The organism is Acidovorax sp. GW821-FHT10E04 (assembly GCF_059415185.1).
The window spans coordinates 113,651-213,653 of sequence record NZ_JBWKMT010000001.1; the positions used below are offsets into that span (position 1 = coordinate 113,651).

The 100,003-nt window shown below is 68.4% G+C and carries 90 protein-coding genes, 1 tRNA gene and 1 other RNA gene (1 of these 92 only partly in view); 43 read left to right on the top strand and 49 right to left on the bottom strand.

Annotated features, from left to right (window positions below):
* Positions 1-2,106, top strand: the 3' portion of a protein-coding gene (gene ppk1, locus AC07OC_RS00495; protein ID WP_494600312.1) for a polyphosphate kinase 1. 81 nt of this gene lie to the left of the window's left edge; 2,106 of the gene's 2,187 nt are visible here — the last part of the coding sequence; the start codon falls outside the window, past its left edge; the stop codon is at positions 2,104-2,106.
* On the top strand, positions 2,103-2,567 hold the full coding sequence (locus AC07OC_RS00500; protein ID WP_218297665.1) for a SixA phosphatase family protein: 465 nt from the start codon (positions 2,103-2,105) through the stop codon (positions 2,565-2,567). Before ppk1 ends, AC07OC_RS00500 begins: the two co-directional genes overlap by 4 nt.
* A gap of 39 nt (positions 2,568-2,606) precedes the next feature.
* Here AC07OC_RS00500 and AC07OC_RS00505 read toward each other — a convergent pair whose 3' ends face one another.
* On the bottom strand, positions 2,607-3,164 hold the full coding sequence (locus tag AC07OC_RS00505) for a hypothetical protein (RefSeq protein ID WP_218297664.1): 558 nt from the start codon (positions 3,162-3,164) through the stop codon (positions 2,607-2,609).
* A 62-nt stretch (positions 3,165-3,226) separates the two neighbouring features.
* Entirely contained in the window at positions 3,227-4,705 is a 1,479-nt protein-coding gene (locus AC07OC_RS00510; RefSeq protein ID WP_218297663.1) for a Ppx/GppA phosphatase family protein, read from the bottom strand.
* 267 nt (positions 4,706-4,972) lie between these two features.
* Here AC07OC_RS00510 and pstS point away from each other — a divergent pair, with 267 nt between their 5' ends.
* From pstS to phoR, 7 genes are all read left to right on the top strand, one after another.
* On the top strand, positions 4,973-5,995 hold the full coding sequence (gene pstS, locus AC07OC_RS00515) for a phosphate ABC transporter substrate-binding protein PstS (protein ID WP_218297662.1): 1,023 nt from the start codon (positions 4,973-4,975) through the stop codon (positions 5,993-5,995).
* A 79-nt stretch (positions 5,996-6,074) separates the two neighbouring features.
* Complete coding sequence (pstC, locus tag AC07OC_RS00520; RefSeq protein ID WP_218297661.1) at positions 6,075-7,094, top strand: phosphate ABC transporter permease subunit PstC; 1,020 nt, start codon at positions 6,075-6,077, stop codon at positions 7,092-7,094.
* 43 nt (positions 7,095-7,137) lie between these two features.
* Positions 7,138-7,992 carry a phosphate ABC transporter permease PstA gene (gene pstA / locus AC07OC_RS00525; protein WP_218297660.1) on the top strand — a complete coding sequence of 285 codons (855 nt, stop codon included), beginning with the start codon at positions 7,138-7,140 and terminating at the stop codon, positions 7,990-7,992.
* Positions 7,993-8,050: 58 nt separating this feature from the next.
* The gene (gene pstB / locus AC07OC_RS00530; protein ID WP_218297659.1) at positions 8,051-8,833 is read left to right on the top strand and encodes a phosphate ABC transporter ATP-binding protein PstB; all 783 of its coding nucleotides are present in this window, start codon (positions 8,051-8,053) and stop codon (positions 8,831-8,833) included.
* A gap of 11 nt (positions 8,834-8,844) precedes the next feature.
* Positions 8,845-9,546, top strand: a complete 702-nt coding sequence (gene phoU / locus AC07OC_RS00535; protein WP_010457902.1) for a phosphate signaling complex protein PhoU — start codon at positions 8,845-8,847, stop codon at positions 9,544-9,546.
* A 20-nt stretch (positions 9,547-9,566) separates the two neighbouring features.
* Positions 9,567-10,274, top strand: a complete 708-nt coding sequence (phoB, locus tag AC07OC_RS00540; protein ID WP_142146933.1) for a phosphate regulon transcriptional regulator PhoB — start codon at positions 9,567-9,569, stop codon at positions 10,272-10,274.
* 74 nt (positions 10,275-10,348) lie between these two features.
* Complete coding sequence (phoR, locus tag AC07OC_RS00545; RefSeq protein ID WP_218341602.1) at positions 10,349-11,692, top strand: phosphate regulon sensor histidine kinase PhoR; 1,344 nt, start codon at positions 10,349-10,351, stop codon at positions 11,690-11,692.
* Here the strand turns inward: phoR and AC07OC_RS00550 are convergent.
* The 5 genes from AC07OC_RS00550 to trxA all read right to left on the bottom strand — a co-directional run bounded on the left by AC07OC_RS00550 (position 11,646) and on the right by trxA (position 17,203).
* Positions 11,646-13,013 (bottom strand): MATE family efflux transporter, encoded by a 1,368-nt coding sequence (locus AC07OC_RS00550; RefSeq protein WP_494600313.1) that lies wholly within the window; start codon positions 13,011-13,013, stop codon positions 11,646-11,648. The genes phoR and AC07OC_RS00550 overlap by 47 nt on opposite strands.
* Positions 13,013-14,713, bottom strand: coding sequence for a hypothetical protein (locus AC07OC_RS00555; RefSeq protein ID WP_218341604.1), 1,701 nt, complete (start codon positions 14,711-14,713; stop codon positions 13,013-13,015). Before AC07OC_RS00555 ends, AC07OC_RS00550 begins: the two co-directional genes overlap by 1 nt.
* A gap of 106 nt (positions 14,714-14,819) precedes the next feature.
* Entirely contained in the window at positions 14,820-15,074 is a 255-nt protein-coding gene (locus tag AC07OC_RS00560) for a type B 50S ribosomal protein L31 (RefSeq protein ID WP_008906759.1), read from the bottom strand.
* Positions 15,075-15,333: 259 nt separating this feature from the next.
* A complete protein-coding gene (gene rho / locus AC07OC_RS00565; protein WP_056067265.1) occupies positions 15,334-16,596 on the bottom strand; it encodes a transcription termination factor Rho in 1,263 nt (420 codons plus the stop codon).
* Positions 16,597-16,870: 274 nt separating this feature from the next.
* Complete coding sequence (trxA, locus tag AC07OC_RS00570; protein WP_218297655.1) at positions 16,871-17,203, bottom strand: thioredoxin TrxA; 333 nt, start codon at positions 17,201-17,203, stop codon at positions 16,871-16,873.
* Positions 17,204-17,312: 109 nt separating this feature from the next.
* On the opposite strand from trxA, the gene AC07OC_RS00575 reads away from it, so the two are divergent.
* From AC07OC_RS00575 to AC07OC_RS00585, 3 genes are read left to right on the top strand one after another with little or no spacing between them, the layout of a single operon-like run.
* Positions 17,313-19,868 (top strand): PD-(D/E)XK nuclease family protein, encoded by a 2,556-nt coding sequence (locus AC07OC_RS00575; protein WP_218341605.1) that lies wholly within the window; start codon positions 17,313-17,315, stop codon positions 19,866-19,868.
* Positions 19,865-23,353: a UvrD-helicase domain-containing protein gene (locus AC07OC_RS00580; protein ID WP_494600314.1), complete on the top strand. Its 3,489-nt coding sequence runs from the start codon at positions 19,865-19,867 to the stop codon at positions 23,351-23,353. Before AC07OC_RS00575 ends, AC07OC_RS00580 begins: the two co-directional genes overlap by 4 nt.
* A 44-nt stretch (positions 23,354-23,397) precedes the next feature.
* Positions 23,398-24,753 carry a TIGR03862 family flavoprotein gene (locus AC07OC_RS00585; RefSeq protein WP_218341607.1) on the top strand — a complete coding sequence of 452 codons (1,356 nt, stop codon included), beginning with the start codon at positions 23,398-23,400 and terminating at the stop codon, positions 24,751-24,753.
* 153 nt (positions 24,754-24,906) lie between these two features.
* On the opposite strand, the gene AC07OC_RS00590 is transcribed toward AC07OC_RS00585, so the two are convergent.
* Together AC07OC_RS00590 and ffs are read right to left on the bottom strand one after the other, a co-directional pair.
* A complete protein-coding gene (locus AC07OC_RS00590; RefSeq protein ID WP_494600315.1) occupies positions 24,907-25,662 on the bottom strand; it encodes a hypothetical protein in 756 nt (251 codons plus the stop codon).
* A 249-nt stretch (positions 25,663-25,911) separates the two neighbouring features.
* Positions 25,912-26,008, bottom strand: an RNA gene (ffs, locus tag AC07OC_RS00595) — signal recognition particle sRNA small type.
* A gap of 228 nt (positions 26,009-26,236) precedes the next feature.
* Between ffs and dnaX the strand changes: the two genes are divergently transcribed.
* The 6 genes from dnaX to AC07OC_RS00625 all read left to right on the top strand — a co-directional run bounded on the left by dnaX (position 26,237) and on the right by AC07OC_RS00625 (position 31,611).
* Positions 26,237-28,204 (top strand): DNA polymerase III subunit gamma/tau, encoded by a 1,968-nt coding sequence (dnaX, locus tag AC07OC_RS00600; protein ID WP_218341608.1) that lies wholly within the window; start codon positions 26,237-26,239, stop codon positions 28,202-28,204.
* 228 nt (positions 28,205-28,432) lie between these two features.
* A complete protein-coding gene (locus tag AC07OC_RS00605) occupies positions 28,433-28,765 on the top strand; it encodes a YbaB/EbfC family nucleoid-associated protein (RefSeq protein WP_010457931.1) in 333 nt (110 codons plus the stop codon).
* A 153-nt stretch (positions 28,766-28,918) separates the two neighbouring features.
* Complete coding sequence (recR, locus tag AC07OC_RS00610; protein WP_218297650.1) at positions 28,919-29,509, top strand: recombination mediator RecR; 591 nt, start codon at positions 28,919-28,921, stop codon at positions 29,507-29,509.
* Between the two features lie 100 nt (positions 29,510-29,609).
* Positions 29,610-30,035, top strand: a complete 426-nt coding sequence (locus AC07OC_RS00615) for an MAPEG family protein (RefSeq protein WP_218341609.1) — start codon at positions 29,610-29,612, stop codon at positions 30,033-30,035.
* A 171-nt stretch (positions 30,036-30,206) separates the two neighbouring features.
* Positions 30,207-31,259 (top strand): ABC transporter substrate-binding protein, encoded by a 1,053-nt coding sequence (locus tag AC07OC_RS00620; protein ID WP_218341610.1) that lies wholly within the window; start codon positions 30,207-30,209, stop codon positions 31,257-31,259.
* Positions 31,260-31,458: 199 nt separating this feature from the next.
* Positions 31,459-31,611: a DUF3096 domain-containing protein gene (locus AC07OC_RS00625; protein ID WP_218297647.1), complete on the top strand. Its 153-nt coding sequence runs from the start codon at positions 31,459-31,461 to the stop codon at positions 31,609-31,611.
* Positions 31,612-31,650: 39 nt separating this feature from the next.
* Here AC07OC_RS00625 and AC07OC_RS00630 read toward each other — a convergent pair whose 3' ends face one another.
* Positions 31,651-33,177: a transglycosylase SLT domain-containing protein gene (locus AC07OC_RS00630; RefSeq protein ID WP_218297646.1), complete on the bottom strand. Its 1,527-nt coding sequence runs from the start codon at positions 33,175-33,177 to the stop codon at positions 31,651-31,653.
* Positions 33,174-33,950: a hydroxyacylglutathione hydrolase gene (gloB, locus tag AC07OC_RS00635; protein ID WP_218341611.1), complete on the bottom strand. Its 777-nt coding sequence runs from the start codon at positions 33,948-33,950 to the stop codon at positions 33,174-33,176. The genes AC07OC_RS00630 and gloB overlap by 4 nt, the downstream gene beginning before the upstream one ends.
* On the opposite strand from gloB, the gene AC07OC_RS00640 reads away from it, so the two are divergent.
* The 4 genes from AC07OC_RS00640 (at position 33,949) to AC07OC_RS00655 (ending at position 40,008) form a co-directional block, all read left to right on the top strand.
* Positions 33,949-34,818: a class I SAM-dependent methyltransferase gene (locus AC07OC_RS00640; RefSeq protein WP_218297644.1), complete on the top strand. Its 870-nt coding sequence runs from the start codon at positions 33,949-33,951 to the stop codon at positions 34,816-34,818. The two genes, gloB and AC07OC_RS00640, sit on opposite strands and share 2 nt — an antisense overlap.
* Positions 34,815-35,264: a ribonuclease HI gene (rnhA, locus tag AC07OC_RS00645; RefSeq protein WP_218297643.1), complete on the top strand. Its 450-nt coding sequence runs from the start codon at positions 34,815-34,817 to the stop codon at positions 35,262-35,264. The genes AC07OC_RS00640 and rnhA overlap by 4 nt, the downstream gene beginning before the upstream one ends.
* Positions 35,265-35,442: 178 nt before the next feature.
* Positions 35,443-36,837, top strand: coding sequence for an efflux RND transporter periplasmic adaptor subunit (locus AC07OC_RS00650; protein WP_494600316.1), 1,395 nt, complete (start codon positions 35,443-35,445; stop codon positions 36,835-36,837).
* 15 nt (positions 36,838-36,852) lie between these two features.
* Entirely contained in the window at positions 36,853-40,008 is a 3,156-nt protein-coding gene (locus tag AC07OC_RS00655; RefSeq protein ID WP_218297641.1) for an efflux RND transporter permease subunit, read from the top strand.
* 97 nt (positions 40,009-40,105) lie between these two features.
* Here AC07OC_RS00655 and AC07OC_RS00660 read toward each other — a convergent pair whose 3' ends face one another.
* The 6 genes from AC07OC_RS00660 to moaA all read right to left on the bottom strand — a co-directional run bounded on the left by AC07OC_RS00660 (position 40,106) and on the right by moaA (position 44,815).
* Positions 40,106-40,438, bottom strand: a complete 333-nt coding sequence (locus tag AC07OC_RS00660) for a thioredoxin family protein (RefSeq protein ID WP_218341613.1) — start codon at positions 40,436-40,438, stop codon at positions 40,106-40,108.
* A 101-nt stretch (positions 40,439-40,539) separates the two neighbouring features.
* Positions 40,540-41,898, bottom strand: coding sequence for a molybdopterin molybdotransferase MoeA (moeA, locus tag AC07OC_RS00665; RefSeq protein WP_494600317.1), 1,359 nt, complete (start codon positions 41,896-41,898; stop codon positions 40,540-40,542).
* A gap of 19 nt (positions 41,899-41,917) precedes the next feature.
* Positions 41,918-42,463 (bottom strand): GNAT family N-acetyltransferase, encoded by a 546-nt coding sequence (locus AC07OC_RS00670; RefSeq protein ID WP_218341615.1) that lies wholly within the window; start codon positions 42,461-42,463, stop codon positions 41,918-41,920.
* Between the two features lie 17 nt (positions 42,464-42,480).
* On the bottom strand, positions 42,481-43,137 hold the full coding sequence (gene mobA / locus AC07OC_RS00675; protein WP_218341616.1) for a molybdenum cofactor guanylyltransferase MobA: 657 nt from the start codon (positions 43,135-43,137) through the stop codon (positions 42,481-42,483).
* Between the two features lie 30 nt (positions 43,138-43,167).
* Entirely contained in the window at positions 43,168-43,551 is a 384-nt protein-coding gene (locus tag AC07OC_RS00680; RefSeq protein WP_218297636.1) for a DUF6713 family protein, read from the bottom strand.
* Positions 43,552-43,675: 124 nt separating this feature from the next.
* Complete coding sequence (gene moaA / locus AC07OC_RS00685) at positions 43,676-44,815, bottom strand: GTP 3',8-cyclase MoaA (protein ID WP_218341617.1); 1,140 nt, start codon at positions 44,813-44,815, stop codon at positions 43,676-43,678.
* Between the two features lie 166 nt (positions 44,816-44,981).
* On the opposite strand from moaA, the gene AC07OC_RS00690 reads away from it, so the two are divergent.
* The gene (locus tag AC07OC_RS00690) at positions 44,982-45,824 is read left to right on the top strand and encodes a type IV pili methyl-accepting chemotaxis transducer N-terminal domain-containing protein (protein WP_218341618.1); all 843 of its coding nucleotides are present in this window, start codon (positions 44,982-44,984) and stop codon (positions 45,822-45,824) included.
* Positions 45,825-45,858: 34 nt separating this feature from the next.
* Here AC07OC_RS00690 and AC07OC_RS00695 read toward each other — a convergent pair whose 3' ends face one another.
* The 7 genes from AC07OC_RS00695 to AC07OC_RS00725 form a co-directional block, all read right to left on the bottom strand.
* Positions 45,859-46,512 carry a hypothetical protein gene (locus tag AC07OC_RS00695; protein ID WP_494600318.1) on the bottom strand — a complete coding sequence of 218 codons (654 nt, stop codon included), beginning with the start codon at positions 46,510-46,512 and terminating at the stop codon, positions 45,859-45,861.
* Positions 46,513-46,529: 17 nt separating this feature from the next.
* Positions 46,530-47,504, bottom strand: a complete 975-nt coding sequence (locus AC07OC_RS00700; RefSeq protein ID WP_494600319.1) for a bactofilin family protein — start codon at positions 47,502-47,504, stop codon at positions 46,530-46,532.
* Between the two features lie 114 nt (positions 47,505-47,618).
* Positions 47,619-47,744, bottom strand: coding sequence for a hypothetical protein (locus AC07OC_RS00705; protein WP_255593112.1), 126 nt, complete (start codon positions 47,742-47,744; stop codon positions 47,619-47,621).
* Positions 47,745-47,893: 149 nt separating this feature from the next.
* Positions 47,894-48,655 (bottom strand): SDR family oxidoreductase, encoded by a 762-nt coding sequence (locus tag AC07OC_RS00710; RefSeq protein ID WP_218297631.1) that lies wholly within the window; start codon positions 48,653-48,655, stop codon positions 47,894-47,896.
* Positions 48,656-48,713: 58 nt separating this feature from the next.
* On the bottom strand, positions 48,714-49,331 hold the full coding sequence (locus tag AC07OC_RS00715) for a DUF2889 domain-containing protein (protein ID WP_218341621.1): 618 nt from the start codon (positions 49,329-49,331) through the stop codon (positions 48,714-48,716).
* Positions 49,332-49,687: 356 nt separating this feature from the next.
* Entirely contained in the window at positions 49,688-51,121 is a 1,434-nt protein-coding gene (locus AC07OC_RS00720; RefSeq protein ID WP_218341622.1) for an aldehyde dehydrogenase family protein, read from the bottom strand.
* A 104-nt stretch (positions 51,122-51,225) separates the two neighbouring features.
* On the bottom strand, positions 51,226-51,930 hold the full coding sequence (locus tag AC07OC_RS00725) for a Crp/Fnr family transcriptional regulator (RefSeq protein WP_492245465.1): 705 nt from the start codon (positions 51,928-51,930) through the stop codon (positions 51,226-51,228).
* Positions 51,931-52,080: 150 nt separating this feature from the next.
* On the opposite strand from AC07OC_RS00725, the gene AC07OC_RS00730 reads away from it, so the two are divergent.
* The 3 genes from AC07OC_RS00730 (at position 52,081) to AC07OC_RS00740 (ending at position 54,681) form a co-directional block, all read left to right on the top strand.
* A complete protein-coding gene (locus AC07OC_RS00730; protein WP_218297627.1) occupies positions 52,081-52,605 on the top strand; it encodes an Mpo1 family 2-hydroxy fatty acid dioxygenase in 525 nt (174 codons plus the stop codon).
* A gap of 169 nt (positions 52,606-52,774) precedes the next feature.
* Complete coding sequence (locus AC07OC_RS00735) at positions 52,775-53,656, top strand: bile acid:sodium symporter family protein (protein WP_218341624.1); 882 nt, start codon at positions 52,775-52,777, stop codon at positions 53,654-53,656.
* A gap of 5 nt (positions 53,657-53,661) precedes the next feature.
* Positions 53,662-54,681 (top strand): MBL fold metallo-hydrolase, encoded by a 1,020-nt coding sequence (locus AC07OC_RS00740; RefSeq protein WP_255591797.1) that lies wholly within the window; start codon positions 53,662-53,664, stop codon positions 54,679-54,681.
* Between the two features lie 49 nt (positions 54,682-54,730).
* On the opposite strand, the gene AC07OC_RS00745 is transcribed toward AC07OC_RS00740, so the two are convergent.
* From AC07OC_RS00745 to AC07OC_RS00765, 5 genes are all read right to left on the bottom strand, one after another.
* Positions 54,731-55,885 (bottom strand): ABC transporter permease, encoded by a 1,155-nt coding sequence (locus AC07OC_RS00745; RefSeq protein ID WP_218341626.1) that lies wholly within the window; start codon positions 55,883-55,885, stop codon positions 54,731-54,733.
* A gap of 1 nt (position 55,886) precedes the next feature.
* Positions 55,887-57,059 carry an ABC transporter permease gene (locus AC07OC_RS00750; protein WP_218341627.1) on the bottom strand — a complete coding sequence of 391 codons (1,173 nt, stop codon included), beginning with the start codon at positions 57,057-57,059 and terminating at the stop codon, positions 55,887-55,889.
* A gap of 218 nt (positions 57,060-57,277) precedes the next feature.
* Positions 57,278-58,270, bottom strand: a complete 993-nt coding sequence (locus AC07OC_RS00755) for an HlyD family secretion protein (protein WP_218297622.1) — start codon at positions 58,268-58,270, stop codon at positions 57,278-57,280.
* A 30-nt stretch (positions 58,271-58,300) separates the two neighbouring features.
* The gene (locus AC07OC_RS00760; RefSeq protein ID WP_218341628.1) at positions 58,301-59,734 is read right to left on the bottom strand and encodes a TolC family protein; all 1,434 of its coding nucleotides are present in this window, start codon (positions 59,732-59,734) and stop codon (positions 58,301-58,303) included.
* A gap of 133 nt (positions 59,735-59,867) precedes the next feature.
* Positions 59,868-60,689 (bottom strand): metal-dependent hydrolase, encoded by an 822-nt coding sequence (locus AC07OC_RS00765; protein WP_218341629.1) that lies wholly within the window; start codon positions 60,687-60,689, stop codon positions 59,868-59,870.
* Positions 60,690-60,810: 121 nt separating this feature from the next.
* Between AC07OC_RS00765 and AC07OC_RS00770 the strand changes: the two genes are divergently transcribed.
* Complete coding sequence (locus AC07OC_RS00770; RefSeq protein ID WP_218297619.1) at positions 60,811-61,419, top strand: TetR/AcrR family transcriptional regulator; 609 nt, start codon at positions 60,811-60,813, stop codon at positions 61,417-61,419.
* 43 nt (positions 61,420-61,462) lie between these two features.
* Here the strand turns inward: AC07OC_RS00770 and AC07OC_RS00775 are convergent, their stop codons facing one another.
* From AC07OC_RS00775 to AC07OC_RS00800, 6 genes are all read right to left on the bottom strand, one after another.
* Positions 61,463-61,849: a VOC family protein gene (locus tag AC07OC_RS00775; protein ID WP_218341630.1), complete on the bottom strand. Its 387-nt coding sequence runs from the start codon at positions 61,847-61,849 to the stop codon at positions 61,463-61,465.
* Between the two features lie 16 nt (positions 61,850-61,865).
* Positions 61,866-64,409: a cation-translocating P-type ATPase gene (locus AC07OC_RS00780; RefSeq protein ID WP_218341631.1), complete on the bottom strand. Its 2,544-nt coding sequence runs from the start codon at positions 64,407-64,409 to the stop codon at positions 61,866-61,868.
* Between the two features lie 111 nt (positions 64,410-64,520).
* A complete protein-coding gene (locus AC07OC_RS00785; protein ID WP_218341632.1) occupies positions 64,521-64,685 on the bottom strand; it encodes a rubredoxin in 165 nt (54 codons plus the stop codon).
* A gap of 33 nt (positions 64,686-64,718) precedes the next feature.
* Entirely contained in the window at positions 64,719-65,474 is a 756-nt protein-coding gene (locus AC07OC_RS00790; RefSeq protein ID WP_218341633.1) for a cytochrome b/b6 domain-containing protein, read from the bottom strand.
* A 44-nt stretch (positions 65,475-65,518) separates the two neighbouring features.
* The gene (locus AC07OC_RS00795) at positions 65,519-66,043 is read right to left on the bottom strand and encodes a diheme cytochrome c (RefSeq protein ID WP_218297614.1); all 525 of its coding nucleotides are present in this window, start codon (positions 66,041-66,043) and stop codon (positions 65,519-65,521) included.
* A gap of 12 nt (positions 66,044-66,055) precedes the next feature.
* A complete protein-coding gene (locus tag AC07OC_RS00800) occupies positions 66,056-66,460 on the bottom strand; it encodes a DUF1924 domain-containing protein (RefSeq protein ID WP_218341634.1) in 405 nt (134 codons plus the stop codon).
* Positions 66,461-66,573: 113 nt separating this feature from the next.
* On the opposite strand from AC07OC_RS00800, the gene AC07OC_RS00805 reads away from it, so the two are divergent.
* Genes AC07OC_RS00805 through AC07OC_RS00815 form a run of 3 tightly spaced genes read left to right on the top strand, consistent with a single transcriptional unit; the run spans position 66,574 to position 69,068 of the window.
* A complete protein-coding gene (locus AC07OC_RS00805) occupies positions 66,574-66,975 on the top strand; it encodes a PepSY domain-containing protein (RefSeq protein WP_218341635.1) in 402 nt (133 codons plus the stop codon).
* 6 nt (positions 66,976-66,981) lie between these two features.
* Positions 66,982-67,656: a response regulator gene (locus AC07OC_RS00810; protein WP_218341636.1), complete on the top strand. Its 675-nt coding sequence runs from the start codon at positions 66,982-66,984 to the stop codon at positions 67,654-67,656.
* A complete protein-coding gene (locus AC07OC_RS00815; protein WP_218341637.1) occupies positions 67,653-69,068 on the top strand; it encodes a sensor histidine kinase in 1,416 nt (471 codons plus the stop codon). The genes AC07OC_RS00810 and AC07OC_RS00815 overlap by 4 nt, the downstream gene beginning before the upstream one ends.
* A gap of 275 nt (positions 69,069-69,343) precedes the next feature.
* On the opposite strand, the gene AC07OC_RS00820 is transcribed toward AC07OC_RS00815, so the two are convergent.
* Entirely contained in the window at positions 69,344-71,692 is a 2,349-nt protein-coding gene (locus tag AC07OC_RS00820) for a DUF1631 family protein (protein WP_218341638.1), read from the bottom strand.
* A 114-nt stretch (positions 71,693-71,806) separates the two neighbouring features.
* Positions 71,807-73,888, bottom strand: a complete 2,082-nt coding sequence (locus AC07OC_RS00825) for a sodium-translocating pyrophosphatase (RefSeq protein WP_218341639.1) — start codon at positions 73,886-73,888, stop codon at positions 71,807-71,809.
* 268 nt (positions 73,889-74,156) lie between these two features.
* Between AC07OC_RS00825 and ppa the strand changes: the two genes are divergently transcribed.
* The 3 genes from ppa to AC07OC_RS00840 all read left to right on the top strand — a co-directional run bounded on the left by ppa (position 74,157) and on the right by AC07OC_RS00840 (position 78,219).
* A complete protein-coding gene (gene ppa, locus AC07OC_RS00830; RefSeq protein ID WP_218297607.1) occupies positions 74,157-74,696 on the top strand; it encodes an inorganic diphosphatase in 540 nt (179 codons plus the stop codon).
* Between the two features lie 297 nt (positions 74,697-74,993).
* Positions 74,994-76,151, top strand: a complete 1,158-nt coding sequence (locus tag AC07OC_RS00835) for an esterase-like activity of phytase family protein (RefSeq protein WP_494600320.1) — start codon at positions 74,994-74,996, stop codon at positions 76,149-76,151.
* A 244-nt stretch (positions 76,152-76,395) separates the two neighbouring features.
* Positions 76,396-78,219, top strand: a complete 1,824-nt coding sequence (locus AC07OC_RS00840) for a methyl-accepting chemotaxis protein (protein ID WP_494600321.1) — start codon at positions 76,396-76,398, stop codon at positions 78,217-78,219.
* Positions 78,220-78,348: 129 nt separating this feature from the next.
* Here AC07OC_RS00840 and AC07OC_RS00845 read toward each other — a convergent pair whose 3' ends face one another.
* Entirely contained in the window at positions 78,349-79,155 is an 807-nt protein-coding gene (locus AC07OC_RS00845) for an alpha/beta fold hydrolase (RefSeq protein WP_218340960.1), read from the bottom strand.
* 357 nt (positions 79,156-79,512) lie between these two features.
* Between AC07OC_RS00845 and AC07OC_RS00850 the strand changes: the two genes are divergently transcribed.
* Both AC07OC_RS00850 and AC07OC_RS00855 read left to right on the top strand, forming a co-directional pair.
* Complete coding sequence (locus AC07OC_RS00850) at positions 79,513-80,028, top strand: chemotaxis protein CheW (RefSeq protein ID WP_218298109.1); 516 nt, start codon at positions 79,513-79,515, stop codon at positions 80,026-80,028.
* Positions 80,029-80,400: 372 nt separating this feature from the next.
* A complete protein-coding gene (locus AC07OC_RS00855) occupies positions 80,401-82,146 on the top strand; it encodes a methyl-accepting chemotaxis protein (protein WP_218340961.1) in 1,746 nt (581 codons plus the stop codon).
* Positions 82,147-82,200: 54 nt separating this feature from the next.
* Here AC07OC_RS00855 and AC07OC_RS00860 read toward each other — a convergent pair whose 3' ends face one another.
* A complete protein-coding gene (locus tag AC07OC_RS00860; RefSeq protein WP_218294488.1) occupies positions 82,201-83,460 on the bottom strand; it encodes a GNAT family N-acetyltransferase in 1,260 nt (419 codons plus the stop codon).
* An 80-nt stretch (positions 83,461-83,540) separates the two neighbouring features.
* On the opposite strand from AC07OC_RS00860, the gene AC07OC_RS00865 reads away from it, so the two are divergent.
* Both AC07OC_RS00865 and AC07OC_RS00870 read left to right on the top strand, forming a co-directional pair.
* Positions 83,541-85,199 (top strand): NAD+ synthase, encoded by a 1,659-nt coding sequence (locus tag AC07OC_RS00865; RefSeq protein ID WP_218340962.1) that lies wholly within the window; start codon positions 83,541-83,543, stop codon positions 85,197-85,199.
* 55 nt (positions 85,200-85,254) lie between these two features.
* Entirely contained in the window at positions 85,255-85,593 is a 339-nt protein-coding gene (locus AC07OC_RS00870; protein ID WP_218294490.1) for a P-II family nitrogen regulator, read from the top strand.
* Positions 85,594-85,773: 180 nt separating this feature from the next.
* Here AC07OC_RS00870 and AC07OC_RS00875 read toward each other — a convergent pair whose 3' ends face one another.
* The 6 genes from AC07OC_RS00875 to AC07OC_RS00900 are packed head-to-tail and all read right to left on the bottom strand — an operon-like array spanning position 85,774 to position 89,372.
* A complete protein-coding gene (locus AC07OC_RS00875) occupies positions 85,774-86,367 on the bottom strand; it encodes an LOG family protein (protein WP_218294491.1) in 594 nt (197 codons plus the stop codon).
* Complete coding sequence (locus AC07OC_RS00880) at positions 86,360-86,770, bottom strand: diacylglycerol kinase (protein ID WP_218294492.1); 411 nt, start codon at positions 86,768-86,770, stop codon at positions 86,360-86,362. The genes AC07OC_RS00875 and AC07OC_RS00880 overlap by 8 nt, the downstream gene beginning before the upstream one ends.
* 59 nt (positions 86,771-86,829) lie before the next feature.
* Positions 86,830-87,384 carry an RDD family protein gene (locus AC07OC_RS00885; protein ID WP_218294493.1) on the bottom strand — a complete coding sequence of 185 codons (555 nt, stop codon included), beginning with the start codon at positions 87,382-87,384 and terminating at the stop codon, positions 86,830-86,832.
* Between the two features lie 52 nt (positions 87,385-87,436).
* A complete protein-coding gene (locus AC07OC_RS00890) occupies positions 87,437-88,327 on the bottom strand; it encodes a DUF3106 domain-containing protein (protein WP_218340963.1) in 891 nt (296 codons plus the stop codon).
* Between the two features lie 20 nt (positions 88,328-88,347).
* Positions 88,348-88,806, bottom strand: coding sequence for a DUF3619 family protein (locus tag AC07OC_RS00895; protein WP_218294495.1), 459 nt, complete (start codon positions 88,804-88,806; stop codon positions 88,348-88,350).
* The gene (locus tag AC07OC_RS00900; protein ID WP_218340964.1) at positions 88,803-89,372 is read right to left on the bottom strand and encodes an RNA polymerase sigma factor; all 570 of its coding nucleotides are present in this window, start codon (positions 89,370-89,372) and stop codon (positions 88,803-88,805) included. The genes AC07OC_RS00895 and AC07OC_RS00900 overlap by 4 nt, the downstream gene beginning before the upstream one ends.
* 294 nt (positions 89,373-89,666) lie before the next feature.
* Here AC07OC_RS00900 and AC07OC_RS00905 point away from each other — a divergent pair, with 294 nt between their 5' ends.
* The 6 genes from AC07OC_RS00905 to pbpG all read left to right on the top strand — a co-directional run bounded on the left by AC07OC_RS00905 (position 89,667) and on the right by pbpG (position 97,242).
* The gene (locus AC07OC_RS00905) at positions 89,667-91,460 is read left to right on the top strand and encodes an acetolactate synthase 3 catalytic subunit (RefSeq protein WP_218294497.1); all 1,794 of its coding nucleotides are present in this window, start codon (positions 89,667-89,669) and stop codon (positions 91,458-91,460) included.
* A gap of 143 nt (positions 91,461-91,603) precedes the next feature.
* Positions 91,604-92,095, top strand: coding sequence for an acetolactate synthase small subunit (gene ilvN / locus AC07OC_RS00910; RefSeq protein ID WP_218294498.1), 492 nt, complete (start codon positions 91,604-91,606; stop codon positions 92,093-92,095).
* Positions 92,096-92,174: 79 nt separating this feature from the next.
* Positions 92,175-93,191: a ketol-acid reductoisomerase gene (gene ilvC, locus AC07OC_RS00915; RefSeq protein ID WP_218294499.1), complete on the top strand. Its 1,017-nt coding sequence runs from the start codon at positions 92,175-92,177 to the stop codon at positions 93,189-93,191.
* A gap of 273 nt (positions 93,192-93,464) precedes the next feature.
* Entirely contained in the window at positions 93,465-94,298 is an 834-nt protein-coding gene (pssA, locus tag AC07OC_RS00920; RefSeq protein WP_218294500.1) for a CDP-diacylglycerol--serine O-phosphatidyltransferase, read from the top strand.
* A gap of 209 nt (positions 94,299-94,507) precedes the next feature.
* Positions 94,508-96,046 carry a 2-isopropylmalate synthase gene (locus tag AC07OC_RS00925; protein WP_218340965.1) on the top strand — a complete coding sequence of 513 codons (1,539 nt, stop codon included), beginning with the start codon at positions 94,508-94,510 and terminating at the stop codon, positions 96,044-96,046.
* 116 nt (positions 96,047-96,162) lie between these two features.
* Positions 96,163-97,242 (top strand): D-alanyl-D-alanine endopeptidase, encoded by a 1,080-nt coding sequence (gene pbpG / locus AC07OC_RS00930; protein ID WP_218294502.1) that lies wholly within the window; start codon positions 96,163-96,165, stop codon positions 97,240-97,242.
* 154 nt (positions 97,243-97,396) lie between these two features.
* Here the strand turns inward: pbpG and AC07OC_RS00935 are convergent, their stop codons facing one another.
* From AC07OC_RS00935 to AC07OC_RS00950, 4 genes are all read right to left on the bottom strand, one after another.
* A complete protein-coding gene (locus tag AC07OC_RS00935) occupies positions 97,397-98,227 on the bottom strand; it encodes an IclR family transcriptional regulator (RefSeq protein WP_218294503.1) in 831 nt (276 codons plus the stop codon).
* 56 nt (positions 98,228-98,283) lie between these two features.
* Positions 98,284-99,042: an arginyltransferase gene (locus AC07OC_RS00940; protein WP_218294504.1), complete on the bottom strand. Its 759-nt coding sequence runs from the start codon at positions 99,040-99,042 to the stop codon at positions 98,284-98,286.
* Entirely contained in the window at positions 99,039-99,794 is a 756-nt protein-coding gene (aat, locus tag AC07OC_RS00945) for a leucyl/phenylalanyl-tRNA--protein transferase (protein WP_218340966.1), read from the bottom strand. The genes AC07OC_RS00940 and aat overlap by 4 nt, the downstream gene beginning before the upstream one ends.
* Positions 99,795-99,923: 129 nt before the next feature.
* A tRNA-Asn gene (locus AC07OC_RS00950) sits at positions 99,924-99,999 on the bottom strand.
* Between the last annotated feature and the right edge of the window lie 4 nt (positions 100,000-100,003).

The window sequence follows — 100,003 nt, forward strand, 5'->3', positions numbered from 1 at the left end:
GTGGGCCACGCACCGGCAGCCGCGCCCACTGCGGCGGCGCCGCACATGTTCCTGGACAGGGACCACAGCATCCTCGCGTTCAACGAACGGGTGTTCGACTGGGCCGTGAGAACGGATGTGCCGCTGCTGGAGCGGCTGCGCTACCTGTGCATCGTGTCGTCCAACCTGGACGAGTTTTTTGAAGTGCGTGCCGCGCCGCACATCACCGCGGCCCAGAAAGGCGAGACCCAGGGCCTTTATTCGACGGCATCCTTCGAAGCCGTGGCCGCCAAGGTGCACGGGCTGGTGGACCGGCAGTACACGCTGTACAACGAGTCCCTGGTGCCTGCGTTTGCCGCCCATGGCATCCGGATCGTCGGGCATGGGGAGCGTTCGCCCGCCCAGAAGCGCTGGGTCCACGAGTATTTCGTGGGCGAGGTGCGGCCGCTGCTGATCCCGGTGGGGCTGGACCCCGCGCACCCCTTTCCCCAGGTGGCCAACAAGTCCCTGAACTTCATCGTGCGCCTGAAGGGGCACGATGCATTCGGGCGAGAGAACGAGATCGCCATCGTCAAGGTTCCCAGGGCCCTGCCCAGGCTGATTCGCATGCCTGCCCGCGTGGCACCCTCGGAAGCGCTTTTCGTGAGCCTTTCCAGCATCGTGCGGGCACACCTGGACGAGCTCTTTCCGGGGCGCGAGGTGACGGAGTTCTCGCAATTCCGGGTGACGCGCCATTCCGACCTCGCGCTGGACGAGGAGGATGTGCGCAATCTGCGGACAGCCCTGCGCCAGGGCTTGCAGCACAGGCACTATGGGCAGGCCGTCCGGCTGGAAGTGTCCGCGGGATGTTCGCAATTCCTGTCCGACTTTTTGCTGGCGCAGTTTGCCTTGCCCCCCGCCGCCTTGTACCGGGTACCCGGGCCCGTGAACCTGGTGCGCCTGACCCAGCTGGTGGACCTGGTGGATGCGCCCGCCCTGCTGTTTCCGACCTGGAATTCCGCCTGGCCACGGCAATTGCAGGCCGGAGTGTCCATCATGGAGCAGCTGCGCCAGCGCGACGTGCTGATCCACCAGCCGTTCGAGAGCTTCGACGGACTGCTCGCCTTCCTGCGCGAGGCCGTCAACGATCCCGACGTCCTCGTCATCAAGCAGACGATCTACCGCACCGGTGGCGATTCCGAACTCATGGACCTGCTGACCGAGGCCGTGCGCCGGGGCAAGGAGGTCATGGCGGTCGTGGAACTCAAGGCCCGCTTTGATGAGGAAGCCAACATCAACTGGGCGGAGGCGCTGGAGTCGATTGGCGCGCAGGTGGTGTATGGCGTGGTGGGGCTCAAGACACATGCCAAGATGCTGCTGGTCACGCGCAGGGAAGGGCGCCAGCTGCGGCGGTACGGGCACCTGTCCACCGGCAACTACAACGTGCGCACGGCACGGCTCTATACCGACCTGAGCTATCTCACTGCCGACGAGGAAACCACGGCGGACATGGACGGGGTGTTCAACCACCTCGCGAGCCAGAACCGCCCGCCCAAGCTGCGCAAGCTGATGCTGGCGCCGTTCCATCTGCACCGGCGCATGCTGGAGAAGATCGAGCAGGTGGGGCAGGCCGCGAGCCGGGGAGAGGATGCGCGCATCGTGGCCAAGATGAATGCCCTGACCGATGAAGCCTTGATGCGCGCGCTGATTCTGGCCGCCCAGCGCGGAGCGCGCATCGACCTCATCGTGCGCGGGGCCTGCATGCTCGCGGCCCAGGTGCCCGGGGTGACCGACAACATCCGGGTGCGCTCGGTGATCGGCCGCTTCCTCGAGCACACGCGGGTCTTCTACTTCCGCTGCGGCAGCGACGAGGACCTGTACCTTTCCAGTGCCGACTGGATGAACCGCAACATGATGCGGCGCGTGGAACTGGCCTGGCCCGTGACGGACCCGCGCCTGCGGCAGCAGATCGTTGACGAGTGCCTGGTGGCCTACCTGCACGATGACCGGGACGCATGGACGCTGAATGCGCAGGGAGGCTATGACCGGGCACCCCGCCCCGAGGACGGAGTGGGCGCCCAGGACGCCCTGATGGTCCGCTACGGACCGGCCCCTTCCCCGGAGCAACTCGACCAAGGGACAGCATGATGGATCTCATCCTGTGGCGACATGCGGAGGCGGAAGAAGCCGCTGAGGGGGGTGATGACCTGGCGCGGGCCTTGACGCCGCGGGGCGAAAAGCAGGCAGCGCGCATGGCTGCATGGCTGGACCGGCAGCTGCCCGAGGGCCTGCGCGTGCTGGCCAGCCCCTCGCGGCGCACCGAGCAGACGGCCAGCGCCCTGGGGCGCAAGTTCAAGATGCGGGCCGAGCTGCTGCCGGGCGGGACGCCGCAGGAACTGCTGGACCTCGCACAGTGGCCGCGCGCCAAGGGCACGGTGCTGATCGTGGGCCACCAGCCCATGCTGGGGCAGACCATCGCCCAGCTGATGGGACTGCAGGCTTCGGAATGCGCCGTGCGCAAGGGCTCGGTCTGGTGGCTGAGGCAGCGGCAGAGGCTGGACCAAAGCCAGACATTGCTGATCGCCGTTCAGTCGCCCGAGTTTGTTTGATGCCGGTTGCGCCAGGGGCCGTCCCCGGCGCAGACCGGCTCACTTGCGCGTGGCCTTGGCGGCGGTCCTGGCGGCCGGTGCGGCCGCGGCGACGGGGGCTGCGGCCGCTTGGGCCCTGGGGCGTCCCGTCTTGATGGACGGCACGGCCTGCACTGCGGTGCGCAGTGCGCTGTCGGACATCGCCGCCAGCACCTTCAGGCCGGCGCGCAACAGCTCGCTCTTCTTCACGGGCTGCGCGAGCGCCGCAGAGCGCTGCTTCAGTGTCTCGATGACGGCGTATTCATCCTTCGGGATGGTAAAGCTGTCACGCACCAGCTTGGGCTTCTTGGCCTTGGTGTCCGGGGCAGCCTGCGGCGTGGGTGCTTTTGCTTTGGCGGGCTGGGGCGCGGCCGCAGCCTTCTTAGAGCTGGCCCCTTTCGCCTTGGGGGCGGCAGCAGCGGGCTTCGCGCCCGCTTTCCTGGCCTGCTTGGCGGGAGCCGCTGCCTTGGCGGGTGATTTGGCGGCTACCGCGGCAGAGGGCTTGGCAGGTTTTGCGGGCGCTGTGGCTGTGACTGCGGGGGCGGACGGGGCGGGTGGTGTGGCGCTGGTGGTGGTCATGATGAAGGCAGTGGGTCAATAAATAAACGGTATAAACAGTTTATATAGTTTATTGCCAATGCTCAGGGAAGGTCAACCACCAGTTCCCAGGGCGTCTTCTGCCAGGCCTGGACTTCCTCGCGAAGAAGGTGCGCAGACTGCGGAAAGGCCGCAGCCCAGCCGGGGCGGGCGCGCAGGAGAAAACGCGGCCCTTCGGCTTGCAATGAGAGGCCTGCCGTGTCCGGATCGCGGCGCGCATGGCACAGCGCCACGGACAGGCGCAGGCTCAGCAGCTGCAGCACGAAGACAGGATCTTGCAGGTCCGCGCCGAGCTTGCGCACCTTGCCGCGCTGTCCCTGCACCAGCACGCCCAGGCGATGCAGTTCGGGAACGGCAAACCCGGCGGCATCGGTGTTGTCCAGGATGTAGGCGCCGTGGCGGTGGTAGTCGCTGTGGGATATGCGGCAGCCGATCTCGTGCAGCCGCGCCGCCCAGTCAAGCTTGCGCGACGCTCGCTCGCTGTCGCCGGGCGTGGCCTGCTCGAACAGGGCACACGCGGTGCGCGCCACCCGTTCCGCGTGCTCCATGTCCACGCCAAACCGCTGCATGAGTCCATTGACGGTGGTGGTACGCAGGTCGGTGCCGGGTTGCTCTCTGTCCAGCAGGTCGTAGAGGGCGCCCTGGCGCAAGGCGCCCTGTGCCACCTGCATGTGCTCGATGTCCAGCAGGTCGAAGACGGCGCGCAGCACGCTGATTCCCCCGCCGATGACGGCGCGTCGCTCTTCCTTCAGCCCTTCCAGGCGCACGCGGTCGGCAGACTGGGCGCGCAGCAGGCGCTCGTGCAGCCAGCCCAGCCCGTCCCGCGTGATGAGGCCCTGCGGGCCGCCGGCGGCGGCCAGGATGTCACCCACGGCGCCCGCGGTGCCGGAGGAGCCGTAAGACACGTCCCAGGTCTCGGGGCGGAAGGTTTCCAGCGCTTCGTCCAGCACGGCCTTGGCCGCGATCTCGGCGGCCAGGAACGCCTGGGCCGTGAATTCGCCGTTGGCGAAGTAGCGCTGCGACCAGGCCACGCTGCCCACGCGGTACGAGGCCACGGAGTAGGGTGTGAACTGCTGGCCCAGGATGAGCTCCGTGGAACGCCCTCCGATGTCCACGACCAGGCGGCGCTCGTCGGATTGCGGCAGCAGGCGGGCCACCCCCTGGTAGATCAGCCGTGCTTCTTCCGGGCCCGACACCACATCGATCGGATAGCCCAGCACCTCGCTGCCGCGTGACAGGAACTCGTCCCGATTGCGTGCCTCGCGCAGCGTCTGGGTCGCCACGGCACGGACCTGGGCACGGGGAAACCCCGCCAGCCGCTCCCCGAATCGTGCCAGGCAGGCCCAGCCACGCTCCATGGCGTCGCGCGTCAGATTGCGGTCTTCATCGAGGCCGTTGCCCTGGCGCACGGTTTCCTTGAGGTATTCCACCCGCTGGATATGTCCGAACTCATAGCGCCCGATTTCAAGGCGAAAACTATTGGAGCCGAGGTCGACCGCGGCGAGGCGTGTGCCGTTCTGCATGTATTTCTGGTGGGAGCTTCGTTCGGCATCGTACCGCGAGCGTCAGGTGCATCGGTGCGGCACCCGTCGTCTCCCTCATGGAGGCGGGTGCTGATCGCGAGCCGCCCAGTGTCCGTGGACCGTGTGACAGATTCATGACGGTGCGCGCGGCGTTGGATGACCGTGTGGCGGCTCTGTGCGACGGGGTGCCTTGTGTCACCGAATTGTCATCTTGGGGGCCTAGAGTTCGTGCTGTTCCTGTTAACCCTAGCCAAAAGGTACTGAATAATGAAACGCACATTTCTCAAAACCGTCGCTGTCGCACTGGCCACCATGGCTGTGGGCAGTGCCTTTGCGGCGGACATCACCGGTGCAGGCGCGACCTTTCCGTTCCCCATGTACGCCAAGTGGGCCGAGGCCTACAAGAAGGAAACGGGCACGGGCCTGAACTACCAGTCCATCGGATCCTCCGGCGGCATCCGCCAGATCCGCGCCAAGACCGTGGCTTTCGGCGCCACCGATGCGCCCGTGTCCGGCGCCGACCTGGACAAGGACGGCATGGTGCAGTTTCCCGCCATCATCGGCGGCACGGTGCCCGTGATCAACCTGGACGGCTTCAAGCCCGGCGAACTGCGCGTGACGGGCCCCGTGCTGGCGGACATCTTCCTGGGCAAGATCGCCAAGTGGAACGATGCCAAGCTCGCCGCGCTGAATCCTGGCAAGACCCTGCCCGACCAGAACATCACCGTGGTACACCGCGCGGATGGTTCGGGCACCACCTTCAACTGGACCGACTACCTGTCGGCGGTCAGCAAGGAGTGGGCTGATTCCGTGGGCAAGGGCGCGGCCGTGAAGTGGCCTGCCGCGTCGTCCGTAGGCGGCAAGGGCAACGAAGGCGTGGCCGCCAACGTGACCCGCGTGAAGGGCGCTGTCGGCTACGTGGAATACGCCTACGTCAAGAAGAACAACATGAACTTCCTGCAACTGCAGAATGCAGACGGCAAGTACGTGAGCCCTGACGACAAGACTTTTGCGGCCGCCGCCGCCAGCGCCGACTGGTTCAGCGTGCCGGGCATGGGCATCTCGATGGTCAACGCCAAGGGCGCGGACAGCTGGCCCGTCAGCACCGCTTCTTTCATCCTGATGTACAAGGACCCCGCCGACAAGGCGCAGTCGGCCGAAGTGCTGAAGTTCTTCGAGTGGGCGTTCAAGAACGGCAAGGGCATGGCCACGGAACTGGACTATGTTCCGCTGCCCGACAGCCTGACCGCCGAGATCCGCTCCAAGGTCTGGTCGCAGATCAAGAAGTAAGCCAGTTGCCCCAGAATACCCCCCATCGGCCGGCTGGTCTGGCTGATGGGTGCTGGTTTGTGGGGCCTCCAGAAGCCAGATGGGAGTCAACATGAGCGTGGGAACCACCATGAGTTCGCAACCTGTGTCCGTCAAGACGACGGACGCCCCCACAGAGTCCATGGTATCGATTGCCAGGCGGCAGCGCCTGCAGGACATCTTTTTCCATCGCCTGACCCAAAGCCTGTCGCTGCTGGTGCTCGCGGCGCTGCTGGGCATCATCGTTTCCCTTTTTGTCTACGCGTGGCCGACATTCCACAAGTTCGGAGTCCAGTTCATCTGGCGCGTGGAATGGGACATCATCAATGAAGAATTCGGTGCCGCGATTGCCATCGTCGGCACCCTGGCGAGTGCCGGCATCGCGCTGCTGATCGCGGTGCCCCTGGCTTTCGGCATCGCCCTTTTCCTCACGGAAACCTGCCCGGTCTGGCTGCGGCGCCCGCTGGGCACGGCGGTGGAGTTGCTGGCGGCCGTGCCTTCGATCATCTACGGCATGTTCGGCCTGTTCGTGTTCGCCCCGCTGTTTGCCGACTACTTCCAGATGCCGGTGCAGAAGCTGCTGGGCTCGATGCCGCTGGTGGGCTTCCTGTTTGGCGGCAGCACCAACGGTTTCGGCATCCTGGCCGCCGGCATCGTGCTGGCGTTCATGGTGCTGCCCTTCGTGGCGGCCGTGATGCGCGATGTGTTCGAGATCGTCCCGCCCATCCTGCGCGAGTCGGCCTACGGCCTGGGCTGCACGACCTGGGAGGTGGTGCGCCGCGTCGTGCTGCCCTATACGCAAAAGGGCGTGATCGGCGGCGTCATGCTGGGCCTGGGCCGCGCCCTGGGCGAGACCATGGCGGTGACCTTCGTGATCGGCAATGCCAACCGCATGCCCACTTCGCTGTTTTCGCCAGGGACGTCCATTGCCTCCACGCTGGCCAATGAATTTGGCGAGGCGGCGGATTTCCACCTCTCCACGCTGTTTGCCCTCGGTTTCCTGCTGTTCGTGATCACGTTCGTGGTCCTGTCGGCCGCCAAGATCATGATGCTGCGCGCCGAAAAGGCCAAGGGCCTCTGAGCCCGCGCCGCACTGCCCATGAACCTCCTTTGAGACAAGCTCCATGGAATTCAACCAACAACTCTACAAAAAGCGCCAGCGCTCCAACGCCGTCGGCCTGACCCTGTCCCTGGGCGCGATGGTGCTGGGCCTGTTCGTGCTGCTGTGGATACTGAGCGTGCTGCTGGCCAACGGCCTGGCCGCGCTGGACCTGAACATGTTCACCCAGTCCACGCCGGCACCGGGCTCCGAGGGCGGCGGCCTGGCCAACGCCATCGTCGGCAGCCTCATGATGGTGGGCTTCACCGTGCTGGTATCGACGCCGATCGGTGTTCTGGCGGGCGTGTACCTGGCGGAATACGGCGACCAGAGCAAGACGGCCGAACTCACCCGTTTCGTGACCGACATCATGCTGTCGGCCCCGTCCATCGTGCTCGGGCTCTTCGTCTACGCGATTGCCGTGGCCACGGTGGGCAACTTCTCGGGCTGGGCTGGCAGCCTGGCGCTGTCGCTGATCGCCGTGCCCGTGGTGGTGCGCACCACCGAGAACATGCTGCGCCTGGTGCCCGGCAGCCTGCGCGAAGCGGCCTTCGCGCTCGGCGCGCCGCGCTGGAAGGTGTCCACCATGGTCACCCTGCGTGCCGCGCGCAGCGGCGTGATGACCGGCCTGCTGCTGGCGGTGGCCCGCATCAGCGGCGAGACGGCGCCCCTGCTGTTCACCGCGCTCAACAACCAGTTTTTCAGCACCAACATGAGCGCCCCCATGGCCAACCTGCCGGTGGTGATCTTCCAGTTTGCCCTGAGCCCCTATGAGAACTGGGTGCGCCTGGCCTGGGGCGGTGCCTTGCTCATCACGCTGTCGGTGCTGATCCTCAACGTCGTGGCACGGGTCTTCCTGCGCGAGAAGAACCGCGTCTGACCCCACGCCAGCCCTCCCCATTGCAGATACAGACCGCCTCCATTTTCAGGAATTGACAATGAACGCCACCGCTACCGCCACCGCCAGCAAGAATGCGCTGGAACTGCGCAACCTGAGCTTCTTCTACGGCAAGTTCCAGGGGCTGCGCAATGTCAGCCTCAACATCGCGGAACACAAGGTCACCGCCTTCATCGGCCCTTCGGGCTGCGGCAAGTCCACCCTGCTGCGCACGCTCAACCGCATGTACAGCCTGTACCCGGGCCAGCGTGCGGAAGGCTCGATCAACTTCTACGGCCAGGACATCCTGGACCCCAAGCAGGACATCAACCTGCTGCGCGCGCGCATCGGCATGGTGTTCCAGAAGCCCACGCCGTTTCCCATGTCCATCTACGACAACATCGCCTTCGGCGTGAAGCTCTACGAGACGCTGAGCAAGAGCGAGATGGACGACCGTGTGGAATGGGCGCTGTCCAAGGCGGCGCTGTGGACCGAGGTGAAGGACAAGCTGCACCAGAGCGGCCTGTCCCTGTCCGGCGGCCAGCAGCAGCGCCTGTGCATCGCGCGCAGCGTGGCCGTCAAGCCCTCGGTGCTCCTGCTCGACGAGCCCACCTCGGCGCTGGACCCGCTGTCCACCGCCAAGATCGAAGAGCTGATCGACGAGCTCAAGCACGACTACACCATCGCCATCGTGACGCACAACATGCAGCAGGCCGCCCGCTGCAGCGACTACACCGCCTACATGTACCTCGGCGAAATGATCGAGTTCGGTGCCACCGAACAGATCTTCTTCAAGCCCGAGCGCAAGGAAACCGAAGACTACATTACCGGCCGTTTCGGCTAAGGAGACAGCAGATGCCCGATAAACATCTTTCGTCCCAGTTCGACAGCGAACTCAACAGCGTGTCCGCCCGTGTCATGGAGATGGGGGGGCTGGTGGAATCGCAGATCCGGCAGGCGGTCTACGCGCTGTCCCAGTTCAGCCTGGAGGCCGTGGAGACCGTGGCCTCGATGGAGACCCGCATCAATGCGATGGAGGTCGAGATCGACCAGGAGCTCTCCTCCATCATCGCCCGCCGCCAGCCCACCGCGCGCGATTTGCGCCTGCTGCTGGCCTTCTCCAAGGCCACGGCCAACCTCGAGCGCATGGGCGACGAGGCCAACAAGATGGCGCGCATGGTGCGCTCCATCATCGAAGGCGGCGCCCCGCGTTCGCTGCCGTCGAGCGACCTGCGCGTGGCAGCCGAGCTGGCCTCGGGCCAGCTGCGCAAGACGCTGGACGCGTTCGCGCGGCTGGACGTCAAGGCGGCCGTGGCCATCCTCAAGGAGGATGACCTCATCGACAAGGAATTCGACGGCTTCGTGCGCAAGCTCATCACCTACATGATGGAAGACCCGCGCACCATCTCGCCCAGCCTGGACCTGTTGTTCCTGGCCAAGGCCATCGAGCGCATCGGTGACCATTCCAAGAACGTGGCCGAGCTGATCATCTATCTGGTCAAGGGCAAGGATGTGCGCCACACTGCCCTCGACGAGATCGAGTCGGCCGTGCTGTAAGAAAGGGCTTTGGCACACCTATGAGAAAGCTCCCACGCGTCCTCATCGTGGAGGACGAACCCGCGATTGCCGAGCTGATTGCCGTCAATCTGCGCCACAACGGATTCCAGCCCTTCTGGGCGGAAGACGGCGACTCCGCCCAGCGCGAGCTCGACGCCGTGCTGCCGGATGTCATCCTGCTGGACTGGATGCTGCCGGGCCAAAGCGGCCTGTCGCTGGCCCGCAAATGGCGTGCCGACAGCCGTACCAAGCCCATCCCCATCCTCATGCTCACCGCCCGTGGCGACGAGCCCGACAAGGTGGCGGGGCTGGATGCCGGTGCCGACGACTACATCACCAAGCCATTTTCCACGCAGGAGCTGCTGGCTCGCATCCGCGCGGTGCTGCGCCGCCGTGCGCCCGAGCAGGTCAGCGACAGCGTGACCATCGGCGAGCTGGTGCTGGATGCCGGCACCTACCGCGTGACCTTCCAGGGCCAGCCGCTCAAGGTGGGCCCCACCGAGTTCAAGCTGCTGCACTTCCTGATGAAACACGCCGAGCGCGTGCACAGCCGCTCGCAGCTGCTCGACAAGGTGTGGGGCGACCATGTGTTCATCGAGGAGCGCACGGTGGATGTGCATGTCAAGCGGCTGCGTGAAGCGCTGGGTGCCGCATCCGTCATGGTGGAAACCGTGCGCGGGGCAGGCTACCGGCTCACGGCCCAGCCGCAGGTGCAGTTGCAGGCGTGATGGCGCAGGCCTGATGTTTGGATGGGGTGCACGGGTTGCGCCCCTGGCGTTGATAAGAAGGCTGAGCTGACCGCATGCTGTGGCGTATTTCGTATTTCCTGCTCTGGCAGATGGCGGGTGGTGGCCTGGGATGGTGGCAGGGCGGCCCCTGGGGCGCGGCCCTGGGCGCGGCCTTGGCGGGCTGGGCCTGGTTTGTATGGGACCTGCTGCGCGGTGCCCGCGTGCTGCGCTGGCTGCGCACGGGCGACCTGGCGGAAGTGCCTGCCATGCGCGGCATCTGGGGCGAGGCGGCGGACCGCGCTCGGCGCCTTCTGCGCAGGCAGCAGGCGCAGATCCGCGACAGCCAGGACCGGCTGCAGGAAATCCTGGCGGCGCTGCAGGCCACGCCCAACGGCGTGGTCTTGCTGGATGCGCAGGGCCGGATCGAGTGGTGCAACCAGATGGCGGCCAACCAGTTTGGTTTTGATGCTCAGCGCGATGTGATGCAATCGATCGGCAACCTGGTGCGCGACCCCGAGTTCACGGCCTACTTCGCCGCCCAGGACTTCACCCACGATGTGGTGCTGGAAGGGCGCTTCAGCACGCCCTCGCGGCCCGTGCGCATCTCGGTGCACCTGCACCCCTACGGGGACGGGCGCACCTTGCTGCTGTCGCGCGATGTCACGGCGCTGGAGCAGGCCGAGGCCATGCGGCGTGACTTCGTGGCCAATGTGTCCCATGAGATCCGCACGCCCCTGACGGTGCTGGCCGGTTTCGTCGAGACCCTGCAGACCCTGCCGCTGAATGCCGATGAGCGAGCGCGCTACCTGGGCATGATGGCGCAGCAGGCGCTGCGCATGCAAAGCGTGGTGCAGGACCTGCTGACCCTGTCGCGCCTGGAGGGCAGTCCGCCGCCCGGCATGGCGGAGTGGACGCCCGTGCAGGCGCTGATGCAGCGGTGCGAGGAAGAGGGCCGCGCATTGTCCGCCCTGCTCACGCAGAACCAGCCGCGCCAGCATGTGATGGTTTTTCCGGCCGTGGACAGCCTGCGTGCCGAAGGCGATATCGCGGGCGTGCCCGCCGAGCTGCAGAGCGCGCTGTCCAACCTCATCAGCAACGCCGTGCGCTACACGCCCGCGGGCGGATCGATCACGGTGGCCTGGCAGCGCAAGGAGGACGGCCGTGCCGTCTTCTCGGTGCAGGACACGGGGCCGGGCATCGCGCCGGAACACCTGCCGCGCCTGACGGAGCGTTTTTACCGCGTGGACCGCAGCCGTTCCCGCGAGACCGGTGGCACGGGCCTGGGACTGGCCATCGTCAAGCATGTGCTGCAGCGGCACGGCGCCACGCTGGACATCTCCAGCACCCTGGGCAAGGGATCGGTGTTCGCGGTCACCTTCCCGGCGAACCGGTTGCGTGTTTTCTCGCTGCCGGATTGACCGCACGCCAGAGCATCGCCAGGAACAGCGCGGCCGTCGCGACCAGCGCCGCTGCGCTCGCGGCCCAGAAAGGCGTAGGCGATGGCTCGGTGGCCCACGGCCCCAGGCCACGATAGGCCAGCAGGTAGCCGCCCCCCAGGCCGGCGCCCCACAGCAGCACGCAATACACCACCAGCGGCGCCACCGTGATGCGGTAGCAGCGCAGCACGAAGACGCACAGTGTCTGCAGCGCATCGGCCGCGTGGTAGGCGGCCACCCACACCATGACCCCTCCCGTCAGGGCCACCACGCCGGTGTTGCCGGAGTACACGCCCCCAATCTGGTCTTTTGCTATTAACAATATAGCTGCCAGCGCAATACCGATCAGTGCTGAGAGCTTGAAACCTATGAAAACCACCTGGCGTGCCCGCGCAGGTTCGCCCGCCCCCAGCCAGTAGCTGACGCGGGCGCTGGTGGCGATCGCCAGCGACAGCGGCACCATGTAGAGCACGGCCGCCACATTGGCCGCAATCTGGTGGGCCGCCGACGCCGTGGTGCCCTGGCGCGCGATGAACAAGGCCATCAGCGTGAACGAGGTCACCTCGACCATGACCGCGAGCCCGGCCGGGATGCCCAGCCGGGCAAAGCCCGCGATGGTGGGCCAGTGAGGGGGGTCCATGCGGCGCCAGATGCGCAGGGGCCCATAGAGATCCTGGGTGCGCAGCAGCCAGACCGCCACCGCGAGCATGCTGCAGTTGACCACCAGCGTGGCCCAGGCGCATCCGACCACGCCCAGCGCGGGCAGCCCGCCGCCGCCGAAGGTGAACCAGACCGACAGGGGCAGCTTCACGAGCAGCGATCCCACCTGCAGCCAGGTCACCAGCTGGGGGCGTCCCAGGGCCTGGTTCAGGGTACTGTAGATCCGAAAGAGCAGGGCGGGTGGCAGCGCCAGGGCCAGCACGGCCAGGTAGCTCTCCACCTCGGTGCGCAGGGCGGGGGGCACCTCGGTCCAGCGCAGCAGGGGCCCCGGCGACAGCAGGATGGCCATTCCCAGCAGCGATGCCGCCCCGCACAGGTACAGCGCCTGCCGCAGGGAGCGGCCCAGGGCGTCCGTCTGCCGGGCGCCGCGCTGCTCAGCCCATACCGGCAGCAGGGCCTGCAGAATCCCGATCAGCGCCACATACACGCTGATGAAGATGGCCGAACCCACTGACAGCGCGGCCAGCGAGGATTCCGCATGGCGCCCGGCAACGATGGTGTCCGTGACACCAAAGGCCATCACGGCCAGCTGCCCCGCCAGCACCGTCACCGCGTGGCGCGAGATGCCCGACAGTTCGGACATCAGCGCGCAGGCCCTGCGCGGCGAAACACCAGGAGGTGGTCGTTCTTGTCGGTGGGGCGGGGAATGGTGGCCCGGGCTTCCCAGCGCGCCGTGTTGACCATGCGCTCGGAAGGCGGCCAGGACGCGATGTCTGCCACCAGCCAGTCGCACTCGTCCTGCAGTCCCGCCCGCTGCAGCGAAAGGCCGCCGTGGTACTGCAGCGCCGCCACCTGGGCGCGGTTCAATCCCACGGTCTGCACGCAGCCCGGTGCCGGCCCGAGTGCCGCCATCACGCTGCGAACCTGGGGCCGGTAGCTGCGGGCGTAGTCCAGAAGCGGCAGCCACAGCGTCATGAGCAGCAGCCAGCCCAGCGCCGCGCCGCCGGCGGGCAGCACCAGGCTTTTCCAGATCGGGGCCCGGTCGCGCGAAGCGCGCCACCAGACCAGGCTGCACCAGCCCACGGTGGCCGCCAGGGCCACGACCAGGGCCAGCGCGGAGAACTCCGGCACGAAGCCGGGGGCCAGCTTGGCCACATTGGCGGCGGGCTTGGCGGGAAACCCGGTCTGCATGGCGATCCAGATGACCCAGATCGCCAACGCCGACACCGTGAAGAACAGCAGCGTGAACCAGTCGATCAGGGCGCCCACGCTGCGCCGCAGCGTGGGCAGCGCGAAGGCCGCCAGCGCGGCCATGGCGGGCAGGCCCAGCAGCAAGGCCCGGTCGGCGGGCTGGGTGGTGGCGGTGGCGGCGACGGATACCGCCACAAACCACAGCGGAAGCAGCAGGTGCCGGTGCCCCTGGCGGCTGACGATCTGCTTGCGCCAGCGCCACAGGGTCCACAGGGCCAGGGGCCAGGCGGGCCATCCAAACCACAGCAGCAGCCGTGCCAGGCTCTGCCACTCCTTGCCCCCGGAGCCGGAGCCCACGATCCGCCAGCGCCACAGGTCCAGGCCCCAGGCCAGCAGCCCCGCCGCCAGCGTGACCGCCGCGAGGGCCAGCGCCCACCGCAGGCGGCGGTCGGAACCGCTGCCGGGCGCATACACCACCACCGCCATGCTGCCCAGCCCGAGCAGGGCCGCGAGCGCGGGAGCCCCGGCCAGCGTCAGGCCGGCCATGCCGGCGACAAGCGCCACGGCGGGCGCGACCGTGCGGTGCGGCATGGCAGCCACCGCGAAGAAGAGCAGCGCCGTGCAACTGAGCTGCGCCAGGTAGCTCGTCACCTCATGCGACAGCTGCGCCAGGCCCAGGCAGGCAATCAGGGCCAGCAGGCCGCCATCGGCGATGGCGCGGGCATAGTCGGGCGGGTTGGCTTCGCCGCCGAAGGCGAAGGCCACGGGCTGGGCCCCCGGGCTGCGCGCGAGGTAGTACACGGCATACCAGGTGGCGGTCAAGGTGATCGCCAGCAGGGCCGCGAAAGGAAAACGCACGGCCATCTCGGCGGACACCCACTGCGGCGCCAGCTGGATGGCCCACGCACCCAGCCAATATGGAAGCAGCCCCTCGGTTTCCGGAGGCATGCCCCCGAGCAAGGGGCTGAGCCACGGAGTGCGCCCCTGTGCCAGCTCCAGCATGTACCCAAATGCCGTGACATCCGCGCTCTTCCAAGGATCGCGCCCGATGAAGCCCGGCACGACGTAGGCGATGCACAGCAGCATCAGCGCCCAGCGTGGAAGGGGGCTGACGGCGTTCTGGGTGACGATGGCGGGGGTCGGTGGATTCACGCGTCAGGGGGCGGCAAAAGCGGAGCCACCGAGAATAAAGGCAAAAGCATAGAAAAAGGCAGCGCGGTTGCCCGGGCTGCCTTTGTGGCGGAGCGCAGAAGGCGAATTACTTCGCTGCGGTCTTGCCGAAACGGTTGCGGAAGCGCTCGACGCGGCCACCCATGTTGTCCACGGACTTTTGCGTGCCGGTGTAGAAGGGGTGCGATTCAGAGGAGGTGTCCAGCTTGAACAGCGGGTATTCCTTGCCTTCGAAGGTTTCCATTTCCTTCGTGTTCACGCACGAACGGGTCACGAACTTGAAGCCGTTGGACAGGTCCGAGAACAGGACTTCGCGGTAGTTGGGGTGAATGCCTTCTTTCATGATCAATCCTTGTCAAGTGCGGGAGCCGTGCTGAACCCGGTGCAACCTTTGCGCCGTGGAACATCCAGCGTACTTTCCGCAGAAAAAGCCCTCTATTATGGCACAGGGCGAATACGTGTCTTCTTCAACGTCGCTGCGCATCCGTCACAGCGATGGAAACCGGCGCGGCCCAAGCCCAGTGCCACCGTGGAACTGGCTCTGCCAGGCCACGGGTGGCGTCCCCCTCCGGGGGAAGGCGCCGAAGGCGACTCAAGGGGGCTTACCCGCCTCGTCGCATCATGTCGAAGAAGTCCACATTGGTCTTGGTGGCCTTCATGTTCTTGATCATGAGCTCCATGGACTCGATCTCGTCCATGTTGTACATGAACTGGCGCAGGATGCGGGTCTTTTGCAGGATCTCGGGCGCCAGCAGCAGTTCTTCGCGGCGGGTGCCGCTCTTGTTGAGCTCGATGGCCGGGAACACGCGCTTTTCGTACAGGCGGCGGTTCAGGTGGATCTCGCAGTTGCCGGTGCCCTTGAATTCTTCAAAGATCACTTCGTCCATGCGGCTGCCGGTGTCGACCAGCGCGGTGGCGATGATGGTGAGCGAGCCACCTTCCTCGACCTTGCGCGCCGCGCCGAAGAAGCGCTTGGGGCGCTGCAGCGCGGCGGCGTCCACACCACCGGACAACACCTTGCCGCTGGAAGGCACGACGTTGTTGTAGGCGCGGGCCAGGCGGGTGATGGAGTCGAGCAGGATCACCACGTCCTTCTTGAGCTCGACCAGGCGCTTGGCGCGCTCGATCACCATCTCGGCCACGTGCACGTGGCGCGCGGCGGGCTCGTCGAAGGTGGAGGCGATGATCTCGCCCTTCACCGTGCGCTGCATTTCGGTCACTTCCTCAGGGCGCTCGTCCACCAGCAGCACCATCAGGTGCACGTCGGGGTTGTTGGCCGTGATGGCGTGGGCGATGTGCTGCATCATCACCGTCTTGCCGCTCTTGGGCGGGGCGACGATCAATGCGCGCTGGCCGCGGCCGATGGGCGCGATGATGTCGATGATGCGGCCGGTGATGTTCTCTTCGCTCTTGACGTCGCGCTCCAGGCGCATCTGCTCCTTGGGGAACAGGGGCGTCAGGTTTTCGAACATCACCTTGTGCTTGTTCTGCTCGGGCGGGCCGTCGTTGACCTTGTCCAGCTTGGTCAGGGCAAAGTAGCGCTCGCCGTCCTTCGGGGTGCGCACTTCGCCTTCGATCATGTCGCCGGTGTGCAGGTTGAAGCGGCGCACCTGGCTGGGGGAGATGTAGATGTCGTCCGTGCTCGCCGTGAAGCTCGTGTCCGGGCTGCGCAGGAAGCCGAAGCCGTCCGGCAGGATTTCCAGCACCCCGTCTGCGAACACCTGCTCTCCCGCCTTGGCGCGCTTCTTGATGATGGCAAACATCAGCTCCTGCTTGCGCATCCGGCCCGTGTTTTCGATTTCGAGTTCTTCGGCCTGCTTCAGGACTTCAGACACGTGCAGTGCCTTGAGTTCGTTTAAGTGCATGGAATGACTCCTTGGCGGAGCTGGTATGAATCTTGGGGGAGGAGGGCTGGTGCCGGATGGGCTGCTGTTTGCAGGTCCGGCTTGCCGGGGATCTCGGTCCGGCTGCCAATGCGTGCAGGCCGGTGATCTGGGGGAATTATGACAGGAAAAAAAGCAGGGGATTCACGCGGGCCGGATTCGGTGGGCGCCGGGCTGGCGGCCCGGGCCATGCGCCTTCATCAAGAAAGCCCCGCATGCCGGGTGATCGCGTGCGGGGCCGGGGCTGGGCCGTCGGTCAGGCCAGTTGCTGGTCGATGAAGGCGGTCAGCTGTGCCTTGCTCATGGCGCCCACTTTCGTGGCGGCCAGCTGGCCATCCTTGAACAGCATCAGCGTGGGGATGCCGCGGATGCCGAACTTGGCGGGAATCTCGCGGTTCTCGTCCACGTTCATCTTGGCGATCTGCAGCTTGCCCTGGTAGGTGCCCGCGACTTCGTCCAGGATGGGGGCAATCATTTTGCAGGGGCCGCACCATTCGGCCCAGTAGTCCACCAGCACGGCGGTGCCGGGTTTCAGCACGTCGGCTTCAAAGCTGGCGTCAGAGACATGTTTGATGAGTTCGCTGGCCATGGCGGATTCCTTGTTTTTGAGCGGGTTGTGACCGGTGTACGTTTAAAGTCTGGGCATTGTGACAGAAACCAATCCCACGTTCACCGGTGTGGCCGGGCCCTGCGACGCTATGACTGTCATAGCGAAAAGCGATCAGTGCGCAGCCCTGGTGCCCCTGTGGCGGCGCGTGCTGGGACAGGTGGCCGGGCACCTGCGCCAGCAGGGCGCGCATCCCGCGCGCACGGTGGTGCTGGTCCCCTATGCCCAGCTCATGCCGTGGGCGCAGCGCTATTGGGCCCTGTTCCATGCGGACGGTTTTGCTCCCCGGTTTGAAACAACGCGCAACTGGGCACGGCAGCTCGCGGCGTTCGTGCCCATGGGCGACGACCTGGCCGGGGATGTGGCGCGCGACACCTTGACGGCGCGGGCGCTGCTGGACCGCGCGGGCCTTTCGGCCCAGCGCGACGTGCTGGCCGCGCCGCTGCAGGAGGCCGCGGCGCAGCTGGCGACCGTGGTGGCCGCGGTGCCGCCCGCGCAGCGGCCAGCATGGGCCGCGCATGCGCGCGGCCTGCTGCCCGAGGCCGATGGCGCCTCGGCGCTGCGCTTCGAGGCCGTCGTGGCGCGCATTGCGCTCGAATGGGTGCTTGCCTCGCGCCATGCCACCGATGTGCTGTTCGAGGCCGGCGTGCGGGAGTCCGTGGACGCGCTGGTGGTGCTGCACGGGTTCCAGGCAGAGCCCCTGGCGCAGGCCTTGCAGAACCACTGGGGCGACAAGGCCACGGCCCTGGCGCTGCCTCCCGGGCCTGGCGATCCAGGTCCCATGGGGCGGGTCGCGCTGCATGCCGCGCAGGATGCCGAGGACGAAGCCCAGCGGGCCGCCGCCTGCGTGCTGGCGCATGTGGCGGCGGGCCGCACACCGGTGGCGCTGGCGGCCAACGACCGGGCTCTCACGCGCCGCATTGGCGCGCACCTGGCAAGCTCGGGCGTGGCGGTGCGCGACGAAAACGGCTGGACGCTGTCCACCACCCGCGCCGCCGCGCAGCTGATGGCCGCACTCAAGGCCTGCGCATGGGATGCCCATGCGGATGAAGTGCTCGACTGGCTCAAGCACGCCCCCGCCGTGGCGGCGCCAGCGCTCGATGCGCTCGAGCGCGCGCTGCGCAAGGCCCCGGTGGCGAACTGGGCCGGTGCGGCGCAGCGCGACTGGTCCGGCAAGCCGGCCCTGGCGCAGTGCGTGGCGCTCGCGCAGGGCTGGCGTGAGGGCCTGCGCGCGCCCCGCCCGCTGGCGCAGTGGCTGCAGGCCCTGCGCCTGCTGCTGCAGGCCAGCGGCCAGTGGGCGCAACTGGAGGCGGATGACGCGGGCGCCCGCGTGCTGGCCGCGCTGCGCCTGCAGGCGGGGCAAGAGGCCGAGCTCGACGGCTGGGACAGCGCGGGGCGGCCCATGGCGCTCGCCGAATTCACGCGCTGGGCCAGCGAGGTGTGCGAGGCCGCGCGCTACGTGCCGGCTCTCGCGGGCGATGCGCCCGTGGTCGTCCTGCCCCTGCCGCAGCTGCTGGCACGGCCGTTTGCGGCGCTCGTGCTGCCCGGGTGCGACGAAAAACGCCTCCAGTCGTCACCGGAGCCCACGGGTGACTGGACCACGGCCCAGCGCGAGGCCTGGGGCCTGCCCACGCGCGGATCGCTCGAGGCCGCCCAGCGCGCGGCCTGGCACTACGCCCTGCAGACACCCGAGGTGGATGTGCTGTGGCGAACGGGCGACGAAGGTGGCGAGCCCCTGCTGGCCAGCGCGCTGGTGCTGGCGCTGCACCTGGATGGCGCCGCCCGCCCTGGCACCGATGGGCGCCTAGCGCGCACCGTGCCGACCGCGCCCACCCCGCGCCCCGGGCCCGACGGGAGTGCCCTGCCTGTCCAGCGCCTGTCGTCCACGGCCTATTCCGACCTGCGGCATTGCCCCTACCGCTTCTTTGCGCTGCGCCAGCTGGGCCTGCAGGAGGCCGACGAGCTGGCCGCCGAGGTGGACAAGCGCGACTTCGGCAACTGGCTGCACGCGGTGCTGCAGCACTTCCATGAGGCGCTGCTGGCCGAGCCGACAGACGACGCGGGCGCGCGCGCGGCGCGCATGGACAGCGCCGCGCAGGCCGTCACGCTGGAGCAAGGCCTGGGGGAGGGCGACTTCCTGCCGTTCGCCGCGGGCTGGCCGCAGGTGCGCGATGGCTACCTGCGCTGGCTTGCGCAGCATGAACAGGCCGGGGGGCACTTCCGGCAGGCCGAGGTGCAGACCCGCCAGCCGCTGGGTGCCCTGCAGCTGGTGGGCACCATCGACCGCATCGACGCCGTTTCCTCCACCGGCGAGCCCATGCCATTGGTTATCGACTACAAGACCGAGAGCGACACCGTCACGCGCAAGCGCATCGGCGCGGGCGCGGAAGACACCCAGCTCGCGTTCTACGCCGCCTTGCTGAGCCACGACACGCTGCGCGCCGCCTATGTGAACGTGGGCGAGCGGGGCGAGACCCAGATGCACGAACAGGAAGAGGTGGTGCACCTGCGCGACCTGCTGGTGGAGGGCATCCAGCACGACTTCGAACGCATCGCTGCGGGCGACCCCATGCCCGCGCTGGGTGAGGGCATGGTCTGCGACTACTGCGTTGCGCGCGGCCTGTGTCGCAAGGATTTCTGGGAATGAACGCTGCCTACGAACACAACGGCCACCCCGTTTCCCGCGAGGCGTTCTACGCCATTGCCTGCGACCCCGCGCGCAGCGTGGCCGTGGAGGCCTGCGCGGGCGCGGGCAAGACCTGGATGCTGGTGTCGCGCATGCTGCGTGCCTTGCTCGATGGCGCCGCGCCGCACGAGATCCTGGCCATCACCTTCACCAAGAAGGCGGCCGGTGAAATGCGCCAGCGCCTGCAGGAATGGCTCGAAGCCTTTGCCCAGGCCCCCCTGGAAGACATCACCCGCGAGCTGGTTGCCAGAGGAATCAGCCCCGAGCGCGCTCAGGACAAGCGCGAGGCGCTACAAAATTTATACCGCCAGATGCTGGCCAGCGGCCGCCCGGTGCAGATCCGCACCTTCCACAGCTGGTTTGCCGCGCTGCTGGGCACGGCCCCGCTGGCGCTGCTGCAGGCGCAGGGCCTGCCGGCCAACTTCGAACTGCTCGAAGACGATGCCGAAGCCGTGCGCGAGGTGTGGGCCCCGTTCCTGCACACCGTGGCCACCAGCGCCGGCCTGCGGGCCGACTACGAGGCCGTGGTAGCCCGCCACGGTCGCTCGCAGACCCACAAGGCGCTGGCGGCGGCGCTGGCCAAGCGCGTGGAATTCGACCTGGCCGACGCGGCGGGCGTGCTCGATGCCTCGGTGCCTTCCTTTCAGGCGCACTGCCCGGAACTGGCGGGACTGGATGAGCCCGCCGGCGCGCTGCAGGGCGATGCCTGCCACCAGCGCTGGCTGGCGCGCGCCAGGGCGCTGGGGGCCGAGACCAACAAGACACCCCAGAAGGCGGCGGACGCCATCGTGGACGCGCTGGCCTGCGGCGACCCGAACCTGCGCCTGGACCTGCTGCGCAAGGCGATGTTCGTGGCCAAGGAAGATAGGCTGTCCAAGAACCTCGAGAAGTTCGCAGCCGCCCAGGAGGCCGAGCCCGAACTGCAGCGCCTGCTGCTGGCGCGGCGCCAGCACGAGGCCTGGCAGCACCAGCAGCGCATGGCCCGCCTGGCACGCTGCCTGATCGGCGAATTTGCCGCCGTGAAGAACCGGCACGGCTGGGTGGACATGAACGAAGTGGAGCGCACGGCGCTGGTCATGCTGTCCGATCCCATCCTCTCGGGGTGGGTGCAGGAGCGGCTCGATGCGCGCGTGCGCCACCTGCTGGTCGACGAGTTCCAGGACACCAACCCGCTGCAGTGGCAGGCGCTGCACGCCTGGCTGTCGGGCTATGCGGGTTCGGGCGGCGGCGCCAGCGGCCAGACGCCGCCCAGCGTGTTCGTCGTGGGCGACCCCAAGCAGAGCATCTACCGTTTTCGCCGCGCCGAGCCACAGGTGTTCATCGCCGCGCAGGCCTTCGTGCGCCACGGGCTCGCGGGCGACCTGCTCAGCTGCGACCACACGCGCCGCAACGCCACGGGCGTGATCGCCGCCGTGAACCACGTCATGGGCACCGCCCAGGCGCAGCACGAGACCAGCGGCTTTCGCGACCACACCACCGAGTCCAGGGACCCCGGCGTGCTGCTGCGCCTGCCCGCCATCCTGCCGCCGGATGCCGGCAGCGGCGGCGCGGGCGCGGACCCTTTCGCCTGGCGCGACAGCCTGACCGAGCCCCGCCACGAGGCCGAGGAAACCCAGCGCATGCGCGAATGCACACAGGCCGCCGCGTGGGTGGCGGCGCAGATCGCGCAGGGCACGCCGCCCCACGAAGTGCTGGTGCTGGCCCGCAAGCGCGACCGGCTCGCCGCCCTGCAGGAGGCCCTGCGCGCCCTGCACCTGCCCTGCGTGCAGCCCGAGAAGGCCGACCTGTTCGACGCGCCCGAGGTGCAGGATATCGTGGCGCTGCTCGATGCGCTGGTGTCCACCGGGCACGACCTTTCCCTGGCTCGGGCACTCCGCTCGCCCCTGTTTGGCTGCGGCGACGAGGCCCTGGTGACCCTGGCGCTGCTGCGCCGCCAGCCGGAACACGCTGCCTGCAGCTGGTTTGATTTGCTACAGAAAAGTGAGCTGCTACCGCTTGAAATGAAAGCGCTGGGGCCCGTTTTGGCTCAATACAGGGCCTGGGTAGATGGCCTGCCCCCGCACGACGCGCTGCACGCCATCTACCAGCACGCCGATGTGCTGGCGCGCTTCGCGGCGGCCGCCCCCGCCGCGCAGCGCATCGCGGTGCAGGCCAATCTGCGCGCCTTGCTGTCGGCCGCGCTGCAGCACGACGGCGGCCGCTACCTCACGCCCTACGCCTTTGTGCGTGCCATGAAAAAGGGCGGCGTGCGCGCGCCGGGCCGGGTGGATGCGCAGGCGGTGCGCCTGCTCACCGTGCACGGCGCCAAGGGGCTGGAGGCGCGCTGCGTGCTGCTGCTGGACACCGACACCCGCCCCCAGAAGGCCGAGACCATGGGCGTGCTGGTGGACTGGCCCGGCGAGCAGGCCGTGCCCAGGGCCTTCGTCTTCCTGGCCAGCGAATCGAACCCGCCGCCCAGCGCCGTGGAAGTGCTGGCCGCCGAGCAGCAGGCCCGCCAGCGCGAAGAGCTGAACATGCTCTACGTGGCGATGACGCGGGCCAAGCACTGCCTGGCGCTGTCCAGCGTGCAGCCAGCCGCATCCGCGCCGGGCAGCTGGTGGAACCGCCTGGCGCCGCTGGCGGCCGAGATCGCCGTGCAGGAGGGCCCTGGCGCGCCCGGGGGCGAAGCCCTGGCCGGGCCGGGCCGCCACGATCACTTCATGCTGGCGGAGCTGCCGCCGCTGCCGGAGCACCTGCGCGCGGCACCCGCCGCGGGGCCGGTGGATGCCGACCGGGCCGCCGACCCCGGCGATGCCACGGCTGCCTCCACGCCGCAGTCCCGGCTGGGCGAGGCCATGCACCAGCTGCTGGAGCAGGCGGGCGTGGCGGGGGCCCCGCTGATGGAGCTGCGCGCCCAGGGCTGGCCGCCCGCGCGGGTGGCGCGGCTGGCGCGGGATTTCGACATCACCATCGCGGCCGCGCGGCACGCCGCGCTGACCGCGCAGCGCATCCTGGCGGGCGAAGGCGCCTGGGCCTGGGAGGCGTCGGCCGTGGACACCGCCATCAACGAGGCGCCCTTGCGCTACCAGGGCCTGAGCCTGCGGCTGGACCGCCTGGTGCATTGCCACCAGCCGCCCGAACGCGCCGGGTGGTGGGTGCTGGACTACAAGAGCGCGGCCGAGCCCGAGCGCCAGCCCGCGCTGCTGGCCCAGCTGCAGCGCTACCGCAGCGCCGTGCAGGGGCAGACGCCCAGCGAGCGCGTGCGCGCGGCCTTCCTCACGGGCGACGGGCGCCTCGTGCCCGTGCCCGACGCCGTGCCTGCCGGGCCCGATGCAGTGCAGGGCGCAGAGGCCGCGCTGCGGCATACTCTCGCCCCCGCCGCGCAGGAACCCGGGGCCGTGCCGCCGCCGCTGCCCCTGCCGCGGGGACCCGGCCCCGACGATTCGCCCCAGGGTTCCCTGTTCTGACGCTTTTTTCCCGATTGCCGGCCTCCCATCCAAAGGTTTTCCCCATGAATGTTTCCCTTCCTCCCGCCCCCGACGACGTGGCCGGCCTGCACTGCGACGTCGCCATCGTGGGCGGAGGCCCCGCCGGGCTCATGGCCGCCGAAGTGCTGGCGCAGGCGGGCGTGGCGGTGCATCTGTTCGACGCCATGCCCTCGGTGGGGCGCAAGTTCCTGCTGGCGGGCAAGGGGGGGCTGAACCTCACGCATTCCGAGCCCCATGCGCCGTTCGCCGCCCGGTTTGCGGAGCGCCAGCCGCAGGTCGAGCCCTGGCTCACCGCGTGGGGCGGGCCCGAGATCCGCGCCTGGGCGCAGGGGCTGGGGGTGGAGACCTTCGTGGGCACCTCGGGCCGGGTCTTTCCGGCCGACATGAAGGCCGCCCCGCTGCTGCGCGCCTGGCTGCAGCGCCTGCGGGGGCAGGGCGTGGTGTTCCACATGCGCCGCCGCTGGCTGGGCTGGGCGGACGATGGCGCGCTGCGCTTCGCCGCGCCGTCGGGCGAGGAGCGGGTGCAGGCGCGCGCCGTGGTGCTGGCGCTCGGGGGCGGCAGCTGGGCGCGCCTCGGCTCGGACGGCGCCTGGGTGCCCCTGCTGGCCGGGCGTGGGCTTGCCGTGGCGCCGCTGCGCCCCGCCAACTGCGGTTTCGACGTGCTTCGTGGGGATGTGCCTGCGGGGGAGACGCGCCGCGCGTTCCTGCAGGAGCTCATCGGCCGCACACCTGCTCCCGCCACGGGCTGGACGCCCCACTTCGCCGGGCGGTTCGCGGGCCAGCCGTTCAAGACGGTGGCATTGGCGTTCACCGACAGCCAGGGCCGCGCCTTCAGCCGCCGGGGCGAGTTCGTGGCCACGGCCACGGGCGTGGAGGGCAGCCTGGTCTATGCCGCATCGCACCTGCTGCGCGACGAGATCGAGGCCCACGGCCATGCCACTTTTCACCTGGATCTGCTGCCCGACCACACGCCCGAACGCGTGCTGGTGGAGGTGCGCCATCCACGCGGGTCGCGCTCGCTGTCCAGCCATCTCAAGAGCCGCCTGGGGCTGGACGGCATCAAGGCCGGCATCCTGTACGAGCACCTGGGCAAGGACGGGATGAACGACCCCGTGGCGCTGGCCCACGCGATCAAGGCGCTGCCCGTCACGGTGGTCGCCGCGCGGCCGCTGGACGAGGCCATCAGCACCGCGGGCGGCGTGGCTTTTGAAGCGCTCGATGCCCGCCTCATGGCCGCCGCCGCGCCCGGCGTGTTCTGCGCGGGGGAGATGCTCGACTGGGAAGCCCCCACCGGCGGCTACCTGCTCACGGCTTGTCTGGCGAGTGGTCGCGTGGCCGGGCACGGCGCGCTGGACTGGATTCGCCAACGCGGGGTGTAGCTTTCGGCGGCTCCTTCATCCAGATGGAAGTTCCCTTCGGCGTTCAAAACTGACACGCCGCCACCGCCACCGTGGATCCGGTTGCGCCGGTCCACCGGAGGCGTCCCCCCCGGGGGGCAGACGCCGCAGGCGGCTCAGGAGGCTCAGGAGGGCTCAAAACTTGGCGCGGTAATACAGCATCGGGCCGCCCTTGCGCGCCCGCAGCACCAGGCGCGATCCGCCCTGCAGCTGCACGCCGATGGCGCCAAACTCGGGCACCAGCCCCCGGGTGCGGGAGGAGGCCCATTGCACCTCCACCCGGGTTCCATACGTCGGCGGCTGCGACTGCCAGATCATGCCCATCGCGTCCTGGGGCTGGCCTGCCGGGAGAGGCCGTGTCCAGGCGGAAATGTCCAGATGGCGCCCGCTGTCCAGGCGGGACCGCCAGCGAACCCCGAGGTCCAGGCTGGCGGGGGGCAGGGCGCCGCCCGCCAGGGGGGCGCCAGCGGCCGAGGGCGCCGGCGCGCTCATGCCCAGCGACAGCCCGAATCGGCCCCCGCTATCGGACGTTTCGGGCGTAAGCCAGCGCGTCACGCCGATGTGCTGCGTGCTGTTGAAGCTGCTGCCCGGCTGGGCCGCTCCCGAGGTGGCCCATGGCAGGGCCGTCTCGCCCATGCTGGGCAGCTCGACGCTGTGGACCTCGTACGCGGCGGAAAGGCGGGCCGTTTCCTGCTCCAGGCTGGCCCGCGCCTCGTCGGCGAACTGGGAGTCGGCTCCCCAGGCCGCGCCCGCGACGGCCAGGCACAGCCAGCCTACCACCGGGCGCCCGGGCAGCATGCGGGCCAGGGCTTGCGGCCGGCGCGCACGCGCCGGCAAGGCGCGCCGGTAACGGAAGGAAAAAATCACTTGCGCAGTCAGGGGGGTTGACATGGCGGCACCCGATGAAAAGAAAGGATGAAGCGATGCAACAAAGTGTGCGCCTGCCGCCCGGTGCGGCGCAATCCCGAAAGCCGCAAAACAGCGTGGGAAAGGACTGACATGCGCTCGCGCCGCGTGCCTGTGCGCGCAGGAGGCGGCCAGCGCATGCCACGAAGGGGAACGGGGTGGGGGAGGGGATGCGCGACAACACCGCGCCAGGAATGCCGCTCGCGGGCACGCCGCGCAGGCAAGAAAAGAGAAGTTGACGAGCCTTACCCCCGGCACTGGCTCCACAGTTAGGGCTGCTTGGTTCCCCACCTGACCCGGTTGGCCGCTTCACCATGCGGGGAGGCCCGTCAGGATGGGATTCTACCTCCTGAACAGGACGCCATTTTTTACTCCTCTCGAATGGCCTGCAATTGCAAAGGGCGACGACGCCAGCGCGGCGTTGCCCACGCCAGGGGCGGCCCCTGGGCGGCGTGTCTGGCGTGGGCGCGCGAGCCGGTGCCGGGCGGCGCAGGGCTTTCGCGGATGGCGGGCCGCGGCACCCAGACCCGGTACGCCATGGGCCCTAGAATCACCCCCCATGTCCTATCTCGTGCTCGCCCGCAAGTACCGCCCCCGCAATTTCACCGAAATGGTGGGGCAGGAGCACGTGGTGCAGGCCCTGACCAACGCGCTCACCCAGCAGCGGCTGCACCATGCCTACCTGTTCACCGGGACGCGGGGCGTGGGCAAGACGACGGTGTCGCGCATCCTGGCCAAGTCGCTCAACTGCCAGGGGCCCGATGGGCAGGGCGGCATCACCGCCACGCCGTGTGGCGTGTGCGCGGCCTGCAGCGACATCGACAGTGGCCGGTTTCCGGACTACACCGAGCTCGACGCGGCCTCCAACCGGGGCGTGGACGAGGTGCAGAGCCTGCTGGAACAGGCCGTCTACAAGCCGGTGCAGGGCCGCTTCAAGGTCTTCATGATCGACGAAGTGCACATGCTCACGAACACGGCGTTCAACGCCATGCTCAAGACGCTGGAAGAGCCGCCCGAGTACCTCAAGTTCGTGCTCGCCACGACCGACCCGCAGAAGGTGCCGGTCACCGTGCTTTCGCGCTGCCTGCAGTTCAACCTGCGCCCCATGGCGCCGGAGACCGTGCTGTCGCACCTCACGCAGGTGCTGGCGTCGGAGAACGTGCCGGCCGAGCCCCCGGCGCTGCGCCTGCTCTCGCGCGCGGCGCGTGGCTCCATGCGCGATGCGCTGTCGCTCACCGACCAGGCCATCGCCTTTGGCAGCGGCCAGCTGCAGGAGGCCGCCGTGCGCCAGATGCTGGGCGCGGTGGACCGCTCCTACGTGTTTCGCCTCATCGACGCGCTGGCCCGGGGCGATGGCAAGACGGTGGTGGAAACCTCGGACACGCTGCGCCTCAATGGCCTGTCTGCCGCTTCCACGCTGGAGGAGATGAGCGCCGTGCTGCAGCGCATGGCCGTGTTCCAGGCCGTGCCGCAGATGGCGGCTGCCGTGGATGCCGACGACCCCGAGGCGGCGGAAACGGCGCGGCTTGCCGGCCTGATGCCCGCCGACGAAACCCAGCTGCTCTACAGCCTGTGCCTGCACGGGCGCGGCGAACTGGGCCTGGCGCCCGATGAGTATGCGGCGCTGACCATGGTGCTGCTGCGCTTGCTGGCGTTCAAGCCTTCGGGCGAAACGGCTGAAAAAAAAACTCTGACGCGGCCTGAAGCGGCGTCTTCTGGCCCGCCACCGGCGGTTTCCGCGGTGCCCGCGGCGGCGGATGCCGCCATGCCGGCACCCGTGGTTGCCCCGGCCCTGGCCGCCGCGCCACCTCCCCAGGTGCCGGCGGCTTCGCCGGAGCCCGCCGTGGCCCCGGCGTTGGCGCAAGACGCCCCTTCACCAGAATCCGCCGATGCCTCCGAGCCACCTCCCTGGCCGGGCTCGGACGAGCCAGGCGCCGCGGCGCCTGCCCCCTCGGCCGCCACCGCGCTGCCGGTGCGTACGTCCGATCGGTTTGAGCGAAATCGGCCCCCAGCGCAGTCCCCGCATGCGCAAGGTGCTCCTGAATTCGTAGCGATTCCGGTGCGCGAGACGCCCGAACCCGGGGAGCGGCTGCAACCGCTGCCGCTTTCGGCCCCCGCGCCTGTTTCCGCGCGCTACACGCCCACCGAGGAGGGCGATGTCTGGCATGCCACCGTGCAGCAGATGGTGGCGGCGGAATCGATCACCGCCCTGGTGCGTGAGCTGGCCCTGCAGTCGCAGCTGGTGGCGCGCGACGGTGGCCACTGGCTGCTGCGCGTGGAGCGCGAGTCGCTCAATCAGCCCACCGCCCGCGAGCGCCTGCGCGCCGCGCTGGAGGCCGCGGGGCACGCCACCCAGATCAGCGTGGAGGTGGGCAATGTCATCGACAGCCCGGCCCGCCGCAATGCGGCCGCCGCTGCCGAGCGCCAGCGCCGCGCCGAAGAGATCGTGAACAACGACCCCTATGTGCAATCGCTGATGCGCGACTACGGCGCGAGAATCGTGCCGGGCAGCATCAAGCCTGCGTGAGATGAAGCTCCCCCTGAGTCGCCTTCGGCGCCTTCCCCCTCTCTCGCTTCGCGGGAGGGGGACGCACTCGGTGGCCTGGCACGGCCAGCTCCACGAGTGCACTGGATTGGGGTGTGCCAGTTTCGACGGCCGCTGACATTGCACAGCACAATACCGTGCATCTCGGATACCGAATCTCTGTCCCTTCGTGGGAATCGATCAACCAGAAAGAAGCAAAGGAAACACACCATGTTCAACAAAGGACAACTCGCCGGTCTCATGAAGCAAGCCCAGGCGATGCAGGACAACCTCAAGAAGGCGCAGGACGAGCTGGCCTTCATCGAGGTGGAAGGCGAATCGGGTGCCGGCCTGGTGAAGGTGCTGATGACCTGCAAGCACGACGTCAAGCGCATCACCATCGACCCGAGCCTGCTGGCCGAAGACAAGGACATGCTCGAAGACCTGGTGGCTGCGGCGTTCAATGCGGCGGTGCGCAAGGCGGAGGAGACTTCGGCGGAGAAGATGGGCAAGCTGACGCAAGGCATGCCAGGCCTCCCCGGCGGCATGAAATTCCCCTTCTGAGGCTGGCTGCCGAGCGGGCGATCTGCGTCGTTGGGCGGTGCTCGCAATCCTCACGTACAGGAAGTACGCTGCGGTTTCTGCGCTCCGGCCGCCTGGCAGCTGATCCCGCTCGCTACGCCCTTGAGGGCGGAGTTTTTGAAAACCAATACCTGCATGTCTGCTTCCGATTCCCTTGATGTCTTGATCCAGGCGCTGCGCCGGTTGCCGGGGGTGGGGGTGAAGTCTGCGCAGCGCATGGCGTTCCATCTGCTGCAGCATGACCGGGAGGGGGCGCTGGCGCTGGCGCGGGCGCTGGGCGAGGCGGTGGGCACCGTGCACCATTGCGCGCGCTGCCATACGTTCACCGAGGCCGAGGTGTGCGGCACCTGCCTGGACCCTGCGCGCGACGCCACGCGGCTGTGCGTGGTGGAGACGCCGGCCGACCAGGCGGCGCTGGAGCGCACGGGGGCGTTCAAGGGGCTGTACTTCGTGCTCATGGGGCGCCTGAGCCCGCTCGACGGCATCGGCCCCAAGGAAATCGGCTTGCAGAAACTCATGGGCCGCGCCACCGATGGCACGGTGCAGGAGGTCATCCTGGCGACCAATTTCAATGCCGAAGGCGAGGCCACGGCCCATGTGATCAGCGAGGCGCTCAAGAGCCGGGGGCTGCACGTGACGCGGCTGGCGCGCGGCGTGCCCGTGGGCAGCGAACTGGAATATGTGGACCTGGGCACGATTGCGCATGCGCTGGTGGATCGCCGCTAGGCCCTGCGTGGAAAAAGGGCGCCACGGCGGCTAGAATACTCACAATTTAATAGCTGCCAGCGCTTATCTATAAAGCGCTGGGGCCCGAAAAGGCTTGAAAATGAATACCACCATGCATGTCGCACGGTTCACAGTGGCCTATTGGTGCGTGCTGATCGCGGCACTGCTTCCCATCGCCTGTGCCTGGCTGGCCAAGAGCGGCAGCTTCGGCAAGCCGCGCAAGAACGGGGGCTTCGACAACCGGGACCCCCGCGCCTGGATGGCCCGTCAGACCGACTGGCGGGCCCGCGCCAATGCGGCGCAGGCCAACAGCTTCGAGGCACTGCCGTTCTTCATCGGCGCCGTGATCATTGCGCACCTGCTGGGGGCGGGGCAGACATTGCTGGACATCCTGGCATTTTTGTATGTCATGTTGCGCATCTTCTACATCATGATGTACGTTTCCGACATGCCCACCGTGCGCAGCGCGATCTGGGCCGGGGCGTTTCTGGTCAACATCGCCATCCTGTTCGTCGGCTACCGCTGACCCGCGCCGCGCCTGGCTTGCAAAGGGCCAGGACAGCCGGTTCGCCCGGGGCCGTAGCCCCTGTTTTTCGACCCTGGTACGTAGAAACCCGCTGGGAATCCCCCTGATGCGGGCTGGCCCGCTCTGCGGCACGATTGTTGCAATGCAGCATCGATATTTTTCCGGATTGCCATGACCCGCCCCTTGCTCACCCGCCGCGCCTTTGGTGCCGTGTCCGCCCTGTCGGCGGCCGCGGTGTTCGCGCCGGCCGCCGTGCGGGCACAGGCCGAAGGCGCGGCACTGGGCAATGTCACGATCGCCGTGGGCGGGCAGGGCGTGCTCTACCACCTGCCGCTGGCGCTCGCTGTCCAGCTGGGCTATTTCCGCGCCGAGGGGCTGGACGTGACGGTGCGCGATTTCTCGGCCGGCGCGCTGGCGCTGCAGGCGGTGCAGGAGGGCGCGGCCGATGTCTGTGCCGGCGCCTTCGAGCACACCATCCGCCAGCAGGTGCGGGGCCAGGCGTTCCGGTCGCTGGTGGTGCAGGGGCGCGCGCCCCAGCTGGCACTGGGGGTCTCGCTGCGGTCGCTGCCGGCCTACAAGGATCTCGGCGACCTGCAGGGGCGGCGCATCGGGGTGTCGTCCGCGGGGTCGTCCACGCACCTGGCGGCCAGCCTGGTGCTGGCGCGCGCGGGCCTGGGCCCGCGCGATGTGGCCTTTGTCGGCGTGGGCTCCGGCATGGCCGCGATGAATGCGCTGCGCTCCGGCCAGGTGCATGCGCTGTGCCATGCCGACCCGATCATGACGCTGCTGGAGCAGAAGGCGGACACCCGCATCACGGCCGACATGCGCTCGCTCAAGGCCGCGCAGGAGATGTTCGGCGGCGCGATGCCCGCCAGCTGTCTCTACGCGCCGCAGGCCTTCCTGCAAAAGAACGCCGCCCAGGCCCAGGCGCTGGCCAACGGCATCGTGCACGCCCTCAAGTGGCTGCAGACCGCGGCCCCTGCCGACCTTGTCAAGGCCGTGCCCGCGGGCTACCTGATGGGCGACCGGGGGCTGTACCTGGCCGCCTTCAGCCGCGTGCGGGAAACCTACTCGCCCAACGGGGTGATGCCCGACGACGGCGCGGCCACGGCGCTGCGCGTGCTGGCGCGCGTGCACCCCGAGCTGGGGGATTTCAAGGTGGAGCTGGCGCGCACCTACACCAACGACTTCGTGCGCAAGGCGCGCCAGAAATTCAGCGTCTGAACGTGCGGCGGCGCCTCTCGGGGGCGCTTTGCGGCGGCCGTTGCCGTGGGGCGGGGGCAGGGCGCTGGAGACATGAAGTGAGGCCGCCCATTCCGTGTGGCGCCTGCGGCATCCGGGTCGGGAAGATGGCTTACATTCGTCGGCGTTCGGTTGGCCGTAGCCTCGGCATACCACTCACCCCTCCACCAAGGATCGCTCCATGACGTTCACCCTCAGCATCGGCCCGCTTGTCTCCCTGATCGCGGGCATCCTCATCCTGGTCATGCCCCGCCTGCTCAGCACCATCGTGGCGCTGTACCTCATCATCATGGGCATCCTGGGGCTGCTGGGCATGCACACGCTGAAGTTCTGAGGCGGGCGCCTCTGTCCGCGCTGCCCTTTCAGGGGCTTTTCAGCGGCGCTTGACCTTGGAGGGCGTGCCGCCCCGGCGCGACGGCGCGGCCGCCGGCCGCTTGGCGGCGGTGCCCGCCCGCGCCACCGTGCCCCGTGCCTGGCTGGCCTGCCGCACCGGCAGATACACCACGACCTGCTGGCCTGCCTTGAAGGCGGCCGTCGCGCGCACATCGTTCCAGTCCGCGACACTGGCCGCCGCGAGCTTGTAGCGGCGGGCGATGCTCGCCACGGTTTCGCCCTTGCCCGCCCGCACGGTGGTGCGGCGGGTGACGATCTCCGGAGAGAAAGCGACCTGCCCGTTGTCCGCCAGGTGGGACGACACGTCCTGGCGGATGGCCGACGAGCGCGGAACCATGAGGGCCGAGCCCGCCTTGATCAGCATGCGGGGCGGTATGTTGTTGACGCTGCGCAGGTCGTTCTCGCTCATGCCCGCGCGCTGCGCCGCTTCGGCCACCGTCATGGTGGAGGGCACGGACCACACGGTCCAGCTCGCGTACTGCCCTTCGCGGCGGGCTTCGAGGTTGCGCTGGAACACCTTGGCGTTGTCCCAGGGCAGCAGGATCTGCGGCGTGCCGGCCGCCAGGATCACCGGCTTGTTGAAGGAGGGGTTCAGCGCCCGGAAGTCCTCCTCGCGCACGCCCGCCAGCGTGGCAACCAGGGCCACGTCGATGTCGTGCGTGATGTCCACCGTCTGGAAGTAGGGGTGGTTCTCGATGAGCGGCAACTCGGTGCGGAAGGCCTCGGGGTGGGCAACGATGTTCTTGACGGCCTGCAGCTTGGGCACGTACATGCGGGTTTCGGCCGGCATGTTGAGGTCGGTGTACGTGGTGCCCAGCCCCTGCTTCTGGTTGCGGGCGATGGCCCGGCCCACGCTGCCTTCGCCCCAGTTGTAGGCGGCCAGGGCCAGGTGCCAGTCGCCAAACATGCCATGGAGCTTTTGCAGGTAGTCGAGCGCGGCGCGCGTGGAGGCGAGCACATCGCGGCGGTCATCGCGGAATGCGTTCTGCTTGAGATCGAAGTAGTTGCCCGTGGCGGGCATGAACTGCCACATGCCAGCCGCCTTGGCGCTGGAGACGGCCTGGGGATTGAACGCGCTCTCGATGTAGGGCAGCAGCGCCAGCTCGGTGGGCATGCCGCGCCGCTCTAGTTCCTCGACGATGTGGAACAGGTACTTGCTGGAGCGCTCGGTCATGCGCTGCATGTAGTCGGGCCGCGTGGCGTACCACTGCTCGCGGTCCTGCACCAGTTCGTGCTGCAGGTCGGGCATCGCGAAGCCCCGGCGGATGCGGTCCCACAGGTCGGCGGGGGTGGAGAGCGATGCGACCTCGCCGCTGGCCGCCTGCGCCGCCGTGATGGGGCGCAGCGGTCCGTTGGGAATGACGGGGGTGTGGGAGGCGGTGCGGGGCGCAGCGCCGGTGGAGGATGAAGGGGCGGTGCCGGCTGCGCTGTCCTGCGATGGCGCGGTGGTGGCGCAGCCCGTGAGCCAGAGCGCGCAGGCCAGGCAGGCGATGTGCAAAATTTTCATCGAAACTCGTTTTTCCATTGGCGCAGCGCGGCCAGTACCGCCACTGCATCGTCTTGATTCACCTGCGCGTCGTAGCCTCGGGCGGCCTGGGCCACCGCGGGCTGGCGCACACGCAGGAAGGGGTTGATGTCTCGCTCCAGGGCCATGTGCGAAGGCAGCGTGGGCTGGTGGCGTGCCCGCAGCGCCTCGCACTGGCTGCTGTAGTGGAGCAGCGCATCGTTGCCGGGTTCCACGGCCCGTGCGAATTTCAGGTTGGACAGGGTGTACTCGTGCGTGCAGCACACGCGGGTGTTGCCGGGCAAGGCCGCCAGCTGGTCCAGGGAGTCCAGCATCTGGGCCGGCGTGCCCTCGAACAGCCGGCCGCAGCCGCCGGAAAAAAGCGTGTCGCCGCAGAACAGCAGGGGCTCACCGTCGATGCGGCGGCAGTAGTAGGCGATGTGGCCGGCGGTGTGGCCCGGAACGTCGATGACCTCGAAGCGCAGCCCCAGCGCGTCCACCGTATCGCCCTGCGCGAGGCGGTGCAGGGGCCCGGGGATCTGCTCCCGCGCGGGGCCATACACCGTGGCGCCGGTGGCGTCGCGCACGGCATCGACGCCACCGACATGATCGGCGTGGTGGTGCGTGACTAGAATGGCCTGCAACTGCAGGTCCAGTTGCTGCAGTGCCTGCAGCACGGGCGCGGAATCCCCCGGGTCGACGACGAGCGCCTGGCGGCCGTTGTGCAGCATCCAGATGTAGTTGTCGGTAAAGGCGGGCAGCGGCAGCAAGTTCATGAGCGATCAAATTATAGGTTTGCACCACTGGTTCGATTCCCCGCCGGGCCGGTACCTGCTGGCGTGGGAGCAGGCGCGCTTCGACGAGGCGGTGGCGGATATTTTTGGATACCACAGCCTGCAGCTTGGCATGCCCCTGCTTGACGGCCTGCGCGCCAACCGCATGCCGCACCAGTGGCTGGCCCTGGGCCAGGAGGGCGTCCAGGGCTCCCTGGGCTTTCTGGAGGCGGGCAGTGGCGTGGACGCACCCCTGCAGTGCCGCATGGTCAACCTGCTCGCCGAGCCCGTGGCCCTGCCGTTCGCGCAGGCCAGCCTGGACCTGCTGGTCCTGCCCCATACGCTGGAGCTGAGTGTCGACCCCCACGCCGCCCTGCGCGAGGTGGAGCGGGTGCTGGTGCCCGAGGGCCGCGTGGTCATCAGCGGGCTGAACCCCACGAGCCTGTGGGGGCTGCGCCAGTGGCGCGCACGCATGTACCAGCGCATGGGCAATGGCACGCTGTACCTGCCCGACGTGGGCGAGTTCATTGGCTACCGGCGGTTGCGCGACTGGCTCAGGCTTTTGAGTTTCGAGGTCGAATCCGCCCGTTTTGGCTGTTATCGTCCAGCGGTGCGCACCACCCGGTGGCTGGAGCGCTTTGGCTTCATGGATGGGCTGGGTGAGAAATGGTGGCCCATTTTTGGCGCCGCCTATTTCATCGTGGCGGTCAAGCGGGTGCATGGCATGCGCTTGCTGGAGCCCGCCTGGCGCACCAGCCGCCAGCGGTCCGCCGCCACGGTGCCCATCGCCAACCGCGCACACGCGGCGGGTACGCCCGCGCGCACCTCCCGGGCCATCACGGCCGCCGAAAGAGACAGGAACACAGTTTGAACCAGGTAGAGATATACACAGATGGCGCCTGCAAGGGCAACCCGGGTCCGGGGGGATGGGGCGCCGTGCTCCGTTCCGGCCCGACGGAGAAGGAGATTTTTGGCGGCGAGCTGGGCACCACCAACAACCGCATGGAGCTGTTGGCCGTGATCGAGGCGCTCTCCGCCTTGAAGCGGCCCTGCGCCGTGACGCTGTACCTGGACAGCGAATATGTGCGCAAGGGCATCACCGAATGGATTCATGGCTGGAAGGCCCGGGGCTGGCGCACCGCCTCCAAGCAGCCCGTCAAGAACGTCGAGCTGTGGCAGCGCCTGGATGCGCTGGTGAGCACAGGCGGGCATCGCATCGAGTGGCGATGGGTGAAGGGGCATTCTGGCGATCCGGGCAACGAGCGCGCGGACGCGCTGGCCAACCGCGGCGTGGACAAGGCCCTGGGCCGCGCGTGACGGCGCTCTTCGCCAGTCAAGGCTCCTTCGGGAGCCTTTTTTGTGCGCGCCTTGTGTAAAGCCTGCGTAAAACTGCCGCAATTGACCTTGGGGTCAAGCCGCGAGTTGCTGCAGGTCAAGACACGCACTGATACATTCTTTGGTTGCGCTTTCCCACTTCACCCGGTTTCATTGATCCATGGCGTCCAAGCACAGATACATCGTTTTCGCCGTCATCGGCATCGCTGCAGCCTCCGGTGCCGCATGGTGGCTGCAGAAGAAATCCGTGCAGGCCCCGCGCACCGAGGCGGCCCTGGCCGGCGGTGGCAATGGCGCACCCGCCCGGGGCGGCGCCCCGGGTGGGGCCGGCCGGCCGGTGGCGGTCGAGGCGGTGGCCGTCCGGCAGATGGCCATGCGCGATGACGCCGAGGCCGTGGGCAGCCTGCGTTCGCGCCAGAGCGTGGTGCTGCGCCCCGAGGTGAGCGGGCGCATCACCCAGCTCAATTTCCGGGACGGCGAGCGCGTGCGGCGCGGGCAGGTGCTGGTGCAGTTCGACGACCAGTTGCCGCGTGCCCAGGTCCAGCAGGGCCAGGCCGAACTGTCGATTGCCCGGGCCAACCACAAGCGCAACCAGGAGCTCGTGGCCCAGGGCTTCATCAGCCAGCGGTCCGTGGACGAAAGCGCCGCGAACCTGGAGGTGGCCCAGGCCAAGCTCTCCCTGGCGCAGGCCACGGCCTCGCGCCTGAAGATCGTGGCGCCGTTCGACGGCATTGCGGGCATCCGGGGCGTGAACGTGGGCGACTACCTCAAGGATGGCGCCGACATCGTCAACGTGGAAGACCTGGATGCCGTGTACGTGGACTTCCGCCTGCCCGAGCGCCTGCAAGGCAAGATCCGCACGGGCCAGACCGCCCAGGTGGCGTTCGACGCGCTGCCGGGCGTGCGCTATGCCGCCGTGGTGCAGGCCATCAACCCCCAGATCGATGCCGACGGCCGGGCCGTGGCGGTGCGCGGATGCATCGACAACCGCCGCCTGCAGCTGCGCCCTGGCATGTTTGCCCGGGTGACGGCGGTGTTTTCGGAGCGCGCCGACGCCCGGGTCATCCCGGAAGAGGCTGTCGTGCCGGACGGCACCAGCCCCTACGTGCTCAGGATCGTCGAGGGCAAGGAGCCCGGCAGCCGGGTCACGCGGCGCACGCCGGTCAAGCTGGGCGTGCGCACGCCGGGGTTTGTGGAAGTGGTGGACGGCCTTGCCACGGGTGACCTGGTGGTGACCGCAGGGCAGCAGCGCATCCAGAAGGACGGCACCGTGGTGCGCGTGGTGGAACTGGGCAAGCCGGCCACCGGCGCGGCGCAGCCCGCTTCGGCGGCGCCCGCGGCGCTGGCCGATGCCCCGGCACCGGGCGCGGCCGGCTCCGCGGCGGGCATGCCCGCCGCGCAGCAGCCGTCGGCCGCCGTTCCCGCCCCCGTGCCTGTGGCCGCGGCGCCTTCGCCGGCCCTGGTGGCCCCGCTGCCCGGGGCCAGCCCCTGCCAGCTTGCGGGCGCATCCGGCAAGGCGGTGCCATCCGGCCCGCGCCCCGCGCGCGATCGATGAAGCACCAGGACTGCCATGCAACTCGCTGAAATATCGATACGCCGGCCGGTCTTTGCGACCGTGCTGTCCCTGCTGGTGCTGCTGATCGGCGCCGTGAGCTTCACGCGCCTGTCGGTGCGCGAGTACCCCAAGATCGACGAGCCCGTGGTGACGGTGAGCGTGCGCTATGCGGGCGCCTCGGCGGAGGTGATCGAGTCGCAGGTCACCAAGCCGCTGGAGGATTCCATCGCCGGCATCGACGCGGTGGATGTGATCACCTCCATCAGCCGCCCCGAGCAGAGCCAGATCAGCGTGCGCTTCCGCCTGGAGAAGGACGCGGACAACGCGGCCGCCGAAGTGCGCGACCGCACGGCCCGCGTGCGCAACCGCCTGCCCGACGCGGTGGACGAGCCCGTGATCGCCAAGGTGGAGGCCGACGCCTCGCCCGTGATGTGGCTGGCCTTCAGCAGCGACACCCGCACGCCGCTGGAGATCAACGACCTCGTCAACCGCATCGTCAAGCCGCGCCTGCAGACGGTGACCGGCGTGGCCGACGTGCCCATCTATGGCGAGCGCAAGTACGCGATGCGGGTGTGGCTGGACCCCGAGCGCATGGCCGGCTACCGCCTGACCACGCAGGATGTGGAAGACGCCATCCGGCGCAACAACCTGGAGCTGCCCGCGGGGCGCATCGAGTCGCAGCAGCGCGAGTTCAGCGTGACATCGCAGACCGACCTGGCCACGCCCGGGCAGTTCGCCGAGGTGGTGATCCGCACCGTCAACGGCTTTCCGGTGCGCATCCGCGACGTGGCGCGCGTGGAGGAGGGCGCGGCCAGCGACCGCAGCCGCGTGCGCCTGAACGGGCGCGAGGCCATCTCGGTCGGCGTGATCCGGCAGGCCACGGCCAACCCGCTGGAGCTGTCGCAGGGCGTGCGCGCGATGATGCCCGTGCTCAAGGACGACCTGCCCTCGGACATCGTGATCGACGTGGCCAACGACAACTCGCTGTTCATCGACCGGTCCATCAAGAGCGTGTACTCCACCATCGCCGAAGCCGTGGTGCTCGTGGCGCTGGTGATCTTCGTGTTCCTGCGCACGCTGCGCGCGTCCATCATCCCCATCATCACCATCCCGGTGAGCCTGGTGGGCAGCTTCGCGCTCATGTCGCTGGCGGGCTTTTCCATCAACACGCTCACGCTGCTGGCGCTGGTGCTGGCCATCGGCCTGGTGGTGGACGACGCCATCGTGATGCTGGAGAACATCTACCGGCACATCGAGGAAGGCCTGGACCCGTTCTCCGCCGCCATCAAGGGCGCGCGCGAGATCGGCTTTGCCATCGTGGCCATGACGCTCACGCTGGTGGCCGTGTATGCGCCGCTGGCCTTCACGCCCGGCCGCACCGGGCGCCTGTTCGTGGAGTTCGCGCTGGCGCTGGCCGGCGCGGTGGTGGTGTCGGGCTTCGTGGCGCTCACGCTGTCGCCCATGATGTGTTCGCTCCTGCTCAAGCACAACCCCAAGCCCAACTGGTTCGACCGCTCCATGGAGCGCTGGCTCACGGCACTGTCGGACGCCTACGGCCGCCTGCTGCGCTGGATCGTGACGGCGCGCTGGGGCGGTCAGGGCGCGGGGCGCGGCGGCATTCGTGGCGCGGTCTTCCAGGCGCGCTGGATCGTGATCGCGGTCATGGCGGTCAGCGGCGCCGCGCTGGTGGTGGTGTACCCGAGCATGCGGCAGGAGCTCTCGCCGCTGGAAGACCGGGGCACGGTGCTCGTCAACGTCACCGCCCCCGACGGCGCCACGCTGGACTACACCAACCGCTACGCGCTGGAGCTGGAGAAGGTCGGCCGCGAGTACCCCGAGTTCGACCGCATCTTCGCCAACATCGGCAACCCCACCGTGGCGCAGGGCAGCGTGATCTACCGCACGGTGGACTGGGAAAACCGCAAGCGCACCACGCTGGAGCTTGCGCGCGAGCTCCAGCCCAAGGTGGGCAACCTGCCGGGCGTCAGCTCGTTCCTCATCACCCCGCCGTCGCTGGGCCAGGGGTTCCGGGCGCGCCCGCTCACCTATGTGATCCAGACCTCGGACAGCTACGAGAACCTCAACCAGGTGACCACCGCGTTCATGGCCGAGATCGCCCGGAACCCCGGCATCATCGGGCCCGACATCGACCTGCGCCTGAACAAGCCCGAGCTGCGCATCGAGGTGAACCGCGAGCGCGCGGCCGACCTGGGCGTGAGCGTGGACGTGGTGGCCAAGGCCATCGAGACCATGCTGGGCGGGCGCACGGTGACGCGCTACAAGCGCGATGCCGAGCAGTACGACGTGATCGTGCAGACGGCGGCCCGGGGCCGCACCACGCCCGAGAACATCGACACCATCTACGTGCGGGGACGCAACGATTCGATGATCCCGCTGTCCAGCCTGGTCAAGGTGCGCGAGAGCGTGAGCCCGCGCGAGCTCAACCACTTCGGGCAGCGCCGCTCGGCCACCATCACGGCCAACCTGTCGCCCGACTACTCGCTGGGCGAGGCGCTCAAGTTCATGGATGACACCGCCGCCAAGGTCATCCGGCCGGGCTACACCACGGATCTGAACGGCACGTCGCGCGAGTTCAAGAGCTCACAGGGCGCTTTGGGCATCGTGTTCGTGCTGGCGCTGGTGTTCATCTTCCTGGTGCTGGCGGCGCAGTTCGAGAGCTTCATCGACCCGCTGGTGATCATGGTCTCGGTGCCGCTGTCGATGATCGGGGCACTGCTGGCCCTCAAGTGGAGCGGGGGGTCGCTCAACGTGTATTCGCAGATCGGGCTGATCACGCTCGTGGGGCTGATCACCAAGCACGGGATCCTGATCGTCGAGTTCACCAACCAGCTGCGCGAGCAGGGCATGGAGATGGTGGACGCGCTGGTCAAGGCCTCGGCGCAGCGCCTGCGCCCCATCCTGATGACCACGGGCGCGATGGTGCTCGGCGCCATCCCGCTGGCGCTGGCCTCGGGCGCGGGGGCCGAGACGCGCACGCAGATCGGCTGGGTGATCGTGGGCGGCATGTCGCTGGGCACATTGCTCACCATCTTCGTGGTGCCCACCATGTACACGCTGTTCGCGCGCCGGGCCGTGCCGGGCGCGAACACGGCGGTGGCGGCCGAGGAGCCCGCGCATCCGCTGCACCCGCATGACTACGTGGCCAAGTAGCGCCCCTCCCGGTCCGGGGCGCCGGGCGCGTGCATGAGGAACGGATGAAAGGAAAGCCCCCTCGGGGCTTCTTTTCGTTCAGGGCGCCCGGGCGTGGTCAGGCCGGCCCCGCGTTCGCCTGCAACGCATCCAGCACCTCCTGCAGGGCCTGCGGCCGCACGAGGCGCGCCACTTCCTGCCCGTTCTTCAGGAACACCAGCGTCGGCCACAGCTTGACCCCAAAAGTGCGGCCCAGGCGCTGGCCGGGGCCGTCTTCCACCTTGATGTGCGCCACGTCCGCGCGGCCCTTGAGCGCCTGCTCGATGAGGGGCTGGGCCCGCTGGCAGTGGCCGCACCAGGGCGTGCCGAACTCGACGACTGCCGCGCCCGGCAGGCGGTCCACATCGTCGCGGGAGGGGGGCGTGGCAAGGTGCTGGGCGGCGTAGGTCATGGGCAGAGTCCACGGAGGGAAATAAAAACAAATGGAAGGCAGTGGGTTCCAGACTAGCGGGACAGGGGTGGACGGGTACCGGCCCGGTACCCGTGGCCGTGTCAGATCACGCCGTCAAAGAGCATCACATCCACCGCGTCGCCCACCGCCACATTGCCCTGGCCGTGGCGCAGCACGATGAGCCCGTTGGCCTGCACCATGGAGCTGAGCACGCCCGAGCCCTGGTTGCCCGTGGTGCGCACCTGCAGCGTGCCGTCGGCGGCGGTGGTGACGGTGCCGCGCTGGTACTCGGTGCGGCCGGGTTTCTTGCGCAGGGCTTCGGTGCTGGTGGCGCGCACCAGGGGCGGGGCGGTGTGTGTGCTGCCCATCATGCGCAGCAGGGCGGGGCGCACGAAGGCCAGAAACGTCACCATCACGGCCACCGGGTTGCCGGGCAAGCCGAACAGCACCGCGCCGTTGTGGGATTGTTTGCTATTATTTTGGTAGCTATTGGCGCTTGCTGGATCAGCGCCAGAGGCTGTTTTTTCCTCAAATTCCGTGGCGGCGATGCTCCCTGCGGCCATGGGGCGGCCGGGCCGCATGGCGATGCGCCAGAAGGCCACGTCGCCCAGCTTTTTCATCATGGTGCGCGTGTGGTCGGCCTCGCCCACGCTCACGCCGCCGCTGGTGATGATGGCGTCGGCGCGCTGTGCCGCGTTGCGAAATGCCGCCTCCAGCAGCGCGGGCTCGTCGCGCACCACGCCCAGGTCGATCACCTCCACGCCCAGGCGGGTGAGCAGGCCGAAGACGGTGTAGCGGTTGCTGTCGTACACCGCGCCTTCGCGTGGGGCTTCGCCCAGGCTCAGGATCTCGTCGCCGGTCGAGAAATACGCCACGCGCAGGCGGCGGAACACCGTCACCGTGGGCAGGCCCAGGCTGGCCACCAGGCCCAGCGCGGCGGGTGCCAGCAGCGTGCCCTGGGCCAGCGCAACGCCGCCTTCCAGGAGGTCTTCGCCCTTGAAGCGGCGGTTGTCGCCGGTCTTGAGCACGCCGGCCGCGATGGTGATGTGGCCATCATCGGCTGCGGCCGTGGTGAACTCCTGCGGCACCACGGTGTCCAGGCCCGGGGGCATGATGGCGCCGGTCATGATCTTCACGCAATCGCCCGCCGCCACGGTGCCCACCCAGGCCTTGCCCGCCAGCGCCGTGCCCACCACCCGCAGCGTGAGGGGCTGCCCTGGGGTGAGTTGTGCGCCGGCGAACGCATAACCGTCCATCGCCGAGTTGTCGTGCGGGGGCACGCTGAGGGGCGAGACGACGTCCCGCGCCAGCACGCGGCCCAGGGCGTCGAAGAGGGGGAGCTCTTCGGTGGCGGTCACGGGCTCGACCAGCCGCTGCAGAAACGCATTCACGTCGGCGGCGCTCAGGGCCTGCGGGTCGTAGCCTTGCAGTTCGGCGGCAATCTGGGCAATGGTTTTCATGGGTCTCAGTAGCTTTCAATCAGTCGTGCAGCACGCGCACCATGTGCAGCTTGTCGAAGCCCACGCCGTCCACCACGATGGCGTGGGGCAGCAGGCCCCAGGCGCGGAACCCGGCCTGCTCGTACAGGCGCACGACGTGCGTGTTGGAGGCGGTGACGGTCAGCACGAGCTGGGTCAGCCCGGGCACGCGGCTGGCGGCCTCCACACAGGTGGCCACCAGTTGCTGGCCGATGCCCTGGCGCTGCGCACGGGGCGCCACCATCATGCCCACCACCACGGCGCAGTGGCGCTGCTTGGCGCGCTGTTCGCGTTCACAGCCCAGGCAGCCGAGCAGTTGGCCCGTGGCGTCGAAGGCCCCCAGGAAGAACTGGCCGGATTCCAGGGTGCCAAAGCGCGTCACGTACTCGCTGGCATCGCGGCCCACCGAGGATTCGTAGTCGGAGGTGAACGCATCCGGCGCGGTGCGCAGCGCCTCGTCGCGCAGGGCCTTGTAGGCCACGGCATCCGCGGCGGCCAAGGGGCGGATCCGTACGGAACTGGTGGCCGGAAACGGGCGCGTGTTCATGGCGGTTGGGAGGCGCGTCAAGCCTGTGGGGCCTGTGGGGCCTGCGGTGTGCTGGTGCTCTCCAGCGCGTGCAGCTCGGCCAGCGTATTGGCGTTGAAGAAGGCCTTGGGGTCATCGCCCGGCTGGTCGAAGGGCACGATGGCGCAGTGGTGCTGGCCCGTCCAGGCGTCGATCTTGCGGCCGCCGGCCTGGGTGAAGGCGACCAGGCTTTCGAGCAGGTCCACGCGCAGCAGGCAGAACACCGGCTGGGTGCGCACGCTGGTGCGGCCCGTGCCATCGTCTTCGGGCGCCGCGGCCATGGCGATGTCGGCGTCCTGGGCGTCCGCCGCGGCCGCCAGGCGCTGGGCCAGGTCCAGCGGGAACAGCGGGGTGTCGCAGGGCACCGTCAGCAGCCAGGGTGTTTCGCAACGCTCCAGCCCCGTCAGAAAGCCCGCCAGCGGACCAGCGTAGTCGGCCAGCACATCGGGCCACACGGGGGCGCCAAACGCCTCGTAGGCCGCGAGGTTGCGGTTGGCGTTGACCATGGTGGCGCCGGTCTGCATCTGCAGCCGCATCAGCGTGTGCAGCGCCAGCGGCAGGCCGCGAAAGTTCTGCAGGCCTTTGTCGACGCCGCCCATGCGGCTGCCGCGTCCGCCTGCAAGCACGAGGCCGGTGATGTCTTGGGTTTCGATCATGGGGGTGGGCGATGGGTGAAAAGCAGGGTGCTACAGCGGCTGCCGGGCACGCAGCGCGGTCAGTTGCAGGCACGAAAGGACGGCCGTGCAGGCCAGCAGGCCCAGGGACACGGGTTGCGCGAACGCCCCGTGCCCCAGCGCAAAGAACAGGCCGTGGATCGCCACGGTCAAGGCTCCCAGGCAGGGCATGAGCTTGTAGAAGGCCAGGGCCGAACGGCCGTCGCCCCGGGCGACCTGCGCCTGGGCATACAGCACCAGCGCAATGATGGGCAGGTTGAGCAGCAGGTTGACCTGGTTGCCGCCGGGAATGTGGAACAGCTCCCACTCATGCCAGTACGCGGCGTCGATCTGGTGCGTGACCAGGACGGTGGCATTGGCCAGGAACAGTGCGCGGTGCGTGGATTGAAGGGGCATGGGGTGGGTGTGGGCAAGAGGTGAAGGCCGCGGCCACCCATGGTGCCTGAAAACCGTCGGCGCCCGGACCATGGCGCGGGGCGGGGGCTCCGCAGGGCCGAGATGCACGGGGCCGGCCCCACCGCTAGCCGCCGATATAGCTCATCTCCACCCGCCGCGCGCCACCCTGTGTGGTGTCCGCCGGCAGGCTGCTGCGCAGCTCCGAATAGCGGTCGCCGCGCTGTTGCCAGATGGGGGCGATGGCCGAGGCGATCGCTTCGTCGCTGGCGCCGCCGCGCAGCAGGGTGCGCAGGTCGTAACCCTCCGAGGCAAACAGGCACAGGTAGAGCTTGCCTTCGGTGGACAGGCGCGCGCGGTTGCAGTCGTGGCAGAAGGCCTGGGTCACGCTGCTGATCACGCCCACCTCGCCCAGGGCGGGGTCGTACTGGCCTTGTGCGTTGGTGTAGCCCCAGCGCTCGGCGGTCTCGCCGGGGCTGCTGGGGTCGAGCTGCACCAGCGGCAGCTCGGCGCGCAGGCGTTCGATCAGCTCGGCCGAGGGCAGCACCTCGTCCATGCGCCAGCCGTTGGTGGCGCCCACGTCCATGTACTCGATGAAACGCAGCGTGGTGCCCGTGCCGCGAAAGTGGCGCGCCATGGGCAAGATTTCATGGTCGTTGGTGCCGCGCTTGACCACCATGTTGACCTTGATGTGCGACAGGCCCGCCGCGTGCGCGGCTTCGATGCCCGCCAGCACGTCGGCCACCGGAAAGTCCACATCGTTCATGCGGCGAAAGATCGTGTCGTCCAGTCCGTCCAGGCTCACGGTCACGCGGTTCAGGCCCGCATCCTTCAAGGCCTGGGCCTTGCGCGCCAGCAGCGACCCGTTGGTGGTGAGGGTGAGGTCGGGCGCCAGGCCGTCCACCGTGCGCAGCTGGGCCAGCTGGGCCACCAGCGCTTCCAGGTTCTTGCGCAGCAGGGGCTCGCCGCCGGTCAGGCGGATCTTGCGCACGCCGTGCGTCAGGAACAGCCGCGCCAGCCGGGTGATCTCCTCGAAGCTCAGCAAGGCGCCGTGCGGCAGGTAGGGGTAGTCCTTGTCGAACACTTCCTTGGGCATGCAGTAGTTGCAGCGGAAGTTGCAGCGGTCCGTCACGCTGATGCGCAGGTCGCGCAGCGGGCGGCCCCGGGTGTCGGTGAGTTGGCCCGTGGGGGCCACCGGGTGCGTGGGCACCCGCGCCGCCAGTGCGGCGATGCGTTGGTCCACCAGGGGAATCACACGTTCGGCCATGGGGTGATTTTGCCGCAAGGGGCCCCGCAGAGGGGCAAGCCCCTGCGCGCGGAGTTGATCGCGGTCAAGTTCTACCCCGGCGGCGGCGTGGCCCGCCTTTGACATGGCGCAGGGCGCTCTGGATGTTGCATTGCAACAATACGGCATCCGATTTCAGGGGATTCCCATGCCAGTTCGTGAGTTCTTCGCCGACGCCCTGCCATGCCAGCGCCGCGTGGCGGTTCAATGGGTGGCTGCGGGCATCCTGCTGCCCACCTGGGGCCACAGTGCCCAGGCGCAGATAGGGCTGTCGGGGGCCATCAACTATGCGGGCTGGTTCCGCGCCCTGTCGCAGCGGATGGCCAAGGCCTATTGCCAGCAGTACCTGCAGGTGCTGCCGGGGGCGGCGGTGGATGTGATGGGGCTGGCGCGCAAGATGGTGCAGTCGGGCAGCAGCGAACTGGCGCGGGGCCTGCAGTCGGGGCGCTGGCCGGCCGACGTGGGGCGCCAGCTGGAAGAAGTGCAAAAGCAGTTTGCCCTGCTCAACCAGTTGACCGCCGTGCCAGCCACCCAGACGGCGCTGGTGGTGGCGGCGTCCGACCAGGCCGACCGCACGCTGCTGGTTTCCCAGGCCGTGACCGAGTCGATCGAGAGGCTGGCGCAGGCCCCCAGCGCGCGGCTGGTGAACCTGGCGGGCCGCCAGCGCATGCTGTCGCAGCGCCTGGCCAAGAACTACTTTCTGCACGCGGCCAAGGTGGAGTCCAAGGTGGTGCAGGCGCAACTGGCCTCCGACGCCGCCGACTTCCGCCAGGCACTGCAGACGTTGAAGGCGGCGCCGGTGTCCACCCCCGCCATCCGCAACGAGCTGGAGCTGGCCGACTCGCAGTGGCTGTTCTTTGAATCGGCCCTGCGCCGCCCGGCCGATGACGTGGGGCTCAACGCCGTGGCCACCACCAGCGAGCGCCTGCTGGGCGTGATGGACAAGCTCACCAACCTGTACGAGGCAGCCCTGCGCGAGGTGCTGGGCTGAGCGTCCGGGGGCAATCCGGCCATCCGGCCCCCCATCAGCCGCTGCAGGCCGCGTGCTGCGTGAAGTCCGCCAGGCGGCAATCGCGCCCCACCAGCACCAGCCGGGTGTCCAGCGCGTCGAAGAATCCCGGGGGTGGTGGCAGGGGCAGGCGCTGCACGCGTTTGTGCGCGTCGATGCGCACCGCCGCCAGCTCATAGTCGCGCGCCAGGGCCATCCACAGGCCGTGGGCCCCGGCGGACTGGCGTGCCCCGGTCATGAGGCTGCGGCCCGAGTCCAGCCACCAGCGGTAGATGGCGGAGGCAATGCCCATGCGGCGGTAGCCGTCCACCACCTTGGTGTGGGGCGCGCGCAGGTGGCGGTCGGTGCGGCGGTCCACCTCGACCAGCCGGTTGAACACGGTGTAGGCCACGATGCGGTTGCGCTGCGGGTCGATGGCGTAGACAAAATACTCGCCGTCGGCCTCGCGCAGGCGCAACTCCAGCCCGTGCAGGCGCAGGGGCAGCGCGCGCATCGCGTCGCGGGTGCGGTGGTTGGTGCGGATGCGTTCGTGCAGTGCGTCGAACTCGCGCTGGATGTCGCGGCCCGACAGGTCCACGTCGATGCGCAGTTCGGTCAGCAGGTGGCCCAGCGCACCCAGCCAGCCCCGGCCGGCCGGGGCACCGGGGGCGACGCGGGGCGCGAGGTGCAAGGCGCAGGCTCCGGGCATCATGGCGTGTGCCCCTGGCCATCGGTCCAGCAGCCGCTCAGCAGGCGCGCGGGCTGCTCACGGGCGCACACCCGGGCGCTGTGGGGCCAGTCGGGCAGCGGCACCACCAGGCCGGCGTACACGCCATAGGCTCCACCCGCCGCGATGGTTTCCCCCGCCGACAGGCTTTCGCCCGCGCGGATGGCCCCTCCTGCGTGGATGCGCCCGCCCGCGCGCACGCCCGAGCCCACCTGCAGGTGGCCGCGGCAGTCCACGTCGCCCGCCACCTGCAGGCCGTGCGTGGCCTGCACGGCCGCGTCGCCGAGCAGGTGGCCGCCCACCTTGATGCCACCGCCGCCGTCCAGGGCGCCTGCCACGCGCAGGTCCTGGCCCACGGTGCAGTGGCCGCCGATGTGGGCCGAGGCGCCAGCGTCCAGCTCGCCGCCCACGCGCAGGCCGCCCGTGCACTGCAGCCGCTGCGCCACCACCAGGGAGCCGCCCACGCGCGCGTCGCCGTGCAGCCGCACGCTGCCCTCACAGCGCAGCGCGCCCGCGACGCGCAGGTCTTCTCCCACCCGCAGCGCACCGCCCACCCGCAGGCCGCCCAGCACGCTGAGGCTGCGGCCGGTGCGCAGCACACCGTCCACGTCGGCGCTGCCCTGGCACCGAACGCTGCCGGCGAACACCAGCGCATCGGCCTCCAGATGGTCCACCTCCAGCACGTCGTTGGTGGGGCCGAACTGGTCGAGCATCCAGCAGGCGTCTTCCACCCGGCCTTCGCGCACCAGGTCGTCCAGCAAGGCCTGGTAGTTGCTGGCGCCCTCCTGGCGGCGCAGGTACCAGCGGTAGCCGTCGGCGCAGGGCCGTTTGGCGCGGATGAAGTGGCGGGTGATGTCGGTGGCGGCCGTCAGGCCGGCAGCGGCCCCGTCGGCGGGGTCGTGGCGCGCGGGGGGGCACGGGGCGAGCGAGATCTCGCCGGAAGGGAACGGGGGCATCAACACTCCTCAAGGCTGCCCCGGGCCGTGGCCTGGGCGCAAGCAAGCGCCTGGGGGATGGGCCCGGCGACAGGAGGTGCGCGAAAGAACGTGGGGGAGAGGGTGTCGCCGGGCTCAGGAGTCTGCAGCAAGCGTGCAGACCCGGCGGTCGCCGGCCTGGAGGGTGGCTTGCGAGCGCGCGGCACGGCGCAGCGGCGCGGTGCCGCTGGGGGTCGTGACGGGAGAGGCGCTTGCAAACATGGATGGGCGGCACTATAGGCAGCTGCCCTGCAACCGTCAATCAATCCGCACCTCCCTGGTGCGGCTTGTGCCTGCGCGGGGCGGCCTCCGGCGGCCTTGCAGGTGGCGGGCGCCCGGGCGCGATCCCTTGCGAGACCGCCAGCAGGTGCCTACACGCAGCGCCCGCCGTCCACCTCGATGCACACGCCGCTGACGAAGGACGCCTCGTCGCTCGCCAGGTACAGCGCGGCGTTGGCCACGTCGAGCGCGGTGGAGAAGCGGCCCAGCGGAATGGTGGCCAGGAACTTGGCGCGGCGCGCCTCGTCCACCGGGCCGCCCGCGAACTCGGCGGCCAGGCCGGTGTCGGGGTTGAACACGGGGTTGATGCAGTTCACGCGGATGTTGTCGGGGCCCAGCTCGGCGGCCATGGACTTGCTGGTGATGATGACGGCGCCCTTGGAGCCGTTGTACCAGGTCAGGCCCGGGCGGGGGCGCAGGCCGGCGGTGGAGGCGATGTTGATGATGCTGCCGCCACCGGCCTGGCGCAATGCGGGCACGGCGTGGATGGCCGACAGGTAGATGCTCTTCATGTTGATGGCATAGACCTTGTCGAACTCGTCCTCGCTCACTTCGAGCATGGGGCGGTTGCGGTGCGTCCAGCCCGCGTTGTTCACCACCACGTCCAGGCGGCCGTACAGGCGCACGGCCTCGTCCACCATGGCCTTCACTTCGGCGGACTTCGTCACGTCGGCCTTGAAGAAAGCGGCCGTGCCGCCTGCCGCCGTGATCTCGGCCACCACGCGCTGGCCTCCTGCCTCGTTGATGTCATTGACGATGACTTTGCCGCCCTCCGCGGCCAGGCGCTTGGCGATGCCTTCGCCAATGCCGTTGCCGGCGCCGGTGACGATGATGGATTTGTTCTGCACACGCATGGGTGTCTCCGATGGGTTGTGGTGAGATATATCAAAATTGATAGCTGCCAGCGCTTATTCAACCAGCGCTAGAGCCCGATGGGGCTGAAACTTCAGTGGCAGGGGCCGTCGGGGCGGCCGGGGCGGGTGCCTTGGATTCCCGGCCATGGAACTGGGGGAAAAATTCCTTCACGCCGCTGCCGTTGAAGTCCCACCCCGTGCACTGGCCCAGGTGGCGCGGCGGCTCGTCGGGGTGGCTGGCGGCAAACACCGCAGGCACCGACTGGAAGGCCGCCGTGGCCAGGTTGAACAGCAGTTCGCGCAGGTGTGTGCAGCTTTCCACGCCGCCCAGGTGCTTCTGGATGGCCTGGCGCCAGCCGCGCGCCATGCTGCAGCCCACCATGCGCTGCAGCGCCGCCTGGGCCTCGGTGCAGCCCTTGAGCGGGTGCGAGTCCATGGACACGTCCACCGCCTGCACCACCAGCTGGCGGTTCACGGTCACGCGCAGCCACATGTGGTGGATGGCCTCACCCGCCAGGCGCGTGCGCGTCGGGTCGCGGTGCGAGGGGGCGTCGTAGGCCTTGCTGTCGTGCAGCTCGCCCTCGATGTCCCACAGGCCATCGTCGCGTTCAAAGCCCTGGTAGTTCACCCGGCGGACATGCTTCAGGGTGCGGGGGGCGGGGGGGCTCAGGGGCATGGAGGAAGAAAAATCGTCGTACAGAAGCAGCCGAGGTTAGCGGGGCCTGCCCGTGCCGTCGTGCGCGGGCGGGACACTGAGAACGTGTTCACGATCTCGCAGGGGATCGCGTTGGAGCGCAATCGGGATGAGTGGATGCTTCGGATGCGCCGCATGGGCTCATGCCCATGCAAGCAGCCGAGGCGCCCAATCGCCCGATTTCGCTCCAACCCTTCGGGCAGTGGTCTTTGCGGGCAGTCTGCGGCGTTGCGGCGCTTGCCAATAGCCGAGCTATTGGCTGTCCACCGCGCCTTGCATCCCATCCCGCAAAAACCACTGCGCGACCCCTGGGAGATCGTGAACACGTTCTAAGGCCTTCAACCGTACTTGATGGCGACGGTCTTCAAGGTGGTGAAGCCGTACAGCGCCTCAAAGCCCTTTTCGCGCCCGTAGCCGCTGGATTTGACGCCGCCAAATGGCAGCTCCACACCGCCGGCCGCGCCGTAGTTGTTGATGAACACCTGGCCGCTGTGCACGCGCTTGGCCATGCGGAACTGGCGCGCACCGTCGCGCGTCCAGATCCCGGCCACCAGGCCGAACTGCGTGGCATTGGCGAGTTCCACCGCATGGTCCTCGTCCTGGAAGGCCATGGCCGACAGCACGGGGCCGAAGACTTCTTCCTGCGCCAGGCGGTGGCCCACGGGCACATCGCGCAGCAGCGTGGGGGCTTGGTAGTAGCCGGTCTCGGGCGCTTCGTCCACCACCACGCCCTGGGCCACCATGGGGATGCCGGCCACCTGCGCGTCGGACAGGAAGTCCCACACGCGCTGCTGCTGCGTCTGGCGGATCAGCGGGCCCACGTCCAGGTCCATGGCGGCGGGGCCCACGCGCAGCTTTTCAAACGCCTTGCCCAGGCGTTCGAGCAGGGGTTCATAGATCAGCGAGTCGATCAGCACGCGCGAGCCCGCCGAGCAGGTCTGCCCGGCGTTCTGCACGATGGCGTTGATGACCACGGGAATGGCGGCGTCCAGGTCGGCATCGGCAAAGATGATCTGCGGGCTCTTGCCGCCCAGCTCCAGCGTGACGGGGCAGTGGCGCTCTGCGGCCACCTGCTGGATCAGCGTGCCGATCTTGGGGCTGCCGGTGAAGCTGATGTGGTCGATGCCGGGGTGGCGCGCCAGCGCGTCGCCCACCTCGTGGCCGTAGCCGGTGACGATGTTCAGCGCGCCGGAGGGGAAGCCCACCTCGGCCGCCAGCTGCGCCACGCGGATCAGCGACAGGCAGGCGTCCTCGGCGGGCTTGACCACGCAGACGTTGCCCGCCGCCAGGGCGCCGCCCACGCTGCGGCCGAAGATCTGCATGGGGTAGTTCCAGGGGATGACGTGGCCCGTCACGCCGTGGGGTTCGCGCCAAGTCAGCACGCTGTAGCCGTCGGGGTAGGGAATTGTCTCGCCGTGGAACTTGTCGCACGCACCGGCGTAGAACTCGAAGTAGCGCGCCAGCGCAATGGCGTCGGCGCGTGCCTGCTTGGTGGGCTTGCCGCAGTCGCGCTGCTCCAGGGCCGTGAGTTCGTCGGCATGCTCCAGGATCTTGGCCGAGAGCTTTTGCAGCAGGCGGCCGCGCTCCACGGGCGCCATCTTCTGCCACACCGCGTGGTAGCACTGGCGCGCCGCATGCACCGCCGCATCGATGTCGTCGGCGTTGCTGCGCTGGATTTCGTCGAAGGTCTGGCCGTCGGACGGGTCGATCACGGGGATCGTGCGGCCCGAGGCGGACGGAACCGAGGCGTTGGCGATGTAGTTCAGTTGCATGGCCGTCATTTTGCCCGGAAATGGAATGTGTGCTTACTATTTGTATGAAAAATGGCTATGGCGCTTGATGGTAAAGCGCTGGTTGCTATATATTTAATAGTAATTCAATAGCAGGTGGCCCGCAGCGCCGCCAGGTCCAAGATCTCCACCTCGCCACGCTGCACGCGCACCAGGTGGCGCGACTCCAGGTCCTTGAGGATCTGGTTGGTGGTCTGGCGCGAGATGGCCAGCATCAGCGACAGCTGCTCCTGCGAGATGCCGATCACGCGGCGCGACTGGCCCTCGGCCGTCCACTGGCCGTAGCCCTCGGCCATCATCACCAGGCGGCGTGCCAGGCGCTGCGGGGCGGGCAGCAGCGCCAGTTCCTCCATGGCCACGAAGGCGGTGCGCAGCTTGTCGGTGAGCAGCAGGGCCAGCGCATGCCAGTGTTGCGGGTGGGCCTGCAGCCAGGCCTGCAGCCGTTCGTGCGGCACCTGCAGCAGCGTGCTGGCCTCGGCGGCATGGGCGTCGTGGGTGCGCGCCGAGCCGTCGAACACCGAGATCTCGCCAAACCAGTGCGGCGGCTCCAGCCGCGTGAGCAGCGCAGCGCGCGCCTCGTGCGCCCGCCCGCCCGTGCCCGAGATGCTGATGGCCCCGCGCACCACCGCGTACAGCCCGCAGGGCGCGTCGCCGCGCAGGAACAGCACCTCGCCCGGCTGCAGCTGGCGCAGGTGGGCCATGGCGATCAGCGGCTGGGCAAAGTCCGGCGGCAGGTGGGCAAACCAGCGGCCGGACTGGAGAACGGGCAGGTAGGCGGCGGGGTCGGTCATGCGGGGAGGGCGGGGCGCGCGCGGGGCGGAAGGAAGGGGCTGAAGGGGAAGTGCTGAAGGGAAGGGGGCTTTTTGTCGTGTGTACGACAGACGTTGCGGCCCCTGCGGGGCGACCATTGATCCTGCTCAAAACAATACCAGGAGACACCCATGAAAACCCTGATCGACCACCTGGCCCAGTACGCCGACTACCACCGCGACCCGCGCAACATCCACACTCACTTCGTGGGCGTGCCGATGATCATGTTCGCGGTGGTGGTGCTGCTCTCGCGCCCCGCGTGGGCGGTGGGCGGCCTGCCCCTGACCCCGGCGCTGTTCTGCGCGCTGGCCAGCAGCGTCTTCTACCTGCGGCTCGACCTGCGTTTTGGCCTGGCCATGGCGGCGCTGCTGGCCGCGATGCTGGTGGTGGCGCAGTGGGTGGCGCTGCAGTCCATGGCCGTGTGGCTGGCCACGGGCATCGGCCTGTTCGCCGTGGGCTGGGTGATCCAGTTCGTGGGCCACCATTACGAAGGCCGCAAGCCCGCGTTCGTGGACGACCTCGTGGGCCTGATCGTGGGCCCGCTGTTCGTGGTGGCCGAGTGGGCCTTCGCGCTGGGCCTGCGCAAGGAAGTGCAGGCCGCCATCGAACTGCGCAGCGGACCGGTGCGCCTGCGCACGGGCCAGGCGGCGGCCTAGGGGCACGCCGCTTTTCCCGCCCGCCTCGCTGCCCCTTTTTCCTTCTCTTTCTCTCTCTCCTTGTCGTCCGGTCGCGGCACTCCGCCCATGGCGCCCTTGTGGCGCCGTGGGCATCGCCGTTTCCACCCGCTTTGAACGGAGCACGGCCCTCTGCGGGCCGTGTGTGCACATGAGCTTTGTTTCCATCCTTCCCACCCTGCTGTTCATTGCGCTCGGGCTGGTCATGTTCGGCCTGGGCCTGTCGCTCACGGTGGGCGACTTCAGGCGCCTGCTGCAGCATCCGCGCGCGGTGCTGCTGGCCCTGGTGCTGCAGGTGCTGGTGCTGCCGGCGGCGTGCTACGCCCTCATCGTGCTGCTGGGCGTGGCCCCCGTCTACGCGGTGGGGCTGATGCTGCTGGCGGCATCGCCCGGCGGCGTGTCGGCCAACCTGTTCAGCCATCTGTTCGGCGGCAACGTGGCGATGAACATCTCGCTCACCGCCATCAACACCGTGCTGTCCATCGCGAGCCTGCCGCTCATCACCAACTGGGCCATCGACACCTTTGCCCGCACGGGCCAGGTGGTGCCGCTGCAGTTCGGCAAGGTGGTGGAGGTGATCGTCATCGTGCTGGTGCCCGTGGTGCTGGGCATGGCGGTGCACCGGCGCGCGCCGGCGTTCAGCGCACGCATGGAAAAGCCCATGAAGATCTTCAGCGCCGTGGTGCTGGCGGCGTTCGCGCTCATCGCCATCGCTAAGGAGTGGACGGCGCTCGTGGAGTCCTTCGCGGGCATCGGCCCGGCCGTGCTGCTGTTCAACGCCATCAGCCTCGCATCGGGCTACTACCTCGCACGCGCGGCGGGGCTGGACAAGTCCATGGCCACGGCGATCAGCTTCGAGATCGGCATCCATAATTCCACGCTCGCGATCTTCATCGCGCTGTCGGTGCTCGGCAACTTCCAGCTCGCGCTGCCCGCCGCCATCTACTCGGTCAGCATGTACCTCCTGGCCACGCTGTTCGGCATGCTGGTGCTGCGCCGCCCTGGCACGGCGGCCGCGGCCAAGGTGGCGTGAGCGCGATGCGGCCGCTGATGAAGAAGGCGCTGCTGGCCCTGGGGCTGCTGGCGGTGTTCGCGCTGGGCGCGCTGGCCTGGGCGCTGCAGCAGCACCCCTCGCTGCAGCCGTACGCGGATCTCCGCTGGAAGGTGCCCGCCGGCGGCGAGGCGCCGCCACCCGTCAAGGTGACCTTCCTGGGCGTTTCCACCGTGCTGCTGGACGATGGCGAGACGGCGCTGATGACGGACGGATTTTTCTCGCGCCCCGGCAAGCTGCAGACCTTCCTGGGCAAGGTGGAGCCCGACATGCAGGCCATCACGCAGGGCCTGCGGCGTGCCGGCCTGCCGGGCGAAACGGGCAGGCTGGCGGCGGTGATCCCCGTGCATTCGCACTACGACCACGCCATGGATGCGCCCGAGGTCGCGCGGCGCATGGGTGCGCTGCTGCTGGGCTCCGAGTCCACGGCCAACGTGGGGCGCGGCTGGGGCCTGGCCGAGGCGCAGATCCGCGTGGCGAAGCTGGGCGAGCCGCAGCGCTTTGGCCGCTTCACGGCGACGCTGTTCGCCAGCCGCCATGCGCCCACCGGCTTCACGGGGGGCGAGGTCACCGCCCCGCTGCACCCGCCGGTGCGTGCCAGCGACTACAAGGAGGGGCAAAGCTATGCCCTGCACGTGGAGCATGGCGGCAGGACGCTGCTCATCGTGGGCAGCGCGGGCTTCGAGCCTGGCGCGCTGCGCGGCGTGCAGGCCGACGTGGTGCTGCAGGGCATCGGCGCGCTGGGGCCCCGGCCCGAGAGCTACCGCGACGCGCTGTGGACCGAGGTGATCGCCGCCGTGGGCGCCCGGCGCGTCATTCCCATCCACTGGGACGACTTCTGGCAGCCTCTGGGCCGGCCCATGCAGCCCATGCCCCCGCCGCTCGATGCCTTCGATGTGTCCATGGCCTACCTGCGCGAGCGGGGCGCGCGCGACGGCGTGGATGTCCGCCTGCCGCTGGAGTGGCAGGCGATGGACGTGTGGGCCGGGCTGTCCGCGCGCCGTTGAGCGGTGAGGGGTGAGGGAGCAGGGCGGCGGGCCCGGCGCGGCGTGGTGCTCAGACGGCTGGCAGGGGCCGGGGGCGGGTCTTGTACAGCAGCGCCGCCGTGGCCACCGCGCACAGCGCCACCAGCGCGCACAGGTGGGGCAGGGCGGCCGACAGCGGCGCGCCCAGCTGGTTGAGCCGCAGCGAGGCCTGCACGCCCGAGGTGCTGGGCAGCAGCCAGCGCAGCCACTGCAGCGGCTCGGGCAGGGCCTCCACGGGCCACGAGAAACCGGCCACGAACGCGATGGGCAGCGTGGTGAACAGCAGTACCTGCAGCGCGCGCTCGCGGTTGCCGAACCACAGCCCCAGCAGCGACCCCAGCGCGGCGATGGCGGGCACGTAGCAGGCCAGGAGCGCCAGCGCGCCCAGCGGGTTGCCGCCGCGCGGGTAGCCGTGCAGCACGAAGATCCAGCCAAAGTAGAACAGCCCGCTGGCCCAGCCCAGCGTGCTCAGCGCCAGCAGGCGGCCCAGCCAGGTGGTGGCGCTGGCGCGGTGCTCGCCGGCCTCCACCCAGGTGCCGGTGAGCAGGGCGGCGCCCATGAGCAGGGTCTGCTGCAGGATCAGCAGCGCCACGGCGGGCACCACGAAGCTGCCATAGCCCTCGATGGGATTGAAGAGCGCCACCATCTGCAGCTGCACCGGCGCGCGGCTGGCCGCGGCCTGCTGCGCGCTCTGGCCGCCGGCCTGCAGCTTGCGGATCTCGACCCCGGCGGACACCGTGCCCACCGCCTCGGCGAAGCCGTACTGCACGGCCTTGTTGAGCAGCGCATAGGCACCGTTGGCCTCGATGCTGACCACCGCGTTCTCGCCGCGCACCACGCTGCGCTTGAGGTTGGCGGGGATCAGCGCATAGCCTTCGATCTCGCCGCGCCACAGGGCCTCCTGCGCCTCGCGCTCGCTGCCCGTGACCAGGCGCACCTCGATGCGCGGGTCGGCGTCGGCAAAGCGCGTGATCTGGCGCGACAGGCTGCTGTGGTCCATGTCCACCACCGCCACGGGCACGCGGGTGAGCACCTCGTCGGCATAGAACCAGGGGTAGAAGAAACCGTAGAGCACGGGCGCGCCGATCAGCAGCAGCAGCACGCCCTTGTCGCGCGCCATGGTGGCCAGCGCCAGCAGCCAGGCGTGCAGCAGGCCCCGGGGGGCGGGGTTCGTGTGGACGTGCATGTCAGCGGCCTCCCCAACTGGCGGGCTGGCCCGCGGCAAGGCTCAGCCCCATGGCGGCCACGAGCCAGAGCACGCCGGTGGCGATGAGCAGCGCCGCCATGGTGGACACGCTGGTGGCCAGCGGCGCGCCCATCTGCAACTGCTCGATCTGCAGCCGGATGTAGTGCGTGAACGGCATGGCCTCGGCCCAGGCGCGCGCGCTGGCGGGCATGCCCGCCAGAGGAAACGCCACGCCGCTGAACGCGAACGCCGGCGCCGCGAAGAACCCCGCGCCCGACAGCGCGGTGCGCAGCGAGCGCGTGAGGGCCGCCAGGGCCGCGCCCGCCGCCACCGACACGGCCATCAGCAGCGCCAGCGCGGCGGCCACCCAGGGCAGGCTGCCCGGCGGGTGCCAGCCCCGGCCCCAGGTGATGCCCGCCAGCGCCAGCAGGCCCACCAGCGTGAGCGTGGCCCAGGGCAGCACGAGCTTGCCCAGCAAGGCGCCTGCGACAGGGACGAAACGGCCCGTGCCCAGCCACTCGCCCAGGCTGCGGTCGCGCAGCTCGCGGCCCACCGTCCAGGCTCCGGCCGTCATGGCCAGGATGTGCAGCAGCGCGGGGATCAGCGCCGCGCCCAGGAACTGCTCGTAGTTGCTCGACACGTTGAACAGCGCCACCAGCTGCGTGTGGATGGGCTCCATGCTCACGCGCATGGCCTGCGCGCTTTCGCCGCGCTTGTTGCGCGCGGCCATCTCGATGCCCGCCGACAGCGTGCCCACGGCGGCGCGCACGTCGCGCTGCAGCAGGCCCGAATGCGTGCCCATCTGCGCGTTGTGCAGCAGCGTGACCTGGGCGGCGCGGCCTTCCTTCACGGTGCGCGCGAAGTCGCGCGGGATGGTGACGACGGCATAGACCTCGAGGGCGCGCAGCGCGCGCTCCGCCTCGGCCGCGTTGGCGTGGTTCTGCGCGATGCGCACGCCCGGCGTGGCGTCGAGCATGCGCACCAGCTGGCGCGACAGGCTGGAGTGGTCCTCATCGACCACCCCCACGGGCAGGTGGCGCGGCAGGCCGGCCGAGAAAATCCACCACAGCAGCGCCACGGCCAGCAGCGGCACCCAGGTGACCATGGCCAGGTCCCAGGGGTCGGCCGCCAGGCGGCGGGCCTCGCGGCGAAAGCTGTTTACTATTGAATTCATAGCTGCTAGCGCTTATCTATCAAGCGCTGAAGGCAATTTTTACATCGATGATCCATTGCGCTTCACGGCCATCGCAGGGCATGGAAGACGCGCGGCCCAGCCAGGGCAGCCGGACAAGGGCCGCCCCGCGGCGAGGGCTGCGTTCCCCTGCCCGCAACGCACAGCGTTGCGAGAGCCGGGGGGAAGCGCCGCAGGCGCTCAGGGGGTGTCGGTACATTTCACTGCACCAGCACCGTCATGCCGGGGCGCGCGCCCTCGATGGGCGCGGCGGGGCGGGCGCGCACCTCGAAGGTGCGGGCGTCGAAGCCCTGGCCCGCGCGCGTGGCGCGCCAGGTGGCGAAGTCGGGCAGGGCGCCGGTGTGGTAGACCTTGAACTTCACCGCCTTGTTGCCCAGGGCCGGCAGCGTGGCGTCGAACTCGCTGCCGATGGCAAAGCGCTGCAGGCGGTCCTCGCGCACGTTCAGCACCACCCACTGGTCCTTGAGGTCCACCACGGTGACCACGGCCACGCCCTGGGGAGAGAGTTCGCCGGTGCGGGCCAGCACCTTGGCCACTTCGCCCGCCACGGGGCTCTTGAGCTCGGTCTCGGCCTGGGCGGCCTCGACCTCGGCCACCACGCCCGCGACCTGGCGCGCCTGGGCGCTGGCGGCCGAGCGGTCTTCGGGGCGGGCGCCGGCGCGGGCCAGGTCGTACTGGGCCCTGGCGGCCAGCGCCTGGTCGCGCGATGCCTTGAAGTTGGCCTCGGCCTCGTCACGCTTTTGCGCGGCCACCAGGCCCTCGCGGGCCAGGCCGTCCACGCGCTTGAAGGAGGACTCGGCCAGGTCGGCGGCGGCCACGGCGCGCTGCCAGTTCAGCCGGGCCATTTCGATTTCCTGCGGGCGGGCGCCGTGCTGGGCCTTGTCGGCCACGGCCTGGGCGGCCTCCTGCGCGGCGGTGGCCTGGGCCAGCTTGGCCTTGACCTCGGGGCTGTCCATGCGGATCAGCGGCGCGCCCACGGCGATCTGGTCGCCTTCCTTCACCAGGATCTGCGCGATGCGCGCGGTCACCTTGGGAGCGATGTCGGCCTCCTGGGCCTCCATCTGGCCCTGGAAAAGCTCGGGTGCGGGCTGCGAGGCCTTCCACAGGCCAAAGCCCACGAAACCGGCCACGGCCACGACGGCCACGGTGCCGATCACGGCGGCCTTCTTGCTGTTGTTCTTGCTGTTGCTCATGTCATTCGCCTTCGTTCGTTTCGCCTTCGTTCATTCCAGCCGCACCGCATCGGCGCGCGCCATGTAGTTGCCAAAGTCTTCCGACAGGCCGCAGCTCTCCAGCAGGTCGGCCAGGGCCTTCACGTAGTCGTGCGCCGCCTGGGCGCGTTCGGTCTGGGCCTTGGCCTGGTTCACCTGCGCGTCGATCAGGTCCAGCGTGGTGCTGGTGCCGGCCTTCAGGCCCGCAGCGCGCAGGCGCAGCACCTCGTCGGCCAGTTCCAGGCTGGGGGCCATGGCCAGGAACTGGCGGCGGGCCTGCTCCACGCCCAGCCAGCGCTTTTCCACCAGCAGGGCGATGTCGTTCTGCGCCTGCGCGCCGGTGCGCTCGGCCTGCTCGATCTGGCGGTTGGACGACTCGGCCAGCGCATTGCGGTCGATCGAATCCCACAGCGTCCAGCGCACGCCCACGCCCGCCACCCAGTCGGCCTCCTTGCCGGTCTTGAGCTGGCGCTGGCCGAAGGCGAACACCTGGGGCTTGCGCAGTGCCTCCTGCGCGGCGTGCAGCTGCGTGGCCTGCTCCTTCTTGGCGGCCACCTTGGACAGGCCCGGGTGGCGCGCGAGCGCGGTGTCGATGAACTGCGGCAGGGGCTCGAGCGGCCCGTTCAGCACGAACAGCGGGCTGGTGGGCGTCACGCGCTCGCTGGCCTTGAGCGTGCGGGTGAGGGCGGTGGCGGCCAGCTCGGCATCGTCGCGCGCCTTGCGGGCGTTGCGGCGGGCCTCTTCCAGGGCGGAGCGGGCCTGCAGGCGCTCCACGCGGGCGATCACGCCAGCGTCCAGCATCTTCTGCGCGGCCGCGTCGTGCTGCTCGATGGTGGCCAGGGCCGCCTCGCGCAGCGCGGCCGCCCGCTCGGCCAGCTGGGTGCCGAAGTAGCGCTGCACCAGCAGCGTGGTCGCTTCATGGCCCGTCCTGGCGGCGTCGGCCTCGGCCTCGTGGGTCTGCGCATCGAGCAGGCCGCGCGCCGCCTGGCTGGCGCCCCCCATGTAGATCGGCCAGACGGCCGAGACGGAGCTGGTGGTGTCGCTCTTGTGGCGGTTGAGCGTGTAGCTCGACGGCAGGTGTGGCAGCTGCGCCAGCGGGGCCGCCAGCTGTGGCGGCAGCTGCGACAGCACGCCGGGCAGCACGCGGTTGAGCGGGTTCAGGTCCACATCCAGGTTGGCGTTGTAGGCATAGGCCGCGCCAGTGAGGTTGACCACCGGGCCGCCCAGGCGCTGCATCGCGTCGCGGCGCAACTGGGCGCTTTCGACGGCATTCTTGGATGCTGCGAGCTGGTCGGAGCGCTGGCCCAGTTGCTGCAGCGCGGTGTCGAAGGCCATCGGCTCGGCCTGCGCGGGCAGCGCGGCGAGAGCGAGGGGGGCGGTGGCGATCAGGCACAGCAAAGCTTCGCCTGCCCGGCTCTTGCGCCGGTGCGTTCTGTTGGATGTCATGTTTCAGCTCGTCGTGGTCAGCGCCTGCCCCGGTGGCCGGGGGCAGGCCGCGCGGTGCAGGGCAGGTGGTTGGTTTGTAGCAGCACGGGGCTTGCGGGTCAAAGGGGCGGTGCGCGGTGGTCCGTTGCCGGCATCAGCGCGCGCCCACGGGGGTGAAGGCGTCGCTGTGTTCGGCCAGCCAGCGCGCGGACAGGTCGCTGCCGTGCTGGCCGGGGTGGAAGTCGCGCCGCAGGTATTCGCGCCAGGGCCGCCACGTCTCGCGCACGAGGCCGCCCTTGCCAAGCAGCGTGCGGGCGGCGCTGGCCCAGGTGCTCCACTTCCACAGCGTGCCGTCGCAGCGCAGGTTGCCCAGGGTCTGGCGCAGCACATCGCCCAGGAACACCAGGGTGATGCGGCGAAACCAGGTGATGCGCCATTCGTGGTTGCCGCCCAGGGCCTGGTACAGGTCGAAGGCCGTGTTCCGGTGCTCCGATTCTTCGGCGCAGTGCCATTGCCACATCGTGGCCAGGCGCGGCTCGGCGCCGGCGAGCGTTTCGGGGTGGGCCAGCAGCCATTCGGCCAGCAGGGCGGTGAAGTGCTCGTTGGCGGCGGTCACGGCCAGCGGGTGGCGCGGATCGGCATGGGCGAAAAGCTTCATGCGCTCCTGCGCGCGGGGAGCCCATTCGTTGACCAGGCCCTGCTTTTCCAGGTGGCCGTTGAACAGCGCGTGGATGCGGCGGTGCGTGGCCTCCTGGCCGATGAAGCCGCGCACTTCGTCCGCGAACCGCGCATGCTGTTCGGGCGGCAGGGCCTTGTGGCCGTCCTTCACGGCGTCGATGAAGAACTGCTCACCCACCGGAAAGCTCATCGACAGCGCATTGAAGAACGCCGAGCGAAACGCATCCCCCCCGCACCAGTGGCGCTCGAACGGGGTTTCAAGGTCGATCAGCAGGCGGCGGACAACAAGTTCGGTCATGGAAAACACTCCTTGGGAAGGCCGGGGAACAGGGCTGGTACTGGTAAGTACCAATGATCTGGATCATGCCTGCCGGGTGTGGTACTGTCAAGTACCCGCTGTGATTCCTGCCCCCATCCGCATGCCGACCCCTGACGCCGCCCCCTCCGCCCCGGCCCCCGAGCCCCGCGCCCGCCTGCTCGAGGGCATGGCCCGCGCGGTGGCCTCCAAAGGCTATGCCGACACCACCATCGCCGACATCGTGCGCGAGGCCAGCGTGTCGCGCCGCACGTTCTACGAGAACTTCGCCGACAAGGCCGAGTGCCTGATCGCCCTGTACGAGGTGGCCAGCGGCAATGCGATCGCGGTGCTGCGCGCGGCGATCGACCCGCACAGCGACTGGCAGGCGCAGGTGGAGCAGGCGATGGGTGCGTACTTCGGCGTGCTCACGCGCAACCCGGTGCTGCTGCGCACGCTGTTCATCGAGATCCTGGGCCTGGGCGCCCCGGGCCTGGGAGCGCGGCGGCGCGCCAACCAGCAACTGGCCGACCTGATGCTGGACGTGGTGAACAACCGCCCGGGCGAGCGCTTGCGCAAGACGCCGCTGCAGCCCACCATGGCCATGGCGGTCGTGGGCGGCATCAACGAGATGGTCCTGCAGGCGATCGAGCAGGAGCGGGCGGGCCAGTTGCAGGAGCTGGTGGAGCCCGCCGCAGCGTTGCTGCGGGCCGCGATTTCGGCGGAGTTCTGAGCGTGTTGCCGGCACGGGTGCCGCAGCCCGCGCCGCGAGCCGGTCACACCTCGTTGGCAAGCTCGATCAGGTTTTCATCCGGGTCGTAGATATAGACCGAGCGCAGCCTGTGGCGTGCGCCCGTTGCACCCACCGGGCCTTGCACGATGGCGACGCCTTCGGCCTGCAGGTGCGCGATGACATCGTCAAGCGGCATCCTGGTGAGAAAACACAGGTCGCCCGAGCCCGCAGTGGCATGGCGCACATTGGGGTCCACCACCGTGCCTACTTCGTGCAGGTTGATCTTTTGCGCGCCGAAGTGCAGCGCGTACCGCCGGGGCTTGAACTCCCGCGCGATCATGCCCAGCACGCGCTCATAAAACGCAATGGTCTTGTCGATGCTGGCAACGGTGAGGACGACGTGGTCGATTGATTCCAGAGCGATGGGCATGGCGTGCGGCGGTGTGTCAAGCAGGCGGGTGATTGTGCTCCAGTGTCGCGGGCTGCAGCCACCGCTTGTTGGCCGCAAACACTGCCGTCAGCGCCAGCCCGGCCAGCAGTGCCATGAACCAGTGCGGGGGCGATAGCGGCGCAAACTTGAAAGCGCTGGCCAGCCCCGGCACGGTGGTGATCGCGGTCAGCGCCGCCAGCGTGCCCCCCGACACCCACAGGCTGACGGGGGTGAGGCCCGCCCACAGGCTGCGCCAGCCCAAGATGCCGGGGGTGTCGCTGCCGCGGCTGGGCAGGATGAGCGCTGCATTCGCAGCCACCAGCACCACGAATGCGGCCGTGCTGGCAGTGGCGGCATGTGCCGGCTGGCCCAGGAGCCAGGCATACAGGCCCACCACGGCGGCGGTCACCACGCTGCCTTGCAACATGCTCAGCAGGAAGTGGCGTGCCGAGAGCAGGGGCTCGCCAGCCCCGCGCGGCGGCTGCTGCATGAGATCGGCAGCGCCTTCCTCGGCCTCGAACACGATCGAGCAGGCCGGGTCGATGACCAGTTCCAGAAACGCGATGTGCAGCGGCGCCAGCACCAGCGGCAGCCCGAGCAGCACCGGCAGCAGCGCCAGGCCAATGATGGGCACGTGCACCGCCAGCGTGTAGACCATGGCCTGGCGCAGGTTGGCAAAGGTCTGCCGCCCCCGATGAATCGCCAACACGATGGCTGCGAAATCGTCGTGCAGCAGCACCAGGGCTGCGGCCTCGCGCGCCACGTCGGTGCCGCGCTGTCCCATGGCGATGCCGATGTGGGCGGCCTTGAGGGCCGGGGCGTCGTTCACACCGTCGCCCGTCATGGCCACCACCTCGCCCTGGGCCTTGAGGGCTTCGACCAGCGCCAGTTTCTGGTGCGGCTTGATGCGGGCAAACACACTGACCTGCCGTACCTTGTCGGCCAGTACCTGTGGCGGCATCTGGGCCAGCTCATCGCCGGTGACCACGCTCTCATGGGCAATGCCCGCCTGGGCCGCAATGGCGCGGGCGGTGCGAGGGTGGTCGCCGGTGATCATCACCACGCGGATACCCGCCTGGCGGCATTGCGCGACGGCCTGGGGCACCTCGGGACGCAGCGGGTCGGCCAGGGCCACCAGGCCCAGCCACTCAAAGTCAAAGTCGTGCTGAATGTCAGGCCAGGTGTCCTGTGCGCGGTGCCGGGCCTTGGCCACGCCCAGTACCCGCAGGCCCCGGTCGGCCAGGCGGGCGGCCTGGGCGCTGACGGCGGCGCGTTCGGCGTCGGGCAGGTGGCAGAGGTCCGCCACGGCTTCGGGCGCGCCCTTGGTGGCCACGGTGTCGTGCGCCGAGGTGCCGTCGCGCCACAGGTGGCTCATGGCCAGCAGCCGGGGCGACAGCTCGTATTCGCGCGCCAGCGACCATGTGGGGTGCAAATGATCAGTGCCCAGCAGGTGGTCGCCCGCCATGCGGTGAAAGGCCTGCTCCATCGGGTCGTGCGGTTCGATCTCGCTGGCCAGCACGGCGTATTCCAGCAGTTCGTGGAAAGCCTCCGGCAGCGCCGTGCCGCCTGCTGCTGCGCGCAGGTTCTGTACATCCAGCTCTTGGCCGGCGATGCACAGCGCCGCCACGGCCATGCGGTTTTGCGTGAGGGTGCCGGTCTTGTCCACGCACAGCACGGTGGTCTGCCCCAGCGTCTCGATGGCGTTGAGCCGCCGCGTCAGCACCTGCTGTGCCGCCAGCCGCCGCGCGGCCAGGGCGAGGAAGACGATCATGATCACGGGCAGCTCTTGCGGCAGGATGCCCATGGCCAGCGTGATACCCGCCAGCACGGCCTGCAGCGCGTCGCCGCGCAGCGCCCAGAACAGGGCCACCAGCAGCGCGCACAGCGACAGCCCGATGAGCACCAGCTTGTGCGTGAGTCGCGCCATTTCCTCGCGCAGCGGCGAGGCCTGCAGCGCAATGGTGTCGAGCGACTGGCCAATGCGCCCCAGCTCGGTGTGGCGCCCCACGGCCGTGACCCGAACCAGGCCCTGGCCGCCAACCACCAGCGTGCCCGCAAACACCTTGTCGGCAGTTTGCTTGGCCACGGGCTCGGATTCACCGGTCAGCATCGATTCGTTGGTGGTCAGCTCGTGGGCCTGCAGCAGCAGGCCGTCGGCGGGGATGCGGTCGCCTTCGGCAATCATCAGCAGGTCTTCGCGCACCACATCGCGGCCCGCAATGCGCACCAGGGTGCCGCCGCGCAGCGCCTGCGCGCGGGGGCTGGAGAGGTCGCGCAGGGCGCTCAGCGCGTTGTCGGTGCGGCGCTCCTGCAGCACCGTGATCGCCATGATGATGACCACAAAGCCCAGCAGGATCATCGCCTCGTGCGCGTCGCCCATGGCGAGGTAGATGGCGCCTGCGCCCAGCAGCAGCAGGAACATGGGCTCGGTGACCACGTCCCGGGCCATGTCGCGCAGCGTGCGGCGCTGGCTGATGCCCAGTTCGTTGGGGCCTTCTTCACGCAGGCGTTGGGCGGCCAGGGCCGGGTCGAGGCCGGTGGGGGAGTCTGGGGTGGGCATGGGGGCGTGGGGCAGCGTTGTACAGAGGGCTGCAACGGTGCAACTGTTATACCGCGTGCAGGTGTCTGCATCCCTGACGCAGCGCAGTGCGCCGCACCCGATCTGCCTTCATCACACCTCGCACATCACAAAGTCCGCTTTGCCGACATGGCACTCGGGGCAGCGCCAGTCCTCAGGCACGTCGGCCCAGCAGGTGCCGGGCGCCAACCCGTCTTCGGGCCTGCCAGCGGCTTCGTCATAGATCCACCCGCAGACGACGCACATGTAGATTTTCATGGGATGGTTTCCTTCAGTGGTGGTTGCCGTGGCTCAGTCGTCCTCGTGGTGCTGCTGGCGCTGGGCCGATGTGCTGCCGGCGGTCCAGCCGCTGGGTGACTGCTGCCATTGCCAGGCGCCGAAGGCCAGGGCTGCGATCAGCAGCAGGGCGGCCAGCCAGGCGCGGTTCTTGGGGACCAGGTCCGGCCCCTTGCCCTCCACCCGGCCGGTCAGCATGGGCATTGCCTGGTTCTTGCGCCGCAGGACGCTCAAGCCTGCAATCAGTGCGATGTGAGCCAGCGCCACCAAGAGCAAGGCGTTTCCAACAAACTCATGCACTTCTTCCATCCAGTCGCCACCCAGCGCTTCGCCCCAGTCGTTGTACGTGGCATAGCCGCTGAGCGTGAGGGGCACGACCAGCGCCAGCAGCAAGACGATGGCCAGCGCCATCAGCAGGTTCTGGCCCTGGCGCCAGTTGATCCCTGCGATCGACGTGGCCTGGGGCAGGGTGCGCAGCCATGCCGGGGCCCCCGCCAGCTTGCGCCACAGCAGGCCCAGGCCCGATGTGCGTGGCCCGAAGATGCCGTACAGCAAGCGAAAGCCCAGCAGGCCCGCCATGGTGTAGCCCAGCGTGACGTGCAGCAGCCGCCAGTGTTCACCGTCGGCCGTGGCGTAGGCCCCCGCAAAGCACAGTGCGAACAGCCAGTGGAACATGCGCGTGGGCGCATCGGTCACCCGGCGGCCGGAGGCCTTGGCAGGGGCTGGCTGCGCCGTGGTGCCGGCAGGGTGAAGGGACGGGGTGTTGTTCATCGTGTTCTCCTGGTGGGGACGCCGAAGGTTTCTGTCCGTGGCGGTCAGTCGTTCCATGCGCGGCGCGATCGGGGATCGAGCCCCGCCGGCATGCGCAGGTTGTGTTCATCAAACCGCCCCTGGTCCGCGCCCGTGTGGCAGGCCGCGCAGTTGGCGGCGCTTTTCACGCTGGCGAGCTTCCAGGTGGCGGAGGCAATCCTTCGGTGCTTGCGTTCAAACCACGTCGAGCGGGTGATGCGGTCCTCCGTGGGCTCCTCGTTCACGCGCTTGTAGGTACCTGCGTGGGCCTGCAGCCACTGGTTGAGCTGGCGCACGGCGGCCGCGTCCAGCGATGCGTCGGTGCCGTAGTGTTTGTCGAGGCCCGTCATCACGCGGTTCCACGATGCGGCGGGCAGCAGACCGGGTGGGTAGGCGGTGTGGCAGGCCGCGCATTCCTGCGTGTAGGCGGCGGGCACGTTGCGGGGCATGGCCCGCCCGCCTTCCGCACGGGCGCTGGAGAGCGACAGCAGGGTCAGCGCGCACACGGCGGCGGCCCTGGCCGCCGGGCGGAGGGGAACAGATTTTTTCATGATGCGATGGCCTCAGGGCTTGAGAGCGTTGAGGTAGGCCAGCACATCGGCCTTCTCGATCGCTGTGCATTCGCGGCTCAGCACGTCGTTGCAGTTGCGGCGAAACCACTTGTCGATCTTGGCCGTGTCGGTGAAGGCTGTGGGGTTGAAGGCGGGGGCCAGGGGTGCGATCGACTTGCCGGTGCTGGCATGTTTGCCCTGCGTGGTGGGTGGCGTGCCGTGGCACGAGGCGCAAGACCACTCGCCGCCATGTCGGGTGGTGAAGAACACCTTGCCCCTGTCGGCGTGGCCCGGGCTGCCGGCCTGTGCGCTCCAGTGCGCGAGCTGCCGGGCGGCGGTGGTGTCTGCGGCGTGGCTGATGTTGGTGGCCGCCATTGCGCAGAGCGCAGTCAGTGCCAGGGTGCGGAGGGCGGGCATTGTGTTGTCCTTGTGGGTTGTTTCGTGTGCAGCCATTGTTGAAATGGCTGCCTGAACGGGGCGTGAAAGGGCTGTTCATCGGCCGTTCAGACACCGGACAGGACAATGCACCCATGGTTTCCATCCCCTACCGCGCCTCCACAAGCTGCCGGGTTGCGCGCCTGGACGTGGCGGCGTGTGTGCTGTGGGCCGCTGCGCTGGCTACGCCACACGCTCTGGCCAGCGGCAAGGAAGACCACGACCGCGCCCGGCAGGCCGTGCAGGCGGGCCAGGTGCTGCCGTTGCCCGTGGTGCTGGAGCGTCTGCAGCGCGAAGTGCCCGGCCAGGTGCTGGAAGTGGAGCTGGAGCTGGAGCAGGAGCGGGATCGCTGGATTTACGAGATCAAGCTGCTCACACCTGCGGGGCAGTTGACCAAGGTCAAGCTGGATGCGCGAACGGCCGAGGTATTGCGCATCAAATCGCGCGACGATCAACGCACCGGCCGAGAGCATCGGCAAGAGCGGCCTCGCAATTAGCCATCCATGCGCATCCTCCTGGTAGAAGACGACACGTTGCTGCGCGCCCAGTTGCGCACGGCGCTGCACGGCGCTGGCTACACCGTGGACGAAGCCGACAACGGGCGCGACGCGCAGTTTCTGGGCGACACCGAGGCGGTGGATGCCGTGGTGCTGGACCTGGGCCTGCCGGTGGTGGACGGGCTCACGGTGCTCAAACGCTGGCGGGCCGAGGGGCGCAACATGCCGGTGCTGATCCTCACCGCGCGGGACAACTGGCACGAAAAGGTGGCGGGTATCGACGCCGGTGCCGATGATTACCTGACCAAACCATTTCACCAGGAAGAACTGCTGGCGCGCCTGCGTGCACTCATCCGCCGCACGAGCGGGCTGGCGTCGGCGGTGCTGCAGTGTGGCGACTGGTCGCTGGACACCCGCAGTGGCCGTGTGACCTGCGCGGGCCAGCCCGTGGCGCTGACGGCGCATGAGTACAAGGTGCTCGCCTACCTCATGCACCGGCCCGGCGTGCTGGTATCGCGCGCCGAGCTGACCGAACACATCTACGCACAGGACTTTGACCGGGACTCCAACACCATCGAAGTCTTTGTCGGGCGCTTGCGAAAAAAGCTGCATTCGCTGTCGGTCCACGCTGCCCGTATCGAGACGGTGCGTGGCATGGGCTACCGCCTGGTGCCGCCATGAGCTGGAGCGGTCTGCACTGGTCGCGCTCCCTGCGGTTTCGGCTGCTGGCCGTGACGGTGGCGGGGGTGGCGGTGGCCGTGGTGCTGGCTGGCGTGGTGCTCAGCGGGCTGTTCCGCGAGCATGTGCAGCGCCAGTTCGAGGCGGCCCTCCTGCAGCAGCTGGACCAGGTCACGGCGCGCCTGGAGTTTGATGCCCAGGGCCGGCCGGCGATCGCTGCGCAGGCGCTGTCGGACCCGCGCTGGCTCAAACCCTATTCCGGCCTGTACTGGCAGGTTGACGCCATGGCCCCCGATGGACACGGCCGTGCCGGGGTGCTGCGTTCGCGCTCGTTGTGGGACACCAGCCTGGCCTTGCAGGTGGATGCGCTGACCGATGGCGCCGTGCATGTGCATGAAGTGGCTGGCCCGCAGGGCGCGCCGTTGCTGGTGCTGGAGCGCTCGGTGCGTGCCGAGGGCGCGGAAACGGCGCGCTGGCGCCTGATCGTGGCGGCCGATCTGCAGGCCACGCAGGCGGCCACCGCGCGCTTCACGCGCGTGCTGGCGCTGTCGCTGGCGGCGCTGCTGGTGCTGCTGGCAGCGGCCGCCTGGACCCAGGTGGCGGTGGGGCTCAAGCCCTTGCGGGCGCTGCAGCGGGGTTTGCTGGATGTGCAGCAGGCGCGGGCCACCCAGCTGCAGGGCGCATTCCCTGTCGAGGTGCAGCCGCTGGTGGATGACTTCAACGCCGTTCTGGGCCGCAATGCCGAGGTGGTGGAACGCGCGCGCACCCAGGCGGGCAATCTGGCGCACGCCTTGAAAACACCGCTGACCGTGCTGGAGAACGCGGCGCGCGCTTCACCACCCGATGATGGGGGCGCGCTGGCGGCGCTGGTGCACGACCAGGTGCGGGTCGCGCGGCGCCACATCGACTGGCACCTGGCACGGTCACGCTTGGCCGCATCGGCGCGCCTGCCCGGCCAGCGCACGGCGCTGGAGCCGGTGGTGGGCGGACTGGTGCGTGTCATGAACAAGGTGCATGCCGGGAGGGGCCTGGACATCAGGGTAGCGCTGCCCGATGCTCCGCTGTTCTTTGCAGGCGAGGCGCAGGATCTGCAGGAAATGCTGGGCAACCTGTTGGACAACGCCTGCAAATGGGCGCAGTCCACCGTGCGGCTGCAGGCGCAGGCCCTCGGCGGGCGGCAGCCACAGGTTGTGGTCAGTGTCGAGGATGACGGCCCCGGCATCGGTGCCGCGCAGCGTGCGCAGGCTGTGGAACGTGGCGTGCGGCTGGACGAGACGGTGCCGGGCACGGGGCTGGGCCTTGCCATCGTGCAGGACCTGGCGGCCATCTACGGCGGGCGGCTGGACCTGGAGCCGGCCGACCTGGGCGGCCTGCGGGTGGTGCTTGCGTTGCCCGCCGCGCGGGAGGCTGTGTAAAAAGGCCTGCCGGAGCGGCACCGGCGTAAAAAAGCCCGCCGAAGCGGGCTAAGGCCCTGACAAATCCCCTCGATCTCTCGAATGTCGCAAAGCCTTGGACTGGACGTGGAGAGCCTATCACCCGCCGTGGCGTTTGACCATCAGGGGAACGATAGGCCGTGCCACGATATTTGGGACCTTGGGCGGCCGGACGGCGCGGCTCGCCGCGCGGTGGCAGGCAAGAAAGCCCTCAGCGCTTGTGAAATATGCGTTGGCTGCTCTTGATTCAGGAGCGGTCAGAGCCTGCTCTCCACGCTGTTGCGCATGGCGATCTGTGCCACGGCATCCAGCGCGCCGTCCACCACGGTCTGCTGGGAGAGCACGTGCAGGGCGCCTTGCTGGATGAGCCGGTCCACCAGCCGCAGGGTCATCGACTGGGTGTGGCCGGAGGCGCTGGTGAAAAGGAAGAAGGTTCCGTTCGAGCCGATCCACGACAGCTGGGTCCGCTCCCACTTGCCTGCGACCAGCAGGTTCACCCAGCTGCCGATGGCCAGCGGGGGGATGCCCGGCGCCTCGCCCGCCTCGGGCGCCGGCACGGGCTCCGGCCTCTCGGACTCGGGAGACTGCGAGGATTCCATGAAGCCCGACTCCCTGGCTTCGGAGGGCGCGACCCAGGGCTCTTCGTCCTCGAGGGGGGCGGGCTGCGCTGGCGCCGCCGCCTTCGCCTCGGCGGGCGGTGCGCAGGGCGCGGGCGGCGCAGCGGCGGGCCTCGGCGTGGGCTTGAAGGCCTGCTGGTGCAGCTGCATCAGCAGAGCGAAGACGGCCTCGGTCCGGTCCGGGGGGTAGTCGATGGACGCCAGCCCCTCGCGCAGCTTGGCCAGCAGCTTGGGAAGCAGGCGCGCGAGCTGGCCCGTGTTCATGCGCGTCAGCTCGGGCTGCGCGCTCCAGATGAGCGCGTCCACCACTTCCTGGTAGCGGCCCGGGTCGGTGCTGCCGGTCTTGTCGGCCAGGCGCGCCTCGGCCATGACCTTGGCCCAGGGGCCGAGCAGGAAGCGGGAGATGGCGTCGGGAACCTTGCCGATGTCGGGCAGCAGCCAGATGTCGCGCGATATCTTGGCCGCCAGGAGGTGGCGCTGCTCCGCGTGCTGCAGCGCCTCGATGGCGCGCAAGCGCTCCTGCTTGCCCGCCTGCTCTTTCTGCTCCCATTTGGCGTGCAGCTGCTGCAGCACCTGCTCGAAATCGTGGGGGCCCTCGATGGTGGCCGTGGCCAGCGGGCCCGCAATGTTCATGAGCGACCGCATGAAGCTCTGGAAACCGGGCGCCTCGGTGCTGTTGAAGGCGAGGCTGCGGTCGGTGATGTCCTGCAGCAGGCGGCGCGCGGAATGCTCCTTGTGGCTGAAGAAACGGGGGTCGGCCAGCGCCAGCTGCATCAGCGCGGGCTCCAGCGCCCGCACGAACTGCTGCACGGGCCACAGCAGCCGGCTGTCGCGCGCGATGTTGTCCACCATCAGCGCGACCACCTCCATGCTCAGGGCCTGACCGAGCCCGCTGGCGTGCCGGCGCGGCGTGGCCGCGGAGCTCGCTCCCTCGCCGCCGCCCGCCGGAGGGCGCTGGTTTCCCAGGCGCTCCATCATGTGGCCGACCTGGTTCATCTCCTGCAGTGCCTCGAAGGCGGCGGGCACGGTGATGGCGAAATCCGTGGGGGGTGGATCGAGCGCCGGAAGCTGATCGGGGTTCTCGAACTCGCGCGCGAACCGCTCGGCGAAGTTCTCCTGGGGCGCAGGCCCGTGCTCCGGTACCGGGGCGGGCTTGTCGCTGAGTTCGCCCAGCAGGAGCCGGCGCAGGCGGTCGAGCGTGAGCAGCGGGTCGGCAGCCCCCCCCGAGGCGGACAGGTCGGTGTCGGCGGCGAAGCCGGGGGACGCGCCGCCCTCGGCCGGCGCGACATAGACGACCTGGCCGTCGGCCTGCCGCATGGCGTAGCCCACGGGCTGCACGCCGCTTTGCCGCAGCTGCGCGGTCTGGGCGAGGTACAGCCCGCGCAGCTCTGTACCCAGCGCCTGCGCCAGGTGCCCCATCCAGTCGTGCCGCACCTGGTCCGTGACCTGCATCTGCGACACCACGGCCTGCAGCGCCTGCAGGAAGACCTCGGGGCGCAGGGGGTTCTGGTCGGGCAGCACTTTCGGCAGCCCCTGCGCTGCGCACACCAGGGCGTCCAGGTCGGCCAGCGGCCCCTCGACGGCGGAGATCAGGACCTGGCGGGCACGGGCACGCTCGACGCTTTCGCTGATCTGCGACTCGTCCATCAGTTCGAGTTCATCGAAATGGACGGTGAACAGGGAGCGCGAGGATTTTTCGTCCTTGCGCGTGGTTTCCTGGTCGAGCGCCTTGCGCAGCGCGTCGGGATAGCGCTCGCTCATCACGAAGGCCAGCCGCGAGAGCTGCTGCCGTGCTTCCAGCATGGCATGGTGCTCGCCGGGGGTGCGGGCGGTGTCCAGGCGCGCCTGCAGGGACATGCGCGCGGCCTCGGCGACGCGCTCCATCAGGTGCCTGGACTCCGCCACCACGCCGTGCACGATGCGCTGGTACGGCGTGGCGTGGCTGTCGGAGGGGGCAGGGGCGGACGATGCGGTGTGTTTCAAGGCCATCTTCTCTGAAGAGATACCGGTAGCCATCATGGTACGCGGCAAAAAGGGGCCGAAGCCCCTGGTTGCCCTCTATTCCAGGCGGGTCAGGCCTGGTGACTGCCTGGCGCGGGCGACCTACCCGCCGTGGAACTTGACCACCAGCGGCACGATCAGCAGCGCCACGATGTTGATGATCTTGATCAGCGGGTTGATGGCCGGGCCGGCGGTGTCCTTGTAGGGGTCGCCCACGGTATCGCCGGTCACGGCGGCCTTGTGGGCCTCGCTGCCCTTGCCGCCGTGGTGGCCGTCCTCGATGTATTTCTTGGCATTGTCCCAGGCGCCGCCGCCGGTGCACATGCTGATGGCCACGAACAGGCCGGTGACGATGGTGCCCATGAGCAAGCCGCCCAGCGCCTTGGGCCCCAGCAGCAGGCCCACCACGATGGGCACGACCACGGGCAGCAGGCTGGGGATCACCATCTCCTTGATGGCGGCGGTGGTCAGCATGTCCACGGCCTTGCCGTACTCGGGCTTGCCTGTGCCGTCCATGATGCCGGGGATGGTGTTGAACTGGCGGCGCACCTCCACCACCACGGCGCCGGCCGCGCGGCCCACGGCCTCCATGGCCATGGCGCCGAACAGGTAGGGGATCAGGCCGCCGATGAACAGGCCGATGATGACCAGCGGGTCGGACAGGTCGAACGTGATGGCGCGGCCGTAGCTCTCGAGCTTGTGCGTGTAGTCGGCGAACAGCACCAGCGCGGCCAGGCCGGCCGAGCCGATCGCATAGCCCTTGGTCACGGCCTTGGTGGTGTTGCCCACGGCGTCCAGCGGGTCGGTGATGTCGCGCACGCTGCTGGGCAGCTCTGCCATCTCGGCGATGCCGCCGGCGTTGTCGGTGATGGGGCCGTAGGCGTCCAGCGCCACCACGATGCCCGCCATGGACAGCATGGACATGGCCGCCACCGCAATGCCGTACAGACCCGCGAGCTGGTAGGCCGAGAGGATGGCCAGGCACACGAAGATCACCGGCCAGGCGGTGGATCGCATCGATACGCCCAGGCCCGCGATGATGTTGGTGCCGTGCCCGGTGGTCGAGGCCTGCGCGATGTGCTGCACGGGCGAATACTGCGTGCCGGTGTAGAACTCGGTGATCCAGACCAGCGCAGCCGTCAGCGCCAGCCCGGTGAAGCAGGCGCCAAACAGGCGCATCTGGCTGCCGCTGGCCATGATGGCGTTGTCCGGCATGATCCACACCGTGACGAAGTAGAAGGCGATGAGCGACAGCACGCCCGCGATCGCCAGGCCCTTGTACAGCGCGGGCATCACGTTCTTCATGCCGGGCGAGGCCTTGACGAAGAAGCAGCCGATGATGGACGCCACGATGGACACGGCGCCCAGCGCCAGCGGGTACACCACGGCATTGACCGGAGCCGCCGCCACCAGCAGCGCGCCCAGCACCATGGTGGCGATCAGCGTCACCGCATAGGTCTCGAACAGGTCGGCCGCCATGCCGGCGCAGTCGCCCACGTTGTCGCCCACGTTGTCGGCGATCACGGCGGGGTTGCGCGGGTCGTCTTCAGGGATGCCGGCCTCCACCTTGCCCACCAAGTCGGCGCCCACGTCGGCGCCCTTGGTGAAGATGCCGCCACCGAGCCGCGCGAAGATCGAGATCAGCGACGAGCCGAACGCAAAGCCGATCAGCGGGTTGAGCAGATTGGCCAGGTTGGCCGTGGGCGTGAGGTTGCCGTTGCCCGCCAGGAACCAGTAAAAGCCCGTGACGCCCAGCAGCCCCAGCCCCACCACCAGCATGCCGGTGATGGCGCCGCCACGGAACGCCACGTCCAGCGCCGGGCCGATGCCGTGCGTGGCGGCCTGCGCCGTGCGCACGTTGGCGCGCACCGACACGTTCATGCCGATGAAGCCGCAGGCGCCCGAGAGCACCGCGCCCACCACGAAGCCCACGGCCGTGGTGCCGTCCAGAAAGATGCCGATGAGAACCGCCAGCACCACGCCGACGATGGCGATGGTCTTGTACTGGCGGGCGAGGTAGGCGGCGGCGCCGGCCTGGATGGCGGCGGCGATCTCCTGCATGCGGGCGTTGCCGGGGTCCTTGGCCAGGATCCATCCCCGGGCCCAGATGCCATAGGCCACCGCAATCAATCCGCAAACCAGAGCCAGTATCAGAGGGGCAGTCAGCGCTGTATTTCCAGCCATTCGTCACTCCTTGAAATATTCAGTTGCACGGAAGGAAACATCACAACGCGGGACGGTGGTGCTTCCGTTGCGTTGCTTCCTCGTGCTCCCTGGGCATTTCGCGGCAGGAGTCGATTGGCCAACGGGCCCAATTTACAGGCAAACGCCGGTTTGCAAGCGGGCAGAAAGGGGCGTGCGCCTAAAATCAGGGTTAATCCCGACGCTTCATTGCGCTGCGTCAGCGCCGGATGCCTCGCGGGTTATCGTTTTCAAACCACTATCCAAAGACATGTCCCTCAACAACGTCCCCCCAGGCAAGAACGTCCCCGACGCCTTCAATGTCGTCATCGAAATCCCGATGAACGCCGACCCGATCAAGTACGAAGTGGACAAGGAATCGGGCGCCATTTTCGTGGACCGTTTCATGACCACGGCCATGCACTACCCCACGAACTACGGCTACGTGCCGCAGACGCTGTCGGGCGACGGCGACCCGGTGGATGTGCTGGTGATCACGCCTTACCCCCTGTTCCCCGGTGTTGTCGTGCCCTGCCGCCCGCTGGGCATCCTGATGATGGAAGACGAGGCCGGCGTGGACGGCAAGGTCATCGCCGTGCCCACCTCCAAGGTGCTGCCCATGTATGACCACTGGAAGACCATCGACGACGTGAACGCCATGCGCCGCAACGCCATCGCCCACTTCTTCGAGCACTACAAGGACCTGGAAAAGGGCAAGTGGGTCAAGGTGCTGGGCTGGGAAGGCCTGGACGCCGCCAAGAAGGAAATCACGGACGGCATCGAGGCCTACAAGAAGTCCGGCAACGCCTGATTCCCGCACCCGGCCTCCGCACCGGCCGTTCGTGCCGGATTGGAGGCCGTGGAGGCCGCCAGCGATTGATGGTAAAGCGCTGGCAGCTATCAAAATGGAAGCAATTGGTGAAAGCGCACAGATTCCTGGCCTGTGCGCTTTTTTCATGGCCGGGGGGCGGCACGCCTGCGCGGTGCCGGTCTGCCGCCCCCGGTCCCGTCTGTCATGGTCCCGCAACACGGCCGCCCTAGGCTCTGGCGCTTTCCTGGTTCATTCATTCCATTCAATCAACGGCCCGGCAGGGCGGGAGCGGCGGCGATGGCACTGGTGCATTCATGGCGGCGCATGGCCGTGGGCGTGGCAACCGCCGTGGCGATGGCGGCTGCATTGGCGGGCTGCGGCGGCAACGGTGACGATGGCCGCGCACAGCCCATTGCCTCCCTGCGGCTGCTGGGCAGTGCGTCACTGCCCACGGGCACGGTGTTCGAAGGGGTCGAGTTCGGCGGCATCTCGGGTCTGGACCGGGCGGCGGACGGCAGCTACTGGGCGATCTCGGACGACCGAGGCGGCGAGCGGGGCACGCCGCGCTTTTACAACCTGGGCATCGACTACGGTGCCAGCGGCAACGTCACGGTCAAGATCAACCGCCAGGCGAACATGCTGCGCGAGGACGGCACGCCGTTCCCCGCCACGGCCCGCACGGTGGACCCCGAAGCCATCCGCACCGCACCGGACGGCAGCCTGTACTGGGCCTCGGAAGGCAACTGGAGCCCCACCGCCGCCAGCCGCTTCCAGCCGTTCGTGCGGCAGATGACGGTCCAGGGAGCCTTCGTGCGCGAACTGGCGATGCCCGCCATGTACCGCTACGTGGACAACGCCACGGAAGGCGCGCGCAGCAACAAGGTCTTCGAGGCGCTGGCGGTGGCGCCCGACGGCACGGTGTACGCGGCCAACGAGGACGCGCTGGTCCAGGACGGGCCCCTCACCACGCTGCAGGCCGGCAGCGTGGTGCGCGTGACGGCCTTCGACCCAGGCACCGGCCGGCCCCGGGGCCAGTACGCGTACGCCTTGCCCCCGATTCCGGTGGACGCGGCGCCGGGCGCGCCGTTCGGGCCCGACAACGGCCTGTCGGACCTGCTGGCCGTGGGCAACGGCCAGTTCATCGCGGTGGAGCGTGCCTTTGCCTCGGGCGTGGGCAACACCATCCGCCTGGTGTGGACCGAGATCACCGGCGCCACCACCGATGTGATCGGGACCCCGCGCCTGGCGGGCGCCACCTATGCGCCCATGACGCGGCGGGTGCTGCTGGAGATGCCGCTGGCCTACCAGGGCGTGAAGCTGGACAACATCGAGGCCATCACCTGGGGCCACACGCTGCCCAACGGCCACCGCACGCTCGTGCTGGCGGCCGACAACAACTTCACGGCCGACACCCAGGCCAGCCAGTTCATCGTGTTCGAGGTGCTGCCGCAGTAGCGCCTGGGAGCGGCGCGCGGCGCCCGGTTGAGGCGCCCGGCGGCCGCCCGGTGCCCGCCGGCAAGGCGCGGGCAGCTATCGAATCGGAAGCGTCTGGAGGCCGCTGCGGCCGCAGGCCGCGCCTGGCGTGGACGCCGAAACCGTGAAACACCTGAGAGAAGATGCCGCGCCGGACTGATAGACTGGCTCAGCATTTTGTTACAAATGGGGGCGGCCGTGGCGGCGCCCTCCGGAAGGGTGATTCATGAAAATTTCCGATCTGCGCATCGGCGTCAAACTGGGCGTGGGATTCCTGTCGCTGGTGCTGTTCACGGCCTTGCTGGGCGCCATCGCGCTGGTGCAGATGTCGCGCATCCATGCCAATGCCGACGAGATCGCCACCAACCTGCTGCCCAGCGTGTCCCAGACCGGCGAACTGCGGGTGCTGCTCAACCGCATGCGCCGCTCGGAGGCGGGGGTGGTCACCGCGCGCAACGCGGCCGAGGTCAAGGCGTTCTCCGAACAGGTGGCCGCGCGCCACAAGGACCTGGACCGCGTCGAAACCACGTACGAAGCCCTGATCGACATCCCCAGGGAGCGCGAGGTCTACGGCGCCTACAAGAAGCGCAAGGCCGCCTATGTGGAGCTGCAGGCCAAGCTGATGGACATCGCCCGGAACGTGGACTTCAGCACCACCGAAACCCTGGAGCTCACGAGCGACGCGCTGGGCATGCTCTATGCGGGCGAGTCCGAGGCCGCGTTCGTGGCCACCGCCGAGACACTGGGCGAGCTGCAGAAGATCAACACCGAGGCCGCGCAGCAGGCCAAGGAGGATGCCTACCAGGTCTTCTCGCTGGCGCGTATCTGGGTGCTGGGCACGCTGGCGGTGTGCGTGGCGCTGGCGGCGGTGCTGGGCATCGGCATCACCCGCGCCGTGACGGGCCCTGCGCGCCATGCCGTGCAGGCCGCCCGTGCGATCGCCGGGGGCGACCTCACCTCCGAGGTGCCGCCCGGCGGCAAGGATGAAATGGGCCAGTTGCTCACCGCCCTGGGCGAGATGCGCCACAGCCTGGCGCGCGTGGTCTCGGGCGTGCGCGGCAACGCCGAAGGCGTGGCCTCGGCCAGCTCGCAGATCGCCTCGGGCAACAACGACCTGTCGGCCCGCACCGAGCAGCAGGCCTCGGCGCTGCAGCAGACGGCCGCCTCGATGGAAGAGCTGGGCTCCACGGTGCGCCAGAACGCGGACAACGCGCGCCAGGCCAACCAGCTGGCGATGAGCGCCTCCACCGTCGCCCAGCAGGGCGGCGACGTGGTGGCCGAGGTGGTGGACACCATGAAGGGCATCAACGACAGCAGCCGCAAGATCGCCGACATCATCAGCGTGATCGACGGCATTGCGTTCCAGACCAACATCCTGGCGCTCAACGCGGCGGTGGAGGCGGCACGCGCGGGCGAGCAGGGCCGGGGCTTCGCCGTGGTGGCGGGCGAGGTGCGCAGCCTGGCCGGGCGCTCGGCGCAGGCCGCCAAGGAAATCAAGGCCCTGATCGGCACCAGCGTGGAGCGCGTGGAACAGGGCACCGCGCTGGTGGACAAGGCGGGCGCCACGATGACCGAGGTGGTCGGGGCCATTCGCCGCGTGACGGACATCATGGGCGAGATCAGCGCGGCCAGCAGCGAGCAGAGCCAGGGCGTGTCGCAGGTGGGCGAGGCGGTCACGCAGATGGACCAGGCCACGCAGCAGAACGCGGCCCTGGTGGAAGAGATGGCGGCCGCCGCCAGCGCGCTCAATGCGCAGGCCGGAGACCTGGTGAATGCGGTGGCGGTGTTCAAGCTGGAGGCCGGGGCGCAGCCCGGAACGGCGGCGCCGGTGCGGCCCCCCGCCGCGGCCATGCCCGCGGCCCGGCGGGTGGCGGCGGCACCCCCGCCGCCCGCGCTGGCCCCGCGCGGCGGCACGGCGGCGGCACGGGATGGCCATCGCAACAGCACGGCCCCTGCCGCCCACCTGCCAGCCCCCCGGCCCGCGGCACCGCCCGCCCCCAAGCCCGCCGCCGCACCGGCGGGCAGCGATGACGATTGGGAGAGCTTTTGAGCGGGAGCCTGCGAAGAATGCAAGCCAAATAGGCTGCTAGCGCTTGATACCCGAGCGCTGGCAGCTATCAAAAACAAAGCACGCGGGAGGAGGAGTCCTCGGGCGTGCTTTTTTTCTTGCGCGGGCGGCTCAGCGCTCCGGGTCGGGGTAGATCAACTGAAGCCCCGGCAGGCCCGGCCGCTCGAAGGGCTGCCACATGGCGTCCGGCCCGTGGGGCTGTGCCAGCCGGTCGGCCACGGCCCACCAGGCGCTGGGGTTCAGGCCGATGCCGAAGTGGCTGGCGACCACCTCGATGTTCTCGGTGTGGGGGTTGTGCGCGGCTGGCGACTGGATGCTGCCGCGCCAGGCCACCACGCCGTCGGTGCGCGAGTAGATGCTGGTGGTGGGCACGGGCGGGGCCTCGGGCAGGTTGTAGCTCTCGGTTTCGCGCTCGATGCTGCGGCCGCTGGCGAACTGGTAGATGCGCCACGCGTTCGTGGAGGTGTGCGGGCCGGCGAAAGGCGTGCCCAGCGTCACCACGCAGCGCACCAGGCCGGGCATTTCCTTGGCCAGCTCTCGCGCATAGATGCCGCCCAGGCTCCAGCCCACCAGGCTCACCTTGCCGCCGCTGGCCTCGCTGGCCTCCTGCAGCTGGCGCTTGGCGGCTTCCAGCACGCCGTCCCTGGGGCCCAGGTTCAACCCCTGGCCCCAGCCCTGGGTTTCGTAGTTGCGCGACTCCAGGTAGCGGCGCAGCGGAACCGTGGTGGCATCCCCCGCCGTGAGGCCGGGGAACACGATCACCGTGTGGCCATCGCCCAGCGGGGCACGCTGCAGCACGGGCCAGGCGGGCAGCACCGCGCCAAACTCCCAAGGGGCCCGCAGTTCCAGGGCCAGCAGCGGCAGGCCTGGCGGCGGGATGTCGGCGGGATCGGTTTCTTTCTTGCTGAAGAAGGGCATCGGTTCATCATTTCAAACAAAGCGGGGCGCCATGTCGTGTGGCTTGCGGGTGTGCCGTGCAGGGCCTTCCAGGAAAAGAAGGGAAGGGCCGCACGGCGCACCGTGGGCGACGGTAGCATTTTTTCGAGGGCGGGCAGGGCGCCCGAATGGAGCTAGCTCTCCAATTCCAGGCCGCGATGCCTGCGCTGGCGTCCCGGGGACGGCGGGCCCCGCGCCGCGAGGCAGGTCCTGGCCATCGCCGGCTGCTATGCTGCTGTGCCCGCGCCCGCACGCATCCGCGCGGCCCGCCCCGCCTGCGGGAGACCGTCCAGACGTTCCTCGGCCCCCTCCATCCCTTGCTTTCCGAAAGCCCGCGCCATGATCGCAGCCCCTGCCTCCTCGTCCCGTCACGCAGCAGCGTCGACAGCCGCCGCGCCTGCGGGCGAGTACCTGACCTTCCGGCTGGGGGCGGAGGAGTACGGCATCGACATCCTGCGGGTGCAGGAAATCCGCTCCTACGAGCAGCCGACGCGCCTGGCGCATTCCCCGGTTTTCATCAAGGGAGTGATCGACCTGCGCGGGCGCATCGTCCCCATCCTGGACCTGCGCCTGAAGCTGCAGTGCCCCGAGGCAAGCTACACCGAGTTCACGGTGGTCATCATCCTGGACATCGGCACGGCAGTGGTGGGCGTGGTCGTGGACGCCGTGGCCGACGTGGCCTCGCTGACCGCCGACCTCATCAAGCCCGCCCCACAGTTCGAGCGCCAGGGCCATGTGGACCCGGCCTTCATCACCGGGATTGCCAGCCTGGGCGAGCGCACGCTGATCGTGATGGACATCGAGGCGCTGCTCAGCAGCGAGGAGACCGGGCTGATCGCCCAGGTCGCCAGGTAGGCCCGCAAGGCCTCCCGGCGGGGGCCTGTGGTTTATCGCCCTCACGGCGTTCGCAAACGTAACAGAACGCGCTATGCTGGGTGCCAGGGGCCCCGGCCCGGACCGTGCGCGTGCACCGGTTCCAGGGCGGCGGGCCCGCCCTTGGGACGTGTTGGTCTTCCGCCGGGAGTTCTCTCATGGTTCGCGGCTCCGACTCTGCTGATTCCCGCACTGCCCGCCCGTGGCGCGGTGCCTGCCTGCACGGGCCCCGCATCGCCCGCAATCCCGCTCTCCTTCGCCCGCGCGCGCCATGGCGTCTTCGCCTCAGCGGGCGCCCCGGGCTGCCGTCCAGTTCCCGGCCCCTTTCTCTTTCCCCACTTCAGGAGCGCTGCCATGAGCCAGTTCAAGATATCCACGCGCCTCGCCGGCTTGCTGGCGGCGCTGTGCCTGCTCGTTTTGCTGGTGGGCGCGGCGGGCCTGTTCGGCATGGGGCAGTCCAACGCGGGGCTCAAGTCGGTGTATGACGACCGGGTGGTGCCGCTCAAGCAGATCAAGGTGGTCGCGGACATGTATGCGGTCAACGTGGTCGATACCGCGCACAAGGTGCGCGACGGGGCCATGACGCCTGCCCAGGGCCAGCAGTCGGTGGCCGATGCGCGCAAGGCGATCGACACCAACTGGAAGGCCTACCTGGCCACGCACCTCGTGCCCGAGGAAGCCCAGCTGGTCGAGCGCTTCAAGCCCCTGCAGGCCAAGGCCGACGCGGCCGCCGACACGCTGACCGGCCATTTCCGCTCGGGCGACACGGCGGCGCTGACGGCGTTCGCCGCCAAGGAGATGTACCCCGCCATCGACCCGCTGCAGGATGTGCTGGGCCTGCTCATGCAGGTGCAGCTGGACCGGGCCAAGGCCGAGTACGACCGGGCCGAATCGAGCTTTCAGGCGATTCGCGCCGTCGCGCTCACGGCCGTCGTGCTGGGCATCGTGCTGGCGGTGCTGATGGGCGGCGCCATGATCCGGCAGATATCGCGCGCCCTGGGCAATGCGGTGCAGATCACCGATTCGGTGGCGCGGGGCGACCTGACGGTGCCGATCGATGCGCGGGGCAGGGACGAGATCTCCCTGCTGCTGGGCGGCCTGACCACCATGCGCGACAACCTGGCCCATGTGGTATCGGGGGTACGCGGGAATGCGCAGGGTGTGGCGTCTGCCAGTGCCGAGATTGCGTCGGGCAACAACGACCTGTCCAGCCGCACCGAACAGCAGGCCAGCGCGCTGCAGGAGACGGCGGCGTCGATGGAGGAGCTCAGCTCCACCGTCAAGCAGAACGCGGACAACGCGCGCCAGGCCAACCAGCTGGCGATGAGCGCATCCACCGTGGCGGGGCAGGGCGGCGATGTGGTGTCGGAGGTGGTCGAGACCATGAAGGGCATCAACGACAGCAGCAAGAAGATCGCCGACATCATCAGCGTGATCGACGGCATCGCGTTCCAGACCAACATCCTGGCGCTCAACGCGGCGGTGGAGGCGGCGCGCGCGGGCGAGCAGGGGCGTGGCTTCGCCGTGGTGGCGGGCGAGGTGCGCAGCCTGGCCGGGCGCAGCGCCGAGGCGGCCAAGGAGATCAAGGCCCTGATCACCGCCAGCGTGGAGCGCGTGGAGCAGGGCTCGGTGCTCGTGGACAAGGCCGGTGTCACCATGACCGAGGTGGTGTCCTCCATCCGCCGCGTGACGGACATCATGGGCGAGATCAGCGCGGCCAGCAGCGAGCAGAGCCAGGGCGTGTCGCAGGTGGGCGAGGCGATCACGCAGATGGACCAGGTGACGCAGCAGAACGCGGCCCTGGTGGAGGAAATGGCCGCGGCCGCCAGCAGCCTGAGCCAGCAGGCCCAGGCGCTGGTGGGCGCGGTGGCGGTGTTCAAGCTCTCGTCCGACCAGTCCCGGCCCACGGCCGCCGCTGCTGCCGCCGCCGTCGCGGCGCCGCCCCGGCCCGCCCTGCGGGCGGCGGGTGCCGCGATGCGCCCGGCCGGCGGCAAGGCGGCCCCCGCCGCGCGGCCACCTTCCATCGCGGCGGCCAGGCCGAAGGCCCCCGCACCGCAGCCCGTGGCGGCGGGCGCGGAGGATGACTGGGAGAGCTTCTGACAGGCGCCCGGGCTGGAAGGGGGAGGGGCCGGAAGGAGACGGGGCTGTGGCCCCTCAGCCCGTGCCGGCGCCGTGCGGAGCCAAGGCGGCCCTGGCCTCAGCCCCCGGCGGCGCCTGCCTGAACGGGCTGCGCTCCTGCAGTTCGTCCAGGTAGTGCTGGACGCCTTCGCTTTCGCGCGCCAGGAACCGCTCCACCGCTTCGGCGAAGGCCGGGTGCGCCAGCCAGTGGGCACTGGTGGCCTGCACCGGCAGCAGCGCGCGGGCCATCTTGTGTTCACCCTGGGCACCGCCTTCAAAGCGCCGCGCGCCGTGTTCGATGCACCACTGCAGGGGCTGGTAGTAGCAGGCCTCGAAATGCAGGCAGTCCACGCGCTCCAGCGCCCCCCAGTAGCGGCCATACGCCACGGGTTCATGGGCGTTTGGGCCGCTGGCGCTTGATGAATCCGCGCCGACAGCTATCAGACTGCTGGCAATGGGCCGCCCGTTGCGTTCGGCGATGAAAAGCAGCCAGGCGCCGGGCAGCTGCGCGGCCATGCGCGCGAAGAAGTCGCGCGTGAGGTAGGGCGGGTTGCCGTGCTCGAGGTAGGTGCGCTCGTAGCAGCGGTAGAAGAAATCCCAGTCCGCCTGCGGGATGTCCGTGCCGCGCGCCCACCGGAACGTAACGCCCGCATCGGCCACGCGGCGGCGTTCCTGGCGGATCTTCTTGCGTTTTTCCTGGGACAGGCTGGCGAGGAATTCGTCGAAGCTGCGGTAGCCGTCCCCGCCGCCGGGCGCGGGAGCCTGGTTCTTCCAGTGGAATTGCACGGTGTGCCGCAGCATCAGGTCGCGCCCCGCGCAGGTCCGCGCGTCGTCGTCGCTGGCAAACAGCACATGCACGGAAGAGACGTTTTCCTCCCCGCACCACTGGCACACGGCCTGCACCAGCAGCGCGCGCGTGGCCTCGTCGCGCGCCATCAGGCGCGTACCGGGCACCGGCGTGAAAGGCACGGCCACGACGGCCTTGGGGTAGTACGGCACGCCGTGCTGCTCATACGCGCTGGCCCACGCCCAGTCGAACACATACTCTCCGTACGAATGGCTCTTGAGGTACAGGGGGCAGGCCGCGATCAGCGTGCCGTCCTCCCACAGGGTCATGAACCGGGGGGCCCAGCCGGTGCGTGGCGTGGCGCTGCCGCTTTCGTGCAGGGCGGCCAGGTATTCGTGCCGCATGAAGGGCGTGGGGTGGCTCTGCCGGGCGAGCAGGGCGTTCCAGGCGTCGGCCCCGACGTCGAGCGGGGATGCGAGTACGCGGGCGATAATGGCGGCTTCAGCCATGCGATCCCCCGCTCCACCCCCGGTGCCGCGGGTCCGCAGTGGCGGTATTCAACCTGGCCGCAGGGGCCGATTCCAGTTCCATGACGCTCTCCATTTGCACTGCGCAGCTCAACTTTGTCGTGGGCGACATGCCCCAGAACGCGCAGAAGATCATTGCCGCGGCCCGCGAAGCCCATGCCCGGGGTGCCCGGCTGCTGCTCACGCCCGAACTCGCCATCTGTGGCTATGCCGCCGAAGACCTGTTCCTGCGCCCCGCCTTCATCGCGGCCTGCGATGATGCCGTGAAAACCGTGGCCCGCGAGACGGCAGGGTTGAAAGGCCTGGCCATCGTGCTGGGCCATCCGCAGGCGGTGTCGCCCGATGCGCCTGCGTTCAGCGCCTGCCTCAATGCCGCCAGCGTGCTGCGCGAGGGCCGCATCGAGCAGACCTACGCCAAGCGCGAGCTGCCCAACTACCAGGTGTTCGACGAGCGCCGCTACTTCGTGGCTGGCAGCGCGCCCTGCGTGTTCGAGGTGGAGGGCGTGCGGGTGGGCCTGCTGGTCTGCGAGGACGCCTGGTTCGCCGCGCCGGCGCACGATGCGGCGGCCGCGGGCGCGCAGCTGCTGGCGGTCATCAATGCATCGCCCTTCCACTTGGGAAAGAGCGCCGAACGCGAGCAGACCATGCGCGAACGCGTGGCCGAGACCGGCCTGCCGCTGGTGTACGCCCACCTGGTGGGCGGGCAGGACGAGGTGGTGTTCGAGGGCCGATCTTTCGCGCTCAACGCCGACGGCTCTGTGGCTGGGCGTGGTCCTGGGTTTGAAGAAAAACTGGTCTTTGCGCAAGTCCAGCAAGCGCAGGAGGCTATCAAATTTGAAGCAGACATCGCGCCGGAGAAAAGCCTGGAGGCGGACCTGTGGGACGCCCTGGTGCTGGGGGTGCGGGACTATGTGGGCAAGAACGGATTTCCGGGCGCGCTGCTGGGGCTCTCGGGCGGCATCGACTCGGCCCTGGTGCTGGCCATTGCCGTGGACGCGCTGGGCGCCGACAAGGTGCGCACGGTGATGATGCCGTCGCCCTACACGGCCGACATCAGCTGGATCGATGCGCGCGACATGGCTGCCCGCCTGGGCGTGCGCTACGACGAGATCTCCATCAAGCCGCAGTTCGAGGCCTTCAAGGCCGCGCTGGCGAGCGACTTCGCGGGTCTGGCCGAGGACACCACCGAGGAAAATCTGCAGGCGCGCATCCGGGGCACGCTGCTCATGGCGCTGTCCAACAAGTTCGGCGCCATCGTGCTCACCACGGGCAACAAGAGCGAGATGTCCACGGGCTACTGCACGCTGTATGGCGACATGGCGGGTGGCTTCGCGGTGATCAAGGACGTGGCCAAGACACGGGTGTTCGACCTGGCGCGCTGGCGCAACGCCAACGATCCGTACGGCACGGGCGCCAGTCCCATTCCCGAGCGCATCATCACCCGCCCGCCCAGCGCCGAGCTGCGCCCCGACCAGAAAGACCAGGACAGCCTGCCGCCCTACGAAGTGCTGGACGCCATCGTGGCGCGCTACATGGAGAACGATGAGCCCATCGAGTCCATCATCGCCAGCGGTTTTGCGCGCGCCGATGTGGAGCGTGTGACGCGCCTCATCAAGCTCAACGAGTACAAGCGCCGCCAGGCTCCCGTAGGGATTCGCGTCACGCGCCGCAGCTTCGGCAAGGACTGGCGTTACCCTATCACCAGCAAATTCAGGGCGTGACGCTTCGGCGCTGCGCTTTCAGCCCCCATTTTTTACATCCTCCAGGAGACCCGCCATGAAAATGATCACCGCCGTCATCAAGCCCTTCAAGCTCGAAGAAGTCCGCGAAGCCCTGGCTGAATGTGGCGTGACCGGCCTCACCGTGACCGAGGTGAAGGGCTTTGGCCGCCAGAAGGGCCACACCGAGCTGTACCGGGGCGCTGAATACGTGGTGGACTTCCTGCCCAAGGTGAAGGTCGAGGTCGTCGTGAAGAGCGAAGACGTGGACCGCTGCGTGGATGCCATCGTGAGCGTCGCGCGCACGGGCAAGATCGGCGACGGCAAGATCTTCGTCACCTCGGTGGAGCGCGTGGTGCGCATCCGCACCGGCGACCTGGACGACGCCGCGGTCTGAGGGGTTGCGCCCGCCTGGCCGGGGCCGCACGGGCTCCCGCAAGGAAAAGGCACGCAAGACACACACAAGGACAAGGCACAAAGCGAAAGGGGCGGAAAACCGCCCCTTTCGCTTTTGTTTTGTTGTGTGGGTGCCGGCAGCGCGATGCGGGGGTGACCCCGTACCCGCGCGGCCCGGCCGTCAGATCACGGCACGCAGCGGCACCGGCGCCTGACCGGGGCCGGCGGACTGCACCAGCGTGCGCAGCAGCGCATCGGCGTCGGCGGACGCATGCAGCAGTCCCATCTGCCATTCGCCCATGAAGCCGCTGGCCACGCTGTGGTCCAGGAAGCCCATCAGCGCGTCGTAGTAGCCCGCGACATTGAGCAGGCCCAGCGGCTTGTCGTGGTAGCCCAGCTGGCGCCAGGTCCACACCTCGAACAGCTCTTCGAAGGTGCCGATGCCGCCGGGCAGGGCCAGGAAGGCGTCGCTGCGCTCGGCCATCATCGCCTTGCGCTCGTGCATGGTCTGCACGATGTGAAGCTCGTCGCACAGGCGGTTGGCCAGCTCCTTGTCCACCAGCGCCTGCGGAATCACGCCCACCACGCGCCCGCCCGCCACGCGGGTGGCCTCGGCCACCGTGCCCATCAGCCCGCTGCGCCCACCGCCATACACCAGCTGCCCGCCACGTTGGCCGATCCACTGGCCCACGGCCTTGGCGGCCTGGGCGAAGGCCGGGTTCTCGCCAGGGCGCGAGCCGCAGTACACACACACTGAAAATGCCGGTTCAACCATGGAAGATCCTCTGAAAAACAGCCGCGCCCCAGATGCCCATGCACAGCAGCAGCGCCAGCAGCACGGCGGCGCTGCCCATGTCCTTGGCGCGTTTTGAAAGGTCGTGCCATTCGGGGCCGATGCGGTCGATGGCGGTCTCGATGCCGGTGTTGAGCAGCTCCACGATCATCACGATCACCACGGAGCCTGCCAGCAGCGCCACCTCCACCCAGCTGCGCCCCAGCCACAGCGACAGGGGCAGCAGCACCATGGCGGCAATGGCCTCCTGGCGGAACGCCTTTTCGTTCCAGCCCGCGCGCAGGCCTTCCAGCGAATAGCCGGCGGCGTGCCAGATGCGGTTCAGGCCCGAGCGGGCTTTCTGGGGGTTGGCGGGCGCGACGGGCTGCGGCGGAGATAGGGACATGGTCCGGGCATTGTCTCGCACCCGCGTGACAGCTGGCACGGCGAAGGGGTGGCGGGGGGCTACTTTTTTGGCAGCTCGAAGTGCACCAGGCGGGTGCCGGCCAGCGCGTCATGCCAGAACTGCCGCTGGGGATGAAACCGGCTCAGGATGGCCCAGATGGCGACCCAGCCGAACAGCAGCACCAGCACCTCGAGGGCGGGCACGCCGAACAGGTAGGCGGCCAGCGGCGGCAGGAACCAGACCCAGCTGAGCAGGTAGCGCAGCAGGGCGCGCGCCTGGGTGATGGGGCGCCCTGCGGTGTCCACCACGCGGATGAGCCAGGTCTTCTGGGCCAGGGTCTGGCCCTTGGCCCAGAACCAGGTGAAATAGATGCCAAACACCACGAACAGGAAGGCCTGCAGGGCATGCCGGTTGTCCAGCGCGTGGCGGGTCTGGCTCAGGGTGCCGAACAGGTAGCCTGCGATGAAGACCACCCCGAACATCAGCATGCCCTCGTACAGCCAGCACGCCATGCGGCGCCACAGGTTGGGCGTCGTCGCGCCGATGCCGGCGGCTGAAGGCGCAGGGGAGGAGGGGGCGGCCGGCGGCGTGCGGGCGGGAGGGGAGGCGGTCATTCCAGGGGGCGAAAGCGAGGCAGGAGCAAGGCGGGAAAGGCCGGCCGGCGGTCTACTGAGGATACAGGCCGGAATTGTCGGGTGTGACGATGGGAGCCGGGGCGGCGGGTGCTTCCGCGGAGCCTGCGCCCAGCGGTGCCAGCGCCGCCGGAACCGCCACGGGCACCGAGATGGGCGCGGTCTCCACCACCGTGGAGGCCGGATTCTGCGTGGGCACGCCCGATGCGGGTGGCGCCGCGGGCGTCACCGGCGCTGCCACGCGCGGGAGGCTGTGGTCCAGCACGGGGGGGATCTTGGGCGCATTCGGACGGCTGGGGTTGGCCTGCGTGGCCGCTGGCACCTGGGCCAGTTTCTTGGGCGACACGGGCCGCAGCGCCGTGGCGGCGCCCTTGGGCTTGGGCGCCGCACGGGCCGCCAGGGCGCGTTTTTCTTCCTCGGACAGGGCCAGGTAGGCCTCCCACTGGGCGCGCTTGTCGTCGGGGGCGAGGCGATTGGTGACCGCGTAGTTCAACCGGGCCTGGTTGCGCTGCTGGGCACTCAGGCTGGCCCAGTCCGCCATGCGGTCGTGGAACTTGGCCTGTTCTTCCTCGGGGAGCGCGGAGAAATTGGCCGCCAGCGCGAGCCAGCGGCGTTTTTGCGCCTCGCTGATCAGCGCCCAACGCTCCGCGAGCGGGTACAGCGCCAGCTTCTGGGGCGTGGTCAAGGTCTCCCAGCCCGGACCGGTCTCGACCTGCGGCACCATCGAGGTGCCATGGCGCGTGGGCGAGCGCGCGTTGTTGGGGCTGGCCACGGCCGCTTCCGCGCCGGCGGGCAGCAGGGTGCCGGGTGCCATGCGCATCTGCACCAGCACCTGGCCACCCACCGCCGCGAGCACACCCAAGAGCGCCAAAGCCAGCACGAAGGCTGGCAGGGCGGGGGAAGCGTCAGAAGGGCTTGGGTGCATGCAGTACGGTGTCGGGCAGCTCAGTTCGGCTGCGCGGAGGTCTTGAGAAATTGTACGAAGCCCGGGTCTGCGTAGGCTGCGGGTGGCAGATCATCGGTCAGCAGCGCGGCATCCACCTCGGCCACGTCATTGGCACTGCTTTCGTCCTGGGCAATGTTGATCACGACCAGGCCCACCACCAGGGCCATCAGGGGAACGGCGGAAACCAGCGCACTCCACCAGCCACCGCCTTCACTGCCGCCGCGGCCCAGCGTGGCGCTGCCGCCCGCGCCGTGGATGACGGCCGCAGGGGCCGCCAGGCGCACCGGCACGATGTCTTTCTTGCGCTTGGCCAGCGCCTGCACGCGCGAGGCGCGCAGCCGCTCGGAAATGTCATAAGGCAATTCGGCGGTGCCGCTGGACAACCGCGACGCGACGCGCAGCGCAAAGCGCTCTGCCGCAGCTTCTGCCTGTGTCGATGGGGTCTGTACAGTGTTCATGGCTCGATTCCTTTGGCCTTCAGTGCCTTGCTGAGGGTTTGTATGGCACGAAAACAGTGCGTCTTGACACTGCCTTCGGAGCAGCCCATGGCGGCCGCCGTTTCTGCAACATCCATTTCTTCCCAGTAACGCATGAGGAACGCTTCCCGTTGACGTGGCGGAAGCTCGGCGATTTCAGCCTCGATACCGCGGAAGATCTGCGCCCGGCGGGTCAGATCCTCGGCGCTCTCCGCCCGTTCTCCACCATCCGGTCCTGAATACGCCTCCAGCAGATCAAAATCCATGCCATCTTCGCCGGGGCCCTCGAAGTCGCTCATGCTCGAAAACAGTGCATTGCGGGTCTTCTGGCGCCGGAACCAGTCCAGGGTGCAGTTGGACAGGATCCGCTGGTACAGCATGGGCAGCTCCGCCGCCGGCTTGTCGCCGTAGTGCTCCGCCAGCTTGAGCATGCTGTCCTGCACGATGTCGAGCGCCGCTTCCTCATTGCGAACGTGGTAGACCGAACGCTTGAAAGCGCGCTTTTCTACACTTTTGAGGAAGTCGGAGAGTTCTTGTTCGGTTGCCAAGACGGGTCAGCCCGGGAGGGGATCGGTGCCGGTGAGAGCGCAAAAATGTGGCTATCCGGCACGTGGAGCCTTTGATTATCGCATCCGCCGGGGTTTTTTTAGGCTGCCTGCGGTTTTACATGTGTTGCAGTGCGATAATCGCTGCTGCAATTCAAAAGGCAAACGGGTCACGGTCCGGCGCGGCAATCATCCCGCCCATGTCCTTGGCCTCAAGTTCCAAGCTGGCTTCACAAGAGCGCGTGCGAGGGGCACCCAAGGTTTTTCGTCAGAGAAATTCACAAAGGTTGATCGATCATGGAAATCTCCAAGGCTGAACTCACTTCAGCTGCCGCTGCCACGCAGGGCAATGCTTCTCCCAATTCCGGCTCGCAGGACCTCATGGGTTCCGAGATCCTCATCAAGTCGCTCCAGGCCGAGAACGTCCAGTACATCTGGGGCTATCCTGGCGGCGCCGTCCTCTATATCTACGACGCGCTCTACAAGCAAGACACCATCCAGCACGTGCTGGTGCGCCACGAACAGGCCGCCGTGCACGCCGCCGACGGCTATGCGCGCGCCACCGGCGAAGTCGGCGTGGCCCTGGTCACTTCGGGCCCCGGCCTGACCAATGCGGTCACCGGCATCGCCACGGCGTACATGGATTCGATCCCCATGGTGATCATCTCCGGCCAGGTGCCCACGCCCGCCATCGGGCTGGACGCCTTCCAGGAGTGCGACACGGTCGGTATCACCCGCCCCATCGTCAAGCACAACTTCCTCGTCAAGGACCCGCGCGATCTGGCCATGACGATGAAGAAGGCCTTCCACATCGCCCGCACCGGCCGCCCCGGCCCCGTGGTGGTGGACGTGCCCAAGGACGTTTCGTTCAAGAAGGTGCCCTACAGCGGCTACCCGCAGTCGGTGGAAATGCGCTCGTACAACCCCGTGCGCAAGGGCCACGGCGGCCAGATCCGCAAGGCGCTGCAGTTGCTGCTGGCTGCCAAGCGCCCCTACATCTACACCGGCGGCGGCGTGCTGCTGGGCAATGCCACCAATGAGCTGCGCACGCTGGTGGACATGCTGGGCTATCCGGTCACCAACACGCTGATGGGCCTGGGCGCCTATCCCGCGTCGGACCGCAAGTTCCTGGGCATGCTGGGCATGCACGGCACCATCGAGGCCAACAACGCGATGCAGAACTGCGACGTGCTGCTGGCCGTGGGCGCGCGCTTCGACGACCGCGTGATCGGCAACCCCAAGCATTTCGCGCAGAACGACCGCAAGATCATCCACGTGGACATCGACCCGTCGAGCATCTCCAAGCGCGTGAAGGTGGACATCCCGATCGTCGGCGACGTGAAGGACGTGCTCACCGAGCTGATCTCCATGATCCGCGAGAGCAGCACGCGCCCTGACGCGGGTGCTCTGGCCGCCTGGTGGGACACCATCGAAGGCTGGCGCAAGCGCGATTGCCTCAAGTACAGCATGGGCAGCAGCGACGTCATCAAGCCACAGTATGTGGTCGAGACGCTGTGGAACATGACCAAGGATGCGGACACCTACATCACGTCCGACGTGGGCCAGCACCAGATGTGGGCCGCGCAGTACTACCGTTTCGACGAGCCGCGCCGCTGGATCAATTCGGGCGGCCTGGGCACCATGGGCGTGGGCATTCCCTACGCCATGGGCATCAAGCTGGCCAAGCCGGACTCCGAGGTCTTCTGCATCACGGGCGAAGGCTCGGTGCAGATGAACATCCAGGAGCTGTCCACCTGCCTGCAGTACAACACGCCGATCAAGATCTGCTCGCTGAACAACCGCTACCTGGGCATGGTGCGCCAGTGGCAGGAGATCGAGTACTCCGGCCGCTACAGCCACAGCTACATGGACGCGCTGCCCAACTTCGTGAAGCTGGCCGAGGCCTACGGCCATGTGGGCATGCTCATCGAGCATCCCAAGGACGTGGAGCCCGCGCTGCGCGAAGCGCGCAAGCTTAAGGACCGCACGGTGTTCATGGACTTCCGCACCGACCCCACCGAGAACGTGTTCCCGATGGTGCAGGCCGGCAAGGGCATCACCGAAATGCTGCTGGGGTCGGAAGACCTTTAAGCAAAATCGGGCTCCAGCGCTTGATTGGCAAGCGCAAGCAGCTATCAATTTGATAGCTATCACTTTTTGACGAATCTATTGCCTGCCAAGCCCGTGCATTACCGTGCACGGGGGAGGGCAGCGAAAAGAGGAATCTCTTCATCATGAAACACATCATTGCCGTTCTGCTGGAAAACGAACCCGGCGCGCTCTCGCGCGTGGTGGGCCTGTTCTCCGCCCGTGGCTACAACATCGAATCGCTCACCGTGGCGCCCACCGAGGATCCATCGCTCTCGCGCATGACGATCCAGACCACGGGCTCCGACGACGTGATCGAGCAGATCACCAAGCACCTGAACCGCCTCATCGAGGTGGTCAAGGTGGTCGACCTCACCGAGGGCGCCTACACCGAGCGCGAGCTCATGATGGTGAAGGTGCGCGCCGTGGGCAAGGAGCGCGAGGAGATGAAGCGCATGGCCGACATCTTCCGTGGCCGCATCATCGACGTGACCGAGAAGAGCTACACCATCGAGCTCACCGGCGACCAGGGAAAGAACGATGCCTTCCTGCAGGCCATCGACCGCACGGCCATCCTGGAAACCGTGCGCACCGGTGCCAGCGGCATCGGCCGAGGCGAACGCATCCTGCGTGTCTGAAAAGGCGCCTGAGCGCTTTCCAGGACAATACCCCGTTTTATTTTTCAACCCGAACAACGCATTTCAACCGGAGCAACCCATGAAAGTTTTCTACGACAAAGACTGTGACCTGAGCCTGATCAAGGGCAAGACCGTTGCCATCATCGGCTACGGCTCGCAGGGCCACGCCCATGCACAGAACCTGAACGACAGCGGCGTGAAGGTGGTGGTCGGCCTGCGCAAGGGCGGTGCCTCGTGGGACAAGGTTGGCAAGGCCGGCCTGAACGTGATGGAAGTGAACGACGCCGTCAAGGCCGCCGACGTGGTCATGATCCTGCTGCCCGACGAGCAGATCGCCGAGGTCTACACCAACAACGTGGCCCCGAACATCAAGCAGGGCGCCTCGCTGGCCTTTGCCCACGGCTTCAACGTGCACTACAACCAGGTCGTGCCCCGTGCCGACCTGGACGTGTGGATGGTCGCTCCCAAGGCCCCTGGCCACACCGTGCGCAACACCTACACCCAGGGCGGCGGCGTGCCCCACCTGGTGGCCGTGCACCAGGACAAGTCCGGCAAGGCCCGCGACCTGGCCCTGTCGTACGCCATGGCCAATGGTGGCGGCAAGGCCGGCATCATCGAGACCAACTTCAAGGAAGAAACCGAGACCGACCTGTTCGGCGAGCAGGCCGTGCTGTGCGGCGGCGCCGTCGAGCTGATCAAGATGGGCTATGAAACCCTGGTCGAAGCCGGCTATGCCCCCGAGATGGCCTACTTCGAATGCCTGCACGAACTCAAGCTCATCGTGGACCTGATCTACGAAGGCGGCATCGCCAACATGAACTACTCGATCTCGAACAACGCCGAGTACGGCGAGTACGTGACCGGCCCCGAAGTAATCAACGAGCAGTCGCGCGCCGCCATGCGCAATGCCTTGAAGCGCATCCAGAACGGCGACTACGCCAAGATGTTCATCCAGGAAGGCCGCCTGAACTACCCGAGCATGACGGCCCGCCGCCGCAACACCGCCGACCACAGCATCGAAGTGGTGGGCGGCAAGCTGCGCGCCATGATGCCCTGGATCGCCAAGAACAAGCTGGTCGACCAGACCCGCAACTGATCTCCTGTGCGAAGCACGAAAAGGCCACTTCACAGTGGCCTTTTTTGTTGCCGGGCCAACCCCTGGCGCAAAGCCCGCCCGCTACTTGGGAGCGCGCTCACCTGTGCCGGGGGCTGGGGCGCTTCCTTTGGCGGGACGCCGTGTTGGCAGGCGCTACACTGCGGCCTTCGCCTTTTGCGCGTGCGGCGCGCCGCCTGTTCCGTGGGTCAGGGTTGAAAACTATAAATTTAATAGCAGCTTGCGCAATATAGGCAAGCGCTGGAGGTCTATTTGATGCATGACGGCAATGAATCCACCGACAACCCCGGTGTGATGGTGCGCAAGCGGCGCAAAGGCATCTACATCCTGCCCAACCTGTTCACGCTGGCGGCCCTGTTCGGTGGTTTCTATTCGATCGTGATGGCCATGAACGGCCGGTTCGACATGGCGGCGGTGGGCGTCTTCTGCGCCATGGTGCTGGACAGCCTGGACGGACGCGTTGCGCGCATGACCAATACGCAGAGCGCGTTTGGCGAGCAGATGGATTCGCTGTCCGACATGGTCTCGTTTGGAGCGGCGCCCGCGCTGATCGCCTATGAGTGGTCGCTCCAGGGCCTGGGCCGGTGGGGCTGGATCGCCGCGTTCGTGTACTGCGCCTGCGCGGCCTTGCGCCTTGCGCGCTTCAATGTGAATACCAGCGTGGTGGACAAGCGCTACTTCCAGGGGCTGCCTTCGCCAGCCGCCGCTGCCCTGGTGGCCGGCTTCATCTGGCTCATGACGGAGCTGGGGGTGCATCCGGGAGAAGACCTGTGGCTGACCTGGACGCAGACCACCTGGGTCATGTTCGCCTTCACGCTGTATGCGGGACTCACCATGGTGACCAACGTGCCGTTCTACAGCTTCAAGGACGTGCAGATGAAGAAGAGCGTGCCCTTTGCCGCCATCGTGCTGATAGCGCTGGGCATCGCGGTCATCAACATCCATCCCCCCATCGTGCTTTTCGGCGTGTTCGTCTGCTATGGGCTGAGCGGCTACGGCGTCTATGCCTGGCGCAAGGCCAAGGGCCAGCACAGCAGCGTGATCAGCACGTCGACCGATGAACCCGATGAGCGCGGACTCCACAAGTGACCACGGCGGCGGGTCGTGACTTGTGCTACATTGCATCGCATGAACACGTTTGCACTGGCCCTACTGCTACCTCCCCACGGGCGGAGACAGTAAGCGCACGCGCACACTTTTTCCACACAGGCCCGTATGCACCCGCAGCGGGCCTTTTGTTTTGGGCGCCAGATTTTTGACGTTGCGGGAACCCCACCCACCGATACCAGGAGAACAACATGGCTGACAAACTGATCATTTTCGACACCACCTTGCGCGATGGCGAGCAATCCCCCGGCGCCTCGATGACCAAGGACGAGAAGCTGCGCATCGCGCGCCAGCTCGAGCGCCTGAAGGTGGACGTGATCGAAGCCGGTTTCGCGGCCAGCTCCAACGGCGACTTCGAAGCCGTGCAGGCCATCGCCAATGCGATCAGGGAATCGACCATCTGCTCGCTGTCGCGCGCCAACGACCGCGACATCGCGCGCGCGGCGGAGGCCCTGGCGGGCGCCAACAGCGCGCGCATCCATACCTTCATCGCCACGAGCCCGCTGCACATGGAGAAGAAGCTGCGCATGACGCCCGAGCAGGTGCTGGAGCAGGCCAAGCAGTCGGTGCGTTTCGCCCGCAACCTGGTGGCCGACATCGAGTTCAGCCCCGAGGATGGCTACCGCAGCGATCCCGATTTCCTGTGCCGCGTGCTGGAGGCCGTGATCGCGGAGGGCGCCACCACCATCAACGTGCCCGACACCGTGGGCTACGCCATCCCCGAGCTCTATGGCAACTTCATCAAGACGCTGCGCGAGCGCATCCCCAACAGCGACAAGGCCGTCTGGTCCGTGCACTGCCACAACGACCTGGGCATGGCGGTGGCCAACTCGCTCGCTGGCGTGAAGATCGGCGGTGCGCGCCAGGTGGAGTGCACGATCAACGGCCTGGGCGAGCGCGCGGGCAACTGCTCGCTCGAAGAGGTGGTGATGGCGGTCAAGACCCGCCGGGACTATTTCAACCTCGACCTCAACATCGACACGCAGCACATCGTGGCCGCCAGCCGCATGGTCAGCCAGACCACCGGTTTCGTGGTGCAGCCCAACAAGGCCGTGGTGGGCGCCAACGCGTTCGCACATGCCTCGGGCATCCACCAGGATGGCGTGCTCAAGGCGCGCGACACCTACGAGATCATGCGCGCCGAGGACGTGGGCTGGAGCGCCAACAAGATCGTGCTGGGCAAGCTGAGCGGCCGCAATGCCTTCAAGCAGCGCCTGCAGGAACTGGGCGTGAGCCTGGAGAGCGAAACCGAGGTCAATACGGCGTTCACCCGCTTCAAGGAGTTGGCGGACCGCAAGAGCGAAATCTTCGATGAGGACATCCTGGCGCTGGTCAGCGACGAGAGCGTGACCAGCGAGAAGGAGCAGTACGGCTTTGTCTCCCTTTTTCAGCAGAGCGAAACGGGTGAGCACCCCCGCGCGCGCATCGTCTTCACGGTCGACGGCCATGAGGTGCGCGGCGAATCCGAAGGCAACGGCCCCGTGGACGCCTCGCTCAAGGCCATTGAATCGCACGTCAAGAGCGGGGCGGAGATGGTGCTGTACTCGGTCAATGCCATCAGCGGCTCGACCGAGAGCCAGGGCGAGGTCACGGTGCGCCTGCAAAACAGCGGCCGCGTGGTCAATGGCGTGGGCGCGGATCCGGACATCGTGGTGGCTTCGGCCAAGGCATACCTCAGCGCGCTGAACAAGTTACAAAGTAAAGCTGACCGGGTGGCTGCACAAGGTTGAATGAACAATTTATAATTTCATTCACTTTCTCGGAAAGTCGCGCAAGGCATTGATCTTGCGCGACTTTTTTTGATTCTGTACACTGCTCAACACCTATTACCGTTTGGAGCACTTTGATGCACCATCGCCACCGCGCCGCAGTGAGCCGTTTCTTTCAAATTTTGAGCGTTGTCGCCGTGAGCGCCGTCCTGGCTGCCCCGGCCGCGCACGCAGGCGAGCGCAAGAAAGCCTCGGACAAAAAACAGCAGATCAGCACGGCCACTGCCAAACGGGGCGTTGCGCCCCGCAAGGTGGCTGCTGCCTCCACCAGGGCCGTGCGCGTGACGGCCAAGACCTCCAAGGCCGCCACCCGCGTGGCGTTCGTGCCGGCCAAGCAGTCCTTCGGGCAGATGGCGGGCCTGCACGAGGTCAACGATCCATTGGATCTGAAGTCGAGTGTGGCCCTGGTCATCGACCAGGACACGCATGAGGTCCTGCTGAGCAAGAATGACCATGCGGTGCTGCCCATCGCGTCCCTGACCAAGCTCATGACCGGGATGCTCATTTCCCAGGCCAAGCTGCCGATGGATGAACCGATCACCATCACGCAGGACGACGTCGATACGGAAAAGGGCAGCCGCTCGCGCCTGACGGTGGGTTCCACGCTGACCCGGGGCGAGATGCTGCATCTGGCCCTCATGTCCAGCGAGAACCGGGCTGCGCATGCGCTGGGCCGTACCTACCCTGGTGGCCTGGAGGCTTTCGTGGCGCAGATGAACGCCAAGGCCCGTTTGCTGGGCATGACCGACACCCGCTATGTGGAGCCCACGGGGCTGTCCAGCCGCAACCAATCCAGCGCCCGGGACCTGGCCACCTTGGTGAATGTGGCGCACAGCGATCCCTTGCTGCGCGAGCTGTCCACGTCTCCGGGCTATGAGGTGGCCGTGGGCCCGAGAACGCTGCAGTACAACAATACCAACGGGCTGGTAAAGAACCCCACCTGGGATATCGGACTGCAAAAGACGGGCTATATCTCCGAGGCGGGCCGCTGCCTTGTGATGCAGACGCAGATCGCCGGGCGCAAGCTCATCATGGTGTTTCTGGATTCCGCGGGCAAGTTCAGCCGGCTGGGGGATGCGGAGCGCGTGCGCCACTGGGTGGAGTCGATGCCATCCCTGGCGACCCCGTTGCAGGCCCGGGCCGGAAGCAATGGCTAGCCGATAGCGGCCGCTAGCTTCCCGCGCCAGCGGCCCCGCCGGGGCCGTGGTGCCATCGAAGCGCATTGATCATCCATGGGCCGACCAGGCATTGCCCGCCCGTGTCGGCTTTTTCATTTCATGCGTGGTGGCTTCTGGGGTCGTGGTGCGCCGCTCAGCGAAGGCCTGCACGCAAGCCGGCTTCGCTGGATGCCGATGCCTCGGTGCTGGTGGGTACGTGGCCCAGCGCGAGCGAGATCTCGTTGGCCGTGGCTTGCAATTTGGGCAGCCACCCTTCGTCCAGCCGGTCCGCCGGGGCCGATATCGACAGACCCGCCACCAGCTTGCCCTGGTCGTCATAGACGCCGGCGGCCATGCAGCGCACGCCCAGCTCCAGTTCCTCGTTGTCGCGGGCAATCCCGTACTGCCGTGCCTTGGCGAGTTCGCGCTCAAGGTTGGGCAGCTGGGTGATGCTGTTGCGCGTGTGTCCCGCCAGCCCGGTGCGCGTGGCGTAGGCCCGCACGCGCTGGGGATCGTCCAGGGCCAGGAAGAGCTTGCCCGTCGATGTCAGGTGCAGGGGGGCGCGCCCGCCGATGGCGCGTACCACCTGCATGCCCGAGCGCTCGCTGTAGGCGCGCTCCACGTAGACAATCTCATCCCCCTGCCGCATGCTCAGATTGACCGGTTGCTGGATCAGCTTGTGCAGGTTGCGCATGGGGGTCAGGGCGGCATCGCGCACGCTCAGGCGCGCCTTGACGAGGTTGCCCAGTTCCAGCAGGCGCATGCCCAGCCGGTAGCTGCCGGATTCCGGCCGGTCCACGAAGCGGCCGATCGTGAGGTCGTTCAGGATGCGGTGCGTGGTGGAGGGGTGCAGCCCCGTCTTCTCGCTGATTTCCTTGAGGGAGATCGCCTCCTCGCGCGACGCCAGCACATCGATCAGCGTAAACATGCGTTCAAGCACCTGAACGCTGGGTTTGGCAGGAATGCTGGGATCGATTTTTTTCATGGGCGGCGATGCAATGAGGGCCGCAGCATTTTATCTTGTGAAATTCAATCCTGCATTCAGGCGCCTTGTTCCGCATGGCGGCCGGCGCGGTGCCACGCGCCATCGGTGCGGACTTCGTGGGGGTGAAAGCGGGCCTTGTAGTTCATCTTGGGGCTGGCTTCGATCCAGTAGCCCAGATAGACATGGGGGAGCCCCAGGGAGCGCGCCTGCGCGATCTGCCACATCACGTTGTAGGTGCCGTAGCTGCAGTGGGGCTCGGGCTCGTAGAAGGTGTAGACCGCGGAAAGCCCGTCGTCGAGCACATCCAGGATGGATACCATCTTGAGCGCGCCGGGCTCGCCGCTGGCATCCGTTTCGCGGAACTCCACGAGGCGCGAATTCACCCGGCTTTGCAGCAGGAACTGGGTGTACTGGTCGATGCTGTCATGGTCCATGCCGCCGCCCGCGTGGCGGCCATTCTGGTAGCGCAGGTAGAGCTGGTAGTGCTCGGGCACGAAGCACAGGCGCAGCACGCGCGCCTGCAGGCCGCCATGTCGAACGGTCGCTCGCCGCTGGCTTCGATCGGGTTGGAACTCATTCACGAGCACGCGCAGCGGAGTGCAGGCCTGGCAGCCATCGCAGTAGGGACGGTAGGTGAACATGCCGCTGCGCCGGAACCCCTTGGCGACGAGGTCGGAATACACGTCGCTCTGAATCAGGTGGCTGGGCGTGGCCACCTGCGACCGAGCCTGTCTGTCCGGCAGGTAGCTGCAGGGGTAGGGGGCTGTCGCATAGAACTGCAGGGTTTGCAGTGGAAGGTCGTTGAGTTGCGTCATGCCGTGGACACGGTGGAGGGCAGCAGCCCGTTCCAGTATACGGGGTCGAAGGCCCAGGGCGGTGGCGGAAGGTGCTGGGTCTTCTGGATCTCGGCCAGGAACTGCGCGCGGGGAATCTCCCGGGCTCCCAGGGAGGCGAGGTGGCGCGTGTTCTGCTGGCAGTCGATCATCGCAACGCCGTGGTGGCGGCACAGGCCCACCAGGGCCGCGAGCGCGATCTTCGATGCGTCCGTGGCGTGGGCGAACATCGATTCGCCGAACACTGCCTGGCCGAGGGCCACGCAGTACAGGCCGCCCACCAGCCGTCCTTCAACCCAGGTCTCGACGCTGTGGGCATACCCTGCCGCATGGAGGCGGATGTAGGCTTCGATCATCTCGGGCACGATCCAGGTGCCCACTTGGCCATCGCGTTCCTTGGTGGCGCAGGCCGTGATGACTTCCCGGAAAGCATGGTCCACGCGGATCTGGCAGGCTGCATCGGTGCGGAATGCCTGCAGCGTCCTGCGCAGGGAGCGGTGCAGCCTGAACTCCGCGGTGGGCAGCACCATGCGGGGATCGGGAGCCCACCACAGGATGGGCTGCCCCGGGCCGTACCAGGGAAAGGTGCCCTGGGCGTATGCCGCCCGCAACTGCGCCACCGCCAGCCCGCCACCTGCCGCCAGGAGCCCGGGTGCGGGGTCCTGCGGTCCCCATGCGGTCGCGGGATGCGGCAAACGGTCTTCGGGTTCCAGCCAGGGCAATTGCGGGGGCATGGGATGGTGCGCGGGTAAACAACAACGACAAAGAGACTGACTTATTGTCCGGCAACCCGGGCGTGCGCGGCGCAGATGAAGCCGGCGACAAAAAAGCCCACCATGCGTGGGCATGGTGGGCTTTCTGAGTGGCTCCTCGACCTGGGCTCGAACCAGGGACCTACGGATTAACAGTCCGGCGCTCTACCGACTGAGCTATCGAGGAAGTA

Coding starts and splice junctions, on each gene's coding strand:
- AC07OC_RS00905 (WP_218294497.1), top strand. CDS start 89,667: ATGGAAATCTCCAAGGCTGAACTCACTTCAGCTGCCGCTGCCACGCAG.
- AC07OC_RS00715 (WP_218341621.1), bottom strand. CDS start 49,331: ATGCCCCTGAGCCCCCCCGCCCCCCGCACCCTGAAGCATGTCCGCCGG.
- AC07OC_RS00500 (WP_218297665.1), top strand. CDS start 2,103: ATGATGGATCTCATCCTGTGGCGACATGCGGAGGCGGAAGAAGCCGCT.
- AC07OC_RS00940 (WP_218294504.1), bottom strand. CDS start 99,042: ATGACGCAACTCAACGACCTTCCACTGCAAACCCTGCAGTTCTATGCG.
- AC07OC_RS00590 (WP_494600315.1), bottom strand. CDS start 25,662: ATGTCAACCCCCCTGACTGCGCAAGTGATTTTTTCCTTCCGTTACCGG.
- AC07OC_RS00550 (WP_494600313.1), bottom strand. CDS start 13,013: ATGTCCGAACTGTCGGGCATCTCGCGCCACGCGGTGACGGTGCTGGCG.
- AC07OC_RS00885 (WP_218294493.1), bottom strand. CDS start 87,384: ATGACCGCCTCCCCTCCCGCCCGCACGCCGCCGGCCGCCCCCTCCTCC.
- phoR (WP_218341602.1), top strand. CDS start 10,349: ATGCTGTGGCGTATTTCGTATTTCCTGCTCTGGCAGATGGCGGGTGGT.
- AC07OC_RS00785 (WP_218341632.1), bottom strand. CDS start 64,685: ATGAAAATCTACATGTGCGTCGTCTGCGGGTGGATCTATGACGAAGCC.
- AC07OC_RS00880 (WP_218294492.1), bottom strand. CDS start 86,770: ATGTCCCTATCTCCGCCGCAGCCCGTCGCGCCCGCCAACCCCCAGAAA.
- pbpG (WP_218294502.1), top strand. CDS start 96,163: ATGCACCATCGCCACCGCGCCGCAGTGAGCCGTTTCTTTCAAATTTTG.
- AC07OC_RS00510 (WP_218297663.1), bottom strand. CDS start 4,705: ATGCAGAACGGCACACGCCTCGCCGCGGTCGACCTCGGCTCCAATAGT.
- AC07OC_RS00750 (WP_218341627.1), bottom strand. CDS start 57,059: ATGAATTCAATAGTAAACAGCTTTCGCCGCGAGGCCCGCCGCCTGGCG.
- AC07OC_RS00745 (WP_218341626.1), bottom strand. CDS start 55,885: ATGCACGTCCACACGAACCCCGCCCCCCGGGGCCTGCTGCACGCCTGG.
- pstA (WP_218297660.1), top strand. CDS start 7,138: ATGGAATTCAACCAACAACTCTACAAAAAGCGCCAGCGCTCCAACGCC.
- AC07OC_RS00700 (WP_494600319.1), bottom strand. CDS start 47,504: ATGCCCCCGTTCCCTTCCGGCGAGATCTCGCTCGCCCCGTGCCCCCCC.
- AC07OC_RS00730 (WP_218297627.1), top strand. CDS start 52,081: ATGAAAACCCTGATCGACCACCTGGCCCAGTACGCCGACTACCACCGC.
- phoU (WP_010457902.1), top strand. CDS start 8,845: ATGCCCGATAAACATCTTTCGTCCCAGTTCGACAGCGAACTCAACAGC.
- AC07OC_RS00720 (WP_218341622.1), bottom strand. CDS start 51,121: ATGCAACTGAACTACATCGCCAACGCCTCGGTTCCGTCCGCCTCGGGC.
- AC07OC_RS00870 (WP_218294490.1), top strand. CDS start 85,255: ATGAAAATGATCACCGCCGTCATCAAGCCCTTCAAGCTCGAAGAAGTC.
- AC07OC_RS00760 (WP_218341628.1), bottom strand. CDS start 59,734: ATGACATCCAACAGAACGCACCGGCGCAAGAGCCGGGCAGGCGAAGCT.
- AC07OC_RS00875 (WP_218294491.1), bottom strand. CDS start 86,367: ATGGTTGAACCGGCATTTTCAGTGTGTGTGTACTGCGGCTCGCGCCCT.
- AC07OC_RS00615 (WP_218341609.1), top strand. CDS start 29,610: ATGAATACCACCATGCATGTCGCACGGTTCACAGTGGCCTATTGGTGC.
- AC07OC_RS00820 (WP_218341638.1), bottom strand. CDS start 71,692: ATGGCCTTGAAACACACCGCATCGTCCGCCCCTGCCCCCTCCGACAGC.
- trxA (WP_218297655.1), bottom strand. CDS start 17,203: ATGGCCAGCGAACTCATCAAACATGTCTCTGACGCCAGCTTTGAAGCC.
- AC07OC_RS00790 (WP_218341633.1), bottom strand. CDS start 65,474: ATGAACAACACCCCGTCCCTTCACCCTGCCGGCACCACGGCGCAGCCA.
- dnaX (WP_218341608.1), top strand. CDS start 26,237: ATGTCCTATCTCGTGCTCGCCCGCAAGTACCGCCCCCGCAATTTCACC.
- AC07OC_RS00620 (WP_218341610.1), top strand. CDS start 30,207: ATGACCCGCCCCTTGCTCACCCGCCGCGCCTTTGGTGCCGTGTCCGCC.
- AC07OC_RS00795 (WP_218297614.1), bottom strand. CDS start 66,043: ATGAAAAAATCTGTTCCCCTCCGCCCGGCGGCCAGGGCCGCCGCCGTG.
- AC07OC_RS00810 (WP_218341636.1), top strand. CDS start 66,982: ATGCGCATCCTCCTGGTAGAAGACGACACGTTGCTGCGCGCCCAGTTG.
- AC07OC_RS00835 (WP_494600320.1), top strand. CDS start 74,994: ATGGCACTGGTGCATTCATGGCGGCGCATGGCCGTGGGCGTGGCAACC.
- AC07OC_RS00925 (WP_218340965.1), top strand. CDS start 94,508: ATGGCTGACAAACTGATCATTTTCGACACCACCTTGCGCGATGGCGAG.
- ilvC (WP_218294499.1), top strand. CDS start 92,175: ATGAAAGTTTTCTACGACAAAGACTGTGACCTGAGCCTGATCAAGGGC.
- pssA (WP_218294500.1), top strand. CDS start 93,465: ATGCATGACGGCAATGAATCCACCGACAACCCCGGTGTGATGGTGCGC.
- AC07OC_RS00725 (WP_492245465.1), bottom strand. CDS start 51,930: ATGACCGACCCCGCCGCCTACCTGCCCGTTCTCCAGTCCGGCCGCTGG.
- AC07OC_RS00845 (WP_218340960.1), bottom strand. CDS start 79,155: ATGCCCTTCTTCAGCAAGAAAGAAACCGATCCCGCCGACATCCCGCCG.
- AC07OC_RS00650 (WP_494600316.1), top strand. CDS start 35,443: ATGGCGTCCAAGCACAGATACATCGTTTTCGCCGTCATCGGCATCGCT.
- AC07OC_RS00855 (WP_218340961.1), top strand. CDS start 80,401: ATGAGCCAGTTCAAGATATCCACGCGCCTCGCCGGCTTGCTGGCGGCG.
- pstB (WP_218297659.1), top strand. CDS start 8,051: ATGAACGCCACCGCTACCGCCACCGCCAGCAAGAATGCGCTGGAACTG.
- pstS (WP_218297662.1), top strand. CDS start 4,973: ATGAAACGCACATTTCTCAAAACCGTCGCTGTCGCACTGGCCACCATG.
- AC07OC_RS00585 (WP_218341607.1), top strand. CDS start 23,398: ATGAATGTTTCCCTTCCTCCCGCCCCCGACGACGTGGCCGGCCTGCAC.
- aat (WP_218340966.1), bottom strand. CDS start 99,794: ATGCCCCCGCAATTGCCCTGGCTGGAACCCGAAGACCGTTTGCCGCAT.
- AC07OC_RS00505 (WP_218297664.1), bottom strand. CDS start 3,164: ATGACCACCACCAGCGCCACACCACCCGCCCCGTCCGCCCCCGCAGTC.
- AC07OC_RS00895 (WP_218294495.1), bottom strand. CDS start 88,806: ATGAACACTGTACAGACCCCATCGACACAGGCAGAAGCTGCGGCAGAG.
- AC07OC_RS00935 (WP_218294503.1), bottom strand. CDS start 98,227: ATGAAAAAAATCGATCCCAGCATTCCTGCCAAACCCAGCGTTCAGGTG.
- phoB (WP_142146933.1), top strand. CDS start 9,567: ATGAGAAAGCTCCCACGCGTCCTCATCGTGGAGGACGAACCCGCGATT.
- recR (WP_218297650.1), top strand. CDS start 28,919: ATGTCTGCTTCCGATTCCCTTGATGTCTTGATCCAGGCGCTGCGCCGG.
- gloB (WP_218341611.1), bottom strand. CDS start 33,950: ATGAACTTGCTGCCGCTGCCCGCCTTTACCGACAACTACATCTGGATG.
- moeA (WP_494600317.1), bottom strand. CDS start 41,898: ATGAAAACCATTGCCCAGATTGCCGCCGAACTGCAAGGCTACGACCCG.
- AC07OC_RS00640 (WP_218297644.1), top strand. CDS start 33,949: ATGAGCGATCAAATTATAGGTTTGCACCACTGGTTCGATTCCCCGCCG.
- ppa (WP_218297607.1), top strand. CDS start 74,157: ATGTCCCTCAACAACGTCCCCCCAGGCAAGAACGTCCCCGACGCCTTC.
- AC07OC_RS00780 (WP_218341631.1), bottom strand. CDS start 64,409: ATGCCCACCCCAGACTCCCCCACCGGCCTCGACCCGGCCCTGGCCGCC.
- AC07OC_RS00740 (WP_255591797.1), top strand. CDS start 53,662: ATGCGGCCGCTGATGAAGAAGGCGCTGCTGGCCCTGGGGCTGCTGGCG.
- AC07OC_RS00805 (WP_218341635.1), top strand. CDS start 66,574: ATGGTTTCCATCCCCTACCGCGCCTCCACAAGCTGCCGGGTTGCGCGC.
- AC07OC_RS00625 (WP_218297647.1), top strand. CDS start 31,459: ATGACGTTCACCCTCAGCATCGGCCCGCTTGTCTCCCTGATCGCGGGC.
- AC07OC_RS00890 (WP_218340963.1), bottom strand. CDS start 88,327: ATGCACCCAAGCCCTTCTGACGCTTCCCCCGCCCTGCCAGCCTTCGTG.
- AC07OC_RS00660 (WP_218341613.1), bottom strand. CDS start 40,438: ATGACCTACGCCGCCCAGCACCTTGCCACGCCCCCCTCCCGCGACGAT.
- mobA (WP_218341616.1), bottom strand. CDS start 43,137: ATGATCGAAACCCAAGACATCACCGGCCTCGTGCTTGCAGGCGGACGC.
- AC07OC_RS00800 (WP_218341634.1), bottom strand. CDS start 66,460: ATGCCCGCCCTCCGCACCCTGGCACTGACTGCGCTCTGCGCAATGGCG.
- AC07OC_RS00840 (WP_494600321.1), top strand. CDS start 76,396: ATGAAAATTTCCGATCTGCGCATCGGCGTCAAACTGGGCGTGGGATTC.
- AC07OC_RS00670 (WP_218341615.1), bottom strand. CDS start 42,463: ATGAACACGCGCCCGTTTCCGGCCACCAGTTCCGTACGGATCCGCCCC.
- AC07OC_RS00655 (WP_218297641.1), top strand. CDS start 36,853: ATGCAACTCGCTGAAATATCGATACGCCGGCCGGTCTTTGCGACCGTG.
- AC07OC_RS00735 (WP_218341624.1), top strand. CDS start 52,775: ATGAGCTTTGTTTCCATCCTTCCCACCCTGCTGTTCATTGCGCTCGGG.
- AC07OC_RS00815 (WP_218341637.1), top strand. CDS start 67,653: ATGAGCTGGAGCGGTCTGCACTGGTCGCGCTCCCTGCGGTTTCGGCTG.
- AC07OC_RS00850 (WP_218298109.1), top strand. CDS start 79,513: ATGATCGCAGCCCCTGCCTCCTCGTCCCGTCACGCAGCAGCGTCGACA.
- AC07OC_RS00775 (WP_218341630.1), bottom strand. CDS start 61,849: ATGCCCATCGCTCTGGAATCAATCGACCACGTCGTCCTCACCGTTGCC.
- rho (WP_056067265.1), bottom strand. CDS start 16,596: ATGCACTTAAACGAACTCAAGGCACTGCACGTGTCTGAAGTCCTGAAG.
- ilvN (WP_218294498.1), top strand. CDS start 91,604: ATGAAACACATCATTGCCGTTCTGCTGGAAAACGAACCCGGCGCGCTC.
- AC07OC_RS00605 (WP_010457931.1), top strand. CDS start 28,433: ATGTTCAACAAAGGACAACTCGCCGGTCTCATGAAGCAAGCCCAGGCG.
- AC07OC_RS00705 (WP_255593112.1), bottom strand. CDS start 47,744: ATGTTTGCAAGCGCCTCTCCCGTCACGACCCCCAGCGGCACCGCGCCG.
- AC07OC_RS00755 (WP_218297622.1), bottom strand. CDS start 58,270: ATGAGCAACAGCAAGAACAACAGCAAGAAGGCCGCCGTGATCGGCACC.
- AC07OC_RS00580 (WP_494600314.1), top strand. CDS start 19,865: ATGAACGCTGCCTACGAACACAACGGCCACCCCGTTTCCCGCGAGGCG.
- AC07OC_RS00575 (WP_218341605.1), top strand. CDS start 17,313: ATGACTGTCATAGCGAAAAGCGATCAGTGCGCAGCCCTGGTGCCCCTG.
- pstC (WP_218297661.1), top strand. CDS start 6,075: ATGGGAGTCAACATGAGCGTGGGAACCACCATGAGTTCGCAACCTGTG.
- AC07OC_RS00560 (WP_008906759.1), bottom strand. CDS start 15,074: ATGAAAGAAGGCATTCACCCCAACTACCGCGAAGTCCTGTTCTCGGAC.
- AC07OC_RS00860 (WP_218294488.1), bottom strand. CDS start 83,460: ATGGCTGAAGCCGCCATTATCGCCCGCGTACTCGCATCCCCGCTCGAC.
- AC07OC_RS00865 (WP_218340962.1), top strand. CDS start 83,541: ATGACGCTCTCCATTTGCACTGCGCAGCTCAACTTTGTCGTGGGCGAC.
- AC07OC_RS00680 (WP_218297636.1), bottom strand. CDS start 43,551: ATGCCCCTTCAATCCACGCACCGCGCACTGTTCCTGGCCAATGCCACC.
- AC07OC_RS00765 (WP_218341629.1), bottom strand. CDS start 60,689: ATGACCGAACTTGTTGTCCGCCGCCTGCTGATCGACCTTGAAACCCCG.
- AC07OC_RS00630 (WP_218297646.1), bottom strand. CDS start 33,177: ATGAAAATTTTGCACATCGCCTGCCTGGCCTGCGCGCTCTGGCTCACG.
- AC07OC_RS00825 (WP_218341639.1), bottom strand. CDS start 73,888: ATGGCTGGAAATACAGCGCTGACTGCCCCTCTGATACTGGCTCTGGTT.
- AC07OC_RS00690 (WP_218341618.1), top strand. CDS start 44,982: ATGCCAGTTCGTGAGTTCTTCGCCGACGCCCTGCCATGCCAGCGCCGC.
- moaA (WP_218341617.1), bottom strand. CDS start 44,815: ATGGCCGAACGTGTGATTCCCCTGGTGGACCAACGCATCGCCGCACTG.
- AC07OC_RS00710 (WP_218297631.1), bottom strand. CDS start 48,655: ATGCGTGTGCAGAACAAATCCATCATCGTCACCGGCGCCGGCAACGGC.
- AC07OC_RS00770 (WP_218297619.1), top strand. CDS start 60,811: ATGCCGACCCCTGACGCCGCCCCCTCCGCCCCGGCCCCCGAGCCCCGC.